At 66.7% G+C, this 112,228-nt stretch carries 102 protein-coding genes, 2 tRNA genes and 5 pseudogenes (2 of these 109 only partly in view); 60 read left to right on the top strand and 49 right to left on the bottom strand.

Annotated features, from left to right (window positions below; genetic code table 11):
* The 24 genes and pseudogenes from AAFL97_RS20975 to AAFL97_RS20860 all read left to right on the top strand — a co-directional run.
* A protein-coding gene (locus tag AAFL97_RS20975) for a Zn-dependent hydrolase (protein WP_341646580.1) crosses the window boundary here: on the top strand, positions 1–1,056 show its 3' portion. 198 nt of this gene lie to the left of the window's left edge; the window shows 1,056 of its 1,254 coding nt (coding positions 199–1,254); its start codon lies off the left edge, out of view; the stop codon is at positions 1,054–1,056.
* Between the two features lie 166 nt (positions 1,057–1,222).
* Positions 1,223–2,407 carry a M20 aminoacylase family protein gene (locus tag AAFL97_RS20970; RefSeq protein WP_341646579.1) on the top strand — a complete coding sequence of 395 codons (1,185 nt, stop codon included), beginning with the start codon at positions 1,223–1,225 and terminating at the stop codon, positions 2,405–2,407.
* A gap of 70 nt (positions 2,408–2,477) precedes the next feature.
* Positions 2,478–2,918 carry a RidA family protein gene (locus tag AAFL97_RS20965; protein WP_341646578.1) on the top strand — a complete coding sequence of 147 codons (441 nt, stop codon included), beginning with the start codon at positions 2,478–2,480 and terminating at the stop codon, positions 2,916–2,918.
* 2 nt (positions 2,919–2,920) lie between these two features.
* Complete coding sequence (dpaL, locus tag AAFL97_RS20960; RefSeq protein ID WP_341646577.1) at positions 2,921–4,141, top strand: diaminopropionate ammonia-lyase; 1,221 nt, start codon at positions 2,921–2,923, stop codon at positions 4,139–4,141.
* A gap of 170 nt (positions 4,142–4,311) precedes the next feature.
* Positions 4,312–4,473, top strand: coding sequence for a hypothetical protein (locus AAFL97_RS20955; protein ID WP_341646576.1), 162 nt, complete (start codon positions 4,312–4,314; stop codon positions 4,471–4,473).
* 377 nt (positions 4,474–4,850) lie between these two features.
* Positions 4,851–6,236 (top strand): alanine/glycine:cation symporter family protein, encoded by a 1,386-nt coding sequence (locus AAFL97_RS20950; protein ID WP_341646575.1) that lies wholly within the window; start codon positions 4,851–4,853, stop codon positions 6,234–6,236.
* Between the two features lie 295 nt (positions 6,237–6,531).
* The gene (modA, locus tag AAFL97_RS20945) at positions 6,532–7,296 is read left to right on the top strand and encodes a molybdate ABC transporter substrate-binding protein (protein ID WP_341646574.1); all 765 of its coding nucleotides are present in this window, start codon (positions 6,532–6,534) and stop codon (positions 7,294–7,296) included.
* 2 nt (positions 7,297–7,298) lie between these two features.
* Entirely contained in the window at positions 7,299–7,985 is a 687-nt protein-coding gene (modB, locus tag AAFL97_RS20940) for a molybdate ABC transporter permease subunit (protein WP_341646573.1), read from the top strand.
* Complete coding sequence (gene modC, locus AAFL97_RS20935; protein WP_341646572.1) at positions 7,982–9,070, top strand: molybdenum ABC transporter ATP-binding protein; 1,089 nt, start codon at positions 7,982–7,984, stop codon at positions 9,068–9,070. Before modB ends, modC begins: the two co-directional genes overlap by 4 nt.
* Before the next feature lie 92 nt (positions 9,071–9,162).
* On the top strand, positions 9,163–10,272 hold the full coding sequence (locus tag AAFL97_RS20930) for a substrate-binding domain-containing protein (RefSeq protein WP_341646571.1): 1,110 nt from the start codon (positions 9,163–9,165) through the stop codon (positions 10,270–10,272).
* Between the two features lie 75 nt (positions 10,273–10,347).
* Positions 10,348–11,145 carry an enoyl-CoA hydratase-related protein gene (locus AAFL97_RS20925; protein ID WP_341646570.1) on the top strand — a complete coding sequence of 266 codons (798 nt, stop codon included), beginning with the start codon at positions 10,348–10,350 and terminating at the stop codon, positions 11,143–11,145.
* Between the two features lie 141 nt (positions 11,146–11,286).
* On the top strand, positions 11,287–13,212 hold the full coding sequence (gene mnmG / locus AAFL97_RS20920) for a tRNA uridine-5-carboxymethylaminomethyl(34) synthesis enzyme MnmG (RefSeq protein ID WP_341646569.1): 1,926 nt from the start codon (positions 11,287–11,289) through the stop codon (positions 13,210–13,212).
* Positions 13,209–13,877 carry a 16S rRNA (guanine(527)-N(7))-methyltransferase RsmG gene (gene rsmG, locus AAFL97_RS20915; protein WP_341646568.1) on the top strand — a complete coding sequence of 223 codons (669 nt, stop codon included), beginning with the start codon at positions 13,209–13,211 and terminating at the stop codon, positions 13,875–13,877. The genes mnmG and rsmG overlap by 4 nt, the downstream gene beginning before the upstream one ends.
* Before the next feature lie 78 nt (positions 13,878–13,955).
* Positions 13,956–14,726 carry a ParA family protein gene (locus AAFL97_RS20910; protein ID WP_068636704.1) on the top strand — a complete coding sequence of 257 codons (771 nt, stop codon included), beginning with the start codon at positions 13,956–13,958 and terminating at the stop codon, positions 14,724–14,726.
* Between the two features lie 14 nt (positions 14,727–14,740).
* Positions 14,741–15,592 (top strand): ParB/RepB/Spo0J family partition protein, encoded by an 852-nt coding sequence (locus AAFL97_RS20905; RefSeq protein WP_341646567.1) that lies wholly within the window; start codon positions 14,741–14,743, stop codon positions 15,590–15,592.
* 205 nt (positions 15,593–15,797) lie between these two features.
* Positions 15,798–16,139 carry an ATP synthase subunit I gene (locus tag AAFL97_RS20900; protein ID WP_341646566.1) on the top strand — a complete coding sequence of 114 codons (342 nt, stop codon included), beginning with the start codon at positions 15,798–15,800 and terminating at the stop codon, positions 16,137–16,139.
* A 1-nt stretch (position 16,140) separates the two neighbouring features.
* Entirely contained in the window at positions 16,141–16,986 is an 846-nt protein-coding gene (gene atpB / locus AAFL97_RS20895) for a F0F1 ATP synthase subunit A (protein WP_341646565.1), read from the top strand.
* Between the two features lie 71 nt (positions 16,987–17,057).
* Positions 17,058–17,303, top strand: coding sequence for a F0F1 ATP synthase subunit C (gene atpE, locus AAFL97_RS20890; RefSeq protein WP_002925444.1), 246 nt, complete (start codon positions 17,058–17,060; stop codon positions 17,301–17,303).
* Between the two features lie 47 nt (positions 17,304–17,350).
* Entirely contained in the window at positions 17,351–17,824 is a 474-nt protein-coding gene (locus tag AAFL97_RS20885; protein ID WP_263460214.1) for a F0F1 ATP synthase subunit B, read from the top strand.
* 3 nt (positions 17,825–17,827) lie between these two features.
* The gene (locus AAFL97_RS20880) at positions 17,828–18,361 is read left to right on the top strand and encodes a F0F1 ATP synthase subunit delta (protein WP_341646564.1); all 534 of its coding nucleotides are present in this window, start codon (positions 17,828–17,830) and stop codon (positions 18,359–18,361) included.
* Positions 18,362–18,374: 13 nt separating this feature from the next.
* Positions 18,375–19,913 carry a F0F1 ATP synthase subunit alpha gene (gene atpA / locus AAFL97_RS20875; protein ID WP_341646563.1) on the top strand — a complete coding sequence of 513 codons (1,539 nt, stop codon included), beginning with the start codon at positions 18,375–18,377 and terminating at the stop codon, positions 19,911–19,913.
* A 21-nt stretch (positions 19,914–19,934) separates the two neighbouring features.
* Positions 19,935–20,805: pseudogene (gene atpG, locus AAFL97_RS20870) on the top strand (F0F1 ATP synthase subunit gamma).
* Positions 20,806–20,831: 26 nt separating this feature from the next.
* Positions 20,832–22,233, top strand: a pseudogene (gene atpD, locus AAFL97_RS20865) (F0F1 ATP synthase subunit beta).
* Positions 22,234–22,286: 53 nt separating this feature from the next.
* Positions 22,287–22,709 (top strand): annotated as a pseudogene (locus AAFL97_RS20860) (F0F1 ATP synthase subunit epsilon); the annotation flags it as partial.
* A gap of 258 nt (positions 22,710–22,967) precedes the next feature.
* On the opposite strand, the gene AAFL97_RS20855 reads toward AAFL97_RS20860, so the two are convergent.
* The 4 genes from AAFL97_RS20855 to AAFL97_RS20840 form a co-directional block, all read right to left on the bottom strand.
* Entirely contained in the window at positions 22,968–23,549 is a 582-nt protein-coding gene (locus tag AAFL97_RS20855; RefSeq protein WP_341646562.1) for a ubiquinone biosynthesis accessory factor UbiJ, read from the bottom strand.
* Between the two features lie 84 nt (positions 23,550–23,633).
* Positions 23,634–24,503 (bottom strand): Tim44 domain-containing protein, encoded by an 870-nt coding sequence (locus AAFL97_RS20850; protein WP_341646561.1) that lies wholly within the window; start codon positions 24,501–24,503, stop codon positions 23,634–23,636.
* Positions 24,504–24,523: 20 nt separating this feature from the next.
* Positions 24,524–25,261 carry a bifunctional demethylmenaquinone methyltransferase/2-methoxy-6-polyprenyl-1,4-benzoquinol methylase UbiE gene (gene ubiE, locus AAFL97_RS20845; protein ID WP_341646560.1) on the bottom strand — a complete coding sequence of 246 codons (738 nt, stop codon included), beginning with the start codon at positions 25,259–25,261 and terminating at the stop codon, positions 24,524–24,526.
* 7 nt (positions 25,262–25,268) lie between these two features.
* A complete protein-coding gene (locus tag AAFL97_RS20840; protein WP_341646559.1) occupies positions 25,269–25,691 on the bottom strand; it encodes a DUF971 domain-containing protein in 423 nt (140 codons plus the stop codon).
* Positions 25,692–25,848: 157 nt separating this feature from the next.
* Here AAFL97_RS20840 and phoB point away from each other — a divergent pair, with 157 nt between their 5' ends.
* A complete protein-coding gene (phoB, locus tag AAFL97_RS20835) occupies positions 25,849–26,559 on the top strand; it encodes a phosphate regulon transcriptional regulator PhoB (protein WP_341646558.1) in 711 nt (236 codons plus the stop codon).
* Positions 26,560–26,575: 16 nt separating this feature from the next.
* Positions 26,576–27,895, top strand: a complete 1,320-nt coding sequence (gene phoR, locus AAFL97_RS20830; protein WP_341646557.1) for a phosphate regulon sensor histidine kinase PhoR — start codon at positions 26,576–26,578, stop codon at positions 27,893–27,895.
* Here phoR and AAFL97_RS20825 read toward each other — a convergent pair.
* From AAFL97_RS20825 to gatC, 7 genes are all read right to left on the bottom strand, one after another.
* The gene (locus AAFL97_RS20825; RefSeq protein WP_341646556.1) at positions 27,892–29,514 is read right to left on the bottom strand and encodes a hypothetical protein; all 1,623 of its coding nucleotides are present in this window, start codon (positions 29,512–29,514) and stop codon (positions 27,892–27,894) included. The two genes, phoR and AAFL97_RS20825, sit on opposite strands and share 4 nt — an antisense overlap.
* 25 nt (positions 29,515–29,539) lie before the next feature.
* On the bottom strand, positions 29,540–29,953 hold the full coding sequence (locus tag AAFL97_RS20820) for an HIT family protein (RefSeq protein WP_341646555.1): 414 nt from the start codon (positions 29,951–29,953) through the stop codon (positions 29,540–29,542).
* 41 nt (positions 29,954–29,994) lie between these two features.
* Positions 29,995–30,852, bottom strand: a complete 858-nt coding sequence (locus tag AAFL97_RS20815) for a class II glutamine amidotransferase (protein ID WP_341646554.1) — start codon at positions 30,850–30,852, stop codon at positions 29,995–29,997.
* Positions 30,853–30,942: 90 nt separating this feature from the next.
* Complete coding sequence (gene gatB, locus AAFL97_RS20810; RefSeq protein ID WP_341646553.1) at positions 30,943–32,403, bottom strand: Asp-tRNA(Asn)/Glu-tRNA(Gln) amidotransferase subunit GatB; 1,461 nt, start codon at positions 32,401–32,403, stop codon at positions 30,943–30,945.
* Between the two features lie 34 nt (positions 32,404–32,437).
* Entirely contained in the window at positions 32,438–32,935 is a 498-nt protein-coding gene (locus tag AAFL97_RS20805) for a hypothetical protein (protein ID WP_263460229.1), read from the bottom strand.
* Positions 32,936–32,951: 16 nt separating this feature from the next.
* Positions 32,952–34,424: an Asp-tRNA(Asn)/Glu-tRNA(Gln) amidotransferase subunit GatA gene (gene gatA / locus AAFL97_RS20800; RefSeq protein ID WP_341646552.1), complete on the bottom strand. Its 1,473-nt coding sequence runs from the start codon at positions 34,422–34,424 to the stop codon at positions 32,952–32,954.
* 43 nt (positions 34,425–34,467) lie between these two features.
* Positions 34,468–34,755: an Asp-tRNA(Asn)/Glu-tRNA(Gln) amidotransferase subunit GatC gene (gene gatC, locus AAFL97_RS20795; RefSeq protein ID WP_263460231.1), complete on the bottom strand. Its 288-nt coding sequence runs from the start codon at positions 34,753–34,755 to the stop codon at positions 34,468–34,470.
* 173 nt (positions 34,756–34,928) lie between these two features.
* On the opposite strand from gatC, the gene AAFL97_RS20790 reads away from it, so the two are divergent.
* From AAFL97_RS20790 to lipA, 10 genes are all read left to right on the top strand, one after another.
* Entirely contained in the window at positions 34,929–35,972 is a 1,044-nt protein-coding gene (locus AAFL97_RS20790; protein ID WP_068636726.1) for a rod shape-determining protein, read from the top strand.
* Between the two features lie 85 nt (positions 35,973–36,057).
* Entirely contained in the window at positions 36,058–36,930 is an 873-nt protein-coding gene (gene mreC / locus AAFL97_RS20785) for a rod shape-determining protein MreC (RefSeq protein ID WP_341646551.1), read from the top strand.
* 3 nt (positions 36,931–36,933) lie between these two features.
* Positions 36,934–37,455 carry a rod shape-determining protein MreD gene (gene mreD / locus AAFL97_RS20780; protein WP_341646550.1) on the top strand — a complete coding sequence of 174 codons (522 nt, stop codon included), beginning with the start codon at positions 36,934–36,936 and terminating at the stop codon, positions 37,453–37,455.
* 12 nt (positions 37,456–37,467) lie between these two features.
* Positions 37,468–39,441: a penicillin-binding protein 2 gene (gene mrdA, locus AAFL97_RS20775; protein ID WP_341646549.1), complete on the top strand. Its 1,974-nt coding sequence runs from the start codon at positions 37,468–37,470 to the stop codon at positions 39,439–39,441.
* A complete protein-coding gene (gene rodA / locus AAFL97_RS20770; RefSeq protein ID WP_341646548.1) occupies positions 39,438–40,583 on the top strand; it encodes a rod shape-determining protein RodA in 1,146 nt (381 codons plus the stop codon). The genes mrdA and rodA overlap by 4 nt, the downstream gene beginning before the upstream one ends.
* A gap of 17 nt (positions 40,584–40,600) precedes the next feature.
* Complete coding sequence (locus AAFL97_RS20765; RefSeq protein WP_341646547.1) at positions 40,601–41,800, top strand: septal ring lytic transglycosylase RlpA family protein; 1,200 nt, start codon at positions 40,601–40,603, stop codon at positions 41,798–41,800.
* 132 nt (positions 41,801–41,932) lie between these two features.
* Positions 41,933–43,060, top strand: a complete 1,128-nt coding sequence (locus AAFL97_RS20760; RefSeq protein WP_341646546.1) for a D-alanyl-D-alanine carboxypeptidase family protein — start codon at positions 41,933–41,935, stop codon at positions 43,058–43,060.
* Between the two features lie 11 nt (positions 43,061–43,071).
* A complete protein-coding gene (locus AAFL97_RS20755; RefSeq protein ID WP_341646545.1) occupies positions 43,072–43,356 on the top strand; it encodes a YbeD family protein in 285 nt (94 codons plus the stop codon).
* Positions 43,353–44,024 (top strand): lipoyl(octanoyl) transferase LipB, encoded by a 672-nt coding sequence (gene lipB, locus AAFL97_RS20750; RefSeq protein WP_341646544.1) that lies wholly within the window; start codon positions 43,353–43,355, stop codon positions 44,022–44,024. The genes AAFL97_RS20755 and lipB overlap by 4 nt, the downstream gene beginning before the upstream one ends.
* 59 nt (positions 44,025–44,083) lie before the next feature.
* A complete protein-coding gene (lipA, locus tag AAFL97_RS20745) occupies positions 44,084–45,031 on the top strand; it encodes a lipoyl synthase (protein WP_068636735.1) in 948 nt (315 codons plus the stop codon).
* Between the two features lie 149 nt (positions 45,032–45,180).
* Here lipA and pncB read toward each other — a convergent pair whose 3' ends face one another.
* Both pncB and AAFL97_RS20735 read right to left on the bottom strand, forming a co-directional pair.
* Positions 45,181–46,407 carry a nicotinate phosphoribosyltransferase gene (gene pncB / locus AAFL97_RS20740; RefSeq protein ID WP_341646543.1) on the bottom strand — a complete coding sequence of 409 codons (1,227 nt, stop codon included), beginning with the start codon at positions 46,405–46,407 and terminating at the stop codon, positions 45,181–45,183.
* A gap of 144 nt (positions 46,408–46,551) precedes the next feature.
* Positions 46,552–46,710 carry a hypothetical protein gene (locus AAFL97_RS20735; RefSeq protein ID WP_341646542.1) on the bottom strand — a complete coding sequence of 53 codons (159 nt, stop codon included), beginning with the start codon at positions 46,708–46,710 and terminating at the stop codon, positions 46,552–46,554.
* Between the two features lie 26 nt (positions 46,711–46,736).
* Between AAFL97_RS20735 and AAFL97_RS20730 the strand changes: the two genes are divergently transcribed.
* The gene (locus AAFL97_RS20730) at positions 46,737–47,594 is read left to right on the top strand and encodes a CheR family methyltransferase (RefSeq protein ID WP_341646541.1); all 858 of its coding nucleotides are present in this window, start codon (positions 46,737–46,739) and stop codon (positions 47,592–47,594) included.
* Positions 47,595–47,607: 13 nt separating this feature from the next.
* Positions 47,608–48,213 carry a chemotaxis protein CheB gene (locus AAFL97_RS20725; protein ID WP_341646540.1) on the top strand — a complete coding sequence of 202 codons (606 nt, stop codon included), beginning with the start codon at positions 47,608–47,610 and terminating at the stop codon, positions 48,211–48,213.
* 14 nt (positions 48,214–48,227) lie between these two features.
* Here the strand turns inward: AAFL97_RS20725 and AAFL97_RS20720 are convergent, their stop codons facing one another.
* The 3 genes from AAFL97_RS20720 to AAFL97_RS20710 all read right to left on the bottom strand — a co-directional run bounded on the left by AAFL97_RS20720 (position 48,228) and on the right by AAFL97_RS20710 (position 53,437).
* Positions 48,228–48,920 carry a pentapeptide repeat-containing protein gene (locus tag AAFL97_RS20720; protein WP_341646539.1) on the bottom strand — a complete coding sequence of 231 codons (693 nt, stop codon included), beginning with the start codon at positions 48,918–48,920 and terminating at the stop codon, positions 48,228–48,230.
* A gap of 75 nt (positions 48,921–48,995) precedes the next feature.
* Positions 48,996–50,072 carry an HD-GYP domain-containing protein gene (locus AAFL97_RS20715; RefSeq protein ID WP_341646538.1) on the bottom strand — a complete coding sequence of 359 codons (1,077 nt, stop codon included), beginning with the start codon at positions 50,070–50,072 and terminating at the stop codon, positions 48,996–48,998.
* Positions 50,069–53,437, bottom strand: coding sequence for a response regulator (locus AAFL97_RS20710; protein WP_341646537.1), 3,369 nt, complete (start codon positions 53,435–53,437; stop codon positions 50,069–50,071). Before AAFL97_RS20710 ends, AAFL97_RS20715 begins: the two co-directional genes overlap by 4 nt.
* A gap of 176 nt (positions 53,438–53,613) precedes the next feature.
* On the opposite strand from AAFL97_RS20710, the gene AAFL97_RS20705 reads away from it, so the two are divergent.
* Complete coding sequence (locus tag AAFL97_RS20705; RefSeq protein ID WP_341646536.1) at positions 53,614–55,605, top strand: UvrD-helicase domain-containing protein; 1,992 nt, start codon at positions 53,614–53,616, stop codon at positions 55,603–55,605.
* Between the two features lie 91 nt (positions 55,606–55,696).
* On the opposite strand, the gene AAFL97_RS20700 is transcribed toward AAFL97_RS20705, so the two are convergent.
* Complete coding sequence (locus AAFL97_RS20700) at positions 55,697–56,137, bottom strand: c-type cytochrome (protein ID WP_341646535.1); 441 nt, start codon at positions 56,135–56,137, stop codon at positions 55,697–55,699.
* Between the two features lie 149 nt (positions 56,138–56,286).
* Between AAFL97_RS20700 and AAFL97_RS20695 the strand changes: the two genes are divergently transcribed.
* Positions 56,287–56,363: transfer RNA gene (locus AAFL97_RS20695), tRNA-Arg, on the top strand.
* Between the two features lie 50 nt (positions 56,364–56,413).
* Here the strand turns inward: AAFL97_RS20695 and AAFL97_RS20690 are convergent.
* Positions 56,414–57,058, bottom strand: a complete 645-nt coding sequence (locus AAFL97_RS20690) for a TetR/AcrR family transcriptional regulator (RefSeq protein WP_341646534.1) — start codon at positions 57,056–57,058, stop codon at positions 56,414–56,416.
* A 229-nt stretch (positions 57,059–57,287) separates the two neighbouring features.
* Between AAFL97_RS20690 and AAFL97_RS20685 the strand changes: the two genes are divergently transcribed.
* The 3 genes from AAFL97_RS20685 to AAFL97_RS20675 all read left to right on the top strand — a co-directional run bounded on the left by AAFL97_RS20685 (position 57,288) and on the right by AAFL97_RS20675 (position 60,410).
* On the top strand, positions 57,288–59,039 hold the full coding sequence (locus AAFL97_RS20685) for a PHA/PHB synthase family protein (protein WP_341646533.1): 1,752 nt from the start codon (positions 57,288–57,290) through the stop codon (positions 59,037–59,039).
* Between the two features lie 42 nt (positions 59,040–59,081).
* Entirely contained in the window at positions 59,082–59,651 is a 570-nt protein-coding gene (locus AAFL97_RS20680; RefSeq protein WP_341646532.1) for an acyloxyacyl hydrolase, read from the top strand.
* A 159-nt stretch (positions 59,652–59,810) separates the two neighbouring features.
* Positions 59,811–60,410: a nitroreductase family protein gene (locus AAFL97_RS20675; RefSeq protein ID WP_341646531.1), complete on the top strand. Its 600-nt coding sequence runs from the start codon at positions 59,811–59,813 to the stop codon at positions 60,408–60,410.
* A gap of 141 nt (positions 60,411–60,551) precedes the next feature.
* On the opposite strand, the gene AAFL97_RS20670 is transcribed toward AAFL97_RS20675, so the two are convergent.
* The 13 genes and pseudogenes from AAFL97_RS20670 to paaN all read right to left on the bottom strand — a co-directional run bounded on the left by AAFL97_RS20670 (position 60,552) and on the right by paaN (position 75,050).
* Complete coding sequence (locus tag AAFL97_RS20670) at positions 60,552–63,200, bottom strand: bifunctional acetate--CoA ligase family protein/GNAT family N-acetyltransferase (RefSeq protein WP_341646530.1); 2,649 nt, start codon at positions 63,198–63,200, stop codon at positions 60,552–60,554.
* Between the two features lie 166 nt (positions 63,201–63,366).
* Complete coding sequence (locus AAFL97_RS20665; RefSeq protein WP_341646529.1) at positions 63,367–64,464, bottom strand: 2Fe-2S iron-sulfur cluster-binding protein; 1,098 nt, start codon at positions 64,462–64,464, stop codon at positions 63,367–63,369.
* A 17-nt stretch (positions 64,465–64,481) separates the two neighbouring features.
* Positions 64,482–64,979 carry a 1,2-phenylacetyl-CoA epoxidase subunit PaaD gene (gene paaD / locus AAFL97_RS20660; RefSeq protein WP_341646528.1) on the bottom strand — a complete coding sequence of 166 codons (498 nt, stop codon included), beginning with the start codon at positions 64,977–64,979 and terminating at the stop codon, positions 64,482–64,484.
* Positions 64,980–64,990: 11 nt separating this feature from the next.
* Positions 64,991–65,776, bottom strand: a complete 786-nt coding sequence (gene paaC, locus AAFL97_RS20655) for a 1,2-phenylacetyl-CoA epoxidase subunit PaaC (RefSeq protein ID WP_263460264.1) — start codon at positions 65,774–65,776, stop codon at positions 64,991–64,993.
* On the bottom strand, positions 65,776–66,072 hold the full coding sequence (gene paaB, locus AAFL97_RS20650) for a 1,2-phenylacetyl-CoA epoxidase subunit PaaB (RefSeq protein WP_068639468.1): 297 nt from the start codon (positions 66,070–66,072) through the stop codon (positions 65,776–65,778). The genes paaC and paaB overlap by 1 nt, the downstream gene beginning before the upstream one ends.
* The gene (paaA, locus tag AAFL97_RS20645; RefSeq protein WP_263460265.1) at positions 66,069–67,088 is read right to left on the bottom strand and encodes a 1,2-phenylacetyl-CoA epoxidase subunit PaaA; all 1,020 of its coding nucleotides are present in this window, start codon (positions 67,086–67,088) and stop codon (positions 66,069–66,071) included. Before paaA ends, paaB begins: the two co-directional genes overlap by 4 nt.
* A 78-nt stretch (positions 67,089–67,166) precedes the next feature.
* The gene (locus tag AAFL97_RS20640; protein WP_341646527.1) at positions 67,167–67,955 is read right to left on the bottom strand and encodes an enoyl-CoA hydratase/isomerase family protein; all 789 of its coding nucleotides are present in this window, start codon (positions 67,953–67,955) and stop codon (positions 67,167–67,169) included.
* A gap of 17 nt (positions 67,956–67,972) precedes the next feature.
* The gene (gene pcaF, locus AAFL97_RS20635) at positions 67,973–69,178 is read right to left on the bottom strand and encodes a 3-oxoadipyl-CoA thiolase (RefSeq protein WP_341646526.1); all 1,206 of its coding nucleotides are present in this window, start codon (positions 69,176–69,178) and stop codon (positions 67,973–67,975) included.
* 10 nt (positions 69,179–69,188) lie between these two features.
* Positions 69,189–70,514: a phenylacetate--CoA ligase PaaK gene (gene paaK / locus AAFL97_RS20630; protein ID WP_341646525.1), complete on the bottom strand. Its 1,326-nt coding sequence runs from the start codon at positions 70,512–70,514 to the stop codon at positions 69,189–69,191.
* Positions 70,515–70,555: 41 nt separating this feature from the next.
* Positions 70,556–71,017, bottom strand: coding sequence for a hydroxyphenylacetyl-CoA thioesterase PaaI (gene paaI, locus AAFL97_RS20625; protein ID WP_263460268.1), 462 nt, complete (start codon positions 71,015–71,017; stop codon positions 70,556–70,558).
* Positions 71,010–72,578, bottom strand: coding sequence for a 3-hydroxyacyl-CoA dehydrogenase PaaH (gene paaH / locus AAFL97_RS20620; protein WP_341646524.1), 1,569 nt, complete (start codon positions 72,576–72,578; stop codon positions 71,010–71,012). Before paaH ends, paaI begins: the two co-directional genes overlap by 8 nt.
* On the bottom strand, positions 72,575–73,372 hold the full coding sequence (gene paaG / locus AAFL97_RS20615; RefSeq protein ID WP_341646523.1) for a 2-(1,2-epoxy-1,2-dihydrophenyl)acetyl-CoA isomerase PaaG: 798 nt from the start codon (positions 73,370–73,372) through the stop codon (positions 72,575–72,577). The genes paaH and paaG overlap by 4 nt, the downstream gene beginning before the upstream one ends.
* Positions 73,373–73,381: 9 nt before the next feature.
* A pseudogene (paaN, locus tag AAFL97_RS20610) lies at positions 73,382–75,050 on the bottom strand (phenylacetic acid degradation protein PaaN).
* Positions 75,051–75,411: 361 nt separating this feature from the next.
* Between paaN and paaX the strand changes: the two are divergent.
* A complete protein-coding gene (gene paaX / locus AAFL97_RS20605) occupies positions 75,412–76,494 on the top strand; it encodes a phenylacetic acid degradation operon negative regulatory protein PaaX (RefSeq protein ID WP_341646522.1) in 1,083 nt (360 codons plus the stop codon).
* A 122-nt stretch (positions 76,495–76,616) separates the two neighbouring features.
* On the opposite strand, the gene paaY is transcribed toward paaX, so the two are convergent.
* Complete coding sequence (gene paaY / locus AAFL97_RS20600) at positions 76,617–77,240, bottom strand: phenylacetic acid degradation protein PaaY (protein WP_341646521.1); 624 nt, start codon at positions 77,238–77,240, stop codon at positions 76,617–76,619.
* A 63-nt stretch (positions 77,241–77,303) separates the two neighbouring features.
* Between paaY and AAFL97_RS20595 the strand changes: the two genes are divergently transcribed.
* The 8 genes from AAFL97_RS20595 (at position 77,304) to AAFL97_RS20560 (ending at position 86,129) form a co-directional block, all read left to right on the top strand.
* The gene (locus tag AAFL97_RS20595) at positions 77,304–78,104 is read left to right on the top strand and encodes an IclR family transcriptional regulator (protein ID WP_341646520.1); all 801 of its coding nucleotides are present in this window, start codon (positions 77,304–77,306) and stop codon (positions 78,102–78,104) included.
* Positions 78,105–78,508: 404 nt separating this feature from the next.
* The gene (locus AAFL97_RS20590; protein WP_341646519.1) at positions 78,509–79,657 is read left to right on the top strand and encodes an ABC transporter substrate-binding protein; all 1,149 of its coding nucleotides are present in this window, start codon (positions 78,509–78,511) and stop codon (positions 79,655–79,657) included.
* A 118-nt stretch (positions 79,658–79,775) separates the two neighbouring features.
* Positions 79,776–80,813, top strand: coding sequence for a branched-chain amino acid ABC transporter permease (locus tag AAFL97_RS20585; protein WP_341646518.1), 1,038 nt, complete (start codon positions 79,776–79,778; stop codon positions 80,811–80,813).
* On the top strand, positions 80,810–82,603 hold the full coding sequence (locus AAFL97_RS20580; protein WP_263460277.1) for a branched-chain amino acid ABC transporter ATP-binding protein/permease: 1,794 nt from the start codon (positions 80,810–80,812) through the stop codon (positions 82,601–82,603). The genes AAFL97_RS20585 and AAFL97_RS20580 overlap by 4 nt, the downstream gene beginning before the upstream one ends.
* 23 nt (positions 82,604–82,626) lie before the next feature.
* Positions 82,627–83,403: an ABC transporter ATP-binding protein gene (locus AAFL97_RS20575; RefSeq protein WP_341646517.1), complete on the top strand. Its 777-nt coding sequence runs from the start codon at positions 82,627–82,629 to the stop codon at positions 83,401–83,403.
* A gap of 21 nt (positions 83,404–83,424) precedes the next feature.
* Positions 83,425–84,024 carry a hemerythrin domain-containing protein gene (locus AAFL97_RS20570; RefSeq protein ID WP_341646516.1) on the top strand — a complete coding sequence of 200 codons (600 nt, stop codon included), beginning with the start codon at positions 83,425–83,427 and terminating at the stop codon, positions 84,022–84,024.
* Between the two features lie 81 nt (positions 84,025–84,105).
* Positions 84,106–84,642 carry a MarR family winged helix-turn-helix transcriptional regulator gene (locus AAFL97_RS20565; RefSeq protein WP_341646515.1) on the top strand — a complete coding sequence of 179 codons (537 nt, stop codon included), beginning with the start codon at positions 84,106–84,108 and terminating at the stop codon, positions 84,640–84,642.
* Positions 84,643–84,704: 62 nt separating this feature from the next.
* Positions 84,705–86,129, top strand: coding sequence for a DHA2 family efflux MFS transporter permease subunit (locus AAFL97_RS20560; RefSeq protein ID WP_341646514.1), 1,425 nt, complete (start codon positions 84,705–84,707; stop codon positions 86,127–86,129).
* Here AAFL97_RS20560 and AAFL97_RS20555 read toward each other — a convergent pair whose 3' ends face one another.
* The 6 genes from AAFL97_RS20555 to cydD form a co-directional block, all read right to left on the bottom strand.
* Positions 86,130–87,305 (bottom strand): sugar transporter, encoded by a 1,176-nt coding sequence (locus AAFL97_RS20555; protein ID WP_341646513.1) that lies wholly within the window; start codon positions 87,303–87,305, stop codon positions 86,130–86,132.
* A 386-nt stretch (positions 87,306–87,691) separates the two neighbouring features.
* Positions 87,692–87,832, bottom strand: a complete 141-nt coding sequence (gene cydX / locus AAFL97_RS20550) for a cytochrome bd-I oxidase subunit CydX (protein WP_068636785.1) — start codon at positions 87,830–87,832, stop codon at positions 87,692–87,694.
* Between the two features lie 20 nt (positions 87,833–87,852).
* Positions 87,853–89,010: a cytochrome d ubiquinol oxidase subunit II gene (gene cydB / locus AAFL97_RS20545; RefSeq protein WP_341646512.1), complete on the bottom strand. Its 1,158-nt coding sequence runs from the start codon at positions 89,008–89,010 to the stop codon at positions 87,853–87,855.
* A 17-nt stretch (positions 89,011–89,027) separates the two neighbouring features.
* Positions 89,028–90,614 (bottom strand): cytochrome ubiquinol oxidase subunit I, encoded by a 1,587-nt coding sequence (locus AAFL97_RS20540; protein WP_341646511.1) that lies wholly within the window; start codon positions 90,612–90,614, stop codon positions 89,028–89,030.
* Positions 90,615–90,682: 68 nt separating this feature from the next.
* Positions 90,683–92,383 carry a thiol reductant ABC exporter subunit CydC gene (gene cydC, locus AAFL97_RS20535; RefSeq protein ID WP_341646510.1) on the bottom strand — a complete coding sequence of 567 codons (1,701 nt, stop codon included), beginning with the start codon at positions 92,381–92,383 and terminating at the stop codon, positions 90,683–90,685.
* Positions 92,380–94,062 (bottom strand): thiol reductant ABC exporter subunit CydD, encoded by a 1,683-nt coding sequence (gene cydD, locus AAFL97_RS20530; protein WP_341646509.1) that lies wholly within the window; start codon positions 94,060–94,062, stop codon positions 92,380–92,382. Before cydD ends, cydC begins: the two co-directional genes overlap by 4 nt.
* Positions 94,063–94,390: 328 nt before the next feature.
* On the opposite strand from cydD, the gene AAFL97_RS20525 reads away from it, so the two are divergent.
* The gene (locus AAFL97_RS20525) at positions 94,391–94,945 is read left to right on the top strand and encodes an NADPH-dependent FMN reductase (RefSeq protein WP_341646508.1); all 555 of its coding nucleotides are present in this window, start codon (positions 94,391–94,393) and stop codon (positions 94,943–94,945) included.
* A 110-nt stretch (positions 94,946–95,055) separates the two neighbouring features.
* On the top strand, positions 95,056–95,250 hold the full coding sequence (locus AAFL97_RS20520; RefSeq protein ID WP_341646507.1) for a heavy-metal-associated domain-containing protein: 195 nt from the start codon (positions 95,056–95,058) through the stop codon (positions 95,248–95,250).
* A gap of 128 nt (positions 95,251–95,378) precedes the next feature.
* Here the strand turns inward: AAFL97_RS20520 and cueR are convergent, their stop codons facing one another.
* The 3 genes from cueR to AAFL97_RS20505 all read right to left on the bottom strand — a co-directional run bounded on the left by cueR (position 95,379) and on the right by AAFL97_RS20505 (position 100,320).
* Entirely contained in the window at positions 95,379–95,828 is a 450-nt protein-coding gene (cueR, locus tag AAFL97_RS20515) for a Cu(I)-responsive transcriptional regulator (RefSeq protein WP_341646506.1), read from the bottom strand.
* A gap of 12 nt (positions 95,829–95,840) precedes the next feature.
* The gene (locus AAFL97_RS20510; RefSeq protein WP_341646505.1) at positions 95,841–98,327 is read right to left on the bottom strand and encodes a heavy metal translocating P-type ATPase; all 2,487 of its coding nucleotides are present in this window, start codon (positions 98,325–98,327) and stop codon (positions 95,841–95,843) included.
* 211 nt (positions 98,328–98,538) lie between these two features.
* Positions 98,539–100,320 (bottom strand): SLC13 family permease, encoded by a 1,782-nt coding sequence (locus tag AAFL97_RS20505; protein WP_341646504.1) that lies wholly within the window; start codon positions 100,318–100,320, stop codon positions 98,539–98,541.
* A 207-nt stretch (positions 100,321–100,527) separates the two neighbouring features.
* Here AAFL97_RS20505 and AAFL97_RS20500 point away from each other — a divergent pair, with 207 nt between their 5' ends.
* From AAFL97_RS20500 to AAFL97_RS24800, 3 genes and pseudogenes are all read left to right on the top strand, one after another.
* Positions 100,528–100,782 carry an AbrB/MazE/SpoVT family DNA-binding domain-containing protein gene (locus tag AAFL97_RS20500; protein WP_341646503.1) on the top strand — a complete coding sequence of 85 codons (255 nt, stop codon included), beginning with the start codon at positions 100,528–100,530 and terminating at the stop codon, positions 100,780–100,782.
* A 35-nt stretch (positions 100,783–100,817) separates the two neighbouring features.
* Complete coding sequence (locus AAFL97_RS20495; protein ID WP_341646502.1) at positions 100,818–101,153, top strand: type II toxin-antitoxin system PemK/MazF family toxin; 336 nt, start codon at positions 100,818–100,820, stop codon at positions 101,151–101,153.
* Between the two features lie 117 nt (positions 101,154–101,270).
* Positions 101,271–101,872 (top strand): annotated as a pseudogene (locus AAFL97_RS24800) (DUF3375 family protein).
* Positions 101,873–102,063: 191 nt separating this feature from the next.
* Here AAFL97_RS24800 and AAFL97_RS20480 read toward each other — a convergent pair.
* From AAFL97_RS20480 to AAFL97_RS20460, 5 genes are all read right to left on the bottom strand, one after another.
* On the bottom strand, positions 102,064–102,975 hold the full coding sequence (locus tag AAFL97_RS20480; protein WP_341646499.1) for a bifunctional GNAT family N-acetyltransferase/nucleoside diphosphate kinase regulator: 912 nt from the start codon (positions 102,973–102,975) through the stop codon (positions 102,064–102,066).
* A 144-nt stretch (positions 102,976–103,119) separates the two neighbouring features.
* A tRNA-Gly gene (locus AAFL97_RS20475) sits at positions 103,120–103,194 on the bottom strand.
* An 89-nt stretch (positions 103,195–103,283) separates the two neighbouring features.
* The gene (gene ptsP / locus AAFL97_RS20470) at positions 103,284–105,014 is read right to left on the bottom strand and encodes a phosphoenolpyruvate--protein phosphotransferase (protein ID WP_341646498.1); all 1,731 of its coding nucleotides are present in this window, start codon (positions 105,012–105,014) and stop codon (positions 103,284–103,286) included.
* A 2-nt stretch (positions 105,015–105,016) separates the two neighbouring features.
* The gene (locus tag AAFL97_RS20465; RefSeq protein ID WP_341646497.1) at positions 105,017–105,286 is read right to left on the bottom strand and encodes an HPr family phosphocarrier protein; all 270 of its coding nucleotides are present in this window, start codon (positions 105,284–105,286) and stop codon (positions 105,017–105,019) included.
* 29 nt (positions 105,287–105,315) lie between these two features.
* Positions 105,316–105,714, bottom strand: coding sequence for a PTS sugar transporter subunit IIA (locus AAFL97_RS20460; protein WP_341646496.1), 399 nt, complete (start codon positions 105,712–105,714; stop codon positions 105,316–105,318).
* Positions 105,715–105,973: 259 nt separating this feature from the next.
* Between AAFL97_RS20460 and AAFL97_RS20455 the strand changes: the two genes are divergently transcribed.
* The 3 genes from AAFL97_RS20455 to AAFL97_RS20445 all read left to right on the top strand — a co-directional run bounded on the left by AAFL97_RS20455 (position 105,974) and on the right by AAFL97_RS20445 (position 110,307).
* Positions 105,974–107,584, top strand: coding sequence for a BCCT family transporter (locus tag AAFL97_RS20455; protein WP_341646495.1), 1,611 nt, complete (start codon positions 105,974–105,976; stop codon positions 107,582–107,584).
* 73 nt (positions 107,585–107,657) lie between these two features.
* Entirely contained in the window at positions 107,658–109,535 is a 1,878-nt protein-coding gene (locus AAFL97_RS20450) for a DUF294 nucleotidyltransferase-like domain-containing protein (protein WP_341646494.1), read from the top strand.
* A gap of 28 nt (positions 109,536–109,563) precedes the next feature.
* Positions 109,564–110,307, top strand: coding sequence for a 3'-5' exonuclease (locus AAFL97_RS20445; RefSeq protein ID WP_341646493.1), 744 nt, complete (start codon positions 109,564–109,566; stop codon positions 110,305–110,307).
* 99 nt (positions 110,308–110,406) lie between these two features.
* Here the strand turns inward: AAFL97_RS20445 and AAFL97_RS20440 are convergent, their stop codons facing one another.
* From AAFL97_RS20440 to AAFL97_RS20430, 3 genes are all read right to left on the bottom strand, one after another.
* Positions 110,407–110,856: a PRC-barrel domain-containing protein gene (locus tag AAFL97_RS20440; protein ID WP_341646492.1), complete on the bottom strand. Its 450-nt coding sequence runs from the start codon at positions 110,854–110,856 to the stop codon at positions 110,407–110,409.
* A 46-nt stretch (positions 110,857–110,902) separates the two neighbouring features.
* Positions 110,903–111,265, bottom strand: a complete 363-nt coding sequence (locus tag AAFL97_RS20435) for a BON domain-containing protein (RefSeq protein WP_341646491.1) — start codon at positions 111,263–111,265, stop codon at positions 110,903–110,905.
* 408 nt (positions 111,266–111,673) lie between these two features.
* Positions 111,674–112,228 carry the 3' portion of an ABC-F family ATPase gene (locus AAFL97_RS20430; RefSeq protein WP_341646490.1) on the bottom strand. Its footprint extends 1,071 nt past the window's final position, so 555 of the gene's 1,626 nt are visible here — the last part of the coding sequence; its start codon lies beyond the right edge, outside the window — the gene reads right to left on this strand; its stop codon occupies positions 111,674–111,676.

Genomic DNA, 112,228 nt, shown 5'->3' with positions numbered 1-112,228 from the left:
CTCTTCGGCATTCTGCATGCCGCTACCGAGGAAGGCGATCGACGGCCGCTGATGATCGGCTCGCACATCGACACGGTGTGCAATGCCGGCGCCCTGGACGGATGCTATGGTGTGCTGGCCGGTCTGGCAGTGGCCCGCGCTTACCGGACGGCGGGGGCGCAACCGGCCCGTGCCATTGTCGTGGGCGCCTTCACCAACGAGGAAGGCGTGCGCTACCAGCCGGACATGATGGGGTCGCTGGTCTATGCGGGCGGGCTTGCCGTGGATACGGCGCTGGACACCGTCGGCACGGATGGCACCCGCCTGGGGGACGAGCTCGTACGCATCGGCTATGCCGGCGATATGGAGCCGGGTTCCATCGTGCCGCATGAGTATCTGGAGCTGCACATCGAACAAGGCCCGGTGCTGGAGGCCGAAGGCCAGTTGATCGGCGTCGTCGAGAACCTGCAGGGCATCTCCTGGCAGAAGCTCACCGTGCATGGCACGGCGAACCATGCGGGCACCACGCCCACGCGGCTGCGCCATGACGCGGGCTACGTGGCGGCGGCGATCATCGCCTTTCTGCGCGAGCAGGTGGTCGGGGCCGCGCCCGAGACCACGCTGGCGACCACGGGCTCGCTGAGCTTCGAGCCGGACGTAATCAATGTCATCCCCCGCAAGGCCACGTTCACCGTGGATCTGCGCGACCCCGACGAGGGCCGCTTGCAGGCCGCCGAAAAGCGCCTGGCCGACTTCCTTGCGGACATTGCCGAACGCGAGGGCGTGAAGATCGAGGCCGAACGTCTGGTGCGCTTCGAGCCCGTGGTCTTCGACGCCGGCCTCGCGGACGAGATCGAGGCATCCGCCCAGCGCCTCGGCTTCACTCATCGACGCATGACCTCGGGCGCTGGCCACGACGCCCAGATGATCGCGCGCATCGCCCCGTCCGCCATGATCTTCGTGCCCAGCCGCAGCGGCATCAGCCACAACCCGCGCGAGCACACCGACGACGAGCAACTCGCCCAGGGAGCACAAGTGCTGCTGGACGTGGTGCAGCGGCGTCTGGCCGCCGACTGAACACATTCTTTTCGTTTTTCCGCGGAAGAAAAGACATCTTTTTGCGTCGGCCACCAATCCGGACATCGATAAATATTGATCATTTGGCCATGCGTAAAAGAGAAATTTTCCATTCCCCGCGGCCTAGACTTTCCTGAGCCAGCACATGGCGGGCGTCGAATAAGAAATGGAGGATGACATGGTGGGAACACGGGACGAGACATTGCAGCAACAGATGGTCGAATGGCGCCATGCCTTGCATCAGCACCCGGAAGTCGGCTTCGAGGAAGTGCGTACCGCGGATTACGTCGCGGCAGTGCTTGAGAGCTTCGGCCTGGAAGTGCATCGCGGCATTGGCGGCACGGGCTTGGTGGCCAGCCTGACGGTTGGCGACGGCAAGGGCGTGATCGGCCTGCGGGCCGACATGGATGCGCTGGCGATGGCCGAAACGGCCGAAGGTCGCCCCCATGTCTCTCGCAATGCCGGGTGCATGCACGGTTGCGGGCACGACGGCCACATGGCCATGGTGCTGGGCGCGGCCCGGATACTGACGGAGAGTCGCGACTTCAATGGCACGGTGCGCTTCATCTTCCAGCCGGCCGAAGAGCACGGCCGGGGTGCCAAAGCCATGATCAGCGATGGCTTGTTCGAGCGTTTTCCGGTGGATGAAATCTACGGCGCCCACAACATTCCCGGCATGCCGGCGGGCCATATCGCTACGCGGGCCGGAGGCATCATGGCCAGTGAAGACAATTTCGTCATTCGTATTCATGGCCGCGGCGGCCATGCCGCTCGCCCGCAAATGGTCATCGATCCGCTGGTGATCGCCGCAGAAATCATCCTGGCGCTGCAGACGATCGTTGGGCGTTCGGTCGACCCGTCGGATTCCGCCGTGGTGTCATGTACTGAAATCCATTCGGACGGCATTCGCAATGCGATTCCCAGCCACGTAGAAATCAGGGGCGACACCCGCAGCTACTCGCCACAAGTGCAGGCATTGCTGGAGAAGCGCATGCGCGAAATTTGTACCGGCATCGCGTCGGCTCATGGCGCGACCTGCGAAGTGGAATACACGCATGAGTTCGTGCCCACGGTGAACTGGCCCGAATGCACGCCGGTCGCCATTCGTGCCGCGCAGGCGGTGGTAGGGCAGGAAAACGTGGACGGCAATGCCGCGCCGATAATGGCCTCCGAAGATTTCGGCGCTTTTCTGAAAGTGGTGCCGGGCGCCTTCGTGTTCATCGGCAACGGCGCGCCCGGCACGCCGGGGAGCATTCCGCTGCACAACGGCAAATACGACTTCAATGACGAAATCCTGCCGATCGGATCACGCTATTTCGCCGAACTGGCCCGGAGCCGCCTGAAGGCCTGAGTCCATTCTCTGCCGCATCCCATCCTTGCCCTGACCCGCTTGGCGGGGGTCAGGCAGGGCCTTCTCACGCTTGCAAAACGACTTCAAGGATATGAAGAAAGACATCAAGACCGACACGGCACCCGCCGCCATCGGCCCCTACTCCCAGGGCGTGGTGCTTGGCAACCTGGTTTTCACCTCTGGTCAATTGCCCATCGATCCGCGTACGTCGCAGATCGAAAGCGAGGACATCAAGGCGCAGACACGGCAGTCCCTGGAAAACGTGAAGGCCGTACTCGAAAGCGGCGGAGCGTCGCTGGCGACGGTGGTCAAGACCACCTGCTTCCTGGCGGATCTGAGCGATTTTGCCGCTTTCAACGAAGTCTATACCGACTATTTCGGCTTGAACGGCGTGCCTGCCCGCTCATGCGTGGAAGCTGCCCGCCTGCCCAGGGACGCTCGTGTCGAAATCGAAGCCGTGGCCTATGTCGAGGCACCCGGCTGCGAATCCAAACGAATGATGCGAGAGTGAAAATGACAGCAAGAAGAAAAATTGAATTCCAGGCCAACGCGCACCGGCGCTCCCTCGATCCGTCGGCTCTGGCGTTTCTTTCCGAAGACGTGGCCCGGTCGGTTCGTCGTTTCCATGCCGGTCTGCCTGGCTATGCCGAGACGCCGCTGCACTCGCTGCCGGCCCTGAGCCGGACGCTGGACTTGGGCGCCGTTTTCGTCAAGGACGAGTCGCGGCGTTTTGGCCTCAATGCGTTCAAGGGGCTTGGTGGCTCCTATGCGATCGCGATGCATGTCAGCAAAAACCTGCTGGGCCGCGATGAGGTCTGCTCCTACGAGGAACTTAGCTCTGCCGCGGTACGTGCCCGTATCGGGGGCCTGACGTTCGTGACCGCAACCGATGGCAACCATGGTCGGGGGGTGGCCTGGACGGCGGAGCAGCTTGGCGTCAAGGCCATTGTCCACATGCCGAAAGGCTCTTCGCCCGTGCGTGCGGAAAATATCCGCTCGCACGGCGCGCAATGCACCATTACCGAGCACAACTACGACGACACGGTACGCATGGCTGCCGAAGCGGCTGAGGCCAATGGCTGGGTGCTGTTGCAGGATACAGCCTGGCCAGGATACGAAACCATTCCTTCGTGGATCATGCAGGGCTACCTGACCCTGGTATCGGAAGCCTACGAGCAACTGCCTCAATCGGGCGTCGATCGGCCCACTCACGTGTTCCTGCAGGCGGGCGTCGGTTCCTTCGCTGCGGCCATCATGGGGTATTGCCTGTCGCGCGCGGGGAACGAACCGCCGCGCATCGTCATTGTCGAGCCCGATCAGGCGGACTGCCTGTTCCGCTCCGCGCGGACGGTCGACGGCAGGGCGGAGATCGTATCCGGCAGCATGCCCACGATCATGGCGGGCCTGGCTTGCGGCGAGCCCAGCAGCGTGAGCTGGCCGCTGGTCCGGGATCATGCGGACGTCTTCTGCTCGGTGGAAGACCGCGTGGCCGCCGATGGCATGCGCATCCTTGCCGCTCCTGCGCCGGACGGCGATCCGCCCATCGTTTCGGGAGAGTCCGGCGCGGTAGGTGCGGGTTTGCTCTACGCCATCATGCAGGACCCGGACTTGGATCCCTTGAAGCGCCAGCTTGGGCTCGACCGGGAATCCCGCGTGCTGCTTATCAGCACCGAAGGAGACACCTCTCCCGACATCTACCGAAGCATTGTCTGGCTCGGAGGCGACGACCGATAACGGGACATCGTCAAGAGCCACGAAACAGCAGAGCCGGCCTGCGGCCGGCTACGCCCGCGGTCTCGTGCAGGGAGTACCTGGCTGGCGTTTCTCAAGCGGGCAGAAGACCCGCAAGCACAAAAAAACGAGACGCCGGCTCAGCCCGAAACGCTGGTTGGCGGGAGGCGGACATGGAAGCCACTCAAGCGAAAGCCCGCCAAGGCGATTTTGCGCCCGAGAAATGGCGATCGCAGGAGACCGCATGGATGCTGGGCCTGTTTGGCACGGCAATCGGTGCTGACGTGCTGTTCCTGCCGGCCAATGCAGGCTTCGGAGGGCTTATCCACTGCTGATCGTCACCATGCTGGCTTTTTAAATCACCTATTGCCCTGACGCGTTTCGTCGAGGTGTCGGTGGCCGCAAATGAGGGGCTCCTCGCCGTGCTTGGGAGGAGTGCGGCACTGGAATGCGCCGGGTGATCGCATTCGGCCACTTCGCGACCATCTTCAGCATCACAAACATATTGCAATTCTTTTGTTTGGCCATCCCATGCAATGAACATGGGGTCATTCAAGGTATTCATACACCAAAATATCGGAGACAAATAACCATGTCATTGACATTTGCGCGAAATTTCATTCCGCCTGTCATTCCGGCAGAGATCGACCATTGTTGTTGTTAAAGAAATCAGCCCTCGACCATTTCCGAAACTTTTTTCTTGGTGACCACAATGATCCTCTACACGATTACAGATTGGCTATGGGCCAATGTCATAGGCTATGCCTTGCTGGCTGTCGGTGCCTATTTCACCATCCGGCTCGGGTTGCCTCAAATTCGCCATTTTTCACGTTCGATCAAAACCATGCAGCGCAGCATCCAGAGCGCAACGGGCGGCGTATCTGGATTTGGCACCCTGATGGCCGCACTGGGCGGCCAACTGGGCACGGGCAGCTTGGTGGGCGTAGGCAGCGCATTGGCCATGGGCGGCCCGGGCGCGATATTCTGGATGTGGATGACGGCCATTTTTGGCATGGTCATCACCTTTTCCGAGACACTGCTTGGCCAGGCTTTTCGCCAGAAAGATCCGCAATCCGGCTATACCGGAGGGCCGTCATACTATATAGAACGCGGCCTGCGCAGCAAAGCGCTGTCGATATTCATGGCGGCACTCTATGTTCTGGGTGTCGGGATTGCCATCGCGTCCATCCAGACCCATTCGATTGCCAATTCATTTTCTCAGATCGTGTCGATCAGTCCACTGATCCCAGGGGTGATCGTCATTGCGCTGGCACTTTTCATCACCATCGGCGGCATGCAGCGCCTGGCGAACGTGTCAACCTATGTTGTGCCTTCCATGGTGATTGTCTATTTCAGCATCGTGATGCTGATCGTCGTCACAAACCTGCCGCAGGTGCCAGGGGTGTTTTCATCGATCGTCACCAGCGCGTTCACACCGCAATCCGCTGCGGGCGGCGTCATCGGCTGGACGGTGGCTGAGGCTTTCCGCAACGGTGTTGCCCGGGGCATGTTCTCGAATGACGCAGGCAATGGTGTGGCAGCGATCATGCACGCATCGGCGGATGTCCGCCATCCCGTCGACCAAGGCATGCTGGGAATGATGGGGACCTTCATCACCACGATCATCATCTGCACCTGCACGGCGCTGGCAATTTTGCTGACGGGCGCCCTGGAAACCGGCAATGCAGGCGTTCTGCTGCTGCAAAGCGCATTTGGCGAAGTGCTCGGGGTCGCGGGAGCCTGGATCGTGTTCTTCGCCATGTTCCTGTTTGGCTTCACGACGCTTGTTGCAGACATCCATTACGGCGAAGCGGGGCTCAAGTACATATTCCGGAAAAAACACAATACCGCCATCTGGCTATACCGCATCATTCTGACCATCGTTCTGCTGTTTTCCTGCGTTGTGGAACTGAAGGCCATCTGGGCGTCGATCGATCTTCTGGTGGGCTTGATTGTCCTCATCAACATCATTGCCCTGACCCTGTTGTTCAAGTATGTAAGATACATCTACAAAGACTATTTTTCTCAATTGGACCAAGGAATCAATCAACCAATCTGGAATTACGATGAAGACATCATCGAGCGCGTCAAAAAATGACCAGCCCATTGGTAGCTGATCCGTGTTTGATGAAATCTGGCTTGCAGCGAGCCTGCGCGCCATGATGGCGGGTCCGTTGGAGCGCGCTGCCTCGTAAGGCGGGACGACAGGCGCGACCTCTCTGCACCCATGGCGGCAGCGCTGATGCGTACAAAGCATTCGCCCGGCATGCTTCCCCCCGGTGTTCCCGCTGCGGCGGGGATGCCGTTGGGGGGATCTTCATCATGAGCGGCTTTCCCCCGAGCAGCGAGAGTTGCTAAACTCGTTATTCGAATCCGGAATAGCGAGTCCTGACATGAGATCCCGTACTTCCACTCCTGCCGCTGCCCTTCTTCTCTTTGCCAGCCTGCTCCTGAGCGCCCCGCTGCATGCCGCCGATCTCAACGTGGCGGTGGCGGCGAACTTCACCGCGCCGATGCAGAAGATCGCCGAAGTGTTCGAGAAGGACACCGGCCACAAGCTGGTGCTGTCCTTCGGCTCCACCGGCAAGTTCTACGCCCAGATCAAGAACGGCGCGCCTTTCGAAGTCTTGTTCGCCGCCGACGACGAAACGCCGGCTCGCCTCGAAAAGGAAGGTGGCAGCGTGGAAGGCACGCGCTTCACCTACGCCATCGGCAAGCTGGTGCTGTGGAGCAAGCAGGATGGCCTGGTCGACGACCAGGGCGAGATCCTGCGCAAGGGCACGTTCGAGCGCATCGCGATCGCCGATCCCAAGCTCGCGCCCTATGGCGCCGCTGCCATGCAGACGTTGAACAAGCTCGGCCTGGCCGACAGCCTGGCGAGCAAGTTCGTGACGGGCGAGAACATCGGCCAGACCTACCAGTTCGCCGCCACGCAGAATGCCCAGCTGGGCTTCGTCGCGCTGTCGCAGGTGTATGCCGACGGCCGCATCACCGAAGGCTCGGCCTGGATCGTGCCGGAAGATCTGTACGAACCGATCCGCCAGGACGTGCTGGTGCTGAACCAGGGCAAGGACAATCCGGCGGCTGCCGCGCTGATGGACTACATGAAGGGTGAGACCGCGAAGAAGATCATCCTCTCCTACGGCTACGCGCTCTGAGCATGGCGGTACTCGACGGCAGCGCCTGGCAGGCCATCTGGCTCACGCTCGAGCTGGCGACCCTGACCACGGTGCTGTTGCTCGTCATCGCCACGCCGCTGGCGTGGTGGCTGTCGCAGACGCGCTCGCGCTGGCGGGCGCCGATCGGCGCCCTGGTCACGCTGCCGCTGGTGCTGCCGCCGACGGTGCTGGGTTTCTACCTGCTGGTGCTGATGGGGCCGCACGGCCCCGTCGGGCAGCTGACCCAGGCGCTGGGCTGGGGCATCCTGTCCTTCAGCTTCACCGGGCTGCTGATCGGTTCGATCGTGTTCTCGCTGCCGTTCGCGGTGCAGCCGATCCAGCACGCCTTCGAGGCCATCGGCCCGCGGCCGCTCGAAGCGGCGGCGACGCTGCGCGCCAGTCCGCTCGATGCCTTCTTCACCGTGGCATTGCCGCTGGCCCGGCCGGGCATGCTGACCGCGGCGATCCTCAGCTTCGCCCACACGGTCGGCGAGTTCGGCGTCGTGCTGATGATCGGCGGCAACATCCCGGGGCAGACACGCGTCGTGTCCACCCAGATCTACGGCCACGTCGAGGCGATGGAGTACGCCCAGGCGCACTGGCTGGCGGGCGGCATGGTGGTGTTCTCCTTCCTGATCCTGCTGAGCCTGTCCCTGCTCAGGCGCAGCGGCGGAGGCTTCATGCGATGAGCGAGGACATGAACCGGGTGCGGTTCGGCCTGGCGCGCTCGGAGTTCTCCGTCGATGTCGACCTGACGCTGCCGGCGCGCGGCATCACGGTGCTGTTCGGCGCCTCGGGTTCGGGCAAGACCACGGTGCTGCGCTGTGTCGCGGGGCTGGAGCGGGCGAGCGCGGGCCTCGTCCGCATCGGCGGCGATGTGTGGCAGGACGATGCCAAGGGCGTGTTCCTGCCCACCTGGCGCCGCTCGCTGGGTTATGTGTTTCAGGAGTCCAGCCTGTTCGAGCACCTGGATGCACGGCGCAATCTCGAATACGGCTTGCGCCGTGCCAAGGTGCCGGGCGGACGGGAGGCGCTGGACGAGGCGATCGAGTTGCTCGGCATCGGCGCTCTATTGAAGCGCCGGCCGGCTCAGCTGTCCGGCGGCGAGCGCCAGCGGGTGGCGATCGCGCGCGCGCTGGCGACGCGCCCGCGCCTGCTGCTGCTGGACGAGCCGCTGGCTTCGCTCGACCTGCCGCGCAGGCGCGAGATCATGCCCTGGCTCGAACGCCTGCGCGACCAGCTTGCCGTGCCGATGCTCTACGTCACCCACTCGGTGGACGAGCTCAGCCGGCTGGCCGACCAGGTCGTGGTGCTGGAACAGGGGCGGGTGCTGGCGGTGGGGCCGGTCGGCGAGGTGCTGGCGCAGGGCGACCTGCCGGTACTGGCCGGCGAAGATGCGGCGGCGGTGGTCGAAGGCGCCGTCGACGAGTGCGATGCGCACTGGCACCTCGCCCGTGTGCGGTTCGATGGCGGGCACGCCATCTTCGTGCGTGACAGCGGGTTGGCGAAGGGCGCGCGGGTGCGCATGCGCGTACTGGCACGCGACGTCAGCCTGGCACTGGAGGCGCCGCAGCGCAGCAGCATCCAGAATCATCTGCATGGTGTTATCGAAGCCGTGATGGAGGATGTTCATCCATCGCAGGCGCTGGTGCGGGTTCGCTGTGGCGGCCAGGCGCTGCTTTCGCGCCTGACCCGCAAGTCGGTGGAAGAATTGCGGATACGGCCCGGGCTGCCGGTGTGGGCGCTGGTCAAGTCCGCGGCGGTCATCGCCTGATCATGATCGGCAGCCAGGCGGCGGTGGCCGGGAAAGCGGAGGGCGGCGGACTGCAGATGCATGGCTTGCTTCCCGTCCGCGGTATGGAAAACATGCACAGAGTCAGCCTCAACTACACGCTCGGCGCCGATGCGGCCCCCGCGCTGGTGCGCAACCCCCTGCTCGACCTGCTGCAGGCGGTCAGCGAGCGGGGTTCGATCTCGGCTGCGGCACGTCAGCTGGACCTGTCCTACCGCCACGTCTGGGGCGAGCTCAAGCGCTGGGATGCCGAGTTCGGCCAGCCGCTGATCCACTGGGAAAAAGGCCATGCCGCCCGCCTCACCGATTTCGGTGCCAAGCTGCTGTGGGCCGAACGCCAGGCGCAGGCGCGGCTGCTGCCGCAGATCGAGGCCTTGCGCGCCGACATCGAGCGCGCCTTCGCGATCGCCTTCGACGATGCTGCCCATGTGCTGACCTTCTTCGCCAGCCACGACGAAGCCCTGATCGCGCTCGGCGAGCAGGCGCGTGCGCGGCGGCTGCACCTGGACATCCGCTTCACCGGCAGCGTCGATGCCATCCGCGCGCTGAACGAAGGCCGCTGCGAGATGGCGGGCTTCCATACCCGGATCGAGCCGGCACGCGGTTCGCTGTCGCAGCGCACCTACAAGCCGCTGCTGCAGCCCGGCCGCAACAAGCTGATCGGTTTCGCCCGCCGCACCCAAGGTCTGATCGTGGCGCCGGGCAATCCGCTCGGTCTGCGGACCTTGGGCGACCTTGCCCGGAACGGCATGCGCTTCGTCAATTGCGCGCTCGGCACCGGTACGCGCGTGCTGTTCGACGAACTGCTGGCCGACGCCGGCATTTCACCCGAGTCGATACGCGGTCACGAACGTGCCGAGTCCTCGCACGCGGCAGTTGCGCACGCGATCGCCACCGGCATGGCCGACGCCGGTTTCGGCATCGAGGCCAACGCACGGATACGCGGCCTGGATTTCGTGCCGCTGGTCGAGGAAAACTATTTCCTCGCCTGTCTCAAGAGCAGCCTCGAACAGCCGGCCACCCAGGCACTGCTGGCCTTGCTGCGCATGGAGGAATGGCAGCGCCGGCTGTCCGCCCTGCCCGGCTATGCGCCGATGAGCAGTGGCGACGTGCTGCCGATGACCCGTGTGCTGCCATGGTGGCGCTTCCGCACGCCGCGCGCGGAGAAAACGGTGCCCGCGTGATGCGGGTGGACCTGGTCCGGCCGATCCGCGCATCATCGCGGCTTCGAGCCACGACGATGCCGAGGAGACTGCGCGATGAACCTGCCCACGCTGACTGACGCCCTGCTGACGGTCGAAAACCGTGTCGCCACGCTGACTTTCAACCGCGACGACCTGCGCAATGCCCTGACCGGCTCGGCACTGATCGACGACCTCTGTGCCGTCGCCGACTGGGTGAACCGCTGCGACGAGGTGTCGGTGCTGGTGCTGACCGGTGCCGGCGCGGCCTTCTCGTCCGGCGGCAACGTCAAGGACATGGCCGAGCGCGGCGGTGATTTCGCCGGCGACGTCGCCGAAGTCGCCACCCGCTATCGCCGCGGCATCCAGCGCATTCCGCTGGCGATGCAGGCGGTGGAAGTGCCGGTGATTGCCGCGGTGAACGGTCCGGCGATCGGCGCCGGCTTCGACCTGGCCAACATGGCGGACATCCGCATCGCGTCGACGAAGGCCAGGTTCGGCGAGACCTTCCTGAACCTCGGCATCATCCCCGGCGACGGCGGCGCCTGGTTCATGCAGCGCCTGATCGGCTACCAGCAGGCTTTCGAACTGACGCTGTCGGGCCGCATCGTCGACGCCGAGGAGGCGAAGCGGCTGGGCATCGTACTGGACGTGGTCGCACCGGACGAACTGTTGCCGCGCGCCCATGCCCTGGCGGCCCGCTTCGCCGCCCAGCCGCCGAAAGCGCTGCGCCTGACCAAGCGGCTGATGAAGATGGCGCAGCGCATGGAGCTGAAGGATTTCCTCGACCTGTGTGCGGCCTTCCAGGGCATGTGCCACAACGAGCCGGAGCATCTGGAGGCGGTCAATCGCATGCTGGCGGCGCAGAAGCGCTGAGTGAAAAATGAACCCGGGTATTGAATAAGCTGCTGTTTGGAATGTGAAATTCCGTGAAACATGGCGGCAAAAACTAGCCCTTCCGGGCTCGACGGCGTAGAATCCCGCCCCTTGTTCACGCCTTGCAGCATGGAGCGCATCATGCTCTACCCCACTCGTTTCGATGTCATCGTCGTCGGCGGCGGCCACGCCGGGACCGAGGCCGCGCTGGCCGCGGCGCGCATGGGCGCGTCGACCCTGCTGCTCACCCACAACATCGAGACGCTGGGGGCGATGAGCTGCAATCCGTCGATCGGCGGCATCGGCAAGGGCCATCTGGTCAAGGAAGTCGATGCGCTGGGCGGCGCGATGGCGGCGGCCACCGACGAGGGCGGCATCCAGTTCCGCATCCTGAACGCCTCGAAGGGGCCGGCGGTGCGCGCCACCCGTGCCCAGGCCGACCGTGTGCTGTACAAGGCGGCGATCCGCAAGCGGCTGGAGAACCAGTCCAATCTGTGGCTGTTCCAGCAGGCGGTGGATGACCTGACCGTGGTCGGCGACCGCGTCACCGGCGTGGTGACCCAGATCGGCCTGCGCTTCGAGGCGCCGGCGGTGGTGCTGACCGCCGGCACCTTCCTGAACGGCCTGGTGCATGTGGGCCTGCAGCACTACGCCGCCGGCCGTGCCGGCGATCCGCCGGCGGTGTCGCTCGGCGCGCGGCTGAAGGAGCTCGCGCTGCCGCAGGGCCGGCTCAAGACCGGCACGCCGCCGCGGCTGGATGCGCGCACGATCGACTTCTCGGTGATGACGGTGCAGCCGGGCGACGATCCGGTGCCGGTGTTCTCCTTCCTCGGCCGCGCCGAGCAGCATCCGCGCCAGCTGCCGTGCTGGATGACGCAGACCAATGTGCAGACGCACGACGTCATCCGCGCCAACCTCGACCGCTCGCCGATGTATTCGGGCGTCATCGAAGGCGTCGGGCCGCGCTACTGTCCGTCGATCGAGGACAAGATCCACCGCTTCGCCGACAAGGACAGCCACAACATCTTCCTCGAGCCGGAAGGCCTGGAAACGCACGAGATCTACCCCAACGGCATCTCGACCTCGCTGCCCTTCGACGTCCAGCTGCAGATCGTGCGCTCGATCCGCGGCCTGGAGAACGCGCACATCCTGCGCCCGGGCTATGCGATCGAGTACGACTACTTCGACCCGCGCAACCTCAAGGCCAGTCTCGAGACCAAGTCGATCGGCGGCCTGTTCTTCGCCGGCCAGATCAACGGCACCACCGGCTACGAGGAAGCCGCCGCGCAAGGCCTGCTGGCCGGCGCCAATGCCGCGCTGCAGGTGCAGGGCCGCGAAGCCTGGTGTCCGCGCCGCGACGAAGCCTACCTGGGCGTGCTGGTGGACGACCTGATCACGCGCGGGGTGTCCGAGCCCTACCGCATGTTCACCTCGCGCGCCGAATACCGCCTGAGCCTGCGCGAGGACAACGCCGACCTGCGCCTGACCGAGAAGGGCCGCGAACTCGGCCTGGTCGACGATGTGCGCTGGGAGGCCTTCTGCCGCAAGCGCGAAGCGATCGAGCGCGGCAGCGCGTTGCTGAAAGCGGCCTGGGCGCGGCCCGAGGTCATTCCGGCCGAAGACCAGCAGCGCGTGCTGGGCAAGCCGCTGGAGCGCGAGCAGCGTTATTTCGAGCTGCTGCGCCGGCCGGAAACCGACTATGCCTCGCTGATGAGCCTGCCGGGCGCGCCGGAAGCGGCCGAGACCGACCCGCAGGTGATCGAGCAGATCGAGATCGCCGCCAAGTACCAGGGCTACATCGACCGCCAGCAGGAGGAAGTGGCGAAGCAGGCGCAGGCCGAAGCCACTCGCCTGCCGGCGGAGCTGGACTACGCCGAAGTGCGCGGGCTGTCGAAGGAAGTGCAGCAGAAGCTGAACCTGCACCGGCCCGAGACCATCGGCCAGGCCGGCCGCATCCAGGGCGTGACGCCGGCGGCGATCTCGCTGCTGCTGGTGTGGCTGAAGCGCCGTGATCTGGCGGCACGAACGGGTGGTACGGATGCCGCGGCGCGGAGGCCGGCGGCATGAGCGGACGGCTGCAGGCTCATGCCGGCCAACTGGCCGACGGCATCGCCGAGCTCGGCCTGGTGCTGGCCGAGGAGACGGTCGAGCGCCTGCTCGCTTTCGGCGAACTGCTGCTGAAGTGGAACAAGGTCTACAACCTGACCGCGATCCGCAACCCGCAGGAAGTCATCACCCACCATCTGCTCGATTCGCTGGTCGTGCTGCCGCAACTGCCGGCCGCCGGCCGCCTGGCCGACATCGGTTCGGGCGGCGGGCTGCCGGGCGTGGTGCTGGCGATCGTGAATCCCGGGCTGATCGTCAGCTCGATCGAGACCGTCGGCAAGAAGGCGAGCTTCCAGCAGCAGGCGAAGATCGAGCTGGGGCTCGGCAACTTCGGCGTCTTCAACAAACGCGTGGAGCAGGTACGGGCCGAAGACCTGCCGGGCGGCGCGGCCGACGGCGTGATTTCGCGGGCCTTCTCCAGCCTGGCCGACTTCGTGAACCTGTCCGGCCATCTCGTCGCCGACGGCGGTGCGCTGTATGCGATGAAGGGCGTTCATCCTGCCGACGAGATCGCGGCCCTGCCCGCGGGCTGGGCGGTGGCCGAGCTGCGCGCGCTGACGGTGCCGGGGCTGGAGGCCGAGCGCCATCTGCTCGTTCTTCGCCGCACCGGGGATGGAACGGGCTGATGCATCGCAACATTGAAGTACACTCGGGGCTCCGCGCCATGCGCACAGCCCCTGCAAACGGAACAGCCTGATTCGACCATGGCCAAGATTTTTTGCGTCGCCAACCAGAAAGGCGGGGTGGGCAAGACCACCACCTGCGTCAACCTCGCCGCCGCGCTGCAACTGGCCGGCCAGCGCACGCTGCTGATCGACCTCGATCCGCAGGGCAACGCGACGATGGGCAGCGGCATCGACAAACGCGGCCTGAAGGCGTCGATCTACCAGCTGCTGGTGGGCCTGGAAGACCTCGCCGGCGTGCGCGTCACTTCGCCGACCGGCGGTTACGACGTGCTGCCGGCCAACCGCGACCTCGCCGGCGCCGAAGTCGAGCTGGTCGATCTCGAGCAGCGCGAGAAGCGGCTGCGCAATGCGCTGGCGCCCTTCGACGCCGACTACGACTTCGTCCTCATCGACTGCCCGCCTTCGCTGTCGATGCTGACGCTGAACGGCCTGTGCTGCGCCAACGGCGTGATCATCCCGATGCAGTGCGAGTACTACGCGCTGGAAGGGCTGTCCGACCTGGTCAACACGATCAAGAAGGTGCATGCCAACCTCAACCGCGACCTCAAGATCATCGGCCTGCTGCGGGTGATGTTCGATCCGCGCATGACGCTGCAGCAGCAGGTTTCCGCCCAGCTCGAAGGGCATTTCGGCGACAAGGTGTTCCGCGCCATCGTGCCGCGCAACGTCCGTCTCGCCGAGGCGCCCAGCCACGGCATGCCGGGCGTGGTGTTCGACAGGGCGGCCAAGGGGGCGCAGGCCTACATGGCTTTCGCACGCGAGATGATCGAGCGCGCCAGGACCTTCTGAATCCGGACACGACCATGAACAAACCCAGACTCAAGGGCCTCGGCCGCGGACTCGATGCGCTGCTGGCGGCCAACCAGGACGACGAACCCGAGAAGGGCGAGCTGCAGGCCTTGCCGACGATCGCGCTGCAGCCGGGCAAGTACCAGCCGCGCACGCGCATGGACCCGGGCTCGTTGGAGGAACTGGCGGCCTCGATCAAGGCACAGGGCGTCATGCAGCCGATCATGGTGCGGCCGGTGGGCGAGGACAGCTACGAGATCATCGCCGGCGAGCGCCGCTGGCGTGCCTCGCAGATCGCCGGCCTGGCAGAAGTGCCCTGCCTGGTGCGCGAGATCCCGGACGAAGCGGCGCTGGCGATGTCGCTGATCGAGAACATCCAGCGCGAAGACCTGAATCCGCTCGAGGAGGCCAGCGGCATCCAGCGCCTGATCGACGAGTTCGAGATGACCCACCAGCAGGCCGCCGATGCGGTCGGACGTTCGCGGCCGGCGGCATCGAACCTGCTGCGCCTGCTCAACCTCGCCAAGCCGGTGCAGGAGCTGCTGATGGCCGGCGACATCGACATGGGCCATGCGCGCGCGCTGCTGCCGCTCGACGGCGCCAGCCAGATCCAGTTGGCTAACCAGGTCGCCGCCCGCCAGTTGTCGGTGCGCGACACCGAGCGCCTGGTGCAGCAGATCCTGAACCCCCGCCAGAAGAAGCCTGCGCATCAGCCGGACCGCGACCTGCTGCGGCTGGAAGAAGAGATCGCCGACAGCATCGGCGCTTCGGTGAAGATCCGGGCCAACAAGAAGGGCGCCGGCGAAGTCACGATCCGCTTCGGCAGCCTGGACCAGCTCGACGGCCTGCTCGGAAGGCTGCGCTGAGCGGAAAGGCGCATGGCATGGTTCTCAATGCTGCGCGACTGCACACGGCAGTCGAACGAAACGAATATTTTCTATAAGATATACGACAGCTGACGGGCTGTTTGCTGCAATGCAACTCAGGTTTGACTTTGCTGTGGATAACCCCTAGTATTCGCGGGATTTTTCGGCGGTCTCCGGCCGAATCGGCAGCTGGGCGCAACAATCGATGTTAAAGGCCGTTCTACTGCAGTTGTGTGCAACGATCCTCGCGGTGGCTGTTTCCGCCGCATTGTTCGGGGCGCGAGGTGCGATTTCTGCAGCGGGCGGCGGGTTGGCGTGCGTGTTGCCGAGCTGGATGTTTGCCGTGCGTCTTGCCGCGATCTCGCGCAAGGCGGGCACGGCGAGCGTGACTGCTTTCGTCGTGGGCGAGCTTGTCAAGGTCGCCTCGATCGTGGGATTACTGGTGCTGGTGTGGGCCCTGTATCCGCAGCTCCACTGGGGAGCGATGCTGATCGGCCTGATCCTGGCACTCAAGGCGAATTTATTTGCATTTTTGGTGAAGACCTGACATGGCTGGCAACGCTCCCACCGCATCCGAATACGTAATCCACCACCTCGGACACTTCAACAATACCGGGCATCCGCAAGAGAACATCGTCAATTGGGGGGTCATCAACCTCGATTCGATGTTCTTTTCGATCGCGCTGGGCCTGTTCACCGTCTTCCTGCTGTGGCTGGCCGCGCGCAAGGCGACTTCGGGCGTGCCCGGGCGTTTCCAGGGCATCGTCGAACTGCTGGTCGAAATGGTCGCCGACCAGGCCAAGGGCATCGTGCATAGCGCCGAGTCGCGCAAGTTCGTCGCCCCGCTGGCGCTGACCGTGTTCGTCTGGATCTTCCTGATGAATGCGATGGACCTGCTGCCGGTCGATCTGATCCCGATGCTCTGGACCGGCGTCTATTCCGCCGCCGGCGGCGATCCGGCCCACGCCTACATGCGCGTCGTCGCCACCGCCGACCTGTCGGCCGCGCTGGGTCTGTCGATCGGCGTGCTGCTGCTGTGCCTGTACTACAACGTCAAGATCAAGGGCGTGTCGGGCTGGGTGCACGAACTCTTCACCGCGCCCTTCGGCAGCCACCCGCTGCTGTATCCGGTGAACTTCGCCATGCAGATCATCGAATTCCTGGCCAAGACCGTGTCCCACGGCATGCGGTTGTTCGGCAACATGTATGCCGGCGAGCTGGTGTTCATCCTGATCGCGCTGCTGGGCGGCACCGCCACCGTGTTCGGCTTCGCCGGCCACGTGATCGCCGGCACCATCTGGGCGATCTTCCACATCCTGATCATCACGCTGCAGGCCTTCATCTTCATGATGCTGACCCTGGTGTATGTCGGTCAGGCGCACGAAAGCCACTAAAAACAAGTTTCAGCTTCATCTTCAACGTAGTACCTGGTTTTTAAACTCACCTTCCCCACTAAGGAGTCGTCATGGAAAACGTTCTGGGTTTTGTTGCTCTGGCTGCTGGTCTGATCATCGGTCTGGGTGCCATCGGTGCTTGTATCGGTATCGGCATCATGGGTTCCAAGTACCTCGAAGCTTCCGCTCGCCAGCCTGAACTGATGAACGCCCTGCAGACCAAGATGTTCCTGCTGGCCGGTCTGATCGACGCCGCATTCCTGATCGGTGTCGGTATCGCCATGATGTTCGCCTTCGCCAACCCGTTCCAGCTCTGATCGGTTCGAGTTCATCCTTTTTTGAACCAACCTGAGGGCCAAGAACCGTGAATTTGAACGCAACCCTGATAGCCCAGCTCGTTGTGTTCTTCATTCTGGCGTGGTTCACGATGAAATTCGTGTGGCCGCCCATCGTGAAGGCACTGGACGAGCGTGCGAAGAAAATCGCCGACGGGCTGGCAGCTGCGGACAAGGCCAAGGCCGATCTGGCACTCGCCGAGAAGAAGGTCGTCGAGGAACTGCGCAAGGCCCGCGAATCCGCGGGTGATGTGCGCACCTCCGCTGAAAAGCAGGCGAGCCAGCTTGTCGACGAAGCCCGTGCCGAAGCCGCCCGCATCATTGCGGCCGCCCGCGAAGCCGCCGAGGCTGAAGCCGGTGTCGCATCCCAGCGCGCCAAGGAAGCACTGCGCGACCAAGTCGCCAGCCTGGCCGTCGCCGGTGCCGAGAAGATCCTGCGCCGCGAAATCAACGCCCAGGTGCACAGCGAATTGCTTGCCAACCTGAAACAGGAACTGCAATAAGTCATGGCCGAGAACGTCACCATCGCGCGCCCCTATGCGGATGCCGCCTTCGAGCTGGCTCGCGGGGCAGGTGCGCTGGGGCCTTGGTCGGAAGCACTGGATCGGCTCGCCGCCCTGGCAGCCGATCCGGACATGCGGGCCTGCATCGCCGATCCCAATCTCAGCGCCGACCAGCTCGTGCAGCTGGTGCTGGATGTGGCCGGAACCCTGTCCGCTGAACAGCAGAACTTCGTCCGCGTGCTCGTGGATAACGAACGTCTGCAGTTGCTTCCCGAGATCCGTGACCTGTTCGTTGCACTGAAGAACGAACACGAAGGTGTCCTGGAGGCTGAAATCGCCTCTGCCTTCCCCCTCGACGATGCGACCCTGGCATCGCTCAAGTCCGACCTCGAAGCCCGCTTCAAGGCCAGACTGAACATCCAGGTCCATATCGATCCCGCTCTCATCGGTGGGGTCCGCATCGCCGTCGGCGACGAAGTCATCGACGCCTCGGTACGCGGCAAGCTCGCGAACATGGCCGCTGCGCTAAAGAACTAGGAGCATAAAAGCTATGCAACTCAACCCCTCTGAAATCAGTGATCTGATTAAGAGCCGGATCCAGAACCTGCAGCTCGCCGCCACGTCGCGTAACGAGGGCACGGTGGTCTCCGTCACCGACGGTATCTGCCGCATCCACGGCCTGACCGACGTGATGCAGGGCGAAATGCTGGAATTCCCCGGCAACACCTTCGGCATGGCGCTCAACCTCGAGCGTGATTCCGTCGGCGCCGTGGTGCTCGGTGAATACGAGCACATCACCGAAGGCGACACCGTCAAGGCCACCGGCCGCATTCTCGAAGTGCCCGTCGGCCCCGAGCTGGTCGGTCGCGTCGTCAACGCGCTGGGCCAGCCGATCGACGGCAAGGGTCCGATCAATGCCAGGCTGACCGACAAGATCGAGAAGGTCGCCCCCGGCGTCATCGCCCGTAAGTCGGTGTCGCAGCCGGTGCAGACCGGCCTGAAGTCGGTCGACTCCATGGTGCCGATCGGCCGCGGCCAGCGCGAGCTGATCATCGGCGACCGCCAGACCGGCAAGACCGCCGTGGCCGTCGACGCCATCATCAACCAGAAAGGCCAGGACATGTTCTGCGTCTACGTGGCGATCGGTCAGAAGGCTTCGACCGTTGCCAACGTCGTGCGCAAGCTGGAAGAGAACGGCGCGATGGAATACACCATCGTCGTTGCCGCGACCGCTTCCGAGTCCGCCGCCATGCAGTACCTGTCGGCCTATGCCGGCTGCACCATGGGCGAGTACTTCCGCGACCGTGGTCAGGACGCGCTGATCGTTTATGACGATCTGACCAAGCAGGCCTGGGCCTATCGCCAGGTTTCGCTGCTGCTGCGCCGTCCGCCTGGCCGTGAAGCCTACCCGGGTGACGTGTTCTACCTGCACTCCCGCCTGCTCGAGCGCGCTGCCCGCGTGAACGAAGAGTACGTCGAGAAGTTCACCAACGGCGAGGTCAAGGGCAAGACCGGTTCGCTGACCGCGCTGCCGGTCATCGAAACCCAGGCCGGCGACGTGTCCGCCTTCGTGCCGACCAACGTCATCTCGATTACCGACGGCCAGATCTTCCTGGAAACCGACCTCTTCAACGCCGGTATCCGTCCCGCGATCAACGCCGGTATCTCGGTGTCCCGCGTCGGTGGTGCCGCGCAGACCAAGGTCGTCAAGAAGCTGTCCGGCGGTATCCGTACCGACCTGGCGCAGTACCGCGAACTCGCTGCGTTCGCCCAGTTCGCCTCCGACCTGGACGATGCCACCCGCAAGCAGCTCGAACGCGGCCGCCGCGTCACCGAACTGATGAAGCAGGCCCAGTACTCGCCGATGTCGATCGCCGACATGGCCGTCGTGCTGTACGCGGTGAACAACGGCTATTTCGACGACGTCGACGTCGGCCGCGTGCTGCCGTTCGAAGCCGCGCTGCTGCAGTTCGTCAAGACCAAGCAGGCCGATCTGATCTCCTCGATCCTGAGCAAGAAGGAACTGGACGCCGAAGGCGAAAAGACCCTGGCTGCCGCGATCGCCGAGTTCAAGAAGAGCTGGGCCTGAGGCCGGCGAGGGAGACGGAATATGGCAAGCGGTAAGGAAATCCGTACCAAGATCAAGAGCGTGCAAAACACGCGCAAGATCACCAAGGCCATGGAGATGGTGGCCGCATCCAAGATGCGCAAGGCGCAGGAGCGGATGCGGGCTGCCCGCCCCTTTGCCGAGAAGATCCGCCGACTCGCCGCGAACCTGTCCCAGGCCAATGTGACCGACTACAAGCACCCCTTCCTGGTTCTACAAGAGCCAGATCAAGCGGGTGGGGCTGATCCTGGTGACCACCGACAAGGGTTTGTGCGGTGGTCTCAACACCAACGTCCAGCGCATCGCCCTCAACGCGATGAAGGACTGGGAGTCCTCGGGCGTGACCGAGATCCGTGCCTGCGCCATCGGCAACAAGGGTCTGGGCTTCATGCAGCGGATGGGCGCCAAGGTGGTGTCGAACGTCACCCAGCTGGGTGACACGCCGCACCTGGAGAAGCTGATCGGTCCGGTCAAGATCATGCTCGACGCGTTCCAGAACGACGAGCTCGATGCGGTCTACCTGGTCTACACCCGCTTCATCAACACGATGAAGCAGGAACCGGTGCTCGAGCAGCTGCTGCCGCTCACCGGTGAAAAGCTGGGAACGCCGGACAGTTCGTGGGATTACCTCTACGAGCCGGATCCGCAGGTCGTCATCGACGAACTGCTGGTCCGCTACGTCGAGGCGCTGGTCTATCAGGCCGTGGCCGAGAACATGGCATCCGAACAGAGCGCGCGCATGGTGGCAATGAAGGCCGCTTCCGACAATGCCAAGAACGTGATTGGCGAACTGCAGCTGGTCTACAACAAGACCCGCCAGGCCGCGATCACCAAGGAACTGTCGGAAATCGTCGGCGGCGCCGCCGCGGTGTAACGGATTATTGATTTAAGGATATGACGATGAGTCAAGGTACGATCGTTCAGTGCATCGGCGCGGTGGTGGACATCCAGTTCCCGCGTGAAGCGATGCCCAAGGTGTATGACGCCCTGAAGCTCGAGGACGCTGCCGACTCCTTCGCCGAAGCTGGCCTGACCTTCGAGGTTCAGCAGCAACTCGGCGATGGCGTGGTGCGTACCATCGCGCTGGGTTCCTCCGACGGCCTGCGCCGCGGCATGAAGGTGGCCGCCACCGGTGCGCCGATCTCGGTGCCGGTCGGCGAGGCCACGCTCGGCCGCATCATGGACGTGCTGGGCCGCCCGATCGACGAAGCCGGTGACATTGGCACCGACGAGCGTCGCTCGATCCACCAGAAGGCGCCGAAGTTCGACGAACTGTCGCCGTCGGTGGAACTGCTCGAAACCGGCATCAAGGTCATCGACCTGATCTGCCCGTTCGCCAAGGGCGGCAAGGTGGGTCTGTTCGGCGGCGCCGGCGTCGGCAAGACCGTGGAACATGATGGAGCTGATCAACAACATCGCCAAGCAGCACTCGGGCCTGTCGGTGTTCGCGGGTGTGGGTGAGCGTACTCGCGAGGGTAACGACTTCTACCACGAGATGAAGGACTCCAACGTTCTCGACAAGGTTGCGATGGTGTTCGGCCAGATGAACGAACCCCCGGGCAACCGTCTGCGCGTGGCGCTGACCGGCCTGACCATGGCCGAGCGTTTCCGCGACGACGGCCGCGACATCCTGTTCTTCGTGGATAACATCTACCGCTACACTCTGGCCGGTACCGAAGTGTCCGCACTGCTGGGCCGGATGCCGTCCGCGGTGGGCTACCAGCCGACGCTGGCGGAAGAAATGGGCCGCCTGCAGGAGCGCATCACCTCGACCAAGGTCGGCTCGATCACCTCGATCCAGGCCGTGTATGTGCCGGCGGATGACTTGACCGACCCGTCGCCCGCCACCACCTTCCTGCACCTGGACTCGACCGTTGTGCTGTCGCGTGACATCGCCGCGCTGGGTATCTACCCCGCCGTCGACCCGCTCGACTCCACCTCGCGCCAGCTCGACCCGCTGGTCGTGGGCGAAGAGCACTACGGCGTCGCCCGCCAGGTTCAGCAGACCCTGCAGAAGTACAAGGAACTGCGCGACATCATCGCGATCCTGGGTATGGACGAACTGTCGCCGGAAGACAAGCTCGCCGTGGCCCGTGCGCGCAAGATCCAGCGCTTCCTGTCGCAGCCCTTCCACGTCGCGGAAGTGTTCACCGGCTCGCCGGGCAAGTACGTTTCGCTGAAGGACACGATCAAGGGCTTCAAGATGATCGTCAGCGGCGAACTGGACGCCCTGCCGGAACAGGCTTTCTACATGGTCGGCAACATCGAAGAGGCCATCGAGAAGGCGAAGAAGCTGCAGTAATTCGTCCGCCCGCGCGGTGCTCCGGCATCGCGCGGATTTGAAAAGGAAACACTATGGCTATGACGGTTCATGTCGACATCGTCAGTGCGGAAGAGCAGATCTTCTCCGGGCTGGCCGAATTCGTCGCACTGCCTGGCGAGGCGGGTGAACTCGGCATTCTGCCCGGCCACATGCCGCTGATGACCCGGATCAAACCGGGCGCGGTGCGGGTCAAGGTTCCGAATCAGGCGGAAGAAGAGCTTGTGTTCGTTGCCGGTGGTTTGCTCGAAGTTCAGCCGGGTCTGGTGACGGTGCTTGCCGACACCGCGATCCGCGGCAAGGATCTGGACGAAGCGAAGGCGCTGGAAGCCAAGAAGAAGGCTGAAGAGGCAATGGCAAACCAGACCGCGCGTCTGGATTACGCCAAGGCCCAGGCCGAGCTCATGGAAGCGGTGGCCCAGCTCGCCGCGATCGAGCGTCTGCGCAAGCGCGGTCACTTGATTGATCGTGCTCCCGCCCGACGGGTGGGGTCGAAAAAAAGCAGCTCTGCGGGGCTGCTTTTTTATTGCTGTTTTTCTTCCTTTGGGGACTGCTCCGAGTGGCCCGATCCCTCTGTGAAGCCGTATCAATGCCATATCCGGACCGACTTTAGCCGGGGGGGCCAGCCGCGACATGGCCTGCCTGAAGGTCGTCACGCGCCCTGTCGCGGCGCTGGAGCGGCCCTATAAACTGGGCTCAAAGGGCTCGATGGAATGTCAGCCGCCCTGCTCCAGCCGCGAAATGCGCTTGTCGAGGCGGCCGAGCGCATCGCGCAGGGCGACGATGTCCTGCGCAACCGTCGGGAGCGCGCTGCAGGGCACGAGCAGCGGCGCCTCTTCGGTCAGATATTCGGCCACGTTGCCGCCTGCGCGCTCGACCGAGCGGCGGCCTTCGCCGAGCAGCTGCTTGCCGCCTTCGACCAGGCGATGGGCGGCGATGTCGCCGAGCAGCCGGGAGAGGTCTTCTTCCGCATCCCAGCGCAGGTGGCGGAAGACGAAACCCAGCGCGTCGGCGAGTTCGGCATTGCCTTCGATGCGCACGTGGCGCATTGCCGTTTCCAGCCCATCGACCAGCAGCTTCGGCAGGTCGGCGGCGGCGAGCACCAGCGACACTTCGGGCTCGCTCTCGCCGACCCATGCGGCGAGATAGCCTTCGGTGGATATCGAGAAATCGATCTCCAGCAGCGGCGTGACGGCGAGCCGGGCGGTGCGGCCGGCGTGGGGCAGCAGGCGCGTGCGCGCCCAGCCGGATTGCGACAGCAGGTGATTGGCGGCGGAAAGAAAGATGCTGGACAGCATGGCAGCCGAGCCTGGAGAGGTGGGAAAAAAGCCGAGCCGAAAACAAAACGGGGAGGCCTGAGCCTCCCCGCTGTTCCATCGTGCTTAGTTTGTCTGCTGGATGCCGGCGATGAGCCAGCCGCCCTGGCCCTTGACCGGCTTGGTCAGGTGCCAGATCTCGTCGAAGGCTTCCGGCGCGGTGTCTTCCGCTTCGCGCAGCAGGCCGTTGAAGCGGACACTGACGATGTAGCGCTCGCTGTCCTGCTCGACATCGACGACGTCGGCGTTCAGTTCGACGACGTCGGTGCGCTGGGCAGCGGCGCCGCGCTCGTTGAGCTGCATACAGATTTCGGCGAAGACTTCCGGCGTGGTGAATTCACGCAGGTCGTCCAGGTTGCCGGCGTCGTTGGCAGCCTGCAGGCGGATGAAGTTCAGCTTTGCCTGGCGGGCGAAGCCCTGCACATCGAAGCCTTCGGCAACCGCCTTGTCCAGGCCCGAAGCTGCCGCGGCCTGCGGCGCGGCCGACATCGGCGGCATCGGGTTCAGCGGCCGTGCGCCGGTGCCTGCACCAGTGTTCGCCCCTGCGTACTGCAGGTTCTGGCTCTGCTGGTTGTTGGCGTTGCGGCGGAACAGCAGGCGGAAGATGAAGAAGGCTGCGGCTGCGAGCAGCAGGATCATCATGAACGAAGCCATTTCCTCGCCGAGGCCGAGGTGGGAGAACAGCGCGGCCAGACCCAGACCGGCGGCGAGGCCGGCGATCGGGCCCATCCAGGAGCGCTTCGGTGCGGCAGCGGCTGCGCCGGCAGGCGGGGTGTTCTGGGTTGCGGCGGGCTGGCGGGGCGCTTGCTGAGGCGTCGCGTTGCGCTTCATGCCGAAGCTGCTGCCGCCGCCAAGGCGCTTGGCTTCGGCTTCGGGGGCGCCGATGAAGCCGAATGAAAAGATGGCGACGATCAGGGTGAGGATCAGATTCTTCATCGTGGGTGGGTCTCCTGGGTTCAAAGCTTGTAGCCGCGGTGCAGGGCAACCACCCCTGCACTGAGGTTGAAGTAATCGACACGCGAAAGGCCGGCTTGTTCCATCATGCCCTTCAATTCTTCCTGGCCGGGGTGCATGCGGATGGATTCTGCCAGATAGCGGTAGCTCTCGGCATCGTTCGCCACCTGCTTGCCCATCCACGGCAGCAGCTTGAAGGAATACAGGTCGTAGATCGGCGACAGCGGTTTCCACACGCGCGAGAACTCGAGCACCAGCAGGCGGCCGCCGGGGCGCAGCACACGGCGCATCTCGGCCAGCGCGACGTCCTTGTGGGTCATGTTGCGCAGGCCGAAGGCGACGGTTACGCAGTCGAACCAGTCGTCCGGGAAAGGCAGCTTCTCGGCGTTGCACTGGGCGCTCGGCATCGCGTAGCCGTGGTCGATCATGCGGTCGCGGCCGCGCGACAGCATGGCGTGGTTGATGTCCGTCAGCCACACCTGCCCGCTCCTGCCGACCTTGCGGGCGAAGGCCAGCGACAGGTCGGCGGTGCCGCCGGCGACGTCGAGCACGCGGTCGCCTTCGCGCACACCGGAGACCTGGATCGTGAAATGCTTCCACAGGCGGTGCAGGCCGAACGACATCAGGTCGTTCATCACGTCGTATTTCTGCGCGACCGAGGAGAACACCTCGGCCACCTTCCTTTCCTTGGCTTCCTCGGCAACCGTCTGGAAGCCGAAGTGCGTCGTCTTGTCGCTCATGATCGTCTCAGTGATGATGTCCGCAACCGCTCTTCGGCGCCGGCGGCGGCACCTTGGCGGGATCGCGGCTGCCGCCGGCCCGGGCAAGGCGGTCGAGGTAGGTCTGCCACAGTGTTTCCTGCTGCTGGCCGAGCGTGTAGAGGTAGTCCCAGGAGTACAGGCCGCTGTCGTGGCCGTCGGAGAACACCGGGCGGACCGCGTAGTTGCCCACCGGCTGCAGGTCGACCACATCGACGTCGCGCTTGCCCTGCTGCAGGGTTTCCTGCCCCGGACCGTGTCCGCGGACTTCGGCCGAGGGCGAATGCACGCGTAGGAACTCGAAGGGCAAGGTGAAACGGCTGCCGTCGTCGAAGGCGATCTCGAGCCGCTTCGACTGGCTGTGCAGCGTGATTTCGGTGGGAAGCGGGGTGTTCCGATCCAGTCCGGCCATGGCCAAAGCCTCGCATTCGGGGGCCACAATCATACCCGAATCGTTACCGCCCGGCCCCGTGCCGCGGCCGCCAGCCGTGTTGCAGGCCGATGACGTGTCATCAAAACGTCAAACAGCTGCAATAGACTGTGCCCGTCAATAGCGGGGAATCGACAGCATGCCAGCGAACATCTTGCTCGTGGAAGACGAACCGGCGATCCAGGAATTGATCGCCGCCAACCTCAATCGCGCGGGCCATCACGTGGTCCGTGCCGCCGACGCCGAATCGGCCCAGCGCATCGTGCGCGAAGCGCTGCCCGACCTGATCCTGCTCGACTGGATGCTGCCGGGCGCTTCGGGCATCGAGCTCGCCCGCCGCCTGCGGGCCGACGAGCGTACGCGTGCCATTCCGATCATCATGCTCACCGCCCGCGGCGAGGAGCAGGACAAGGTCACCGGGCTCGAAACCGGTGCCGACGACTACATCACCAAGCCCTTCAGTCCGCGCGAGCTGGTCGCACGCATCAAGGCGGTGCTGCGCCGGCGGGCGCCGCAGACCACCGAGGATGCCGTCGAACTGGGCGGGCTGCGGCTCGATCCGGGCACCCACCGCGTGACCGCCGACGGCAAGGTGCTGACCCTGGGGCCGACCGAGTTCCGCCTGCTGCACTTCCTGATGACTCACCCGGAGCGGGTGCATTCGCGCGCGCAACTGCTCGACCAGGTCTGGGGCGACCACGTCTTCGTCGAGGAACGGACGGTGGACGTGCATATCCGTCGCCTGCGCTCGGTGCTCGAACCGGATGGCTTCGATGCGTTGATCCAGACCGTTCGCGGCAGCGGTTATCGCTTTTCGACCCAGACGCCGCAGGCGCCGGCCGCGCGCTGACCGGCATGGAAGCAGCGTGATCCATCGTCCTCTCCGCTACATCGCCGTCGGCATCGGCGTACCGGTTACCGCCGTGCTGGCACTGGCATTGCTGGCAGGCCATTACCGTGGCAGCGACGCCGCGCTTGCCCTGGTGGTGCTGGGCCTGCTGGCCATCGCCATCCTGCTCGTGCGCCATGTGCGCCTGCTGGTGGAATGGGCGCGCCAGCCGGTCGGCAGCATGCCGCCGCAGGTCGAAGGCCTGTGGGGCAGCGTGTTCGACGAGTTGGAAGACCGCTTCCAGCGCGAACTCGCAGTACGCGACAAGTTGTCGGAGGAACTGGGCCGTTTCCAGCAGGCGGCGCAGGCGATGCCGGACGGCCTGCTCTATCTGGCCGAGGACGACAGCATCGAATGGCTCAACGTGATGGCCGAGCAGCATTTCGGCCTCGATCGCCGCCGTGATCTGCGCGTGCCGGTCGCCAACCTGGTGCGCCAGCCCGACTTCGTCGCCTACCTGCAGACCGACCGCCATGCCGAGCCCTTGATCATGCAGCTGCCGGGCCGCAGGGACAGGGCCTTGCAGGTGCAGATCATCCGCTTCGCCGGCAGCCGGCGCATGGTGCTGTCGCGCGACATCTCCAAGCTGCAGCGCCTGGAGAACATGCGCCGCGACTTCGTCGCCAACGTGTCGCACGAGATGCGTACGCCGCTGACCGTCGTCGGCGGCTTTCTCGAGACCCTGATCGACGGCCTCGACGACTTCAGCCGTGACGAGGTGCTGCATTTCCTGTCGCTGGCGCACGAGCAGTCGAGCCGCATGCGGCACCTGATCGAGGACCTGCTGGCGCTGTCGGCGCTCGAGACGGGCGCTCCGGCGCCGCTGGAGGAGCGGGTGGATGTGACTGAGCTGATGCAGACCGTGCTGCGCGAGGCCGAATCGTTGTCGGCCGGCCGCCATACCGTCACGCTGGTGCTCGAAGGCGGCGGTGAGCTCAAAGGAAGCGCCAGGGAACTGCACAGCGCGTTCTCCAACCTTGCCACCAACGCGGTCCGCTACACGCCGGCGGGCGGGCACGTCGAACTGGGCTGGCGCGTCGATGCCGAGGGCGGCGAATACTGGGTCAGGGACGACGGCATCGGCATCGACCCCGAGCACATCCCGCGCCTGACCGAGCGTTTCTACCGCGTGGACCGTGGCCGCTCGCGCGAGACCGGCGGCACCGGGCTCGGCCTGGCCATCGTCAAGCACATCCTGAACCGGCACCAGGCGGTGCTGCAGGTCGACAGCGAGCCGGGCAAGGGCAGCCGTTTCGCGATGCGTTTCCCGCCGGGCAGGATCGGCGACGAAAACTAGCCGGGCATGTCTTCGGGAATGGCGGCCTGCTCTGCCTCGAAGGCGCACAGATCGTAGTTCGTGCCGCGCCGGACCAGGCGCTGCAGGCGAATCTGGCGCGCCGTGCCGTCGTGGTGGATTTCCACCCGCTGGCCGGCGGCATACCACTGCGACGGCAGGACGATGCAGGCCGGGAGCTTGAGCGCGCTCGCCTCGGGCAGCAGGAAACCCTGCTGCCACGGCGCCCGCCCGCTCCTGGGACCGGCTTGGCGCACCGAAACCATGCGGGGCACGCCGGGCAGCACTTCGATGCCGGCCTCGAGCGTGCCGTCTTCGCGGTACATCAGCCAGCTCAGGTCGCCGAGCAGGAAATGCGCGCCGTCCGGCGGGCGGATGCCGACGAGCTGGTGGTGGGCGATGCGTTCTCCGGCCGTGCGGCGCTGGAGCCGGAAGCCGGCAACGGACTGGTCCTGGATCGTCCACTGCTCGTAATCCAGCCCGAGGCGCTCGGCGTCGCGCTGGTGGCGCGCCTGTTCATGCTCGGGTGTATCGACCTTCGGCACCTGGCCGCCGAACGCCAGCAGCGAGATGTCCTCGCGCAGGCGGTGCAGCGGGCTGTCGGTGCGCGGTTGGCGGAACACCACGCCTTCGATGGCAAAGCCGATCGCCAGCCAGTCGGCACTCAATTGCAGCATGCCTTCGGCGCGTCGGCGCGGGAAGCGCCGGCCGGCCGTGCCGCGGCCCCAGGGCCGGTACAGCGACAGCAGCAGGCGCGCGCTGGCGTCGGTCGGGCAATCCTCGCCCAGCCCCAGCGAAGCCGGCTTCGCGCCCCGCTTGAACTGCGCCAGCACGGCCTGGATCTGGTTGGCGAGCGTGCTGCCGTCGAAGCGCAGCCGTGCCGGTGCCTGCGGCACCAGGCCCAGCGGGCGCAGGCCGACGTCGCCATGGATATCGACGCCGTAGTCGGTGGGCCTGGTGTTTTCGTCGGCCGCAGCGAGATCGCAGTAAGGCGCGAAGCGCTGTGCCCAGCGGATGACCCAGTTCAGCTCGCGCTCGCTGCGGCCGTACGGGTTGGCGAGATCGGTCAGCAGGATGGCGACGTAGGCTTCCAGCGCGCTCTGCGCGTGCCATACCTCGTTGAGCGGATCGGGGACGCGGATGCGGTGGACGCCTGCATGGACCGCATCCGCATGGGCGGCATGGATTTCCGCCCAGCAGCCCGGCGGCACTTCGCGCCGCGCGCGGAAGTACTCGAACAGGACCTGGCCGGTGTAGTAGGTGCGGCGCTGGGCCAGCAGGGCGTGCTGGTCGTCCAGCGTGCCGGCCGCCGCGTCGAGCCGGGCGATCTGGGCGTAGGAGCGGGACAGGTTGCGCCACAGCCGGACCACCCGCTGCAGCGAGGCGTTTTCCTCGCCGTCGGGCGGCAGCGGCAGGCTGGCGTAGCGGCGCGAGATGCCTTCCTGGCTGCAGGCGATCGCCTCGCGCGCGGCTTCGAGCACTTCGAGGTGCTGGTTGGGTGCCGGCGCCGCATGCAGCAGGGTCTCGATCATGTCGCTCAGCAGGGCATGCGTGCGCGGGATGTCCGTCGGGTGCAGCTTCTGCAGCAGATCGAGGCAGACGGCCGGATTGGAGAAGTCCATGGCGGAAGGCGTGGGGAAAGGTGGATCAGGCCTGGGTGGCGAGGGCGCTGTCGATGGCGCGCGCCAGCGCGACCGGGTCGGCAGCGGCATGGACGATGCCCTGGCGCTGGGCCGGTCCCCAGACCGATTCCGGGAAGTGGCGGTCGTCGCGATAGCGCGGAATCACGTGCCAATGGAGATGCGGCACCATGTTGCCGAAGCTGGCGAGGTTGATCTTGTCCGGGTGCAGCAGGGTGCGCAGCGCGCTTTCGGTGGCCAGCACGACGTCGAGCAGGTGGCGCCGGTCTGCCGGCAGCAGGTCGCTCATCTCGGCGACGTGCTCGTTCCAGATCACGCGGCAGAAGCCGGGGTGGGCGTCGTCATCGACGCGAATGACGCGGCAGCGCCCGTCCTCCCAGATGAGCTGTTCGGCAGATGCGGGGCACAGCGGACAATCCATGGCGATCCTCGACGGCTTGAATGGCGGGAAACCGCGGAACTCTAGCGGCTCCGCGCGGCCGGGGCGAGGAATTGTTGCTCACAACCGGCATCTCGCCGCGGATAGTCCTGCGCCACCGTGCGGGTTTCGGCCATGTCGACCGGCTCGCCGTCATGGAAGGCGAACAGGTTGCCGGGCGGAATCTGGATCCAGGCCTCGTTGTCGGTCAGCGGCGTGGTGGCGATCACGGCGACGCGGTCGGACGGCGTCGTGACCTGGTTGAAGTCGACGGTGACGTCCTCGTCGGCCAGGTGGGCCACCGGGAAAGGCGCTTTGCGGACGATGTAGCACAGCCGCGACGAACAGTGCGCGAACAAGCGCTTGCCGTCCGACAGCAGGAAGTTGAATTCGCCGAGGCTGCCGACTTCGAGCGCCAGCTCGCGCAGGGCGGCATGCAGCTCGGCAGTGTCCTGCGTGCCTTGCGGGAAACGCTGGGCCAGGCGGTCGAGGATGTAGCAGAAGGCGAGCTCGGAGTCGGTGTTGCCGACCGGCTGGAAGCGGCCGGACAGTCTGGGGGCGAAGCCTTTCAGGTTGCCGTTGTGGGCGAAGATCCAGTAGCGCCCCCACAGCTCGCGCTGGAAGGGATGGGTGTTCTCGAGCCCGACGATGCCCTGCGTGGCCTTGCGGATGTGGGCGATGACGTTGAGCGAGTGGATCGGGTAGTGCTTGACCAGTTCGGCGACCGGCGAATCCGCACTCGGGTTGGGGTCGAGGAAGGCGCGAACCCCGGCGCCTTCGAAGAACGCGATGCCCCAGCCGTCCCGGTGGTGGTCGGTGAGGCCGCCGCGGGCACGAAAGCCGGCGAAGGAGAAACAGATATCGGTCGGCACATTGCAGTTCATGCCGAGCAGCTGGCACATCGGAGTCTCCGCGATGTCGGTACGGGAACCGGCAGTATAGCGAAGCGGGCGCGGCCGATGGTCGCGCCCCTTGCCTGGTGCCTGCCTGCCTCAGGCGCCGAGCTTCTTTTTCAGCAGTTCGTTGACCTGCGCCGGGCTGGCCTTGCCCTTGCTGGCCTTCATGACCTGGCCGACCAGCGCGTTGAAGGCCTTTTCCTTGCCGGCGCGGAATTCGTCCACCGACTTCTGGTTGGCCGCCAGCACTTCGTCGATCATCGCCTCGATCGCGCCGCTGTCGGTGACCTGCTTCAGGCCCTGCCTGTCGATGATCTCGTCGGCGCTCAGGCCTTCGCCGTTCCACAGCGCCTCGAACACCTTCTTGCCGATGGCGTTGGAGAGGGTGTTGTCGGCGATGCGCATCACCAGGCCGGCAAGCTGGGCGGCCGACACCGGCGAGGCGCCGATGTCGAGTTCGGCCTTGTTCAGGCGCGCCGCGAGGTCGCCCATGACCCAGTTGGCGCAGGGCTTGGCCAGCGCCGGACCGGCGGCCGTCACCGTCGCCTGGTAGAAATCGGCGACTTCCTTCGAGGCCGTCAGCGTGGTGGCGTCGTAGGCGGACAGGCCCCATTCGTCCATGAAGCGGGCCTTCATCGCGCCCGGCAGTTCGGGCATCTCCGCCTGCACGTGCGCCTTCCAGTCGGCCGGGATCAGCAGCGGCAGCAGGTCGGGATCGGGGAAGTAGCGGTAGTCGTGGGCGTCTTCCTTGCTGCGCATCATGCGCGTCTCGCCGCTGTCGGGATCGAACAGCACGGTGGCCTGCTGCACGCGGCCGCCGTCCTCGATGGTGTCGATCTGCCACTGCACTTCGTAGTCGATCGCCTGCTGCAGGAAGCGGAAGGAGTTCAGGTTCTTGATCTCGCGGCGGGTGCCGAGTGCGGTCGCGCTTTTTTTGCGCACCGACACGTTGGCGTCGCAGCGGAAGGAGCCTTCCTGCATGTTGCCGTCGCAGATGTCGATCCAGCGCACCAGCGCGTGCAGCGAGCGGGCATAGGCGACGGCTTCGGCCGAGGAGCGCATGTCGGGCTCGGAGACGATCTCGAGCAGCGGCGTGCCGGCGCGGTTGAGGTCGATGCCGGTCATGCCGTGGAAGTCCTCGTGCAGGCTCTTGCCGGCATCCTCTTCGAGGTGGGCGCGGGTCAGGCGCACGGTCTTCTCGTAGGCTTGCTCACCTTCGCCGACGCGGATCGTGATCGCGCCGCCCTGCACCACCGGCAGGTCCATCTGGCTGATCTGGTAGCCCTTCGGCAGGTCGGGGTAGAAGTAGTTCTTGCGCGCGAACACGCTCTTTTCCGCGACGTGGGCGCCGATCGCGAGGCCGAAGCGGATCGCGCGCTCGACCGCGCCGCGGTTCAGCACCGGCAGCACGCCCGGCAGGGCGATGTCCACCGCGCTGGCCTGCACGTTGGGCTCGGCGCCGAAGGCGGTGCTGGCGCCGGAAAAGATCTTGCTGGCGGTGTTGAGCTGGGCATGGACTTCCAGCCCGATCACGACTTCCCAATCCGTTCTGCTCATGGTCGTTTCTCTTGTTGCGGTTCGCGGCGCCGGCTCAATGGCACTGGCCGCTGGTCCGATCGACGATGATCGGCCATACGTAGTCGAAGGTGCCGCGGCTGCAGCGCCGCGCGCAATCGGAAAAGCCCACCGTGACCTGGTTGCCCTGCTCCCAGATGTTGACCGTGCAGCCGTCCTTGGCGCGCAGCTCCACGCTGGGCATGCGGCGCGTCTGGGTGAAGGGGCCGTCGAAGCGGCAACTGCCGCGGCGCGGGATGTCCACCGTGGCGCTGAAGCGCTTGACGTCGGAGTGGCTGATGTCGAGCACCGCGGTCGCGCTGTAGCCGGTCTCGTCGCGGAAGCGGCAGTCGGCCTGGACGTCGAGCGGGCGCACCGGCATCGGCTTCAGGCGGCCGGGGCGTTCGCTCGGCCGTGTTTCGCTTTCGGCCGGCCCCGGCGCCTGCCACGGCGGCGTGGCGCAGGAGGCGAGCAGGCCGGCCGCGGCTGCGGCCAGGCCGGCACGCAGCAGCCGGCGCGGCGGGATCGGGGGCACGAAAGGCATCATCGGCTCAAGCCGCGATCGCCGGCCGGCGCGCATGCCAGTCGGTGACCTGCTGGAAGCGGTGGGCAGCGTTCAGCAGGCGGGCTTCGCCGAAGTAGTCGCCGATCAGCTGCAGGCCCACCGGCAGGCCATCGCTGCCGAAGCCGCAGGGCTGCGACAGGCCGGGCAGGCCGGCGAGGTTGACCGCGAGAGTGAAGATGTCCGACAGGTACATCTGCACCGGGTCGTCCGCCATCTGGCCCAGGGCCCAGGCGGTGGTCGGCGTGGTCGGGCCGGCGATGATGTCGCAGTGCTGCAGCGCGGCCTGGAAGTCCTGCGCGATCAGCCGGCGCAGGCGCTGCGCCTGCAGGTAGTAGGCGTCGTAATAGCCGTGCGACAGCACGTAGGTGCCGACCAGGATGCGGCGTTTCACTTCGGCGCCGAAGCCTTCGGCGCGGGTCTTGCCGTACATGTCGGCGAGGTCGCCGTATTCGGCTGCGCGGTGGCCGTAGCGCACGCCGTCGAAGCGCGACAGATTGCTCGAGCATTCGGCTGGTGCGATCACGTAGTAGGCGGGAATCGCCAGCCTGGCGTTGGGCAGCGACACTTCGACCGTGGAGGCGCCGAGCGCGCGGTATTGTTCGATCGCGGCGTCGACCGCGGTCCGCACGTCCTCGGCCATGCCTTCGGCGAAGAACTCGCGCGGCAGGCCGATGCGCAGGCCTTCGAGCGGCCGTGCCGCGGCCGGTGCGGCGAGCGCGGCGGCGTAGTCCTCGGCCGGGCGCTCCAGGCTGGTCGAATCGCGCGCGTCGAAGCCGGCCATCGCCGACAGCAGCAGCGCGCAGTCCTCGGCGCTGGCGCCGAAGGCGCCGCCCTGGTCGAGCGAGGAGGCGTAGGCGATCATGCCGTAGCGGCTGACCACGCCGTAGGTCGGCTTGATGCCGGTGATGCCGCAGAAGGCCGCCGGCTGGCGCACCGAGCCGCCGGTGTCGGTGCCGGTGGCGATCGGCGCCAGGCGTGCCGCCACCGCCGCGGCCGAGCCGCCGGACGAACCGCCCGGCACGCGCTCGGGATTCCACGGGTTCTTCACCGCGCCGTAGAAGGAGCTTTCGTTGGACGAGCCCATCGCGAACTCGTCCATGTTGGTCTTGCCCAGGCTGACCGCGCCGGCGGCCTTGAGCAGGCCGACGATGTGGGCGTCGTAGGGGCTGACGAAGTTCGACAGCATCTTCGAGCCGCAGGTGGTCAGCACGCCTTCGGTGCAGAACACGTCCTTGTGGGCGAGCGGGATGCCGGTCAGCGCACCGGCCCGGCCGGCGGCGATGCGCGCATCGGCGGCGCGGGCAGCGGCCAGCGCGCCGTCGCGGTCGACGGTGATGAAGGCGTTGAGTCGGGAGTCGAGCGCGTCGATGCGGTCGAGGAACAGGGTCGCGAGCTCGACGCTGGAAATCTGCCGGGCGTCGAGCGCGCGGCGCAGTTCCGGAAGGGAAGCGTGGATCATGTGTTCGGCAAGCCAGGTGAAGGCGCGCCAGGCGCGCCGCGGATCATTCGATGACTTTCGGTACCAGGTACAGCCCGGCCTCGGTCTGCGGGGCGACCTGCTGGAAGGCGGCACGCCTGTCCTGTTCGGTGACGAGGTCCTCGCGCAGGCGGGTGGCGAGCTCCTGCGGATGGCTCATGGGTTCGACGCCGGTCGTGTCGACCGCCTGCATCTGCTCGATGAGGCCGAAGATGCCGTTCAGCTTGTCGCGGGTGGCGTCGATTTCGGCATCGGAAAGGGCGATGCGTGCGAGGCGGGCGAGGTGCCCGACTTGTTCATTGGAAAGCGACATGAGGTAACAAAACCTGCTGAATCCACAAAGGTTTGTAGGTTATCATAATCGTCTTTGCCCCGCCGGGGCTGCGCCATCGGGCGGCAGCGAGCGGGGCGCTCGCGTTGCGGCGCACCATGCCTTCGTCCGGTGCGCCACGCGGCTCAACCATTCCACCGGTTTCGGAAGGCCTCATGTTCGGTTTCCTGCGCTCCTATTTTTCCAACGATCTCGCGATCGACCTCGGCACCGCCAACACCCTGATCTACGTGCGCGGCAAGGGCATCGTGCTCGACGAACCCTCGGTGGTGGCGATCCGTACCGAAGGCGGTCCCAACGCCAAGCGCTCGATCCAGGCCGTCGGCCACACCGCCAAGCAGATGCTGGGCAAGACGCCCGGCAACATCACCGCGATCCGGCCGATGAAGGACGGCGTGATCGCCGACTTCGTCGTCACCGAGCAGATGATCAAGCAGTTCATCAAGAAGGTGCATGATTCGCGCCTGCTGTCGCCTTCGCCGCGCATCATCATCTGCGTGCCCTGCGGCTCCACCCAGGTCGAACGCCGCGCGATCCGCGATGCGGCGCTGGCGGCCGGCGCCTCGCAGGTTTTCCTGATCGAGGAGCCGATGGCGGCGGCGATCGGCGCCGGCCTGCCGGTGTCGGACGCGACCGGCTCGATGGTGGTGGACATCGGCGGCGGCACCACCGAGGTCGGCGTGATCTCGCTCGGCGGCATCGTCTACTCGGGCAGCATCCGCGTCGGCGGCGACAAGTTCGACGAGGCCATCGTCAATTACATCCGCCGCAACTACGGCATGCTGATCGGCGAGACCACCGCCGAGAAGATCAAGAAGGAGATCGGCTCGGCCTTCCCCGGCTCCGAAGTGCGCGAAATGGAAGTCAAGGGCCGCAACCTGGCCGAAGGCATTCCGCGCAGCTTCACGGTGTCGTCCAACGAGATCCTCGAAGCGCTGGCCGAGCCGCTCAACCAGATCGTCTCCGCGGTCAAGATCGGCCTCGAGCAGACGCCGCCCGAACTCGGCGCCGACATCGCCGAGCGCGGCCTGATGATGACCGGCGGCGGTGCGCTGGTGCGCGACCTCGACCGCCTGCTGATGGAGGAAACCGGTCTGCCGGTGGTCGTCGCCGAAGAGCCGCTGACCTGCGTCGCGCGCGGCTGCGGCATGGCGCTCGACAAGATGGACAAGCTCGCGGCGATCTTCACCTCCGAGTGAGCCGCTGCCCCGGCCTTGCCGCCGGGGCCTGCCTTCGTCATCGTCCCCGCCACCGCTTTCGCTCCGGTGGCTCCTGGTTTCCCGGATGTCTCTAGTCGGCCACAAGACCCCTCCGATCTTCAAGCGCGGACTGACGCCGGTTACGCGCCTGTCGGTGTTCGTCGCCATCTGCCTGGTGCTGCTGGTGGCGGACCTGCGTTTCCGCTACTTGGAGGTGGTACGCAATGCCTTGTCGGTGGTGACCTACCCGCTGCAGATGGCCGCCGCCAAGCCGGCCGACTTCGTGCGCAACGCCTCGCGCTATTTCGCCACCCTGGTCGAAGTCCAGCTCGAGAACGCCGAACTGCGCCGGGACCATCTGACGACCGGCGAACGCCTGCTGCGCTTCGAGCTGCTCGAAAAGGAGAATGCCGAACTCCGCGGCCTGCTCGGCATGTCGCAGCGCGTCGCCGTCAAGAGCGTCGCCGCCGACATCCTCTACAACGCGCCCGACCCCTTCGCCCGCAAGGTCATCCTCGACCGGGGTGCCCAGCAGGGTGTCGAGCCCGGGCTGGCCGTGATCGACGCCAAAGGCGTGGTCGGCCAGGTCACGCGTGTGCATCCGGTGCAGTCCGAGGTCACCCTGCTCACCGACCGCAACCAGGCGATCCCGGTCAGCGTGCTGCGCAACGGCGTGCGCGGCGTGCTGTTCGGCACCGGCCGCGGCCGCCTGGAAATGCGCTTCGTGTTGGCCGATGCCGACATCCGCGAAGGCGACCGGCTCGTCACCTCCGGCCTCGACGGCATTTTCGTGCCCGGCCTGCCGGTGGCGGACGTGACCATGGTCGACCGCAGCTCCGACGCTTTCGCCCGCATCGATTGCGAACCGCTGGCGGACATCGACACCAGCGTGCAGGTGCTGGTGATCGGCCGCACCGCCTACCCGCCGCCGCCGCCGGCACCGGACCAGGAGCGCTGAACGATGCAGCCGACCAACCGTTCCAGCCGCATCCTGCTGCCGGTCAAGCTGTGGTTCGTCTATCTCAGCCTGATCGTCGCGCTGGGGCTCGAATACATCCCGACCGGGCGGGCGCCGGGCATTCCCGGCTGGGTGGCGCTGGTGCTGGCGATCTGGTGCGTGCGCGAGCCGCAGCGCGTCGGCATGGGCGCGGGCTTCGTGCTCGGCCTGCTGGTGGACGTTGGCCAGGGCGCGGCGATGGGCCAGCATGCGCTGGCCTACGTGGTGCTGGCCTATCTGGCCAACGGCGCGGCGCGGCGGGTGATGTGGTTCCCGCTGTGGCAGCAGGCGCTGCACTTCCTGCCGCTGTTCCTGCTGACCCAGGCGCTGATGCTGGTGGTGCGCCTGCTGGCCGGCGCCGAGTTCCCGGGCTGGTCCTACTTCCTCTCCAGCCTGAGCAGTACCGCGCTGTGGGCGCCGCTGTCGATGCTGCTGCTGCTGCCGCAGTACCAGCCGGTCGACCGCGACGACAACCGGCCGATCTGAGGCCCGCGGCGGATGACGGAGATTCGTTCCACCGCCCAGGAGCTCGCCCGCTTCCGCCTGCGGGTGGTGGTGGCGATGCTGTTCGTCTGCGTTTGCCTGGGGCTGCTGGCGGCGCGCTTCCATTACCTGCAGGTGGTGCGCCACGACTACTACCTGACGCGGGCCGAGGACAACCGCATCGCGCTGCTGCCGAAAGTGCCGCATCGCGGCACCATCGTCGATCGCAACGGCGTCGTGCTGGCGCGCAACTACGCCACCTACACGCTGGAGATCACGCCGTCGCAGGTCAGGGACATCCAGGGCACGCTGGACGAACTCGCCACGCTGGTGGCGATCGAGCCGCGCGAGCGCCGGCGCTTCATGAAGCTGCTGGAGGAAAGCCGCAGCTTCGAGAGCGTGCCGGTGCGCAGCCGCCTCAGCGACGAGGAAGTCGCCCGCGTCGTGTCGCAGCGCTACCGCCTGCCGGGCGTCGACGTGAAGGCGCGGCTGCTGCGCGACTATCCGCAGGGCACGGTGGGGGCGCACGTCGTCGGCTACATCGGCCGCATCAACCAGCGCGACGTCGAGCGCATCGAGGAAGCGGGCGAAACCGCCAACTACCGCGGCACCCAGCACATCGGCAAGGCCGGGCTGGAGCAGTTCTACGAATCCGAGCTGCACGGCACCACCGGCATCGAGCAGGTCGAGGTCAATGCCGGCGGGCGGGCGGTGCGCGCGCTGTCGAGCATCGCGCCGACGCCGGGCAACGACCTCGAGCTGACGCTCGACATCGAGCTGCAGCGCGTGGCCGAAAGCGCCTTCGGCGCGCGCCGCGGCGCACTGGTGGCGATCGAGCCGTCCACCGGTGGCGTGCTGGCGCTGGTGTCGACGCCGAGCTTCGATCCCAACCTGTTCGTCGATGGCATCTCCACCCAGGACTGGAAGGCGCTCAACGAATCGCCCGATCATCCGCTGCTGAACCGCGCGATCTATTCGGCCTACCCGCCGGGTTCCACGTTCAAGCCCTTCATGGCGCTGGCCGGGCTGGAGACGGGCAAGCGCACGCCGGGGCAGGCGATCGCCGACTTCGGCTATTTCACCCTCGGCAACCATCGTTTCATGGACGACAAGATCGGCGGCCACGGCATGGTCGACCTGCACAAGTCCATCGTCGTGTCGTGCAACACCTACTATTACCAGCTCGCCCATGATCTCGGCATCGACAACATCGCCAAGTTCATGGCGCCGTTCGGCTTCGGTGCGCGCACCGGCATCGACCTGCCGGGCGAAGCCAATGGCGTGCTGCCCTCGCCGGAATGGAAGCGCCAGCGCTTCCGCCGCGCCGAACAGCAGCAATGGTTCGCCGGCGAGACGATCTCGGTCGGCATCGGCCAGGGCTACAACGCCTTCACGCCGCTGCAACTGGCCAATGCGCTGGCGGCGCTGGTCAACGACGGCAAGCTGTACCGGCCGCACATCGTGCGCTACGTGGTCGATTCGCGCACCGCGCAGCGGCGTGCGGTCGAACCCGAGCCGCTGCGCGAGATCCCGCTCAAGACGAGCAACATCAGGGCGGTGCGCGACGGCATGGTCGGCGTGAATATCAGCGGTACCGGCAAGCGCGCTTTCCAGGGGGCGGAATACACCTCGGGCGGCAAGACCGGCACGGCGCAGGTGTTCTCGCTGCGCGGCCAGCGCTACGTCGAGGGACGGGTGCGCGAGCGCCTGCGCGATCATTCCTGGTTCATCGCCTATGCGCCGGCCGAGGCACCGCGCATCGCGCTCGCGGTGCTGGTCGAGAACGGCGGCTTCGGCGCGCAGTCGGCGGCGCCGATCGCGCGCCAGGTGATGGACTATTACCTGCTGCACCGGCAGGCGGCCGAGCCGGCGGCGGAGGATGCGGTCGCCGGCGAACTCGAAGGCGGCGAGCAGGCCGAAGCGGCCCCGGCCGATGCTGCGGCGGCCGGTGCTGCGGCGGCCGAAGAGCCGGCTGGGAGCCTGCGATGAGCAACTGGCGTTTCAACCCGCTCGCGCTCGTGCGCGCCTTCCTGCGGCCGATCGACCCGATCCTGATGCTGCTGCTGGCGGTGCTGCTCGGTTATGCCTGGGTGCTGATGCAGAGCGCCTCGCCCGAGCGCCTGGACAACCAGGCGCTGCATTTCGCCATCGCGCTGGCGGCGATGTGGGCGATGGCCTGGCTGACGCCCGCGCATCTGCTGCGGCTCGCGCTGCCGCTGTATGCGCTCGGCGTGGTGCTGCTGATCGGGGTCGATCTGTTCGGCGATATCTCGAAAGGCGCGCGGCGCTGGCTCGACATCGGCATCACCCGCATCCAGCCGTCCGAGATCATGAAGATCTCGATGCCGCTGATGCTGGCCTGGTATTTCCACCAGCGCGAAGGCCAGACCCGCTTCGTCGATTTCCTCATCGCCGGCGCGCTGCTGGTGGTGCCGGTCGGTCTGATCCTGATCCAGCCCGACCTCGGCACCAGCCTGCTGGTCGCTGCTTCCGGCCTGTACGTGATCTATTTCGCCGGCCTGTCGTGGAAGCTGATCGTGCCGCTGATGGTCGCGCTGGTCATCGGCCTGGGCTCGGTCGTCGCCTTCGGCGACACGCTGTGCCAGCCCGAAGTCGATTGGCAGGTGCTGCGCGAATACCAGAAGCAGCGCGTGTGCACCCTGCTCGACCCGACGCGCGATCCGCTCGGCAAGGGTTTCCACATCATCCAGTCCACCATTGCCATCGGCTCCGGCGGGCTGATGGGCAAGGGCTGGATGGAAGGCACCCAGACCCATCTCGCCTTCCTGCCCGAACGCCATACCGACTTCATCTTCGCCGTGCTGGCCGAGGAATTCGGCCTGATCGGCGCCGTCGTGCTGCTGGCGACCTACCTGCTGCTGATCGTGCGCGGCTTCGTCATCGCGGCCTTCGCGCCCACGCATGCATCGCGCCTGCTCGCCGGCGCGATCACGATGATCTTCTTCACCTATGCCTTCGTGAACATGGGCATGGTCAGCGGCATCCTGCCCGTCGTGGGCGTGCCGCTGCCCTTCATCAGCTATGGGGGAACCGCGCTCGTCACGCTGTGTCTGGGCGTGGGTATCCTGATGAGCATCCAGCGCAGCCGGCTGACGGCGCGCAAGGCTTGAACAACCGAGGAGCGCCGATGAAATCCGATCCTGCCCAGGCCGATGCCGGAAGCGTCAGCACCCCGGCCATGCGACGATCGCGCTGCCGCGGGCTGGCCGGCGCGGCCGTGCTGGCATTCGCCGTCGTGCTGCTGTCGGCCTGCGGTTCCGCGCCGAAACGCGATGAAGGCAGCGCCGCGGCCGAGCCGCCTGCGGCGAGTGCGGCGAAGCCCGCCGGCCGGGGCGGCGGCTATTACAAGGACGACGGCCCGGACGAGGTGCCGCCCGACAACCTCGACGCCATTCCCGACGCCGAGCCCCGCCTCGAGCCGCTGCACCGCTTCGCCAACCGGCCCTACAACGTCTTCGGCAAGGGCTACGTGCCGGCCACCGAACTCAAGCCTCACCGCGAGCGCGGGCGGGCGAGCTGGTACGGCCGCCGCTTCCATGGCAATCCCACGTCCAGCGGCGAACCCTACGACATGTATGCGATGACCGCCGCGCATCCGACGCTGCCGATTCCGAGCTACGTGCGCGTCACGCACCTGGCCAGCGGGCGCTCGGTGGTGGTACGGATCAACGACCGCGGCCCTTTCCACAAGGGCCGCATCATCGACCTGTCCTATACCGCGGCCCACAAGCTGGGCTACATCAACGCCGGCAGCGCGGAAGTCGAAGTCGAGCAGATCCTGCCGGACGAACTGCCGCTGGTCGCGGCGGCGAGGCCGGTGCCGCCGATACGCGGCCGCCAGGCCCAGCAGGTCGCCGAAGCCGCGCCGCCACCGGCGCCTGCACAGGCCCCTGCCGAGGTGGTGGACGCCGCGCCGCGCATGCTGCCGCCGCTGGCGCCGTCGGGCGCGGGGGCCAGCGCTGCTGCAGCCGCAGGGCAGAGCGCCGCCGCACGTGTGGTAGCTGCGGCAGTCGATACTGCGGAGGTCAGTACAGCGGTAGCCGGTGCTGCGGCTCCTGCCGCAATGGAAGCGGGTGACGGCCTGGTGCCGCACATCGCCTCGGCCAGCGCCGGCATCTTCCTGCAGCTCGGCGCCTTCTCCTCGCGCGCCAACGCCGAAGACTTCAAGGCCTCGGTCGCGGACGAAGTCGGCGAACATGCGGAGCGCCTCGAACTGTTCGCCGATGGCGAGCGTTTCCGCCTGCACGCCGGCCCCTACGACACGGTCGATGCCGCGCGGGCGGCGGCGGAGCGGATGGGGGGGCGCTCAAGCTCAAGCCATTCGTGATCGTGCGCTGAACGGCCGCTGCGCTGCCGCAGCGGGTTGAAACAAGGCCTTTCGCCTTTGGCCCGCAGCCGGGGTGGCACTTATAATCCGGCGTTCCCGCCAGCTTTTTCCCTCTTTTTTCCGGGTTCCCTCATGCGTTTCGTCCTTGCCGTCCTGATTTCACTGTTTTCCTTTGCCGCGCTGGCGCAGTCCGTGCCGCCGCCGGCGCTGGCCGCCAATACCTGGGTGCTGGTCGACCATGCCACCGGGCAGGTGCTCGTCGACAAGGATGCCGACACCCGCATCGAGCCGGCTTCGCTGACCAAGCTGATGACGGCCTACCTGACTTTCAGCGCACTGAAGGCGGGCACGCTGACGCCGGACCAGGTGGTACCGGTGTCGACCAAGGCCTGGCGCATGGAAGGCTCGCGCATGTTCATCGAGCCGAACAAGCCGGTGACCGTCGATGAACTGATCCGCGGCGTGATCGTGCAGTCGGGCAACGACGCCTGCGTGGCGCTGTCCGAGGCGATCGCCGGCAGCGAGGAAGCCTTTGCCGCGCTGATGAACCGCGAAGCCCAGCGCCTGGGCATGACCAATACCAACTTCACCAACTCCACCGGCCTGCCCGACCCGCAGCTCTACACCACGGCGCGCGACCTGGCCTTGCTGGCGAGCGCGATCGTGCGCGACTTCCCCGAGTTCTACAGCCTGTACTCGCTGAAGGAGTTCACCTACAACGGCATCAAGCAGCCCAATCGCAACCGCCTGCTGTACATGGACGCCACCGTCGACGGCATGAAGACCGGCCACACCAGCACCGCCGGCTACTGCCTGGTGTCGACTGCGCAGCGCGGAACCCGCCGCCTGATCTCGGTCGTGCTCGGCGCCGCCTCCGACACCGTGCGGGCGCAGGAGTCGCTGAAGCTGCTGAACTTCGGCTTCCAGTTCTACGACACGGTCAAGCTCTACTCGGCCGACGAGGCGCTGTCGCAGTTCCGCGTCTGGAAGGGCGAGGACAACGAAGTGGCGGTCGGCTTCACCCGCGATTTCGTCATGTCGCTGCCCAAGGAGGCGGCGCAGAACGTCGCCGTGTCGCTGGAGAGCCGCCAGCCGCTGATCGCGCCGCTGGAGAAGGGCCAGCCGGTCGGCACGCTGAAGCTGAGCGTCGACGGCAAGCCGCTGGGCGAGTATCCGGTGGTCGCGCTCAAGGACGTGCCGGTGGCAGGCTTCTTCGGCCGCCTGTGGGATGCGATCGTGCTGTTCTTCAAGAACCTCTGAGCGAATACGCCATGAGCGAACGCAGCGGCGCGCAGCCGCGCCAGACCCTGATCGAATACCCCTGTGACTTCCCGATCAAGGCCATGGGCGCGCGGGTGGACGGCTTCGCCCAGGCGGTGATCGAAGTGGTGCTGCGCCACGCGCCGGACTTCGAGCCCGCCGGCGCCGAGATGCGGCCGTCGAGCAAGGGCAACTACCTGGCGGTGACCTGCACCTTCCGCGCCACCTCGCAGCAGCAGGTCGATGCGCTGTATCGCGAGCTGACTTCGCACCCGCTGGTCAAGGTGGTGCTGTGATCGTCAAGCGCCTCGGCCTGGTGGACTACGCGCCGGCGCTGGAAGCGATGCGCGTGTTCACCGCCGGACGTACCGACGGCACGGCGGACGAGATCTGGCTGCTGCAGCATCCGCCGGTCTACACCCTGGGGCAGGCCGGCAAGGCCGAGCACCTGCTGTGCAACCCGGCCGGCATTCCGCTGGTGCAGATCGACCGCGGTGGCCAGATCACCTACCACGGCCCCGGCCAGCTCGTCGCCTACCTGCTGATCGACCTGCCGCGGCGCCGGCTGAAGGTACGCGAACTGGTCCATCTGATGGAGCAGGCGATCATCGATACCCTGGCCGAATACGGCCTCGCCGCCGAGCGCAAGGACGGCGCACCCGGCGTCTACATCGCCGGCGCCAAGATCGCCGCGCTCGGCCTGCGGGTCAGGAATGGCTGCAGCTACCACGGCCTGGCGATCAACGTCGATGCCGACCTGACGCCCTTCGGCTGGATCAACCCCTGCGGCTACGAGGGCCTCAAGACCATCCGCATGAAGGATTTCGGCGTGGCCGACAGCGTCGAAGCCGTCGGCGAGCGCCTGCTGGCCCACCTGCAGCGCCTGCTGCTGCCGATCGAAGTGCGGCCTGATGTAGATAATCAGCCTGCACAGGCTGCGCAAGAGGCGCCGGCGGGGCCATAATCGCGCTCATCTACCCAGAGCGCCACACCACACAGAGAGCGGACAACATGGAAAATTCGGTGGAAACCCCCGCCCGCAAGCAGCGCGGCGCCGCGAAGACGGCGCGCATCCCGATCAAGATCGTTCCCGCCGAGCGCCTGCAGAAGCCCGACTGGATCCGCATCCGCCTCGGTGCCGGCCAGGAAGCCGAACGCTTCAACGAGATCAAGGCCACGCTGCGCGAGCACAAGCTGCACACCGTGTGCGAAGAAGCGTCCTGCCCGAACATCCACGAATGTTTCGGCAAGGGCACCGCCACCTTCATGATCATGGGCGACATCTGCACCCGCCGCTGTCCCTTCTGTGACGTCGGCCACGGCCGCCCCGAGCCGCTGAACGCCGACGAGCCGCGCGACCTCGCCAAGACCATCGCCGCGATGCGGCTGAAGTACGTCGTGATCACCTCGGTGGACCGTGACGACCTGCGCGACGGCGGTGCCCAGCACTTCGTCGAATGCATCCGCGAGACCCGCAGCGCCTCGCCGGCGACGACCATCGAAGTGCTGGTGCCCGACTTCCGCGGCCGCATGGAAGTCGCCCTCGACATCTTCGACCAAGCGCCGCCCGACGTCATGAACCACAACCTCGAGACCGTGCCGCGGCTGTACAAGCAGGCCCGCCCGGGTTCCGACTACGCCTATTCGCTCGAACTGCTGCGCCAGTTCAAGGCCCGCCACCCGGACGTGCTGACCAAGTCCGGCCTGATGGTCGGCCTCGGCGAGACCGACGAGGAAATCCTCGAAGTCATGCGCGACATGCGCGCCCACGACGTCGACATGCTGACCATCGGCCAGTACCTGCAGCCCTCCGGCGGCCACCTGCCGGTGCTGCGCTACGTGCACCCGGACACCTTCAAGATGTTCGAGACCGAAGCGCTGAAGATGGGCTTCCGCAACGCCGCCTGCGGCCCGATGGTCAGGTCGAGTTACTGGGCAGATCAGCAGGCGCACGGCGCAGGCGTGGTCTGAGAGGCCACGCAATGCCAGGCCAACTGAGGTAGGGCGGGTGGCGCGCAGCGAAACCCGCCACGCCTGGCCATAGGCAAATCTATTCGTTGCCGGGATTCTTTCGATAGGGTGGGTTTCGCCTGAGGCTCTGTCCGCCCTTCGGATCTTCCTTATCCACCTTGCGAGCCTGTGCTCGCGACACCCGTGTAATCGAAAACCTGGCGCAGGTAGGAAAGAAACACTTCATCGTCGCACAGCGTCTTTCCCGGCGAATCCGACAGCTTGGCCACCGGCATGCCGTTGCAGGTGACCAGCTTCATGACGATGTTCAGGGGTGTCTTGCCGGTATCGTTGGTCAGGTTAGTGCCGATGCCGAATGCGACCTGGGTGCGCTCGGCGAACTTCTTGTAAAGCTCGAAGGTTTGCGGGAAAGTGAGGCCATCGCTGAAGACGAAGCGCTTGGTATGCGGATCGATGCGTAGCTTCTCGTAATGCGCGAGCGCCTTTTCGCCCCACTCCGCCGGATCGCCCGAGTCGTGGCGCAAGCCATCGAACAGCTTGGCGAAGTAGAGATCGAAGTCGGCGAGGAAGGCGTCCATGCCGACGACGTCGGTCAGCGCGATACCCAGGTCGCCACGATATTCCTGCACCCAGTCCTCCAGCGCCGCCTGCTGGAATTTGCGCAGCTGCACGCCTGAAGCCTGGTAGGACTGCAGGTATTCATGCGCCATCGTGCCCATCGGCGTCAGCTGCAGGTCCTTGGCCAGCAGGACGTTCGAAGTACCCTTGAAATGCAGGGGCAGTTCCCGTTTCAGCGTCTCGACCACTTCACGCTGCCACGCACCCGAATAGCGGCGGCGCAGGCCGAAATCCGAGATCTCGTACGGATGCCTGGCATGGCCCTGGGCCGTGCTCAGAAACCCAGAACCCTGCTCGATCTTGGCCTGCAGCCGCAACCGCGCTTCGGCAAGGCAGGCTTCGCCGTCACCGAGACGGCGGAAGTACAGCTCATTGATGATGGCCAGCACATAAATCTCGAAAGGCGTCACATGCACCTGAGGACCACGTGCAATGACGGTGAGCTGGTCTCCCTTGGTGCCGACTTCGATGAAGCGGCGCTGCAGCTGGAACACCGAGAGGAAATCGACGAAATCGGATTTGATGAACCTCAGGCTGCGCAGGTATGCCAGTTCATCCGCCTGGAAGCGCAGCGCGCACAGTTCGTCGAGCTCTGCATTCACTTCGTCTGCCAGTTCGGCGAGCGGAAAAGCGGGCTTGTTGCGGCACACGAACCGGTACTCGGCCTGATTCGCCGGATTCCGGTGCAGCATGGTCTGCCACATCGTGAACTTGTACAGATCGGTTTCGAGCAGGCTGGTGATGACTGGGCGCTTCATGGTGTTTTCCAGTAGCTTGGGATCAGGGTGGAAACTTAGCAGCAAAACCGGACGAGCACCCCAGGACACCGGGAAACGATGTGCCTCGCCGTCTTTCACCGATGCCGACGCCTCCAGCGGCTATCGGTGTGAAGGTGAGTGGTTTCATCGGCGATCATTGGCCGGACGCCCGGCAATTTCATGTTCCGGCAATGCCGCTGAAGGACGCCGGCATGCCCCGCCGGCATGAAAAACGTCGTGAACAGGGAAGAACTCACAGGCGGTGCGCGGCAGAACGTCGACAATCGGCGTGTTGCCGCGCATGTGCGCGGTGCAGGCTGTGAGGGCAGATGAAGATGTTTTCGAGCGAGGTCGGCGTCAGGACCGGCCAGGTCCAGTCGATGCGGGAGTTTTCGTTCTCCGTGCGGGAGTTCGAGCGTGCGCGCAAGCTGATCCACCGGCTGGCGGGCATCTCGATGTCCGACATGAAGCAGGACATGATGTACGGCCGGCTGGTGCGCTGCCTGCGGGCGAAAGGGCTCAAGAGCTTCGAGGAGTATCTCGACCTGGTCGAAGCCGACCGCGGGCGGGAGCGCCAGGCCTTCATCAATGCGCTGACGACCAACCTGACTTCCTTCTTCCGCGAACCGCATCATTTCCCGATGCTCGCCGAGCATGCCCGCAGCCGTGCCGGCGCGGGGGCCTACCGGGTATGGTGCGCGGCGTCCTCGACCGGCGAGGAGCCGTACTCGATCGCGATCACGCTGGCCGAGGCGCTGCCTGCGACGCGTGTCGAGATCGTCGCCTCGGACGTGGATACCCAGGTGCTGGAAACCGCAAGGCTCGGCGTCTATGCCGAAGCGCGGGTGCGCGAGCTTGCGCCCGATCGCCTGCGCCGCTTCTTCCAGCCGGCAGGGCAAGGTATGCTGCAGGTGCGCCCCGAACTGTCCACCCGCATCGACTTCAAGCGGATCAACCTGCTCGATGCCGACTGGGGGCTGCGCGGCCAGTTCGATGCCATCTTCTGCCGCAATGTGATGATCTACTTCGACAAGAGCACCCAGCGCCGCATCATCGAGCGTTTTCGTCCGCTGCTGCGCCCTGAGGGATTGCTGATATGCGGCCATTCGGAGAGCCTGCAGAATCATGCCGATCTGTTCCGCAGCCTCGGGCGTACCACTTATGCGCCTGTCCTCCGGCCGGCCTGAGGCGGGTGCCGCGATGGCTTCGCGCCAGCCGCTGGCATTCAACGACAGACTGATCGCCATCGGTGCGTCGACCGGCGGCACCGAGGCCATCCGCGAGGTGCTGGCCGGGTTGCCGACCGGGTTGCCGGGCATCGTCATCACCCAGCACATGCCCGAACGCTTCACCCGTTCCTTTGCCGAGCGCCTCGACCGGACCTGCGCCCTGGTGGTCAGGGAGGCGGTGCATGGCGAGCGCATCCTGCCGGGCCACGCCTATGTGGCGCCGGGGCACTCCCATCTTGCGATCGTCCGCAGCGGCGGCCATTACCTGGCCGATGTGTCGGGGAGTGCGCCGGTCAACCGCCATCGGCCTTCGGTGGATGTGCTGTTCCAGGCGGTCGCCCGGGTGGCGGGACGCAATGCGGTCGGCGTGCTGCTGACCGGCATGGGCAAGGATGGCGCCGCCGGCCTGCTCGAGATGCGCCGTGCGGGGGCCTTCACCATCGCGCAGGACGAGGCTTCGTGCGTGGTGTATGGCATGCCGCGCGAAGCGGCGGAAATCGGCGCGGCCTGCGAAGTGCTGGATCTGCGCGCGATCTCTGCGCGCATCGTCGGCGAGCTGCGCCAGACGGTACGCTGAGGGCAGGGAAGTTTTCAGGGGCAGCCGATGCAGCCGTCGGTTTGGGCGTTGAGGAAGATCGCCTGATCGAGATTGGCGCCGCTGAGATCGGCGTCGGCCAGCACCGCGCGGGTCAGGATCGCGCCCTGCAGATTGGCGCCGACCAGCGAGGCGCCCTTGAGCTTGGCGGCACGCAGGTTGGCGCGCTGCAGATCGGCCTTGTCCAGCTTCGCGCCTTCGAGCCGGGCGTTGGTCAGGTCGGCGTTCGCCAGCGTGGCGCCGCTGAGATCGGCCTCGGTCAGCACCGCATTCTGCAGCACGGCGTTGCGCAGGTCGGCTTCGACCAGCGTGGCGTTGACGGCCCGCGCGTTGCGCAGGTTGATGCGCGCCATCGAGGCGCCATTGAAGTTGGTGCCGGTCACGTCGGTGCTGGAGAAATTCGCCTCGCTCAGCGTTGCGCCGCTGAGGTCCGCACCCGACAGATCGGAGCGGGTGAATTGCGAATTGGCCAGATTGACGCCGGCAAGCTGGGCGCCGTTCAGATTGGCATTGGTGCACAAGGTGCCGCGGCGGATGTCGCAGCCGCCGACGCTGCCGGAGCGCTGGGCCTGGGCGGCGAAGGACTGCGCCAGCAGGGCGATGGCGAAGAGGCAGACGAGGGGCGCATGCAGGTGTGGCCGGCTGAGGTGCGGCCGGCTCAGGTGCGAGGCTGTTGCGAGCAATTTCATCTAAAGGTTCCGCGGGAGCATGGTGCGAGTGGATTGTCGGTGAGCAAGCGCCGGCTGTCACTCCCGCTGTTGCGCTCAGATGGGAATGCGCGGGCCGGCTTCGGTGTCGTCCAGCTTGCCGTGGGAGTCGGCGAAGCGTTCGCGAATCCGGATCATTCGAGGCAGGGCACGGCGAAAAGGTTCGATCAGGCCGGGATCGAAGCGCGAACCCGCGCCCGCTTCGATGTAGGCCACGGCATCCTCGATGCTCCACGTCGGCTTGTAGGAGCGGCCGGTCAGCAGGGCGTCGAAGACGTCGGCGATCGTGGCGATGCGGGCCAGCAGCGGTATTTCCTCGCCGGCCAGGCCCCGAGGGTAGCCGGAGCCGTCCCAGTGCTCATGGTGGCAGAGGGCGATCTCGCGCGCGGCAGACAGCAGTTCGTCGCTGTGCGTGCCGATGATTTCCGCGCCGATTTCCGGGTGGCGCATCATCATGGCCCACTCCTCCTCGTTCAGCGGTCCGTTCTTGAGCAGCACGGTGTCGCGGATGCCGATCTTGCCGATGTCGTGCATCGGCGAGGCGTGGTACAGCGTCTGCACGACTTTTTCGTCCAGTCCGGCCGCCTCGCCGATCAGGCGGCAGTAGTGGCTCATGCGGATGATGTGGTTGCCGGTTTCGCCGTCGCGGAATTCGGCCGCGCGGCCGAGCCGGTGGATGATCTGCTGGCGGGTGTTGAGCAGGTCGAGCGTGTGCGCGCGGACCTGGCGGGCGAGCTCGCGGTTCTGGTCGTAGAGCGCGAGGTGGGTACGGACGCGGGCCAGCACGATGGCGGGGCTGACGGGTTTGGTGATGTAGTCGACGGCACCGAGCGCGAGGCCGTGGGCTTCGTCTTCGGTTTCGTTCAGCGCGGTGACGAAGATCACCGGGATGTCGCGGGTTTCCGGGCGCGCCTTCAGGCGCTGGCATACTTCGTGGCCGTCGATGTCCGGCATCCGGACGTCGAGCAGGATCAGATCCGGGTGCGGCGGCGCGGTGGCGATCTTCAGCGCCCGTTCGCCGCCGAGTGCGACACGGGTGCGATAGTGCGGCGAGAGAATGCGCCCGAGGATGTCGATGTTGTCCGGTACGTCATCGACCAGGAGAAGAGTGCTTCGCTGGGGGGCTTCGCTCATGGCTGGGTTTTTTCGGGCGTGAGGGGCGGGTCGGCGAGGGCCGGGCAGGCCTGGCGCAGGGTGCCGAGGCAGTCGAGCGCCTCGTCGAAGCGGTACAGGGCAACGAGTTCGCGGAGCCGTTCGACCGGGTCCGGCTGCTCCAGCCTGTCGAGCGCGGCGGCGAGGGAATCGAGGTGGCGGCCGCTCTCGCCGTCGTCCGTGCGCAGCAGGTGTTCCAGTTGCTGCAGGCCGGCCCGGAGCGCCTCGAGCCAGGCAGGCGTCGCGGCGGCTGTCGCATCGGTGGCGGTGTCGGCGGGCGCGCGGCGGGCGAGCGCTTCCCGGATGTCGCTGCCCAGCGTGGCGAGCGCGCCGGCCAGTCCGTGCAGTGCGGCCTCGGCGTCCTGGCCGTTGCGCAGGCGGTTGTCGATGTCGGCGGCACGGGCGGCGAGGGTTTCCGCGCCGATGTTGCCGGCGAGGCCTTTCAGCGTATGGGCGATGCGCACGGCGGTGTCCCTGTCGCCTGCGGCAAGTGCTTGCGAAATCCGTGCCGGGGCGTCGGACTGGGTGTCGCAGAAGCGGTGCAGCAGGGTGTGCAGCAGTTCGGCGTCGCCGCCGAGGCGCTGCAGCGCGGTGTCGAGCTGCAGGCCGGGAATGGCGGGCAGCGTGATGGCGTCGCTGCGGGGTCCGGGTGTTTCGTCCGGCAGGGCCTGCCGGCGGGCGCGGGGCTCGATCCAGCGGTGCAGGCGGATGAAGAGCTGCTGCACGTCGATCGGCTTGGAGATGTGATCGTTCATCCCTGCGGCCAGGCAGCGTTCGCGGTCGCCGCTCATGGCGTTGGCCGTCATCGCGATGATCGGCAGCCGGGCACAGCCTTCCATTGCGCGGATGCGGCGCGTGGCCTCGAAGCCGTCCATGACCGGCATCTGGCAGTCCATCAGCACGCCGTCGTAGCGGCTGCGGGCGATCAGTACCAGCGCCTCCGCGCCGTTGTCGGCGACGTCCACATGGATGCCGCCGCGGCCGAGGATGTCGATGCTCATCTCCTGGTTCACCGTGTTGTCCTCGACCAGCAGCAGACGGGCGCCGCGGAGTGCGCGCTGGGCTTCGATAAAGTCGGCCTGCATCACCTTCTTGCGCGGCCGGCGCGTGTCTGCTGCGCCGAAGGCGGCGAGAATGCCGTCTAGCAGCGTGGAGGGGGTGACGGGCTTCTCCAGCAGGCCGGCGACCGGCAGATCACCGAGGCGTTCGTGCAGTTCGTCCCGGCTGAATGCAGTCACCATGACGCAACAGGGCGTTTCGTCGATGCCGGGGTGGGCGCGGATCTGGCGGATGGCTTCGATGCCGCTGGTGCCGGGCATCATCCAGTCCATCAGCACCAGCCGGTAGGGCCGGCCCGCGGCGCAGGCGTTTTCGAGCATCGCGATTGCACCGGCGGCGTCGGCAGCGGTGTCGGCATCGAATTTCAGCGCATGGAGCATGCCTCGCAGGATGTCCCGCGCATTGGGGTTGTCGTCCACGATCAGCGCGCGCATGCCGAGGATGTCCCTGCTGCCGATCTCGAGCCTGCGTTGCCGGTTCTGCAGCCGGAACGGAGCGCGGAAATGGAAGGTGCTGCCGATGCCCGGTTCGGAGTCGACGCCGAGCTCGCCGCCCATCAGCTCCACCAGACGCTTGCAGATCACCAGCCCCAGGCCGGTGCCGCCATACTTGCGCGAGGTGGATGAATCGGCCTGGGTGAAGGCCTCGAACAGGCGCTGGCGCTGTTCCTCGTCGATGCCGATGCCGGTGTCGCGGACGGCGAAGCGGAGCCAGACGCTGTCGTCCAGGGTCCGTTCCCGGCGGATGGTGATGGTGATCTCGCCCTGCGTGGTGAACTTGAGTGCATTGCTAAGCAGGTTGTTGAGCACCTGGCCGAGCCGCAGCGGGTCGCCGCGCAGGCTGGTCGGCACGTCGACGCCGATGTCGAACAGCAGCTCCAGGCCGCGCTCCTGTGCTCTGGCGGTGCCGAGGTCGGCAAGATTGGCGAGCACGTCGTCGAGGAAGAAGTCGATCTCCTCGAACTGCAGCTTGCCCGCCTCGATCTTCGAGAAGTCGAGGATGTCGTTGATGATGCCGAGCAGGGTTGCCGAGGCCGCATGGATTTTCTCGAGGTAGTTGCGCTGGCGCGGACTCAGCGGGCTGTCGAGGGCGAGGTGCGCCATGCCCATGATGACGTTCATCGGCGTGCGGATCTCGTGGCTCATGTTGGCGAGGAAACCGGACTTGAGCCGTGTCGCTTCCTCCGCCATCAGCTTGGCTTCCATCTGGGCCTGTTCGGCCTGCTTCTGCGCGCTGATGTCGATCAGCGCGCCCACCAGGCCGGCGGTCTTGCCGTCGCTGCCGCGGTGGCCGCTCAGGCTGTAGAGCACGTCATGCACCTTGCCGTCGGCGTAGGGCAGGCGCATTTCGGCGGTGAAGGTGCCGCCCTCGCGCAGCACGCGCTCGTTGGCTTCGTGGTAGATCAGGCGGTCCTCGGCAGGTACCTGCATGAACTGCAGCACGCTCTTGCCCAGCAGCGTTTCCCGTTCGATGCCGAAGGCATCGAGGAAAGCCTGGTTGAAGCCGAGGTAGCGGCCTTCGCCGTCCTTGAAGAACATCGGATGCGGCAGGGTGTTGAGCAGCACGCGCTGGAAGGTGAGCTGGTCGGCAATGGTCTGCTCGTAGGTCTTGTGCTGGGTGACGTCGCGCACCGTGACGCAGGTACAGGCCGGCCCGCCACCCTGGTCGGGCAAATGGGTGAGGCCGAGTTCGACGGGAAACTCACTGCCGTCGCGCCGGGCTGCGCGGAAGCTGCCCGGGGCCTTGCCGAGATGGAGGTGGCCGTCGGCACAGTTGTTGAAGCGCGCACGCATGGCGGCATGCCGCGGGCGGACGTCTGCAGGCACGAGTTCGTCCACGTCGAGGCCGACCAGGCTGCCGGCCGGATAACCGAACAGCTCGTGCGCCTTCGGGTTGGCGATGACGATGGTGCCGCCGGCATCGACGATGAGCATGCCGTCCGGCGAAAACTCGATGATCTGGCGGTACCAGGTTTCGGCAGGGCCGAGTCGTGCATGCCCGGTACCGGCCCTGCAGGCGGCGCGGCGATGGAAAACCTGCATCAGCGCCGCGACTGCGGCCATGCCGGCCAGGACCAGGGCGGCCGAAGCGGGTACGCCGTACTGCCCGTGCGCAAGCAGGAAACCCAGCAGCACGCTCGATACCGCCGCCGTCAGCAGAACGGCCAGTCCTCCGGTGAATCTCGAGCGATCGCGTATGGGTTTCAATGTGGCGTTCTGGTCCATGACAAAGTATTGCAGGGCTGCGGCCATCCCGGTGTTCGCCCAGGTGTTGCAGGCTTCGGGCATGCGCATGTTTCCGGCCGCTTCGCAATGAGGCCCGTTCGCGGACGAATGCCCAATGTGGGGAGTTTAGTATGCTGGCATTCTGCTTGCCATACCCGGCCCGGTTTCGGTGCTCCGGCGGGGCGGCATCCGCTGCCCGTTCGGCTAGAATGGCCGGCCGCCGTGCCCTCGCCGAATCGATGTCCGCCCTCCTCAACGCGCCGCAGCGCGAAGCAATCCGCTATCTCGATGGCCCCTGCCTGGTGCTGGCGGGCGCGGGCAGCGGCAAGACGCGGGTGATCACCCACAAGATCGCCCACCTGATCGACGAATGCGGCTTGAACCCGGGCAACATCGCGGCGATCACCTTCACCAACAAGGCGGCGAAGGAAATGCAGGAACGCGTCGCCCATCTGATGGGCGGGCGGGCGCCGAAGGGCCTGACCGTGTGCACCTTCCATGCCCTGGGCGTGCGCATCATCCGCCAGGAAGCCGTGCATTGCGGCCTGAAGCCGCAGTTCTCCATCCTCGATGCGTCCGACACGGTGCAGATCGTCGCCGACGTCGCCGGCGACAACGACAAGGGCATCGCCAAGCAGATGCAGTGGCAGATCTCGTCGTGGAAGAACGCGATGATCACCCCCGAGGAGGCGGCGCAGCTTGCCGACAACGAGATCGCCTCGGTCGCGGCGAAGCTGTACAAGGAGTACGAACGCACGCTGCGTGCCTACCAGGCGGTGGATTTCGACGACCTGATCTCGCTGCCGGTGCGCCTGTTCGACGAACACCCCGAAGTGCGCGAACGCTGGCAGAACCGGCTGCGCTACCTGCTGGTGGATGAATACCAGGACACCAACCGTGCCCAGTACCGGCTGCTGCGCCTGTTGTCGGGCGTGCGCGGCGCCTTCACCGCGGTGGGCGACGACGACCAGGCCATCTACGCCTGGCGCGGCGCCGACGTCGAGAACCTGCGCCTGCTGCAGCAGGACTATCCGAAGCTGAAGGTCATCAAGCTCGAACAGAACTACCGCTCCTCGCGCCGCATCCTCGAAGCCGCCAATACCGTCATCGCCCACAACGAGAAGCTGTTCGAGAAGCGCCTGTGGTCCGAGCACGGCATCGGCGAGCAGATCGTCGTCACCAACTGCCGCGACGCCGAGCACGAGGCCGAATGGGTGGCGACCAAGCTGTCGGCGCACAAGTTCGAGAATCGCACCCAGTTCAAGGACTACGCCATCCTGTACCGCGGCAACCACCAGGCCCGCATCATCGAGCAACAGCTGCGCAACCAGCGCATTCCCTACGTGATGTCGGGCGGGCAGAGCTTCTTCGACAAGGCCGAGATCCGCGACCTGATCGCCTACCTGCGATTGATGGTCAACGAGGACGACGACCTCGCCTTCATCCGCGCCATCACCACGCCGCGCCGCGGCGTCGGCGCGGCCACGCTGGAAGCGCTCGGCGCCTATGCCGGCCAGCGCCACGTCAGCCTGTTCGCCGCGGTGCATGAGGAAGGACTGACCGAGCACCTGAACGCCAAGCAGCTTGCCGGTCTGCAGGGTTTCACCGGCTTCATCAACCGCCTGCAATACCGCGCGCCACGCGAGCCTGCTGCGCAGCTGCTGGAAGATCTGCTCGGTGCCATCGGCTACGAAGCCTGGCTGTTCGAGCATTGCGACACGCGCGAGGCGGAGTCGAAATGGAGCAACGTGCGCGACTTCGTCGGCTGGCTGGGCAGAAAGGGCGAGGAGGACGGCAAGAACCTGATCGAGCTGACCCAGGCCATCGCGCTGATGTCCATGCTCGACAAGGAAGACCCGGATTTCGACGGCGTGCAGCTGGCCACGCTGCACGCCTCCAAGGGGCTGGAGTTCCCGCACGTGTTCCTGATCGGCGTCGAGGAAGGCCTGCTGCCGCACCAGAGCAGCATCGACGAGGACAAGATCGAGGAGGAGCGCAGGCTGATGTACGTCGGCATCACCCGCGCCCAGCGCAGCCTCAACATCACCTGGTGCGAGCGGCGCAAGTCCGGACGTGAATTCCGCCCCTGCGAGCCGAGCCGCTTCATCGCCGAGATGGGCGACGATGTCCGCGTCAATGACCGCAGGACCGCGGCGCCGGTGTCGAAGGAAGAAGGCAAGGCGCGGCTGGCGAACCTGCGGGCGATGTTCGAATCGCGGGCGAAGGATTGATGGCGGGCAGTGCGGCCCACGGTAGAAATGGAAAAGGCAGCCGAAGCTGCCTTTGCGGGAGCTGCCGCCCGGCGGGCGGCGCAGGCGGGATTCACTCCTCGACCGGGGGTTCGGTGTAGCTCGCGCCGGCGCTGTTGGCCAGGAAGGCCACTGCCCGGCTCACTTCGGTGTCGGTCAGGTCGCTGCCGCCGCCGCGCGGGGGCATCGCGCCCTTGCCGGCGATGGCCGAAGCGGTCAGGCCGTCGTGGCCCAGCGCCAGGCGGGGACCCCAGCCCGCTGCGTCACCGGTCTTCGGCGCGCCGACCAGGCCGGCTTCGTGGCACGCAGCACAGGTCGCCTTGTAGATCTGCTCGCCAGTGCGGGAACCCGGCGCGATCTTCACCGCCTGGATCTCCACGCGGGCGACCGGCTGGATCAAGGTGGCGGTCAGTTCCGGGTCGACCGAACTTTGATTGCCACAGCCGGCCAGCCCGGCGGCTGCGATCATGACGACAGGCATTGCGAAGCGGGTGAGAGCGCGATGGTTCGACATGCTCGGGTCCTTTGACTTGTGTTATGGCGCAAGGCGAAAGCACGGATTATAGCCATGTAAAAACCATTGTGGCAGCGCGGCATGGACTTCGCGGACAAACACGGCTATGCTTGCGACCCTTGTGCGGGTACCGATCCGCGCAAGCCCCCGCGCCCGTAGCTCAGCTGGATAGAGTACTGCCCTCCGAAGGCAGGGGTCGGACGTTCGAATCGTCTCGGGCGCGCCACATTGAAGCCGTTGATTTCCTCGCGAAGTCGGCGGCTTTTTGCTGTCCACCTACCTCGGCTGCAGGGCATCCAGCAGCAACTGCTTGTGCACCTCGCGAACCTGTTCCAGGGACAGCGGAAGATCGTTGTCCTGGTACAGCATGCGCATCACGATCCACATCACGAGTGGTGCGGCCGACAGCATGAAATGCTCGGTCAATGCGCTGTGCCGCATGATGCCGTTGCCGACGTATTCATCCACTGCGGCCTGGTCCCTGATTCGCCGTGGTTCCAGCATCCTGTCGTACCAGCGCCGGATCAGCTCCGGGGTGCGCCTGCTTTCGGTGATGAGCAACTGGAAGGTTGCCATCACGATCGGTTCGTCGAGCCTGTCATACATCTGATCCACGTAGGACGCCACGACTTCCGGCAGCGCTGCTCCCGCCGCTGCCGGCAGCATGCCGTCGTCCTTCAGGGACGGCGTCAGCGCCGTTTCCAGCAGATCCTCGAAAACTTCGTCCTTGCTCTTGTAATGGGCATAGATGCCGGCTTTGGACAGGCCTGCGCGAGCGGCAATGCGTTCGATCGTGGCGGCGGCATAGCCGTGGCTGGAGAACTCGATGAGCGCGGCGTCCAGGATTTCCCGCTTGCGCTCGACCGACGGCAGGTAGCGCCGTCGTTGGGTTTCGGTTTTCTGGCGGGTGCCGGAGGTCAAAGGGGCTCCTGTTGCCGGATTTCAGCAAAAGCGTATCGGTAAGAAGGGAATTGTAGTCGCTCGCCACGTGGCGGGGGCATGCAGGGCCGGATCGCAAATCCGGTCGGGAAAGTGGGGAGATGTGAGCAAGTAATTCAAAAAAACGAACGGTCGGTTGTTTGTGCTAGCATCGAACAGCGACTGAACGCTCGTCCTCGCAGGGCGAGGGATCAAGGAAAGGAGCCCGGAAATGCCTGAGGTCAAGGTCGATAATACGATTCCGTCGTGGAAGGCGCTGGATGCCAGCGTGCATGCCGCCTTGTCACATGCATGGTCGTCGATTTCGCAACACTCGCTGCTGCTTGCCTGGATGGACTGGGCGACGCACTTGGCCGCCAGTCCGGGAAAATGCCTGGAGTTGACGCGGCTGGCGTTCGAGCAGGCGGCGCAGATGCAGATCAGGCCGCTCGAGCGCCCGGCAGGTTTCGGCAAGAATGCGGAAGCGGCAGACACAGCGCAGGCCGACGACCGGCGCTTCAGGGATCCCGCCTGGGAATGCTGGCCGTTCAACATGCTGCGTGACGCTTTCCTGATGCAGGAGCGCTGGTGGGATGAGGCCACGCACGGTGTATGGGGCGTCGATCGGCATCACGAGCATGTCGTTGCCTTTGCTGCGCGCCAGTGGCTGGACATGTTCTCGCCGGGCAACCTGCCTTTTGCCAATCCGGTGGTGTTGAAGCGGACGTGGGATGAGCGCGGCGTCAACCTGCTGCGTGGGTTCGACTATTTTCATGACGACGTCACGCGCTGCCGGCAGAGCCAGCCGCAGCCAGGGACCGAGCAGTTCGTCGTCGGGCGCGACGTCGCCGTCACGCCGGGCAAGGTGGTGTTCAGGAACCGGCTGATCGAGTTGATCCAGTACGCGCCGACGACCGGCAAGGTGCATCCCGAGCCGATCCTGATCGTGCCGGCCTGGATCATGAAGTACTACATCCTCGACCTGTCCCCGCACAATTCACTGGTCCGTTATCTGGTGGAGCAGGGCTACACGGTGTTCTGCATCTCGTGGAAGAACCCGGATGCCGATGACCGCGACCTGGGGATGGACGATTACCTGGAACTCGGCTTCCGTGCTGCGCTGGATGCGGTGACCGCCATCGTGCCGGGGAGCAAGGTCCACGCCACCGGCTACTGCCTGGGCGGCACCTTGCTGGCCATGGCTGCGGCGGCGATGGTCCGGGACGGCGATGAGCGGCTGGCTTCGCTCAGCCTGTTCACCGCGCAGACCGATTTCAGCGAGCCCGGCGAGCTGGCCCTGTTCATCGACGAGAGCCAGATCGCCCTGCTGGAAGCTCAGATGGCCGATACCGGCTACCTGTTCGCCGAGCAGATGGGCGGCGCCTTCATGATGCTGCGCTCCTACGATCTGCTGTGGTCGCGCCTGGTGGGCGAATACCTGCTTGGCGAACGCCGGCCGATGAACGATCTGATGGCCTGGAATGCCGATGCAACCCGCATGCCGGCGAAGATGCACGCCCAGTATCTGCGCCGGCTCTTCCTCAACGACGATCTGAGTGAAGGCCGCCAGCCGGTGGCAGGACGGCCGGTGTCGGTGGGCGACATCCGGCTGCCGGTGTTCAGCGTCGGCACGGTCGCCGATCACGTGGCGCCCTGGCGTTCGGTCTACAAGCTGCACTACCTGTCGCCGGCGGAGATCACCTTCGTGCTGACCACCGGCGGCCACAACGCGGGCATCGTCAGCGAGCCCGGCCGGCCGCGGCGCCAGTACCAGTTGCACACCCGTCCGGCGGGAGGTGGCTACATCGCGCCGGACGAGTGGCAGGCCACGGTGCCGGTGCAGCAGGGCTCCTGGTGGCCGGCGTGGAGCGAATGGCTGCGCCAGCGCTCGGGCGCGCCGGTCGAGCCGCCGCAAATGGGTGCGTCAGGCCGGCGCTACCGGGTGCTTGGCGATGCACCGGGCGAATATGTGAAGGGAAAGTGACATTGCTCCGGCGGATGTCGTTGCAGCCTGGAGAAAACCAGCATGAATCGCAGCATGTACATGGCGTTCGTCGCGGCGGCGGTGGCCTTGTCCCCGAACCCGGCCGTCGCGCAGGATTCATCGGCTTCCGGTTACCGCCTGTACATCGACGGCGGTGCCACGATGGAGGGAGAGTCGGCAAGCACGGCCTCCTTGGGGGTGCTGATTCCTTCCCGCCTGTTCCCGTCGGTGCCGCGCACGGCCGGTCCCCTGGCCCTGCATTGGGATCTGTCCGTGAGCCACTGGCGGACGCAGCGCGAACACGGTGGCCACCATTCATTCACCCAGTTGACCGGCATGGGCGTGTGGCGCCATCCGCTCGGCGGGCCGAATGCACCGCTGTTCGTCGATGTGGGCGTCGGCGTCAGCGTCTTCGATCGTCTGTACACCGCCGGCACGGAACGTTTCAGTACCGCGCTGCAGTTCACGCAGGTCCTCGGCGTGGGCTACCGCTTCGGGCCGAAGCAGGCCTGTGAGGTGTCGCTGCGTGCCCAGCACATCTCCAATGCCGGCATCAAGAAACCCAACCCGGGGGAGGAGGTTCTCCGGGTGCGCTTCGCCTATTCGTTCTGACGGCGCTTCCGCGGCAATGGACCGGGCCGCGGGCATCGATCACCAGAACGCCGTTTGATTCTTTCAGCGATTTACCCGAGCATTTCCGCTTTGCAGCCGCATGTCCGCGGAGCCGATGCTGCGGGTGCCTGCGAATGATCACAACACGAGTGGAACTTCATGACCAACGACGCGATTGCCATTTACGCCAAACGCCGCACGCAGTACGCCATCGGCAAGGCGCTGCCCATCTCCGAAGCCGAAGTCGAAGCGCTGATCCAGCAAGCGATCCGCCTGGCGCCTTCGTCCTTCAATTCGCAAAGCTCGCGCGCCGTGATCCTGTTCGGCGCGGCGCATGAGAAGCTGTGGAACCTGACGCGGGAGACGCTGCGCCCGCTCGTGCCGGCGGATGCGTTCGCCTCGACGGATGCCAAGATGAGCGCTTTTGCCGCGGGCGCCGGCACGGTGCTGTTCTTCGAGGACCAGGACGTGATCGCGGAGCTGCAGCAGAAATTTCCGCTGTATGCCGACAATTTCCCGATCTTCGCCGAGCATTCGGCCGGCATGGCGCAGTTCGCGGTGTGGACCGCGCTGGCCGAGGCCGGTATCGGCGCGAGCCTGCAGCACTACAACCCGGTCATCGACGAAGCGGTGGCGAAGGAGTGGAAGCTCCCCGCATCGTGGAAGCTGCGCGCGCAGATGCCGTTCGGCTCGAGTCTCAAGCCGTTTTCAGAGAAGACCTTCATCGCGGACGAGGTGCGATTCAGGACCTTCCGCTGATGCGCATGGGTGCTGCCCGGGCACCTACTACGCGGGCAGTGCCGGCGATTTCGATGCGGAAATCGGGAGCCCCCAGCCGGGGGAGAACCTCGTCCGCCTGCGCTTTGCCTGGCGATTCTGAATCCTGGTGCCGGGCAAGTTTCACTTGCCGTGCAGCAGCTTGACCACCCGCCTGAGGGTGTTCTCTTCCGGGTGGGGCTGGACCAGGAAGCCGAGGCTGTGCATCAGCCGCAGCATCCTGGCGTTGTTGCCCAGCACGTCGCCGAAGATGGCGCGGTAGCGCCGGGCGCGGGCGACTTCGATGAGTGCGCCCATCAGGCGGCGGCCCAGGCCGTGGCGCTGCCAGCCGTCGCCGACCTCCAGGGCGAATTCGACCGATTCGCCGTCGGCGGCGAGCACGTAGCGGGCGCTGCCGATCATCTGTTCCGCGCCGCTGTCGTCGATGGTGGTGGCGATCAGCGCCATCTCGCGGTCGTAGTCGATCTGGGTGAAGCGCGCGACCATCGCCGGGCTCAGCACCTCGATCGGCTCCATGAAGCGCAGGAAGCGGGTCTCGGCGCTGAGCGTGTCGAAGAAGGCGAGCAGCAGTCCGGCATCCTCGGGGCGGACCGGGCGGGTGCGGATGCTGCGGCCGTCGCCGATCTGCCAGTCCTGCACCAGGTGCAGCGGATAGGGGTGGATCGCCATGTGGGCGTAGCGGTCGCTGCCGGCGGGCAGGCCCTGGTCGATGGCGATGCGGGCATCGGCGGCGATGGCGCCGTCGGCATCGACGATCAGCGGGCCGATTTCCAGCTCGCGCACCCAGGGCAGCTCGCAGACGAGATCGGATACCGATACCAGCACCGCCTCGATCGCGCTGCGCTTGAGCACGCAGGCCGTGCCCCGAGGCCCCTGCGCTCCGGCCGGTATCGCCGAGTCGATGAGGTCGCGCGCAAGCACCGCATTCAGCGGCGGCAGGGCGAAGTTGCGCAGTGCCGAGGCGTTCTGCGGTCCCAGGCTGATGACCGGGCCGAAGGTGGCGTCGCGGTCGACGCGGATGCTGAATTCGCGCGCCTGCGGGCGATACAGGTAGGGCTCGATCGAGACGCCGTCGATGCGTGCGCCGGGGTGGCGCTGGCGGATGGTGTCGACGATGTCGTGATAGGCGTTCCACACCGATTCGGCAGTGTTGAGGTTCAGCCGCACGCCGCCGGCGTCGGCCTTGCTGGCGATGTCGGCGGCCTCGATTTTCATCGCTACCGGGAAGCCGGTCTGCTCGGCGACGAACAAGGCCTCGGTGGCGTCGCGCGCGACCGTGCTGGGCGTGACCGCGATGCCGAAGCTGCGCAGCAGCGCTTTCGACTCCATCGCCGACAAGGTGTGGCGGCGCTGGTTGAGCAAGGCTTCGATCAGCATGCGGGCGCCGCCGCTGCGCGGTTGGGCGCTGCCGGCGGCACCGCCGGCGGTCTGCAGCAGCAGTGCCTGGCTGCGGTGGAAGCGCGAGATGTCGTGGAACAGCTCGATCGCCGCTTCCGGCGAACTGAACACCGGGATGCCGGCCTGCGCGAGCAGCGCCCGCGCTTCGGCCACCTGGCCGCCGCCCATCCAGCAGCAGCACAGCTTGAGCCGCAGCTGGGCGGCGAGCTCGATGATCTCCTGCGCGACCTCGACCGGCTCGACCAGCGCATGCGGCGACAGGATCACCAGCAGGTTGGACACCGCGGCATCCTCGGCCAGCGCGAGGATGGCGTCGCGATACAGCAGCGGCCCGGCATTGCCGCCGAGGTCCAGCGGATTGTGGCTGCGGCGTTCGCGCCCGCCCAGGCGCTCGAGCGCGGCGATGGTCGGCGAGCCGAGGCAAACCAGTTCGGTGCCCAGATCCCGCGCGCGGTCGGCGGCGAGGTCGGCCGGGCCGCTGCCGTTGGAGACGATGGCCAGGCTGTCCTCGCGTGGCTGGAAGCCGCAGGACAGCGCCTTGGTGGCGAAGAAGAGCTGGTCGATGTTCTGCACGCGGACCACGCCGGCACGGCGCATGGCGGCATCGAACACCAGGTCGGCCGGTGCCGCGCGCAGGCCATCCGGCGCGTCGCCGTGGCGGCCGGGCTTGAGCACGATGATCGGCTTGACCCGCGCCGCCGAGCGCAGCGCGCTCATGAAATGGCGGGCGTTGTGCACCCGGTCCACGTACAGCAGGATGTAGCGCGTGCTGGCGTCATGGGTCAGGTATTCCAGGGTTTCGCCGAAGTCGATGTCGACGGTGCCGCCGAGCGAGATCACCGACGAGAAGCCGACCTCGTTGGTCAGCGCCCAGTCGAGCATCACCGAGCACATCGCGCCGGACTGCGAAACCAGGGCGATCTCGCCGGGCTTGACCGCGATGCGGGTGAGCGCGGCGTTGAGCCCGCTGCCCGGGCGGGCGACGCCCAGGCTGCCGGGGCCGAGCAGGCGCAGCCCGGTTTCGCGCGCGCTGTCGATGATGCGGCGTTCGAGCGTGTGGCCGGCGGCGCCGACGATGACGGCGTTGCGCACGCCGTGGCGTCCGCATTGCGCGACGATGTTGTGCAGCATGCGTGCCGGCGTGGCGATGATGGCGAGGTCGATCGGACGGCCGACGTCTTCGAGCGAAGGCAGGCAGGGGTGATCCTGGATGCTTTTATGTTTCGGGTTGATCGCGTACAGCGTGCCGCGGTAGCCGCCGTCGAGAAGATTGCGGAACAGGATGTTGCCCACCGAGCCCGGCGTGGCCGAGGCGCCGATGATGGCGATCGAGGACGGATCGAAGGCGGTGCTGAGAGCGTGCGGGCTGGTCATGGTCGGCGCCCCGAGGCGAGGGTGAAGTTGATTTGATACCAAATAAACAATCCATGTCCAATGATTTGTATCAGATTATCGAGGCGATGACGCGATCCGCAAAAAAAGCGGCCGTCGAAACGGCCGCAGCGGAAAGTGGAAGAAGAGGGTTGCTCGCGGGTGGCGCTCAGCGCTCGTCGAAGCTGATCCTGAGCTGCTTGGTGGTGGCGCGGGCCTGGCAGCTCAGCACGAAGCCCTGGGCGACTTCGGCCGCTTCGAGGGTGAAGTTCTTGTCCATGACGACTTCGCCGTCCTGCACCTTGGCGCGGCAGGTGCAACAGACGCCGGCCTTGCACGAGAAGGGCAGGTCGAGGCCGGCGTTGAGCGCGGCGTCGAGCAGGTGCTCGTCCGGGCCGATGGCGATCTCGTGCTCCTTGCCATCGAGCACCAGGGTCATCGTGATGTCCTTGGCCGCGGTGGCCACCGCTTCGGCGGTGCTGGAGGCGCCGACCGGGTGGGCGCCGGGGGGCAGGTTGGCGGTGAAGCGCTCGGTACGGATGCGGTCGGCGGGCACGCCGGCGTCGACCAGCGCGTTCTCGGTGTCGCTGATCATCGCGTCGGGGCCGCAGATGAAGACTTCGTCCATGCTGCCCACCGGCAGCAGCGCGGCGATGATCTCGCGCACCTTGGTGCCGTCGATGCGGCCTTGCAGCAGGTCGACTTCCTGGGCCTGGCGCGACAGCACGTGGATCATCGTCAGGCGGTCGCGGTAGCGGTCCTTGAGGTCCTGCAGGGCCTCGTTGAACATCACCGTGGACATGCGGCGGTTGCCGTAGATCAGCGTGAACTTGGAGTCCGGCTGTTCTTCGAGCGTGCTCGCGGCGATCGACAGGATGGGCGTGATGCCCGAGCCGGCGGCGAAGCCGACGCGGTGGATGGCGCGCTTCTTCCTGATCACGAAGCGGCCGTCGGGCGGCATCACCTGCAGCGTGTCGCCGGCCTTGATGGCGCGGGCGGCCCAGTTCGAGAACAGGCCGCCTTCGACCGGGCGGATGCCGATCTCGAGCTCGCCGTTGCTGGCGAGGCGGCTGCGCGGGCTGCTGATCGAGTAGTTGCGGCGCACGTCCTGGCCGTCGATGGTGGCGCGCAGGGTCAGGAACTGGCCCGGCTCGAAGTTGAAGCGCTCGCGCTCGGTGGCGGGGATGTCGAAGGTGATCGCCACGGCGCCGGCGGCCTCGGGGCTCACGCGCTTGACGGCGAGTTCTTGGAAACGGAGTGCTGACATGGCGTTTGGCTCCGGCGTCAGTAGGGTTTGAAGTAGTCGAAGGGTTCCTGGCAGTCGAGGCACTTGTACAGCGCCTTGCATGCGGTGGAACCGAACTGCGAGCTCAGGGTGGTGTTGGTCGAGCCGCACTGCGGACAGGCCACCGGCCGGGTGTCGGCGCGGCGCACGAACCTGATCACGCTGGTGTCGCTGGAGGTGGTGTGCGGCGGTGCGATGCCGTAGGCGCGCAGCTTGGCCTTGGCCTCCTCGCTCATCCAGTCGGTGGTCCAGGCCGGCGCGAGCTGCGTGATCACCCGCGCCTCGATGCCGGCCTGCTGCAGGCTTGCACGCACGTCGTCCTCGATCTGGCCCATCGCCGGGCAGCCGCTGTAGGTCGGGGTGATGACCACCTCGATGCCGTTCGCGGTTTCGCGGATGTCGCGCAGGATGCCCAGCTCGCGCAGCGTGACCACCGGGATCTCCGGGTCGGTCAGATGGTCGAGGGCGGCCCAGACGTCGTCGATCGTGGCGTGCATGGCGGCTGCTCCTACCAGGTGGCGCCGGGGTGGGCGCGCGCCAGGCCCTGCATTTCGCCCAGCAGGTAGCTGAGGTGCTCGGAGTGGCGGCCGTGCTTGCCTTCCGGCACGTAGCCGCGCACGTCGGGCCGCTTCAGCGTGGCTTCGGCCAGGGTGTCGGCGACGATGGCGTCCCACGCGGCGCGCAGCGTGCGCACGTCGGTGGCGGCGCCGCTGGCGATGGCGGCGTCCTCGGCGGCGCTCGGCGTCCAGAACTCTTCCGTGTAGGGGAACAGGTGGTCGAGCGCGGCCTGGGCGCGGGCGTGCGATTCCTCGGTGCCGTCGCCGAACTTCACCACCCAGTCGGCGGCGTGGTGCAGGTGGTAGCGCGCTTCCTTCAGCGACTTGGCGGCGATCGCGGCCAGGTCGGCGTCGGGCGACTTCTGCAGCGCGTCCCACACCAGCACCATCAGCGCGCTGTAGAGGAAGTTGCGCACGATGGTGGTGGCGTAGTCGCGGTCCGACGCGGCATAGCCGACCAGCGCGCCGTGGTTGGGCAACTCCACCAGGGTGTAGTTGCGGAACTCGGTGTCGTCGCGGAAGTAGGCCAGCGTGTCCTCGGTGGCGCCGTTGCCGATGCGCGTCGCGGCGAGCTGGTACAGCAGGCGGGCCTGGCCGATCAGGTCGAGGCTGACGTTGGCGAGCGCGAGGTCTTCTTCCAGGATCGGGCCGTGGCCACACCATTCGGCGTCGCGCTGGCCGAGCACCACGGCGTTGTCCGCCAGGTGCAGCAGGTAGTCGTTGGGTGCCGTGCTCATCACATGTGCCCCACTTCTTCAGGGATTTCGTAGAAGGTCGGGTGGCGGTAGATCTTGTCCGCAGCGGGGTCGAACAGCTCGCCCTTGTCGTCCGGGTTGCTGGCGGTGATCGAGGCCGAAGGCACGACCCAGATGCTCACGCCTTCCTGGCGGCGGGTGTAGACGTCGCGCGCCATGTGCAGCGCCTGCGCGGCGTCGGCCGCGTGCAGGCTGCCACAGTGCTTGTGCTCGAGGCCTTGCTTGCTGCGGACGAAGACTTCCCAGAGCGGCCAATCCTTGAGTGCGGGGGTGTTCATGCTGCCTCCTTGTCTGCGCGTGCGCGTTGCTTTTGTGCGTGTGCCAGGGCCGCGTCGCGGACCCACTGGCCATCCTTGTGTGCCTTGACCCGGGTGGCCAGGCGTTCCTTGTTGCAGGGGCCGTTGCCTTCGACGGTGTTCCAGAATTCCTGCCAGTCGATCTGGCCGTAGTCGTGGTGGCCGCGCTCCTCGTTCCACTTCAGGTCGGGGTCGGGCAGGGTCACGCCGAGCACCTTGGCCTGCGGCACGGTGGCGTCGATGAACTTCTGCCGCAGCTCGTCGTTGCTGATGCGCTTGATGCCCCAGCGCATGCCCTGCGCGCTGTGCGGGCTGTCGGCGTCCGGCGGTCCGAACATCGCCAGGCACTTCCACCACAGGCGGTTGACCGCGTCCTGCACCATGCGGCGCTGCGCTTCGCTGCCCTTCATCATCACCAGCAGGGCTTCGTAGCCCTGGCGCTGGTGGAAGGATTCCTCCTTGCAGACGCGGATCATGGCGCGCGCATAGGGGCCGTAGGAGCAGCGGCACAGCGGGATCTGGTTCATGATCGCGGCGCCGTCCACCAGCCAGCCGATCACGCCGACATCGGCCCAGTTCAGCGTCGGGTAGTTGAAGATCGAGCTGTACTTGGCCTTGCCGCTGTGCAGCCCGTCGATCATGTCGCCGCGGCTGGTGCCCAGGGTCTCGGCGGCGGAGTACAGGTAGAGGCCGTGGCCGCCTTCGTCCTGCACCTTGGCGATCAGGATCGCCTTGCGCTTCAGGCTGGGTGCGCGCGAGATCCAGTTGCCTTCAGGCAGCATGCCGACGATCTCGCTGTGGGCGTGCTGGCTGATCTGGCGCACCAGGGTCTTGCGGTAGGCCTCGGGCATCCAGTCCTGCGGCTCGATGCGGCCGTCGGCGTCGATGCGGGCCTCGAACGCGGCTTCCTGCTCGCTCTGCGGCGGGGGCACGACGCTGAGTTTTTTGCCGCCGGGGTTTCCAGACTCGTCCGGAATGTCCATTGCTTGGGTGTACATGTGTTTCCTCCTGGCAAATGCCGTTCCGGGCGTGCCGGAACGGGATGCTGCGGGCCGCGGGTGTGGTCCGCGTTTACCTCAAACCGCCATCCATGCCGGCGGGCGTTTCTCGAAGAAGGCGGCGAAACCTTCGCGTGCTTCGTCGGTGCTGCGCTGGCGGGCGATGCGGATGGCGGTTTCCTCGCCGACCGCTTCGTCGATGCCGCGTCCGTCGATGGCGCTGACCAACTGCTTGGCGGCGAACTGGGCCTGCGGCCCGCAGGCCAGCAGGGCCTGCACCAGGCGGTCGATCGCGGTATCGAGCTGGTCGGCGGCGACGACGTCGTTGACCAGGCCGATCGACTTCGCTTCGGTCGCGTCGAAACGCTCGGCGCTCTGGAAGTAGCGCAGCGCGTGGCGCGGGCCGATGGCGCGCAGCACGTAGGGGCTGATCACCGCCGGGATGATGCCGAAGCGGGCTTCCGAGGTGGAGAAGCTGGCATCGTCGGCGGCGATCGCCATGTCGCAGGCGGCGGCCAGGCCGGTGCCGCCGCCGAGCGCGGCGCCCTGCACGCGGGCGATGCTCGGCTTCGACAGTCCGGCCAGGCGGCGCAGCATGGCGGCGAAGCGGCGCGAGTCGGCCAGGTTCTCCTGCTCGGTGCTGGCGGCGGCGCGGCGCATCCAGTTGAGGTCGGCGCCGGCGGAGAAATGCCGGCCGCGGCCGCCGAGCACGACCACGCGCACGCCGGCGTCGCCGTCGAGTTCGGCGCAGGCGGCGTCGAGTTCGGCGATCAGGCGTTCGTCGAAGGCGTTGAAGACCTCCGGACGATCCATCCAGATCGTCGCCACCGCGCCCTTGCGTTCGATGTCGAGGGTTTCGTAGCTCATGGCCTTGTCCTCGCGCCTCACACGCGCTCGATGATCAGCGCGATGCCCTGGCCGACGCCGATGCACATCGTGCACAGCGCGTAGCGGCCGTTGCGGCGCTGCAACTCGTAGGCGGCGGTGGTCACCAGGCGGGCGCCGCTCATGCCCAACGGGTGGCCGAGGGCGATGGCGCCGCCGTTGGGATTGACGCGGGCTTCGTCGTCGGCGAGGCCGAGGTCGCGCAGCACGGCGAGGGCCTGCGCGGCGAAGGCTTCGTTCAGTTCGATGACGTCCATCTGGTCCAGCGTCAGGCCGGTCTGCGCCAGCACCTTGCGCACCGCCGGTGCCGGGCCGAAGCCCATGATCCGCGGCGCGACGCCGGCGGTGGCCATGCCGACGACGCGGGCGCGTGGCGTCAGGCCATGGCGGGCGGCGGCGGCTTCCGAGGCCAGCAGCAGCGCGCAGGCGCCGTCATTGACGCCCGAGGCGTTGCCGGCGGTGACGGTGAGGTCGGGGCCGTTGACGCCTTTCAGCTTCGCCAGGGTTTCCAGCGTGGTGTCGGGGCGCGGGTGCTCGTCGGTGTCGAACACGATCGGCTCGCCCTTCTTGCGCGGAATCTCGACCCGCACCAGTTCGTCGGCGAAGCGGCCGGCGGCGTGGGCGGCGGCCCAGCGTTGCTGCGAGCGCAGCGCGAAGGCGTCCTGGTCGGCGCGCGAGATGCCGAAGTCGGCCGCGACGTTGTCCGCCGTCTGCGGCATCGAATGGGTGTCGTAGAGCTTCTTCATCAACGGGTTGATGAAGCGCCAGCCGATCGTGGTGTCGTGGATCGCGGCGCTGCGCGAGAAGGCGCTCTCGGCCTTGCCCATGACGAAGGGCGCGCGCGACATGCTCTCGACGCCGCCGGCGATCATCAGCCCGGCTTCGCCGGCCTTGATCGAGCGCGCGGAGAGGCCGACGGCGTCCATGCCGGAGCCGCACAGGCGGTTGACGGTGGTGCCGGGCACTTCGATCGGCAGCCCGGCGAGCAGGCCGGACATGCGCGCGACGTTGCGGTTGTCCTCGCCGGCCTGGTTGGCGCAGCCGTAGATGATGTCGTCGACCGCGGTCCAGTCGACCTGCGGGTTGCGTGCCATCAGCGCCTTCAGCGGCACGGCGCCGAGGTCGTCGGCGCGCACGCTGGCGAGGGTGCCGCCGTAGCGGCCGATCGGGGTGCGGATGGCGTCGCAGATGTAGGCTTCAATCATCGCCAACTCCTTACAGTTGCTTCGGACGCTGGTCGATGACACGGCGTGCCTTGCCGGTCAGCGTGCGCGGAATGGTGTCGAACTCCATCACGTTCACCTTGGTGCTGATGCCGATGATGGTCTTGATGTGCTGCTGCAGCGTGCGGGCGATGGTCTCGACGTCGTTGCGGCTGAGCTTGCCCGACAGCTCGCGCTGGACTTCGCAGCGGATCTCGACGTTGTCGAGGTGGCCGTCGCGGCTCAGCACGATCTGGTAGTTGCCCGACAGGCGCGGGTCGCGCAGGATCTGCTCCTCGATCTGGGTCGGGAACACGTTCACGCCGCGCACGATCAGCATGTCGTCCGAACGCCCGGTGATCTTGCCGATGCGGCGGAAAGAGCGCGCGGTCGGCGGCAGCAGGCGGGTGAGGTCGCGGGTGCGGTAGCGGATGACCGGGAAGGCTTCCTTGGTCAGCGAGGTGAACACCAGCTCGCCTTCCTCGCCGTCCGGCAGTACCTCGCCGGTCTCGGGGTCGATGATCTCGGGGTAGAAGTGGTCTTCCCAGATCACCGGGCCGTCCTTGGTCTCGATGCACTCGCAGGCCACGCCCGGGCCCATGACTTCGGTGAGGCCGTAGATGTCGATGGCGTCGATGCCGAGCTTGCGCTCGATCTCGGCGCGCATGCCTTCGCCCCAGGGTTCGGCGCCGAAGATGCCGACCTTCAGCGAGATGTCTTCGGGGGCGATGTTCAGGCGCTCGAACTCCTCGGCGATCACCAGCGAGTAGGACGGCGTGACCATGATCGCGTCGGGACGGAAGTCGAGGATCTGCTGCACCTGCTTCTCGGTCTGGCCGCCGGACATCGGCACCGCGGTGCAGCCGGCGCGCTCGATGCCGTAGTGGGCGCCGAGGCCGCCGGTGAACATGCCGTAGCCGTAGGCGTTATGCACCATGTCGCCGGCGCGCACGCCGGCGGCGCGCAGTGAGCGGGCGATCAGGTCGGCCCAGTTGTCGATGTCCTTGCTGGTGTAGCCGACCACCACCGACTTGCCGGTGGTGCCGCTCGAGGCGTGCAGGCGGGCGACCTTGTCGCGCGGCACGGCGAACAGGCCGAAGGGGTAGTTGTCGCGCAGGTCGGTCTTGACGGTGAAGGGGAATTTGGCGAGATCCTGCAGCGACTTCAGGTCGTCGGGATGCACGCCGGCTTCCTCGCACTTGCGGCGGTAGGGCTCGACGTTGTCGTAGGTGTGGCGCACCGACCATTGCAGGCGCTGCAGCTGCAGCGCGGAAATCTCGTCGCGGCTGGCGCTTTCGATCGGCTCGAGGTCGCCGGGGCTGGGGCTCTTCACGGGCATGGTGTTCTCTCCTCTCGTTCTCTCTTCTGGGGTGGCCGGGTTCAGGCCTGCTGTTCGCCGGGGATGACCTCGCCGGCGATGCGGTAGCTCTTGCCGCGGAATAGGGCGACGATGCCGCCGGCGCTGTTGCGCACGGTGATGTCATAGACGCCGGTGCGGCCCGACAGCGAGCGCTCCACCGCTTCGGCGCTCAGGGTGTCGCCTTCCTTGCCGGGGGCGACGAAGTCGATGCTGCAGCCCGAGGCCACGGTGCTGCGGTTGTAGGCGTTGCAGGCGTAGGCGAAGGCGGTGTCGGCGAGCGTGAAGATCAGGCCGCCGTGGCAGATGTGGTGGCCGTTCACCATGTCGCTGCGCACCGGCATGCTCAAGGTGGCGCGGCCGGGGGCGACGCTGTCGATGCGCATGCCGAGCGCCTGGGCGGCGCGGTCGCGCGACCACATTGCGGCGGCGACGGCTTCGGCGAGCGTCTGCGGATCGGTGGGGAGGGGGCGGGTTTCAGTCATGGATGTTCTTCCCGGCAAAAACGTGTTGCTGGATCAGCGGCGAGACGCGGTAGCGGTCTTCGCCGTAGAAGCAGGCGAGGTTGGCGAGCACGTCGCGGATCGCCGGCAGGCCGACGCGGTCGGCCCATTCGAGCGGCCCGCGCGGGTAATTGACGCCGAGCCGCATCGCCGCGTCGGCGCCGCGTGCGTCGCAGACGCCCTGGTTCACCGCGTCGGCGGCTTCGTTGGCGAGCATGGCGACGGTGCGCATCACCATCAGGCCGGGGATGTCGTTCAGGCGCGAGACGGCGAAGCCGGCCGCCTGCAGCAGGCCGATGGCGGCGCCGATGGCCGGCGCCCAGGCATTGATCGCCGCGCCGACGGCGATGCGCGAGGCGCTGCCGTAGTCGATGGCAAGGTCGATCAGCACCACGTTGGCGATGCCCAGCTCGGCTGCGCGCTGGGTGGCGCTGCGGCCGTCGGTGACGTACAGCACCGCGCCGCCGGCTTCGGCAATGCGGCCGTCCGCGCCCTCGTTGCCTTCGCTCCAGCGGCAGGCGACGCCGCGCTCGAACAGGCGGTCGGCCAGCGCGTGGGCGGCGGCCGACTGGCCGTGCAGCACGATGTCCGCCGGTGTGCTCTGCGCCACCGCTTCCTTCGGCGCGGGGCGGGTGGCGCCGTCGCGGTAGTCGAAGAAGCCGCGGCCGCTCTTGCGGCCGAAGAAGCCGGCATCGACCAGCTCCTGCTGGATCAGCGAGGGGGTGAAGCGCGGGTCGTTGTAGAAGGCGTTCCAGACCGAGCGGGTGACGGCGAAATTGACGTCGTGGCCGATCATGTCCATCAGCTCGAACGGCCCCATGCGGAAGCCGCCGCAGTCGCGCATCAGCGCATCGAGGGTGGCACAGTCGGCGCCGCCTTCGTTGAGCACGCGCAGCGCTTCGGCGTAGTAGGGGCGGGCGACGCGGTTGACGATGAAGCCCGGCGTCGAGCGCGCATGCACCGGTGTCTTGCCCCAGGCCGCAGCGGTGGCGAACAAGGTGTCGGCGACGGCCTTGTCGGTGGCGAGGCCGGAGACGATCTCGACCAGCGCCATCAGCGGCGCGGGGTTGAAGAAGTGCAGGCCGGCGAGGCGCTCGGGGCGGCGCAGCGTCGCGCCGATCGAGGTCACCGAGATCGACGAGGTGTTGGTGCCGAAGATGCAGTCGTCGCCGACGATGCCTTCCAGCTCGCGGTACAGCGTGCGCTTGGCGTCGAGGTTCTCGACGATGGCCTCGACCACCAGCGCGGCATCGGCCAGATCGCCGAGGCCGGCGGCGGCGACCAGGCGCCGGCCGGCGGCTTCGGCGGCTTCGGCCGTCATGCGGCCCTTGTCGGCGAGCTTGCGGTACTGCGCGCGGATGCCGTCGATGGCCGCGGCGGCGGCGCCTTCGCGCGCATCGACGAGCCTGACGAGGTGGCCGGCGGCAGCCGCCACCTGGGCGATGCCGGCGCCCATCGCGCCGGCGCCGACCACTGCGACGACGGCCGAGGGAGCGAGCGGCACGGCGCGCGGCGGAGTGTGCTGGGTGTCGCTCACGCTCATTCTCCGGTGAAGCGCGGTGCGCGCTTTTCCATGAAGGCGGCGACGCCTTCGGCGTAGTCGCGGCTCCAGCCGAGCTCACGCATGAAGCCGCCTTCGAAGGACAGCTGCTGTTCCAGCGTATGGCCCGGCGCGGCGTGCATGGCCTGGCGGGTGCGCACCAGCGCCTTGGTCGGCATCGCGGCCAGCTGCGCGGCCACGGCATCGACCCTGGCGGCGAACTCGGCGTCGTCGTAGGCGGCCCAGATCAGGCCCCAGTCGGCGGCCTTGTCGGCGGGCAGCTTGTCGGCGAGCAGGGCCAGGCCCATCGCCCGCGCCATGCCGACGCGCTGCGGCAGCAACCAGGTGCCGCCGGTGTCGGGCACCAGGCCGATCTTGCTGAAGGCCTGCAGGAAGGAGGCCGAGCGCGCTGCCAGCACCAGGTCGCAGGCCAGCGCGACGCTGGCGCCGGCGCCGGCGGCGATGCCGTTGACCGCGGCGATGGTCGGCACGCGCAAGTTCTGCAGGCGCAGCACCAGCGGCTTGTAGTTGCGTTCGACGACGTTGCCGATGTCCGGCAGGCGGCCGTCGGGCAGCGCCGCCATGTCGGGGTCGGCCAGGTCCTGGCCGGCGCAGAAGGCGCGGCCGGCGCCGCTCAGCACCAGCACGCGCACCGAGGCATCGGCCTGGATGGTATCGAGCGCATGGCGCAGCTCGGCGTGCATCTCGCCGGTGAAGCTGTTGAGCTTGTCCGGGCGGTTCAGCGTCAGGCGGGCGATGCCGTTGTCGACGCCGAAGAGGATGTTGTTGTATTCCATCGCTCCCCCTCAGGCGTGATAACGGCGCTGGACGACGCGGAAGCGGTTGGCGACGAAGGCCGAATCCGAGTACGAGGCGTTGGCCGCCGGGTTGCCGCCGGTGCCGTGGTAGTCGGAGAAGGCCGCCGACTGGTTCCACGAACACGCCGCCGGTGAGGTTGATCGACAGCGCGACCTTGCTGCGCCAGGTGGCTTCGGTCATGGCGTCGATGACCTCCTGGCGGGTCGAGTAGAGGCCGACGGTGAGCGCGCCGTGGGTGCTGACGACGCGCTCGGACAGCGCGATCGCGGCGGCGGTGTCGGTGGTCTTGACGATGAAGCTGATCGGGCCGAAACGCTCTTCCATGTAGGCCTTCTCGTCGCCGGCGTCGCAGGCCAGCAGCACCGGCGTGCGCACGATGGCGGCGGGGAAGTCGGGGTTGTCGAGGCGCTGCGAGCTCAGCACGACGCGGCCGAGCTCGCCGCCGTTGGCGATGTCGATGCGTTCGGCGGTGGCGCTGGACTGGATCGCGCCGAGCACGGCATGGGCGACTTCGGGCTTGGACAGGAAGCGTTCGACCGCCTTCGCCAGGTCGGCGCAGACCTCGTCGTAGCTCTTGTGGCCTTCGTCGGTGTCGATGCCGCCGGCCGGCACGAAGATCGCCTGCGAGGTGGTGCACATCTGGCCGGAGTACAGCGACAGCGTGAAGGCGAGGTTGCCCAGCATCGCCTTGTAGGCGTCGGTCGAGTCGATGACGATGTTGTTGACGCCGGCCAGCTCGGCATAGACCTGGGCCTGGCGGCAGTTGTCGATCAGCCACTGGCCGAAGACGTTGCTGCCGGTGAAGTCGATCGACTTCACCGCCGGGTGGGTGGCGAGCGCCTGGGTGGCGCTGCGCTGCGGCGCGACGCAGAGCGTGACCAGGTTGGGGTCGATGCCGTTCTCGGCCAGCACGGCGCGGATCGTGCGCACGGTGATCGCCGCCGGCAGGATGGCGTTGCTGTGCGGCTTGACGATGACGGCGTTGCCGGTGGCGAGCGCAGCGAACAGGCCGGGGTAGGTGTTCCAGGTCGGGAAGGTGCCGCAGCCGATCACCAGGCCGACACCGCGGCCGACGATCTGGTAATGCTTCTTCATGACCAGCGGCGGGTTCTTGCCCTGCGGCTTTTCCCAGCTGGTCTCGGCCGGCACGAAGCTCTGCTCGCGCCAGGCGTAGGCGACGGCTTCGAGGCCGCGGTCCTGGGCGTGCGGGCCGCCGGCCTGGAAGGCCATCATCCAGCCCTGGCCGGTGGTCATCATCACCGCGTGGGCGATCTCGAAGCTCTGCGCGTTGAGGCGGGCGAGGATTTCCAGACAGATGCCGGTACGGCCGTCGGCACCGACGGCCTGCCAGCCCTTCATCGCTTCGGTGCCGGCGGCGATCAGTGCCTCGGGTTCTACACCCGGGTAGCTGACGCCGAGCTCGGTGCCGTAGGGCGAGGCTTCGCTGCCGAGCACGCCGGTCTGGCCGGGCTGGCCCAGTTCGAAGGTCTTGCCCAGGTGGGCCTCGAAAGCACGCTTGCCGTCGTCGGGCGCGGTTTCGCCGTACAGCTTCGGGCTGGGCATTTCGGGGAAGGGCGTCCAGTAGCCGCGCGTCGCGATCGCGTTCAGCGCGCCATCGAGGGTGGCTTGGTGCTTTTCAAGAAGGGGGTGGCTCATGCGTCTCTCTCCGGGAAGGCTGTTCTGTGGATAAACGATACAAATGAGATCATTGATGGTCAAGAACTAGTATCGTGGAAAGCCATGAGTTGCGGCGTTGTTTCTTCTATACGAAATCAGTTACACGAATCAAAATATGTTGTAAAACAATGCATTGATCGTTTTATTTTTGAGCATGAAGAAATCAAACGTCATTTATAGAAGTTTTGTATAGCTCTGCTATGAGCTTGTTGTGATACTGAAAAAGAAAATATAGTGTGTTTTGTGTATCGTTTTTGCTGGGCGACCTGCCCGTCGGTGTGGCCGAGTGTCTGCGCCGGCCTGCGGGCTGCCCTGCAGCACATGCCGGAAGGAGGGGGCCATGAAGGAATGGGATGCAGTGGCCGGGCAGGGCGCCGGCAGGGAGTCGGCCGCAAGGGTGCCGGCTATGCGCAAGGCACTGAAAGCGCTAGACTTCGCGGCCGTCATAAATGCCGGCACAGCGCTCCCTACCGTGTTCAGTCCTCTGCAACTGCTGATCGATGATTTCCGTCGTCAAGACCGTGTGCACGCGGGCTCCCTGATCATCTCGGTATTCGGCGATGCGGTCGTGCCGCGCGGCGGCCGCATCTGGCTGGGGAGCCTGATCCGCCTGCTCGAGCCGCTCGGGCTCAACGAGCGGCTGGTGCGGACCGCGGTGTTCCGCCTCGTGCGCGACGAATGGCTGGCGAGCGCGCGCTCCGGCAGGCGCACCGACTACCTGCTGACGCCCACCGGCGAGCAGCGCATCGACGAAGCCTCGCGCCTGATCTACGCCGCCGCGACGCCGCAGTGGGACCGCCGCTGGCGCCTGATCGTCACCGTCGGCGAACTGCCGGCGAAGGACCGCGAGCGTCTGCGCAAGGCGCTGCTCTGGCACGGCTTCGGTTCGCTCAGCAACGACTGCTTCGTGCATCCCGGCGTCGACCTGATCGCCGTCTTCGACGCGCTGGCAGCCGAAGGCCTGGGCGGCCTGCTCGACCGCCTGAAGCCGCTGGTGGCGGCCGATGCCACGCTCGGCGCTGCCGCCAGCGACGCGGCGATGGTGCGTTCGGCCTGGGACCTGGCGCATCTGGCGGACTTGTACCGTGCTTTCGTCGCGCGCTACCAGCCCGCCCTCGGTGCGCTGCGCGACGGCGGCTTCGAACTTGCCGACGAAACCGCCTTCCTGTTGCGCGTGCTGCTGATCCACGACTACCGCCGCCTGCTGCTGCGCGATCCGGCGCTGCCCGACGTGCTGCTGCCGGCCGACTGGCCGGGACAGAAGGCCCGCCTGCTGTGCCGTGAACTCTATCGCCGCCTGCTGGCCGCTTCCGAGCGCCATCTCGACGCCTGCTTCCAGTTGGCCGACGGCACGGTGCCCGAAGCCTCGGCGCGGCTGCACGAGCGCTTCCGCGACGCCGATCTGCTCGCGCTGCCGGTCTGAGCACCGGCGGCGGTCCGTAGGATGCCCGGTCGTACGGTGCTTCCTGCCTTACCTCCGCTCATGTGGCGTCCGATATGCACTACGCCTGTTGCACGCGCCGTTGCACGTCGTCCCCGGCCCTTTCAACTGTCGCGTTTCTTGGCTTCGACCAGCGGCACGACGTCCGGCATCTCGATGCGCTTGCGGTCGGCTTCGACCGCCGTCAGCGGCGTCGTCTCGTACAGGCTCTGCAGGCAGCGGCGCGTCGGATCCTGGTAGGTGCCGGTGCCTTCGGTCTTCCAGCGGATTTCCTCTTCGCTCAGCGGGCGGATGATCTTGGCCGGCACGCCGGCGACCAGCACGCGCGGCGGAATCTCGATGCCGGTCTTGATGAAGGCCGAGGCGGCGACGATGGATGCCTCGCCGATCACGACCTTATCCATGATCACCGCGTTCATGCCGATCAAGGCGTTGCGGCCGACGCGGCAGCCGTGCAGCACCGCGCCGTGGCCGATGTGGCCGTCTTCCTCCACCACCGTGTCGGTGCCCGGAAAACCGTGCATGACACAGGTGTCCTGCAGGTTCGAGCCGCGCTCGAGGATCAGGCGGCCGAAGTCGCCGCGCAGGCTGGCGCAGGGGCCGACATAGCAGCCGGGGCCGACGATGACGTCGCCGATCAGCACCGCCGAAGGGTGCACGTAGGCGCTCGGATCGACCACCGGGACGATGCCGTCGATGGCGTAAACCTTCAGTTCGGGCTTGATCACGCGTACTCTCCTGTTTTGTCGTTACATATAAATAAACGATTTCTTCAATAAGGAACAGCTCCGATGAACATGGCGAACGACGAACTGGAAGGCAAGCACGGGGTTCAATCGCTCGAAGTGGGCATGAGCATCCTGCGCGCAATGGCCACCGGCCGGCGCTCGATGATGCTGAAGGACATCGCCCAGGCGGCCGGCATGCCGCCGTCCAAGGCCCACCGCTACCTCGTCAGCCTGATCCGCAGCGGCCTGGTCGAGCAGGACCGGCTGACCTCGCGCTACGACCTCGGTCCCTTCGCACTGAACCTCGGCCTGGTCGCGCTCGACCGCGTGGATCGCATCCGCCTCGGCCTGATGGCGATCAACGACTTGCGCGACGCCACCAACGAGACCGTGGCGCTGTCGGTGTGGAGCGACGGCGGCCCGGTGGTGGTGCGCTGGGAGCGCCCGCGCCGACCGATCACCGTCAACGTCGTCACCGGCACCCACCTGAGCCTGCTGCGCTCGGCGGGCGGGCGGGTGTTCGCGGCCTGGCTGCCCGAGCGCCAGACCGAGGCGTTGATCGCACGCGAGCTCGACAGCGGCAAGGCGCCGGCCGGCGTCGCCAGCATGGACGATGCGCGCGCGCTGCTGGCGCAGGTGCGCGAGGCGGGCATGGCCGTCATCACCGGCGACTACTTCGCGCGCGGCGTCGAAGCCGCGGCCGCGCCGGTGTTCAACTTCAACAACGAGATCACGATGGCGATCGCGATGGTCGGCGTCGAGGGATCGATGGACCTGGCGCCCGACGGTGCCACGCTGCTTGCGCTGCGGAGCGCTGCTGCCGACCTGTCGCGCCGCCTCGGCGCCACGCCGGCACCGGACTGAAACTGGCCCGGACGCCCCGCGAACCGTCCCTCCGCCGGTTTCGCTCGCCCCGATGCCGGGCCCCGTGCCGGCCGTCTCCACCCCCGGCCCGTTCGTCACGAGGGGCCCGGGAAGCAGGCGTGCAGGCTTCACGCCATTGCCCGTGCGCGGTCCGGCGCACGGCTTTTCCCATTCCCCGGTGATGGCGTGCGCGCCACATCTCCCAAGCGATACAAAATTTCAGCTTGACGCGGCGTTTTGTATCATTTCTAATAAACGAAATCTCTTCCGTTATTCAGAATTTTTCGGATTCCATCGGTATCCGTGCTGAGGAGCGGACGAGGTGTGCCGTCGAGCCTTGCAGACGAGGCCGCGGAGCCGCCGGATAACGGCTGGCCGATCAGATCAACAACGGAGGAGAAGCCATGAAACTGCGTCACACCCTGCTGGCCGCCATCGGCCTCGCATTCGCCGCTACTGCCGCCCAGGCCGAGATCAAGGTCGGCGTCGTGCTGTCGGCGACCGGCCCCGCGGCCTCGCTCGGCATTCCCGAGCGCAACACCGTGTCGCTGCTGCCGACCACCATCGGCGGCGAGACGGTGCGCTACATCGTGCTGGACGACGCGTCCGACACCACCACCGCGGTCAAGAACACCCGCAAGCTGGTGGCCGAGGACAAGGTCGACGTGCTGATCGGCTCCACCACCAGCCCCCCGTCGCTGGCGATGGTCGACGTCGCCGCGGAGACCAAGACGCCGATGATCTCGATGGCGGCTTCGGCCCGCATCGTCGCGCCGATGGACGACAAGAAGTACTGGGTGTTCAAGACGCCGCAGAACGACCGCCAGATGGCGTCGGCGATCATCGAGCACATGGCCGCCAACAACGTCAAGTCGGTGGCCTTCATCGGCTTCGCCAACGCCTACGGCGAAGGCTGGTACGAGCAGTTCAAGCAGCTCGCCGACGAAGCCGGCATCAAGATCGCCGCCAACGAGCGCTTCAACCCGGCCGATACTTCGGTCACCGGCCAGGCGCTGAAGCTGATGTCGGCCAAGGCCGACGCGGTGTTCATCGCCGGTTCGGGCACGCCCGCGGCGCTGCCGCAGAAGACGCTGCGCGAGCGCGGCTACAAGGGCCCGATCTACCAGACCCACGGCGTCGCCAACAACGACTTCCTGCGCATCTGTGGCAAGGACTGCGAAGGCACGCTGCTGCCGGTCGGCCCGGTGCAGATGGCGCGCAGCCTGCCCGACGACAATCCGGTGAAGGCGACCGCGCTGGCCTACGTCGAGAAGTACGAGGCTGCCCACGGCGCCGGTTCGGTGTCGAGTTTCGGTGCCTATGCCTGGGATGCCGGCGTGCTGCTGGAAGCCGCCGTGCCGGAAGCGCTGAAGACCGCCAAGCCGGGCACTGCCGAGTTCCGTGCCGCGCTGCGCGATGCGCTCGAGAACGTCAAGGAAGTGGCGGGCGCCACCGGCATCTTCACCATGAGCGCCGACGACCACCTCGGCCTGGACGAGCGTTCGCGGGTCATGATCGAGATCCGCAACGGCACCTGGTCGCTGCTCAAGTAAGTCGGCAGCACTCCATAGAACGGGTGCGTCCGCTGCGGGCGCACCCGTCCATGCCGCACGGCCGGCATGGCTTTCCCCCTTCCGGCTGGCGTCGTCCGACGGCCAGTGGAGACGACCCATGGATATGTCAATTGCACTGATACTGGGCCAGGACGGCATCACCAACGGCGCCATCTACGCGCTGCTGGCGCTGGCCCTGGTGCTGGTGTTCGCGGTCACGCGGGTGATCTTCATCCAGCAAGGCGAGTTCGTCGCCTACGGCGCGCTGACGCTGGCGATGATGCAGGGCGGCGGCATGCCGGCCACGCTGTGGCTGCTGCTGGTGATGGGGGTGCTCGTCACCCTGTTCGACTGTACTGCCGCACTCCGTGCGGGCCAGACGCGCAAGGCGCTCGGCGTCGCGGGCTGGAACCTGATTTATCCGCTGGTGCTGATGGGCCTGTTCGCCGCAGTGCCGGTCGATGCGTTGCCGCTGTTCGTCCATGTCGTGCTGACGCTGGCGATCGTGGTGCCGATGGGGCCGATGATGTACCGCCTGATGTACCAGCCGATCGCCTCGGCGCCGGTGCTGATCCTGCTGATCGTGTCGGTGGCGCTGCACATCGCCATGGTCGGGCTGGGGCTGCTGTTCTTCGGTGCCGAAGGCCATCGGACGCCGTCCTTCAGTGATGCCAGCTTCGAGCTCGGTTCGCTGATGGTGAGCGGCCAGACGCTGTGGGTGCTGGTGGTGTCGGCATTGCTGATCGTCGCGCTGTACCAGTTCTTCGAGCGCACGCTGTACGGCAAGGCCTTGCGCGCGACTGCGATCAACCGCGTCGGCGCCCAGTTGATGGGCATCTCGCCGGCGCTCGCGGGCAAGCTCACCTTCCTGCTGGCGGCCTTCATCGGCGCGCTGTCCGGCGTGCTGATCGCGCCGATCACCACGATCTACTACGACACCGGCTTCCTGATCGCCCTGAAGGGCTTCGTCGCCGCGATCATCGGCGGTCTGGCGAGCTACCCGCTGGCGGCGCTGGGTGCGCTGGTGGTGGGCCTGCTCGAAGCCTTCGCCTCGTTCTGGGCCAGCGCCTACAAGGAAGTCATCGTCTTTACCCTGATCATTCCCGTGCTGCTGTGGCGGTCGCTGAGCACGCGCCACGTGGAGGAAGAAGAATGAGAGCCGACCGCTTGCTGCTGGGGGGCTTCCTGGTCCTGCTGCTGGTGCTGCCAGCCGTGCTGTCCCCCTACTACATCACGCTGCTGAACTACATCGGGCTGTATGCGATGGTGGCGCTCGGGCTGGTGCTGCTGACCGGCGTCGGCGGCCTGACCAGCTTCGGCCAGGCGGCCTTCGTCGGCCTCGGCGCCTACACCACCGCGGCGCTGACCACGGCCACCGAGCTGCCGGGCTGGCTGGCCTGGGTGGGCGCATCGCCGTGGCTGACGCTGGTCGCCGGCCTGGTCATCACCGCCACCGTGGCGCTGATCCTGGGTTCGCTGACGCTGAAGCTGTCGGGCCACTTCCTGCCGCTGGGCACGATCGCCTGGGGCATCAGCCTGTACTTCCTGTTCGGCACCATGCAGAGCCTGGGCGGCCACACCGGCATCACCGGCATTCCGCCGATCGAGCTGTTCGGCTGGAAGCTGGACGAGGGCGGCGAGATCTACTACCTGATCTGGGCCTTCCTGCTGGTGGCGATGCTGACCACGCACAACCTGCTCGACTCGCGCGAAGGCCGTGCCATCCGCGCGCTGAAAGGCGGGCGGGTGATGGCCGAGGCGATGGGGGTGGATACCTCGCGTGCGCGCATGATCATCTTCGTCATCGCCGCGCTGCACGCCTGCGCCGCGGGCTGGCTGTACGCGCACATGCAGCGCTTCGTCAATCCGACGCCGTTCGGCGTGCATATCGGCATCGAGTACCTGTTCATGGCGGTCATCGGCGGCGCCGGCTATGTCTGGGGCGCGATCGTCGGTGCGGGCGTCATCACCGTGCTCAAGCAGTGGCTGCAGGACTGGCTGCCGCAACTGCTCGGCGCCAACGGCAACTTCGAGATGATCGTGTTCGGCATCCTGATGGTGCTGGTGCTGCACCGTGCCCGCGAGGGCCTGTGGCCGATCCTGAAGAAGCTGGTGCCGCTGCCGGTGGTGAACAAGAAGATCGACGAGGCGGCCGAGACGCTGCCGCGCCGCACGCTGCCGAAGGCGGGCGAACCGATCCTGGTGGCGAAGAACGTCACGCGCAAGTTCGGCGGCCTGGTGGCGAACAACGACATGAGCCTGGAAGTGCGCGCCGGCGAGATCCTCGCCCTGATCGGGCCGAACGGCGCCGGCAAGAGCACGATGTTCAACCAGATCTCGGGCGTCGATACGCCGACCTCGGGCGAGGTGCTGTTCCTCGGCAAGCCGGTGGCCGGCCACGATTCGCGCGAGATCGCCCGCATGGGCATGAGCCGCACCTTCCAGCACGTCAAGCTGCTGCCGACGATGACGGTGCTCGAGAACGTCGCCATCGGCGCCCACCTGCGCAGCGGCAAGGGCGTGCTCAGCGCGGCCTGGCGCATGGACCGCGCCGAGGAGGCGCGCATCCTGAAGGAAGCGGCCTGGCAGATCGAGCGCGTCGGCCTCAAGGACTTCATGTACGAAGAGGCGGGCAGCCTCGCGCTCGGCCAGCAGCGCATCCTGGAAATCGCCCGCGCGCTGTGCGCCGACCCCTGCCTGCTGCTGCTCGACGAGCCCGCCGCCGGCCTGCGCCTGAAGGAGAAGCAGGCGCTCGGCGATCTGCTGCGCAAGCTGCGCGCCGAAGGCATGGCGACGCTGATCGTCGAACACGACATGGACTTCGTCATGGGCCTGGTCGATCGCGTGGTGGTGATGGAGTTCGGCCAGAAGATCGCCGAAGGCCTGCCCGACGAGATCCAGAAGAACCCGGCGGTGCTCGAAGCCTATCTGGGAGGTGTGGAATGAGCGCAGGCCAGAGGAGCGAAACGATGGCGGACAGCGTACACAGCAATGCCGGTGCGGCGAAGCCGGTGCTGGAGGTCAAGGATCTCTGTGTGTCCTACGGCAAGGTCGAGGCGCTGACCAATGCCAGCCTGACCGTCGGCGAAGGCCAGATCGTCACCGTGATCGGCCCCAACGGCGCCGGCAAGACGACGATGCTGTCGGCGATCATGGGCGTGCTCGGCTCGAAGGGCAAGGTCGAGTTCGATGGCACGCTGGAAGTCGTGCCCGAAGTCGAGCGCATGGTCGCGCGCGGCATGAACCTGGTGCCCGAGAAGCGAGAACTGTTCGGCGAGATGAGCGTCGAGGACAACCTCGTGCTCGGCGCTTTCCAGCGCTACCGCATGGGCAAGCGCGACCACGGACAGACGCTGGAAGAGGTCTATGCGCTGTTCCCGCGCCTGAAGGAGCGCCGCGACCAGGCCGCCGGCACGATGTCCGGCGGCGAGCGCCAGATGCTGGCGGTGGGCCGCGCGCTGATGGCCAAGCCCAAGCTGCTGATGCTCGACGAGCCCAGCCTGGGGCTGGCGCCGCTGATCGTGCGCGAGATCTTCCGCATCATCGCCGAGCTGCGCCGGCGCGGCGTGTCGATCCTGCTGGTCGAGCAGAACGCACGCGCGGCGCTGCAGGTTGCCGACTACGCCTACGTGCTCGAGACCGGGCAGGTGGCGATGGAAGGGCCGGCGCACCTGCTGGCCGACGATCCGCGGGTCATCGAAGCCTATCTGGGCTTCGGCAAGCACCAGGACATGCTGGCGACCTGAGCGCCGGGCAAGGAGATTCCGATGGAAGCGATGCGCATATTGATGGATGAACACCAGTCGCTGGCGGCGATCATCCACGCCATCCGGTACATGATCAAGGAGATCGGCGAAGGCCGGCTCGAGCCGGATCACAAGCTGCTGAAGGCGATGGTCGAATACCTCGACGCCTACCCCGAGAAGCGCCACCACCCGAAGGAAGACGAATTCCTCTTCGGGCCGCTGAGGGCGCGCACCGAGGAGGGCGCCGAAGTGCTGGCCCACCTGGAGCGGGAGCACGCCGAAGCCGACGCCCGCATCAAGACGCTGGAAGCCGCGCTGGCGCGCTACCAGGCGGGTGAATCCTGTGGCTTCGAGGCCTTCAGCGAGGCCTTCGACGCCTATGCCGAGTTCTACCGGCTGCACATGATGACCGAGGAGCGCGAGGTCATTCCGCTGCTGATCAAGTACCTCACGCCCGAAGACTGGGCGCGCGCCGATGCCGGCTTCGCCGCCAACCGCGACCCGATGGGCGGCACCCGCAACGCCGGCGGGCAGGAGGACTTCGCCCGCATCTTCTCCAAGCTCGTCGCCGCTGCGCCGGCGCCGATCGGCCTGGGCGCGGGGCCGTACAAGGACGACTGAGGCCCGTCTGACCTCCTGCCGGAAACACCCGGCAAAAATTTTGGTTTGCATACAAACTTTCTGGCTACTAGAATTGTTTGCATGCAAACCGTTTCGTCTTCGTCCGAGTCTTCGCCGCTTGCCGACCCGCCGCGCACGTCCGTGCGCTTCGCCAGCCAGGTCGGCTTCATCTACCGCCAATGGCGCAAGGTGCTGAACCGGCGCCTCAAGGCCCACGGCCTCACCGACGCCAGTTGGGCGCCGCTGCTCGCGCTGTCCAAGGCCGGCCGGCCGATGCGGCAGAAGGAACTGGCCGATCACCTGTTCCTCGACACCTCGTCGATGGTCCGCATCCTCAACCAGTTGCGCGAAGCGGCGCTGGTCGACTGGGCGGCCGATCCCGAGGATCGCCGCGCCAAGTTGATTGCGCTGACGGCAAGTGGGTGGGAACAGGTCAGGGCGATCGAAGGCGCGTCCCGCAGCCTCGAAGCCGAGGTCTTGCACGGCATCGCCGCGGAGGACGTCGCCACGACCCGTGCAGTGCTCGCCCGCATCGCCGAGCGCATCGGGGAGATCGAATTCGGCGCACGGTGCGAACGCAGCGAGGAGGGTGCCGGCAAAGCGGGCGACAGCGGCTGAAACGGCCGCCGCGTCCACTTTCCCTGGCTTCCCTTTCCCGCCTCCGAGGAGCTTCGGCTCAAATGCGCCTTCCTTCCCCTCCTTCGTTCGAGACGCTCACCGAGCGCCATGGCGAGCGCTACAAGTGGATGCTGCTGATCGTCGTCGGCATCGGCACCGTGGCCGGCGTGCTCTCCACTTCCAGCTTCAACGTCGCGATCAACGCGCTTGCACAGGACTTCGGCCTCGGCCAGGAGCGCGTGCAGTGGGCGATGACCGGCTTCATGGCGGCGATGACGCTGTCGATGTTGCCCGCGCCCTGGCTGCTCGACCGCATCGGCTTTCGCAAGCTCTTCATGTCCGCGCTGATCCTGCTGGTGCTGAGCAGCATCGCCGGCAGCCTGGCCACCAGCTTCCCGATGGTGGTCGCCGCACGCGTGCTGCAGGGCTGCGCCACCGGCGTACTCCAGCCCTTGAGCGCGCTGGTGATCCTGCGGCTGTTTCCGCCTCATCTGCAGGGCCAGGCCTCCGGCCTGCTGATGCTGGGCCTCGGGCTCACGCCTGCGGTGGCGCCGGCCTTCGGCGGCGTGCTGATCGACCGCTTCGGCTGGGAGTCGATCTTCTACCTGAACCTGCCCTTCGGCCTGCTGGCGCTGCTGGCCGGTATCTTCCTGCTGCCTTCGCCGCGCGAGATCAGGCGGCATCCGTTCGACTGGCTGGGCGCGGGCCTGCTGTCGGGGGCCACGCTGGCGATGGTCGAAGGCATCGCCAGCCTGCAGCACAGCGGCCTCGTTTCGGTGTGGACGCTGGGCAGCTTCCTGCTCGCCGCCGTGCTCGTCGTCGGCTTCGTGCTGCACGCCCGGCGCGCCCGGCAGCCGATCATCAGTCCGGACATCTTCCGCTCGCGCACCTTCTCGATGGGCACGCTGGTGTCCTTCACCTACGGCTTCGGCCTGTTCGGCTCGACCTACCTGATCCCGGTGTTCCTGCAGCACGCGCTGGGCTACACCGCGACGGCGGCCGGCAGCGTGCTGATTCCGGGCGGCATCGCGCTGATCCTGTCGACACCGGTCGCCGGCCGGATGGTTGACAGGTACTCGCCGCAGCAGGTGACGATCTGGGGGCTGGTGCTGTTCGGCCTGTCCTTCTTCATCTTCTTCGCCCTCGGCGGCAAGGTCGATTACACCGAGCTGATCGTCGCCACCGTGCTCGGCCGCATCGGCCTGGGCCTGATCCTGCCGGCGCTCAACCTGGCGACGGTCCGCGACCTGGAGGCGCACCAGCATGCGCAATCCTCGGTCGTGGTCAGCTACGCCCGCCAACTGGGCGGCGTGTTTGGCGTGGCGGTCATCGCGGTGTTCACCGAATGGCGGGTGCAGGCGCTGGCCGCTTTGCCCGACGGCCTGCCGCTCGCCTACGCCCAGGGTTTCCTGCTGATCGGGCTGACGATGCTGGCTTCCGTCTGCGCGGCCTGGTGGATGAAGGGTCGGCCTGCCGCTCAAGCCTGATCACGGCGTGTGCCCGCGCTGCGGCCCGGCGCCCAGCTTCATCGCCCACAGCCACCATGCCGCGCCCAGCAGCGCCAGCAGGCCGCCGACCAGGCCGACGTGCTGCAGCCCGGCATGCGAACTCACCTGGCTGCCGATCAGCGCGCCCGCACCGATGCCGACGTTGAACAGGCCCGAGAACATCGCCATCGCGACGTCGGTGGCATCCTTGGCCAGTTGCAGCACCTTGGCCTGTATCGTCAGCGCCATCGCCACCATCGCCGCACCCCAGACCGAAACCAGCACATACAGCGCCTGGCTGTCGCCGACGGCGGTGGTCAGCAGCAGCAGGCAGCAGGCCAGCACGCCGGTGCTGGCCAGCAGGAAGGCGCGCGGCCAGCGCCGGCTGTAGCGCGAGAACAGCAGGCTGCCGATCAGCCCCATGCCGCCGTAGAGCAGCAGCACCAGCGTGGTGACGTGGGCGTCGAAGCCGCCGAACTGCTGTACGAAGGGTTCGATGTAGCTGTAGGCGGTGAACTGCGCGGAAATCACCACCACGATCAGCACGTACAACGCCACCAGCGCCGGACGGCGGAACAGCAGCGGCAGGCTGGACAGCGAACCGGCGTTGAGGCTGGGCAGCGGCGACAGCAGCCGGGCCAGGATGAGCATCACCACCAGCGCCACGCCGCCGATGGCGAGGAAAGTGGCGCGCCAGCCCAGCAGCCCGCCGATCACGCGCCCGAGCGGAATGCCCAGCACCATCGCCAGCGTGGTGCCGGCGGCGAGCAGGCTCAAGGCCTGCGTCGCCTTGCCTGCCGGCGCGATGCGCACCGCCAGCGACGCGGTGATCGACCAGAACACCGCATGTGCCAGCGCAACGCCGACGCGGCTCGCCATCAGAACCTCGAAGCTCCAGGCGAAGCCCGACAGGACGTGGCTGACGACGAACAGCACGAACACGACGATCAGCAGGCGGCGGCGGTCGATGTTGCGGGTCAGCAGCATGCCCGGCAGCGACACCAGCGTCACCAGCCAGGCATAGATGGTCAGCATCAGGCCGACGTGCTCGACCGGCATGCCGAAGCTGCCGCCGATGTCGCTGAGCAGCCCGACCGGCACGAATTCGGTGGTATTGAACACGAATGCGCCCAGCGCCAGCGCAACCACGCTGAGCCAGCGCTGGCGGTCGGTCAAGGTGGGCGGCGAAGGAGAAGCGGCAGCGGCGTCCGCCGGGGCGGGCGGACGCGGGGAAGCGGGTGCAGGGGGCATGATGCGGGGGGGCGGGACTGGAAATGACGGGTGGCAGAGGCCACGGCCGCGGATTCTGACACGATCCGGCGGGTGTCGGCGAGCACCGCTTCGTCATCACCCCGGCCGACGGCGAAACCGCCTGCCCGCAGCCAGGCTGCTGCCGGCAGCGGCATGGACGAATCGAGCGGGTCGGCGCCGGACGGGATCGGGAGCATCACGTCCGTAGCCGCCGCTGTAGCGGCACGGCGCGCAGCAGCCGACTGCGGCGCTGGCGAGGGAGAGCGGTTTCTGCGCTTCGCCTCGCCGCGAAGGGAGGGGGCAGAAGCCTCTCAGGCCTCGCCGTCGGAATCGGCCTTGTCCAGCATGCGGCGGTGCGTCGCCTCGTCGTCCATCAGCTCGAACCACATCGCGTTGAGCACGGCGAAGGCGGCTGCCAGCGGCAGGCCGAGGAGCCAGGAAAAGTACCACATGGTTTGCCCTCCGCTGGGGGTCAGTACGAATGCCCTTCGCCGGTGGCGATGGCGACCGGATCCACCTTGCCGCGCAGGATGCGATACACCCAGGACGTGTAGGCCAGGATCAGGGGCATGAAGATCAGCACGCACACCAGCATGATGAACAGCGTCATGTGGCTGGACGACGAGTCCCACACTGCCAGGCTCACGCGCGGGTCCAGCGACGAGGGCAGGATGATCGGGAACATCGCGGCGCCGACCGTGAGGATGATGCAGGCGATGGCCGCCCCGCTGGACAGCAGCGCCAGCCACTCCCTGCGGCCGCGCATGCCCAGCAGGCTGAGCAGCGGCAGCAGCACGCCGAGCGCGGGCAGCAGCCACAGCACGGGCTGGGCGCCGAAGTTGGCCAGCCACGCGCCCGCCGTCACGGCGACCGTCTTGGCCGCCGGGTTGGACGGCCCGGCAGGATCGATGGCACTGGTGATTTCGTAGCCCGGCACGCCGCCGAGCGCGATCCAGACGCCGGCCAGCACGAACAGCACGCTCGTCAGCACCGCGGCGATGCCGCCCCAGCGCGCGGCGCGGGCCGAGACGTCGCCTTCGGTCTTGAACACCAGCCAGGCGGCGCCGTGCATCAGCAGCATGAACAGCGACACCAGGCCGCACAGTAGCGCGAACGGCGTCAGCAGGCCGAAGAAACCGCCTTCGTACCAGATGCGCATGTCCTCGCCGAAGCGGAAGGGCACGCCCAGCAGCACGTTGCCGACGGCGACGCCGAACAGCAGCGCGGGCGCCAGCCCGGTCAGGCACAGCACCCAGTCCCAGGCGTTGCGCCAACCCGGCTCCTCGCGCTTGCTGCGGAACTTGAAGGCCACCGGGCGCAGGATCAGCGCGGCGAGAATGGCGAACATCGCCAGGTAGAAGCCCGAGAACGACACCGCGTACAGTTGCGGCCAGGCGGCGAAGATGGCGCCGCCGCCCAGAATCAGCCACACCTGGTTGCCTTCCCAGACCGGGCCGACGGTGTTGATGACGACGCGGCGCTCGACGTCGGTCCTGGCCGTGACCCGCAGCAGCCCCATCGCGCCCAGGTCGAAGCCGTCCATCACCGCGAAGCCGACCAGCAGGATGCCCAGCAGCAGCCACCAGATGACGCGCAGCGCCTCGTAGGAAATGAGTTCATGCAGGATCATGGCGAATCCCTCCTCGCTCAGCGCGTGCGCGCCAGCTTTTCGATCATCGGCTGGTAGAAGCTCAGATGCGGCTCGCTGACGTGTGGCGGCCCCTTGCGGATGGCTTTCAGCATCAGCTTCATCTCGATGACGAACAGCACGGTGTAGATCAGGACGAAGCCGGCGATCGTCAGCAGCAGCGTGCCGGCGCCCAGGTTGGAGACGGCCATCGCGGTGGGCAGCACGCCTTCGATGACCCAGGGCTGGCGGCCCACTTCGGCGACGATCCAGCCGCACTCCACGGCGATCCAGGGCAGCGGGATCGACCATACGGCGACTTTCAGCAGCCACGGATGGGCGTCGAGCCGGTGGCGCGCCGACAGGACGAAGAAGGTGGCCGTCAGCAGGATGAAGAACACCCCCAGGCCGACCATGATGCGGAAGGTCCAGAACAGCGGGCCCACCGGCGGCACGGTGTCCATCGCCGCCTGGCGGATCTGCTCGTCGGTGGCATGACGCGGATCATCCACGTAGCGCATCAGCAGCAGGGCATAACCCATCCGTGCGCCCTTGTCCTCGAAGCGCCGGCGGGCCTCGGCGGGGATCTCCGCATCCGTCTTCGCGGTCCGGATGGTCTGCAGCGCATCGTAGGCATCGATGCCGTCGCGGATGTAGCCTTCGGCGTCGTCCACGAGCTGGTTGATGCCGGGAATTTCCTGCGTCAGCGAGCGCGTGCCGATCAGGCCCATGACCCAGGGGATGTGTACCGCGTAATGGGTTTCGCGCGCCTCGCGGTCGGGGAAGCCGAAGGCGGTGAACGAAGCCGGCGGCGGCTCGGTCTCCCACATCGCCTCGATCGCAGCCAGCTTCATCTTCTGGTGCTCCGAGGACTGGTAGCCGCTCTCGTCGCCGAGCACCACCACCGACAGCGAGGCGGCGAGGCCGAAGGAGGCCGCCACCGTCATCGAGCGCTTGGCCAGCGGCACGTGGCGCCCCTTGAGCAGATACCAGGCCGACACGCCCAGCACGAACAGCGATGCCGTCACGTAGCCGGCCGACACCGTGTGCACGAACTTGGCCTGGGCCACCGGATTGGTCAGCACGGCGAAGAAGTCGGTCACTTCCATGCGCATGGTCTGCGGATTGAAGGCCGCGCCGATCGGGTTCTGCATCCAGCCGTTGGCGATCAGGATCCACAGCGCCGAGAAGTTCGAACCCAGCGCCACCAGCCAGGTGGCGGTCAGGTGCTGCACCTTGGTCATGCGGTCCCAGCCGAAGAAGAACAGGCCGACGAAGGTCGCTTCGAGGAAGAAGGCCATCAGGCCTTCGATCGCCAGCGGCGCGCCGAAGATGTCGCCGACATAGTGGCTGTAGTAGCTCCAGTTCATACCGAACTGGAACTCCATCACCACGCCGGTCGCCACGCCCATGGCGAAGTTGATGCCGAACAGGATGCCCCAGAACTTGGTCATGTCGCGCCAGATGGTGCGGCCGGTCATCACGTATACGGTTTCCATGATCGCGATGAGAACGGCCAGGCCCAGCGTCAGCGGCACGAACAGGAAGTGGTACAGCGCCGTGATGGCGAACTGCAGCCGAGACAGATCGACGATGTCGAGGTCCATGAAACCCCCCTTTGCTGCGATACTTCAACGGGCAATGCAGGGTCTTGGCACGGGATCGAGTCCCGGCGTCAATCCGCTGCATCGGGTCTGAGCTGGGCCAGGGCCTGGTCGTATTCGCGGGTACCGCGTTGCGCCTGCCGGGCAATGCGTCCGTCCGCGAGCCAGACCACCCGGTCGGCCAGCCGTGCCTCGCGCTGCCAGTGCGTGGCCAGCAATAGGGTACGCCCTTGAGCAGCTTGTGCAAGTCGCAGCATGACATCGGCAGCGGTGACAGCGTCGAGGCCTTCGGTGGCTTCGTCCAGCAGCCAGCAGCGGGACGGATGCAGAAGCAGCCGCGCCAGCGCCAGGCGGCGGGCCTGGCCGCCCGATAGGCCCAGGCCGCCTTCGCCCAGCAAGGTGTCCAGCCCCTGCGGCAGGACCTTGATGTCCCGGGCCAATCCGGCGGCTTCGAGTGCCTGCCACAGCGTGACGTCGTCGGCATCCGGCGAAGCCAGGCGCAGGTTGTCGCGCAGGCTGTCGCGGAACAGCTCGGTGCGCTGCGTCATCCAGCAGCACGGCAGGGCGGCCACTCGCCCCGAGGCGGGAGGAAGCTCGCCCGCGATCACCGACAGCAGGCTGCTCTTGCCGGCGCCGCTGCCGCCGATCAGGGCAATGCGTTCGCCTTCGCGGACGTGCAGATCGAGCGGCCCGAGGATTTCCGGCCAGCCCGGATGAGCCACTCGCAGCTGGTCCAGTTGCACTGCCAGGCCGTCAGCGGGTTTTTCCTGCTCGGCCGATGGTGGTCCGTCATCGGCCGCCACCGCGGCGCCGAGGCGGCGGGCGGCCAGCCAGGTGCGGCCGGCTTCGGCCGCACCCCGGCGCAGGGCGGCGAACGGCTCCATCGCCGACAGCGCCAGCAGGATGCCCAAGGCCGCGACGGCGACGCCGATCCGCTGCCCTTGCACCAGCCAGCCCATCGCCAGCAAGGCGGCACTCAGGGTCAGGGCGCTCGCCACGCCATAAGCCTGTGCGGCACGTGCCTCGGCGCGGTACAGCCGGTCGTCGGCTTGCGCGGCGCGCGCATCGCAGGCCTGCACCGCCGCGACCTGCGCAGGCAGGCGGCCGGTCATCAGCAGTTCCGTCTGCCCTGCGACGAGGTCCACGCTTTTCAGGCGCAGGATTTCCAGCGCCATCGCACGGCGGATCGTGGCCTTGCGCGTCCGCAGGCCATGCCACAGTGCGATGCCCCAGCCGGCCAGCAGCAGCCAGGCCAGCGCCAGCAGGCCCAGCCACCAGCGCATGAAGCCGAAGGCCAGCGCAGCCAGCAGCGCCGCGCCGAGCGTCGCGATGCCCGGCACCAGCAGGCGCAGGTACAGGTTGTCGAGCGCATCGACGTCGGCCGTCAGGCGCTGCAGCAGGCGGGCGGGGCGCAACAGCAGCAGGCGTGCAGCCTGGGGGCGGGACCAGTGGCGGAACAGCTTTTCGCGCAGCGCGGCGAGCACGGCCAGCGTCGCGTCATGCGTGACCAGGCGCTCAGCATAGCGCGTGCCGCTGCGGCCCAGGGCCAGCAGGCGGATGCTGGCCGAGGGCATGAAGACGTCGAACATCAGCGCCGTGGCCGGCACCAGGCCCGCCAGCGCGGTGGCCGCGATGAACCAGCCCGACAGCCCCAGCAGCGCCATGCCCATCAGCACGGTCAAGGCCGCCAGCAGCGCGCCGCCCAGCCATAGCCGGCGCCCGGCCATCGCATCCAGGGTGCGCAGCAGGGGTTTCAAGCTGCGGTGCTTCATCTGCGCTCTCCGTCCGCCGAGGGCGGATGCGGCCGCCACGGCAGCCGGATCACCCGGTCCATGCGCTGCGCCAGCTGCGCATCATGGGTGGCGACGATCAGCGTGCGGCCGCGGGCGATGCGCAGCAGGCTGTCGATGATCTGCCCTGCGGTCACCGGGTCCAGGTGGGCGGTCGGTTCGTCGACCAGCAGCAGTCCGGCGTCCCGGTTCACCGCCAGCCGCGCCAGCGCCAGCCGCAGCACCTCGCCGCCCGACAGGCCGTTACCGCCTTCGCCCAGGCTCGAGGCCGCGCGCGCCTGCAGCACGGCGCCCAGCGCCGCCTGCTCGGCGGCGTTCCGGACTTCGTCGGCACCGAGGTGCGCACGCCCCAGCGATACGTTGTGCGGCATCGAGCCGGCAAAGACATGGGCATGCTGTCCCATCCAGGCGATGCGGGTGCGCATCGCTGCGGCCGTTTCCGCATTCAAGGGCTGGCCGTCGATGCGTATCTCGCCCCTGGCGACCGGCGCCAGGCCGGCGATCTGTGCCAGCAGCACCGACTTGCCGCTGCCGCTGGGGCTCCACAGCGCCACGTGCTCGCCTGCCTCGATATGCAGGTCCAGCGCTTCGAGCCGCGTGTCGCTGCCGGGTGCCTGGACCTCGAGCGCCACGATGTCGACCGCTGCGGCCGGACTTGGAGTTGAGGTCATCCGTTCGGCCTCGATGCTGCCGACGATGGGCGTTGCCTGGCGGCGCAGCTCTTCCAGCGCTTCGAGCGCTGCTTCGCCGGCGGCGCGGTCGTGCCAGACGGCGGACAGTTCGCGCAGGGGTTCGAAGAATGCGGGTGCCAGCAGCAGCACGAACAAGGCCTCGCCCAGGCTCAGCTTCTGCCCCCAGGCGCCGAAGGGCAGGGTGCCGAGCAGGTGGAAACCCACATAGACCGCCACCATCGCCACCCCCAGCGCGGAAAACAGCTCCAGCACGGCCGAGGACAGGAAGGCGATGCGCAGCACGCGCATGGTGCGCTGGCGCAGGGCTTCGGCGTGCGCTCGCAGCCGCCGGGCCGAGCTTTCCACCGCGTCCAGTGCCCGCAAGGTACTCAAGCCCCGAAGCCGATCGAGCAGGAAGGCGTTCATGCCGCCCATTTCCGCCAGTTGCTCCTCGCTGGCGGCGCGGGCGCGCCAGCCGACGATGGCCATGAACAGCGGAATCAGCGGCGCGGCGAGGATCAGGATCAGCGCGGCCAGCCAGCTCTGGCTGGCGACGACGGCCGCAATTGCCAGCGGTACGACGCGCACACGCCACATCGCGCACTGGTAGCGCGCCAGCCACGGCACCACGGCCTCGGCCTGTTCGGCAAGGACACTGGCTGCCTGGCCCGACGATGGCCGCGCCTTGTCCAGCGGCGAGGCATGGGCCAGGGCCTGCAGCGCCCGGGCACGCAACCGGCTCAATACGGTGCGTGCGGCGCGATGGGCCCGCAGCACGCCGATCCCGTCGCACCAGGCGCGTAGCATGCCCAGCGCCAGCACGCCTGCGGCGGCTGCCAGCAACTGCCGCATCGGCTGTCCGTCCGCCATCTGCTGCAGCGCCCAGGCGAGCAGGCCGGCCTGGGGCAGCCACAGCAGCGCAGCGGCCAGTTGCAGCATCGCGCCGCTGCGGGAAGAAGTGGCTATGTCCGGGCCTGGGGGCGAATCCATGGGCTGTGCCGTCGGGGTGCGTGCGAGATGCTGCTCGAATCTGAGGAGAGGGTCACAGGAAATTCCGTGTTTCGGAGTCGGCCACCGTGGCATTTCGATCGGCCGCTCCCTGATGCGCCCGGCCACGCAACAACGCATTACCTCCCCGGGTTTTGACGATCTCGCCGGCATGGTATATGACGTGAATGAATCGCGACGCTGGAGGAGCGGCCGTTGGTCCGCTTCACGGCGGGGCGAATCGCCACGTGCCCGGTATTGACGGGCATCGCCACCGAAGCCGCTGCCGCGGCCCGGGGTGTGTTCAGTTGTAAATTTCCGAGGAGCAATCATGAGCAGACTTCGCATCGGCGTGATCGTCGGCAGTGCCAGCCGGACCTCCATCAACCGCAAGCTGGCCCAGGCCCTGGTGAAGCTGGCGCAGGATCGGGCGGATTTCGAGTTCATCGACCTCGACCATCTGCCGATGTACAATCGCGATGACGACGCTGACTATCCGGCCGTCTTCCAGGCCTTGAAGGACAAGGTGCGTGCGCAGGACGGCATCCTGTTCGTGACGCCCGAGCAGAATCGTTCGATCCCCGCGCTGCTGAAGAATGCGCTCGATGCGGCCAGCCGGCCCTACGGCAGCAGTGCCTGGGCCGGCATTCCGGCCGCCGTCATCGGCACCGCGGGCGGCGGGCCGGCCACGTCCATGGCCCAGCAACACCTGCGCAACATCCTGGGCTACCTCGACATGCCGACGATGGGACAGCCCGAGGGCTTCATCCGCTGGCATGACGAGTTGATCGATGCCGAAGGCAAGGTGGGTGCCGCCAGCCACGACTTCCTGAAGGGCTACATGGACAGGTTCGTTGCCTGGGTCGAGCGCCTGCGCAAAGCCTGACCCATCACCTTGCGCAACATGATTGCGGCGCGTGCGAAGGCTTGCCAGTTGACCTTCCAATCGTGGCAAGCCTCATGCTGCCCAATGCAATGTTTCCCAAGGAGCCTCTGATGCAATTCCATATCGAAAACATGACCTGCGGCGGCTGCGCCCGCGGCGTGACCAAGGCGATCCAGTCGGTCGATGCCGACGCCAAGGTGACGGCCGATCCGCCCAAGCGCCTGGTCGAAGTCGAATCGTCCGCGACCAGGGAGCAGATCGAGGCCGCGCTGCAGGAGGCAGGCTTCCCGCCGAAAGCGGCCTGAGGCGTTCGCGATATGGCCGCCTGTGGCAGGCGGCCGCGACGGGTGGATGGTACGGGCGGCTCAGCTCCGGCACAGGGACATCCTTGTCCTTGCGTTGGAGCTGAGCCGCTTCTTTTATGCCGGTGTTTTCAGTGCGGTGGTCCGGAGGATCTCGAGCAGTGCTGCTCGTGCCCGTCAGCCTCCAAACCTTCGGTGTTCTCCAGATTCGCCAGAATCGGGCAGTCGGGCCGGTCGTCGCCCGCGCAGCAGGCCACCAGGGTCTGTAAGGTGTCGGCCATCTGCCGCAGCTCGTCGATGCGGCGCTGCAGGTCGGCGATGTGCTGCTGCGCGACGCGCTTGACGTCGGCGCTCTTGCGCGAGCGGTCGCGCCACAGCCCGAGCAGGTCGTGGATCTCCGCGACGGCGAAGCCCAGGTCGCGGGCGCGGCGGATGAAGCGCAGCATATGCACGTCGGACCCGGTGTAGGCGCGATAGCCCGAGTCGGTGCGCGCCGCCGGCGGTATCAGCCCGACCGACTCGTAGTAGCGGATCATCTTGGCCGAGACGCCCGAGGCCCTGGCCGCTTCACCGATGTTCATCGTCCTTCCTCCTCATGCCTGGGTATCGGCCGCCAGCGGCGGCTGGAAGCGCCGCAGCCGCAGCGCATTGCCCAGCACGAACACGCTGGACATCGCCATCGCACCCGCGGCGAAGATCGGCGACAGCAGCACGCCGTACGCGGGGTAGAGCGCACCCGCCGCCAGCGGGATCAGCGCGGTGTTGTAGGCGAAGGCCCAGAACAGGTTCTGGCGGATGTTGCCGATCGTGGCCTTCGACAGCGCGATCGCATTCGGCACGCCCTGCAGGTTGCCGGACATCAGTACCACGTCGGCCGCTTCCATCGCCACGTCGGTGCCGGTGCCGATCGCCAGGCCGACGTCGGCTTCGGCCAGCGCCGGCGCATCGTTGATGCCGTCGCCGACGAAAGCCAGCGCGCCATGCCCGACCTTGAGCCGCCGGATCGCCTGCACCTTGCCTTCGGGCAGCACTTCGGCCACCACTTCGTCGATGCCCAGCCGCGCGGCGATGGCGCGCGCCGTGCGCTCGTTGTCGCCGGTGATCATCGCGACTTTCAGGCCCAGTCTGTGCAGCGCCTCGATGGCGGCGGGTGTGCTCGGCTTGATCGGGTCGGCGACGGCGAGGATCGCGGCCAGGCGGCCGTCGATGGCGGCGTACAGCGGTGACTTGCCTTCGCTGCCCAGGCGCTCGGCGCTGGCGGCGAAGAGGCCGACATCCAGGCCCAGCGAGCGCATGTAGCGGTCCGCGCCGACTTCCACACGCCGGCCGCCGGCCGTGGCGCGCACGCCCATGCCGGTGACGGATTCGAAGGTCTCCAGCGCGGGCGGGGTCATGCCTTCCTGCTCGGCCGCTTCGACGATGGCGCGGGCGATCGGATGCTCGGAGCGCGACTCCACCGCGGCGACCCGTGCCAGCACCTCGGCGCGCTCGAAACCTGCGGCCACTTCCAGGTCGGTCAGCGCCGGCCGGCCTTCGGTCAGCGTGCCGGTCTTGTCCACCGCCACCACCTTGGCGTCCTTCAGCAACTGCAGCGCTTCGCCCTTGCGGAACAGCACGCCCATTTCCGCGCCGCGGCCGGTGCCGACCATGATCGAGGTCGGCGTCGCCAGGCCCATCGCGCAGGGGCAGGCGATGATCAGCACCGCCACCGCATTGACCAGCGCGAAAGTCAGCGCCGGCGAGGGGCCGAAGGCCAGCCAGACCAGGAAGGTGAGCAGCGCGGCGGCCATCACCGCCGGCACGAACCACAGCGTCACCTTGTCCACCACCGCCTGGATCGGCAGCTTGGAGCCCTGGGCTTGCTCGACCAGGCGGATGATCTGCGCCAGCACGGTCTGGCCGCCGACCGCGGTGGCGCGCAGGCTCAGCGCGCCCTTCTGGTTGACGGTGCCGCCGACCACCGCGCTGCCCGCGGACTTCTCGACCGGGATCGGCTCGCCGGTGATCATGGATTCATCGACATAGCTCTGGCCGTCGATGACTTCGCCATCCACCGGCACGCGCTCGCCGGGGCGGACCTCGACGACGTCGCCAAGGGCCACCTCGCCGATCGGGATGTCGACCGTGCGGCCGTCGCGCACCACGTGCGCCAGCTTGGCCTGCAGGCCGACCAGGCGTTGGATGGCCTGCGAAGTACGCCCCTTGGCGCGTGCTTCCAGGAAGCGCCCGAGCAGGATCAGCGCCACGATCACCGCCGCTGCTTCGTAATAGACATTGACCGTGCCGGCCGGCAGCAGCCCGGGCAGGAAGGTGGCGACCACCGAATACGCATAGGCCGCGACGGTGCCCACCGCCACCAGCGAGTTCATGTCCGGCGCCAGGCGGAACAGCGCCGGAAAGCCCTTGGCGTAGAAGCGTCGGCCGGGGAAGATCAGCACCAGCGTCGTCAGCACGAACTGGATGATCCAGCTCGTCTGGGTGCCCAGTGTGTGCGACACCCAGTGGTGCATCGCCGGGATCATGTGCGAGCCCATCTCGAGGATGAACACCGGCAGGGCCAGCACCGCGGCGATCAGCAGGTCGCGCTGCAGTTCGGTCCGTTCGGCATCCTTCTTCGCCAGGGTTTCGTCGTCGCCGGCCGGCGCCGTGGCCTCGATTGCGCGGGCGTCGTAGCCGGCCTTGTCCACCGCCGCGATCAGCGCTGTGACGTCGGCCACGCCGCGCACGGTGGCGCGCTCGGTCGCCAGGTTCACGTTGACCTCGGCGACGCCGGGTACGGCCTGCAGCACCTTTTCGACGCGGCCGACGCAGGAGGCGCAGGTCATGCCTTCGATCGCCAGTTCGGTGGTGCTGGGCGGGACGTCGTAGCCGGTCTTCTCGACCGCGGCGATCAGTGTCATGCGGTCAACCGGCGCCGCCAGGCGGATGTCCGCCCGTTCGGTGGCCAGATTCACCGAAACCTGCGCGACGCCCTCGACCTTGGCCAGCGCCGCCTCGACGCGGCCGACGCAGCTGGCGCAGGTCATCCCTTCGATCGGCAGGCTGACCGTCATGCCTTGCGCTTTCGCGGGTGCGTTCATGATTCCTTTCCTCGCGTTGATGCCTTGACAGCATACAGGCTAGACCTTGCCATGATGGGAAGGTCAAACGGCAATGATGCCTGTTTCGAAAAGGGCAGCCATCAGCCGAGCAGGGATGGCGTCGGGCCGCGTAGGCGGAGCGAAGTCAGACCCATCGCTCCCGGGAATGGCACGATCGGCGGGGGGCTCCAGCCTTGCCGGGAGTGAACGCTCAGCCAGCAGCACCGTCGAAAGGCCAGAACGCCGGGATGAAGATCACTCCCAGCACCCAGAAGATCAGGTTCAACGGCAGACCGACCTTGACGAAGTCGCTGAAGCGGTAGCCTCCTGCGCCGTAAACCATGGTGTTGGTCTGGTAACCCACCGGCGTGGCGAAGCTGGTGGAAGCGGCGAAAGTCACCGCGATCAGGAAGGGGGTGGCGTCGACATCCATCATCCGCGCGGTGGACATGCCGATCGGCGTGAGCAGCACCGCCGCCGCGGCGTTGCTCATGAATTCGGTCAGCAGCAGCGCCAGCAGGTACAGCACCGCCAGCACCATCAGCGGCCCCGAATCGCGCACCAGGCCGATGGTGTTCTCCACCAGGAAGGCGGCGGCGCCGGTCTCGCTCATCGCCACGCCCAGCGGCAGCAGGCCGGCCATCAGGATGATGATGCGCCAGTCGACGGCGTCGTAGACGTCGTCCGCATCCAGGCAGCCGGCCAAGGTCATCGCCACCGCGCCCATCAGCGAGGTGACCGCGATCGGCGCCCAGCCCAGCGCCGATACGCCGATCACCAGCACCATCACCACCAGCGCGAAAGGCGCGCGCCAGCCGCCCGGCTGCTGGGCGTCGCGCTCGGACAGCACGATCACGTTCTTGTCCTTGCGCAGTGCCGGCATTTCCGCTTCGGGCGTCAGCATCAGCAGGATGTCGCCGGTGCGCAGGCGCACCTCGCTCAGCTTGTCGCGCAGGACCTGGCCGCGGCGATGGATGCCCAGCACCGTCGCGTCGTGCTGCCAGCGCGGCGCCAGCATCGCCAGGGTGCTGCCGATCAGCCGCGAGCGGGGCGCGATCATCACTTCGGTCAGCACCTGGGACACGTCCTTGAAAGCTTGCTGGCCGAGCTTGAACTGCGAATTCACCTCGAGGCCAGCCTTCTTGCGCAACTCATCCAGCTGCGACCAGTCGCCGCGTGCCAGCAGCACGTCGCCTTCCTGCAGCGTCTGCGCCCGGGGCGACCAGACCTTTTCGTCGCCGCGCAGCAGCTCCAGCACGAAGACGCCGAATTCCTCGCCCAGCTTGGCTTCGCCGACCGAGGTGCCGATCAGCGAAGAGTCGGGCATCACCCGCAGTTCGGTGATGTACTTGCCCAACTGATAGTGCTCGACCAGCTCCGCGCCCCGCGTATCCGGCAGCAACCAGCGCCCGAGCGTCAGCAGGTAGAAGCAGCCCGCCGCCATGCAGATCAGGCCCAGCGAACTGAACTCGAACATGCCGAAGCCGGGATGGCCCATGTCCCTCGCCATCGCATTGACCAGCAGGTTGGTGGAGGTGCCTACCAGGGTGCATACCCCCGCCATCTGCGACACGTAGGACAACGGGATCAACGCCTTCGAGGCCGACATGCCGACGCTGGCCGTCGCCGCCATCACGATCGGCATGAACACCGCCACCACCGCGGTGTTGTTGACGAAGGGGGCGATCACCGCCAGCACCGCGAACAGGATGATCAGGAACTGCAGCGGCGACCCCGCCCGCCCCAGCAGGCTGCCGATGCCCGACAGCGCGCCGCTGTTCTGCAGCCCGGCGGCCAGCACGAACATCGCCGCGACCGTCACCGTCGCCGGGTTGCTGAAGCCGCCGAGCGCCTGGCCCGGGGTAACCAGGCCGGTCAGCGCCAGGCTGCCGAGCACCAGCAGGGCGACCGCGTCCATGCGCAGCCTTTCCGTCGCGAACAGCACGACAGCCGCCAGCGCAATGACGAGAACCATCACGATTTCGACCGTCATACCGGGTACTCCCTATGCCGGGTGGCGGTCAAGAGCGACTCGACCGTGGGCAAAAGGGTAGCCGAACGTTGCGGCGGATGGTGTCAGGCGATGCAAGCGGTAACTGCTTCATGCCGCATACAGGCCGCTTCCATCGTCACACCGAAGCGCTTACTGTGCATGGGAAGATCGTTTATACTATGTTTAAACAACAGGTTGGAGGTCGACATGGCAGAGACAATCCTCGACATCAAGCACTGGGGCAACAACCTCGGTGTGCGCCTGCCCGCAGCTGTGGCACGCGCTGCGCATCTGCATGCCGACCAACGAGTCAGCATCACCGTGGAAGGAGAGCGCATCATCATCACGCCCCTGCGCGACGCGCCCCTGACGCTGGAACAGCGGCTGGCCCGCTTCGATCCCGAACGCCACGGCGGCGAGGCCCTGCCCACGGACGAACGGCTTGGGGCCGAACGATGGTAAGGCGGGCCAAGGACTGGGTGCCCGGCAGGCAGGATGTGATCTGGATCGACTGCAACCTGCAACGCGGCCGCGAGATGCGCGACGTCCATCCCTTCCTCGTCCTCTCGCCCAAGGCGTTCAACGACCGCACTTCGCTGGTCATAGGGCTCCCCATGACCACTGCGGCCTACAACGCCGATAACCCGTTCGCGATCGCCGTCGGCGTTGCCGGCGGGCGCAAGGCCGGGCAGGCAAGCTACGTGCTGTGCCACCAGCCCAAATCCTTCGACTGGCGCCTGCGCGACGGCGCGCCCCATCCGATGAAACGCGTCGCCGATGCGCCGTTTGCAGAGGTGCTGGCGCTGCTCAATCAGATCGTGCAACTGGCCTGAGCGTGCAGGCGGCGGCTGAGTTTGACGTCGGGTGCGATCGGAGGAGGCTTCCTTCTGCGGCATGGTTCTGCAGCCAATTCGCATACTGCAAAAAGATATGTCGCCGATGGGCATCCAATGGCTCTCGATCACTCCACGCTGACGGCTTTTCGGGATCGGCACTCTGCCTGGCGCTTGCCGGCCTCGCCGCATGCACCGTTGGTAGCAAGCTTTCTCCATCGTGCATTCGTGCTCCCGAACGTCAGGGTGATGAGCGAGGCCGATCTGGCCGAGATGCTGGAAGACGAGTTGTTCGCGCTGCGTGAGCAGCTTGGCGCCGAGGCATATCCGAAGGCTGCGACGGAGTACCTGAGCGATTGGTGCGCGCCGGACAAGGGGTGGCTGCGCAAGTTCTACAAGTCCGGCACCGACGAAGCGCAGTTCGACCTGATACCGGCGACGGAAAAAGCCTTGCCTGGCTGGTGTCGCTGACCGAACGCCCTTTCGTCGGCACCGAGTCGCGCCTGCTGGCGCTGTTTGCACTGCTGGAGCAGATCAGCGAGGGGACCGAGGCCGATCCCGCCAGGCGCCTGGCGGCTCTTCGTCTGGGCTTGTTCTTCGGGATGGACCCGCGTTTCTGGATGAATCTGCAAACCGAGTTTGATATGCGGATGATCACGCGAGAGTCGAAGAGCAAGGTCGAGTCTCGCGTGCGTGTCTTTCATCAGCATGCCGCCTGACGGGAGAAGGCTGGAGAGCCGAATTCGCTTGATAGGAAAACAGGGAGCCGCGCGATGTGCTGGAGAGCTCAGCGCATCGCGCGTTTTTATTTTGCGGCGCCGTCAGGAGGTGGGATTGCCCCCTTGGCCGCCGAATCGCAGCCGACCCAAGCGCTCATGCGGAATCTGCAGCAGTGGTGCAGCGTCCGAACCTACAGGTGGAAATCGCCCGCGGCTTCTGGCTGATAAAGCACTTTCCTGATCCGGATATGGCAGGTTCGATTCGGAATCCGCCAGTTGAAGGCATCGCCCTCCTTGTAGCCCAGGATCGCGGTGCCGATGCCGGAGCAAACCGACAGTTTTTCGGCACTGTCGTCCGCATCCTCCGGGTAAACCAGCGCAACTTCCACCTCTTCGTCGTCCACCTCCAGCAAGGCCTTGGAGTTCATCGTGATGACATCTTCCGCCACTTGCCGCGGATCGACGACGATGGCGCGCTCGATCTCGTGCTCCAGCTCGAAAATATCCGATTCCGTACCGAGCTCGACCAGACTCTTGAGCCGGGCCTTGTCAACTTCGGTGATGTAGATATCGCTGGTGAGGGCCGCAGGGCTTTCACGCAAGAGCCGGAGATAGCGCGCCGAATTCATGACGAAAGACTTCATCGCGGGCGTCTCGCTTTCCAGCAGGAAGCCATTGCGCAGGAAAGCTTTCAGCGACCGCGCGTTGTCCGGGTGGATCTTGGCGATGAGCTTCTCGGCCCGCATGTCGAAGAAGGCGAGCTTCATGCCTTCGCGGATCACGCTGGTGCCGAGCTTGCGGCCCCAGTCGTCGCGCTTGCCAATGACCAGGACCATTTCGCAGTCCGGGCCCTGCTTGACGAGACGGACGAAGCCCACTGGCACGTCATGCCGGTCGTAGGCCATGAAGAACCGACCGCCCTGGTTGAACAGATGGGTCAGGATCGGCAACTGGATCCGATCGACGACCTGCTCGATGAACCGGGAGACATGGCGCGAATCGCTCAGGTAGCGGGTAACGCCCTCATCTTCCAGCCAGTCCATCAGCGTCAGCGCGTTTGCCCGGGTGATCTCAGGACAAAGAAAAATAAAAGGCTCGTTCATCTTTACCCCCATTGGGTTTCAAGAATGAAAGCCTTTCATGACCTCGGCCATGACGGTTCTTTCGACAGCGCGCTCATTGAGAATTGAAATCGATCTTGGTCCGAATGACCCAAGAAATTGATTACTCCGTGGCCGTCCCTGGAGTGGAGCGGGCGAAGGGAGTCGAACCCTCGTCATCAGCTTGGGAAGCTGAGGTAATAGCCGTTATACGACGCCCGCATACCTGGCCGGCAGATAGACAGGCCGGCGCGAAGGAGGCGGTTATTCTATGATTCCCGGCCTTCCAGTGCAATGCCGGCATGCGCGCTTCAGCCGGCCAGCCGTTCCACCGCCTCGCGGATGCGCGCCGGTTCGTCGGCCTTCAGGATGCGCTGCGCCTTGGGGGCGAGTTCGCCGAGGTCGGCGCGCAGCACCTGCTGCTTGATCTCCAGGATGTTGCCCGGGTGCATCGAGAAGTTGCGCAGGCCCATGCCGAGCAGCAGCAGGGTGTAGGCAGGGTCGCCGGCCATCTCGCCGCAGACCGACACCGGCACGCCGTAGCGCGCGCCGGTCGAGATGGTGGCACCGATCAGCTTCAGTACCGCGGGGTGCAGCGGATCGTAGAGATGCACCACGGCTTCGTCCGAGCGGTCGATGGCCAGGGTGTACTGGATGAGGTCGTTGGTGCCGACCGACAGGAAGGACAGCCGGCGGATGAACATGCCCAGCGACAGCGCGGCAGCCGGGACTTCGATCATGCCGCCGACCTGCACGCCTTCGTCGAACTTGATTTTCTCGGCGCGCAGTTCGGCCTTGGCCTTGTCGATGAGCGCCAGGCACTGGTCGATTTCCTGTGCGTGCGACAGCATCGGGATCATGATCTGCAGCTTGCCGTGGGCCGAGGCGCGCAGCAGGGCGCGCAACTGCGTCAGGAACATCTTCGGCTCCGCCAGCGAGTAGCGCACCGCGCGCAGGCCGAGGGCCGGGTTCGGTTCGAAGCGGGCATGGGCGCCGTTGAGCGCCTTGTCCGCGCCGACGTCGAAGGTGCGGATCGTCACCGGCTTGCTCGGCAGCGCCTTGACCACGCTGCGGTAGGCTTCGTACTGCTCGTCCTCGTCGGGCAGCACGTCGCGGCCCATGAAGAGGAATTCCGTGCGGTACAGGCCGATGCCGTCGGCATTGGCGGTCTTGACCGCAGGCAGATCCTTCGGCCCTTCGATGTTGGCGAGCAGGTTGATGGTTTCGCCGTCGAGCGTGGTGGCGCGGGTGTCGCGCAGGCGGTTGAGCTTGGAGCGCTCGATTTCGAGCTCGCTGCGGCGCAGGCGGTATTCCTCGACGATGGTCTCGTCGGGGTCGATGATGATGACGCCGCGGGTGCCGTCGACGATGACCAGTTCGTCGTCTTCGAGCAGGTCGCGCACGTGGTGCAGGCCGACCACGGCCGGGATCTTGAGGCTGCGGGCGACGATCGCGGTGTGGCTGGTGGGTCCGCCGACGTCGGTGACGAAGCCGGAGATGTTGTGGTCGCGAAAGCCGATGGTGTCGGCGGGCGACAGGTCGTGGGCGACGATGACGGTACCGAGCCCGTCGCGTCGCTTGGGCGGCAGGTGGCCGGGGTGGCCGAGCAGCACCTTGACCAGGCGTTCGACCACCTGGACGACGTCGGCCTGGCGTTCGCGCAGATAGGGGTCCTCGATCTGGCGGAACTGCTCGACGAGCTGTTCCATCTGCTGCACGAGCGCCCATTCGGCGTTGCAGCGGCGCGTTTCGATCAGGTGGCGGGCGGCATCGATCAGCAAGGGGTCGGCCAGCATCATCAGTTGCAGGTCGACGAAGGCGCCGACTTCGCTGTGAGTCTGGGCCGAGGTGGCGGCGGCCTTGAGGCCGATCAGTTCGCCCTGCACCGTGGCGACGGCGTCGTCCAGGCGTTCGAGTTCGTCGGGCAGGTGGCGGGGGGCGACGTGGTAGTGATTGACTTCGAGCAGCGCGTGCGAGATCAGATGGACGTGGCCGATCGCGATGCCTTGCGAGACGGGAAGGCCGTGCAGGGCGAAGGTCATGCCTATTCTCCTTCGCCGAAGCGGTCCGCGATCAGGTCCTGCAGTTCCCGCAGCGCCTTGTCGGCATCGTCGCCGTCGGTGTCGATGGTGATGGTGCTGCCCTTGGCGGCGGCCAGCATCATGACGCCCATGATGCTCTTGGCGTTGACCCGGCGGCCATTGCGCTCGAGCCAGACCTCGCACGGATAGCTGCTCGCCAACTGCGTCAGCTTGGCCGACGCGCGCGCGTGCAGCCCGAGCTTGTTGATGATTTCGGCTTCGGCTCTCGGCATGCTGTTCTCCCCCGGTGTTGCCGTGCGCTCTAGGGCGCCTGATTCGCTTCGATGTGCATCACGCCGTCGCAGCCGCCCGACACCGCGCGCTTGAGCAGCGTGTCCATGCCGTGTTCGCGGTAGGTGAGTACCCGCAGCAGCATCGGCAGGTTGACGCCGGCGACGGCTTCGACACGGCCGGGAGCGGTGAGCTTGGCGGCGACGTTGGACGGGGTTGCGCCGTAGATGTCCGTCAGGACCAGCACGCCGTGGCCGCTGTCCGTCCAGTCCCGCATCTGGCGTGCCTGCGGGAGGATGTCGAGCGGGTCGTCCTGCGCCGACAGGCCCAGCTGCGCGACCTGCGGCGGACGCTTGTTCAACACATGACAGGCGCACTGGATCAGCGATTCGCCGAGTGAGCCGTGCGTCACCAGAAAGATTCCGATCATTTCAATTCCGTCTCCACTGGCGGCGATTTTAGCCGATGGGGGCGGGGCATGGCGCGCCGTTCCGGCGGGCTTTCAGGCTAAGCCCAAAATATGTCAAATGATTTATAAATTGCGCCAAGCCTGCGATCTGATTGGGGAATCCGATTTTGAGCATCGCGGCAAGGCTGTTAAACTTGTTTTGCACAAATATTTGTAAGGTAATGATTGCTTCGTTCGAGGCGGTCCTCAGAGAGTACGGATGACAGAAAAAAAAGACCCCATGATCCCCGACGGGGACGTCAACCCCATCAATACCGACTACCAGGTCGGCCAGGACAACATCATCGTCAACGTCGGCCCCTTCGGCCTCGACATCCACAACCGCGTGTTCGCCATCTCGGGTGGCCTGGTGGTGCTGTTCGTGGCGCTGACGCTGGCCTTCCATGACCAGGCCGAGCCCTTGTTCAGCGGCATGCGAGCCTGGCTGACCTCGAATCTGGACGGCTTCTTCCTCGTCGCCGGTAACATCTTCGTGCTGGTGTGTTTCATCGTCGCGTTCTCGCCGCTGGGCCGGGTGAGGCTGGGCGGCACCGAGGCCACGCCGGACTACACCTACCTCGGCTGGTTCTCGATGCTGTTCGCCGCCGGCATGGGCATCGGGCTGATGTTCTTCGGCGTGTCCGAGCCGCTGTCGCACTTCGGTACCTCGTTTGGCGGCACGGCGATGGAAAACGGTGCGCGCACCGACTGGGCGCCGCTCGGCGGCGCGGCCGGCGATGCCGAAGCGGCCGCGCGCCTCGGCATGGCGGCGACGATCTTCCACTGGGCCTTGCACCCATGGGCGATCTACGCCGTGCTGGCGCTCGGCCTGGCGCTGTTCTCGTTCAACAAGGGGCTGCCGCTGACGATCCGTTCGGTGTTCTATCCGCTGCTGGGCGAGCGCGTGTGGGGCTGGCCCGGGCACCTGGTCGACATCCTCGCGGTGCTGGCGACGCTGTTCGGCCTGGCGACTTCACTCGGTTTCGGCGCGTCGCAGGCGAGTTCGGGCCTGAACTTCCTGTTCGACGTGCCGCTGGGCACCACCACCCAGATCGTGCTGGTCATCGGCATCACCGCGATCGCGCTGGCCTCGGTCGTAGCCGGGCTGGATGCGGGTGTCAAGCGCCTGTCCGAGATCAACATGATGCTGGCGCTGCTGCTGCTGCTGTTCGTCATCGGGGTCGGGCCGACGCTGGAAATCTTCAAGGGCTTCTTCGTCAACCTGGGCGCGTATCTCGAGTATCTGCCGGCCCTGTCCAATCCGGTCGGCCGTGACGACGCCAACTTCCTGCAGGGCTGGACCGCCTTCTACTGGGCGTGGTGGATTTCGTGGTCGCCCTTCGTCGGCATGTTCATCGCCCGCGTGTCGCGCGGCCGCACGGTGCGCGAATTCATCGTCTCGGTGCTGATCGTGCCCTCCATCGCCTGCACGCTGTGGATGACCGTGTTCGGTGAAACCGCCATTTCGCAGGTAGTGCGCAGCGGCTACGAGGCTGCGCGCGATGCCGAGCTGCCGCTGCAACTGTTCATGATGCTCGACGCGCTGCCGCTGGCGCAGATCACCTCCTTCATCGCCATCATCCTGGTGGTGGTGTTCTTCGTCACCTCGTCCGATTCGGGCTCGCTGGTCATCGACGTGATCTCGGCGGGCGGCAAGGTCGATGCGCCGGTGCCGCAGCGCGTGTTCTGGGCGGTGTTCGAAGGCCTGGTCGCGATCGCGCTGATCCTTGGCGGCGGCCTGGTGTCCTTGCAGGCCATGGCGGTGTCGACCGGGCTGCCGTTCGCCATCGTGCTGCTGGTGGCGAGCGTGGCGATCATCAAGGGACTGGCATCGGAACCGCGCACCCGTTGATGACGGTCTGAGGGCAGGCAAACCCGGCGCTTCGGTGTATGTTTGCCCCGACCGACATCCTCGGACCCATGCCATGCAGGTCGAACAACTCGAAATCCTCGACTTCCTTCGCGCTCATCCGCCTTTCGATGCCTTGCCGGAAGACGTCGTGCAGCGCGTGGCGGCGGCGGTCGATGTGCGCTACTACAAGGCCGGCGAACAGATCGTCGAGTTCGGCCAGCCCGCCGAGTTCTGGCACGTGGTGCGCAGCGGCGCGGTGGAGATCTTCCGCCGCAACGGGACGCTGTACAACCGCCTGACGGCGGGCGGCTACTTCGGCGAATTCGGCCTGCTGCGCTATGGCCGCGTGCGCTTTCCGGCGAAGGCGCTGGAGGATTCGCTGATCTACCTGGTTCCGCAGCCGGTGTTCCTCGAGCTATTCGACGGCAACGAGGCTTTCGCCGACCACGTCGAAGTCGAGGACCGCACGCGGCTGCGGCATGTCGTGTCGCGGCGCGAGGACGCCAACGATCTGCTGTCGGCCACCATCGATACCCTCGTCGGGCGTGCTGCCGTGACCTTGGGCAGCGGCGCCAGCGCGCGCGAAGCGGCGCAGTGCATGACACAGGAAGGCGTGTCCTCGCTGCTGATCGTCGACGACAACCCGGAGGTGCCCGAACTGCCGCTGCTGTCCGGCATTCTCACCGACCGTGACCTGCGCACCCGCCTGCTGGCGCCCGGCCTGAGCCACGACACGCCGGTGGCCGAGATCATGAGCCCGGGCGTGGTCACGGTGGAGTACAACCAGTTGGTCTTCGAAGCCATGCTGGCGATGCTCCGCCGCAACGTGCATCACCTGCCGGTGATGAAGCACCAGCGCCCGCTCGGCATCGTCGCGCTGTCGGACATCATCCGCTACGAATCGCGCAACAGCCTGTTCGTGGTCGGCAGCATCTTCCGTGCGCAGTCGGTGGATGATCTGGCCGCGCTGGTACCGGGCGTGCGCGCCTGTTTCAGCCGCATGGTCGGCGAGGAAGCCAGCGCCCACATGGTGGGCAGCGCGATGGCGGCGATCGGCCGCAGCTTCAAGCAGCGCCTGCTGGAACTGGCCGAAGCCGAACTCGGCCCACCGCCGGTGCCCTACTGTTTTCTTGCGCTGGGCTCGATGGCGCGGCAGGAACAGTTGATCGTCACCGACCAGGACAATGCGCTGATCCTGGACAACCGCTTCGATCCGGCACGCCACGATGCCTGGTTCAAGGCGCTCGGCGACTTCGTCTGCGACGGGCTGGCGCGCTGCGGCTACAGCTACTGTACCGGCGGCGTGATGGCGAGCAATGAAAAGTGGCGCCAGCCGCTCAAGGAATGGGAGCGCCGCTTCACCGACTGGATCGAGCGCCCGACGCCCGAATCGCTGCTGCATGCCGGCATCTTCTTCGATCTCGACGGCGTGTGGGGGCGCATCGAATGGGCCGTGCGCCTGCGCGAGCTGGTGGCGCGCAAGGCCCGCAACAACTCGCGCTTCCTCGCCTGCATGGCGCGCAACGCCTTGCTGCGCACGCCGCCGCTGGGTTTCTTCAAGGACTTCGTCGTCGAATCCGATGGCCGCCACACCCATGCCATCAACATCAAGCGCCGCGGCACCGGGCCGCTGTCCGACCTGATCCGCGTCCATGCGCTGGCGATCGGCGCACAGTCGATCAACTCCTTCGAGCGCCTGCGCGAGATCATCGACGCCGCCATCCTGCCGCTCGGGCGCGGGCAGGATCTGTACGATTCGCTCGAGTTCATCTCGGCAGTACGGGCACGCAATCAAGCCCAGGATCTCGCCGCAGGCAACGAGCCGGACAACAGCATCGAACCCGAGAAACTGTCCGAATTCGAACGCAAGAGCCTGCGCGATGCCTTCCTGATCCTCGGCAACGCACAGAAGTACCTCAAATATCGCTACCAGCCCGGGCGGGCCAACTGAGCACGGCACGATGCTGCATCTGGGCGACATGAAAGCGGGACCGGGCCATATCTCGCGCCGGGCGCGTGCCGCCGCGGGCATAGCCTGGCCGCAGCGTTTCGCCGCGCTTGCCGCCGCCGCGCGCGACCCGCGCCTGCAATCCTTCTACGCGCAGGGCGTACCAGCGGGCGACTACCTGTTGAAGGACGTGCCGATGGTCGCGCTCGACATCGAAACCACCGGCCTGGACCCGGCACGCGACGAGATCGTCAGCATCGGCGTGGTGCCGATGACGGTGACCCGCATCCAGGCCAGCGCCTCGCGCTACTGGGTGCTGCGGCCTGACGGGGATCTGAAGCCGGAATCGGTGACGATCCACGCCATCACCCATGCGCAGATCGAAGCGGCCCCCGATCTGGACGCGATCCTCGGCGAACTGCTGGAAGCGCTGGCCGGCCGCATCGTCGTCGTCCATTGCCGCAGCATCGAGCGCGGCTTCCTGGATGCTGCGTTGCGGGCGCGTATCGGCGAAGGCATCGAATTCCCGGTCATCGACACCATGGAACTCGAAGCGCGCCTGTACCGCCGTCCGCCCGGTTTCTTCGCCTGGCTGCTGGGCCGGCGCCGGCGAACGGAATCGATCCGCCTGGCCGACAGCCGCAGCCGCTACAAGCTGCCGCGCTACCGGGCGCATCACGCGCTGACCGACGCGCTCGCCACCGCCGAACTGCTGCAGGCGCAGGTAGCGCATCGGTTTTCGGCGGAAAGTTCGCTGCGGGAATTGTGCTTGTGATGGGAAAAGGTGCGTAGTGCGAGCAGTGGCAGGCGGGGCAGTCGTGCGGGCAGCCGGCTAAGGGCTCCCGCATTCGGATGAGGCCGGCCGGCAGCGACCTCAGAGGCGCGGCTGCCAGTAAGGCGCGCTGCCGTAGTTGGCGTACTGGTCGGCGGCCCAGTCGGGATCGACGAAGGAGGGCCAGTGCTCCTTGTCGAAGCCGTCGGCTTCCTTCAGCTTTTCCTTGTCGGCGTCGAGGACGAAGCACTTGCGTTCGGCATCGAGCGTCAATGCGCTCCACGGAATCGCGTGCAGCTTCTCGCCGATGCCCAGGACGCCGCCGCGGGCCAGCACCGCATAGGCGATGCGGCCGTGGCCGACGTCGAGCATGATGTGCTCGATGGTGCCCAGCTTGTCGTTGTTGAAGTTGTAGACCTCGTTTCCGCCGAGCGTGTCGGCGGCCATGATTGCGGGACCGGGGCCGTCGTGGTTGTCGTTGCCGCCGACGATCCGGGCACCTTGCAGCGACGGTGGGGTGTCGGCGCCGGCAGGGGGATTGGTGTAGTCCATGTCCGTCTCCGTTTCATGGGCCGGCGCGGACGCCGGCCTGTTTTCTTCACTGCTTGACTGTCAACATGTTGTTGACCGAGAGCACGCCTTCGATGCCGGTGGTGATCACCGATGCGCGCTCGATTTCGGCGCGGGAGTCGACTTCGCCCGTCAGCGTCACCACGTTCCTGACGGTATCGACCTCGATGTTGCGTGCCTTGGTCAGTTCGTCCCTGGCAAGCGCGGTCTTGACCCGGGCGGTGACGGTGGCGTCGTCGATGAATTGACCGACCGATCCGGACTCCCGCTCCATGCTGTCGCCGGCTTCGGGCCTCGGTTCGGCTGGAGCCATGTCGGAGGCAGCGAAGGCGGCCGGCGCGGAAAGACCGATGACGGTGGCGGCAAGCGTGGTGGCAAGAATCTTGTTCATGGTCGAATCTCCTTTCTGGATCGGGCGGGTTCGCGCAACGCATGGGCGTCGCCGTTGCACGGTCGTGTGGCGCGTCAGGTGAACAACCAGATCAGGATGATGATCGGGATGGGTACGCCAAGCAGGAACAGCAGCAGCGAGCGCATGACGATCTCCTTTGGTGGCCGGGGGAAACCGGGAGTGGCGGTCCGGCAGCGGGAAGCGCGTCGCCGCGTCCGTCGTCCCTGTGGTCTATAAGATAGGCAGCGGAGGCGGCTGCGTGCATAGGCGCATGCCGCTTGCGTGTGTCGGATGTCGCCGACATGGCGTAGGCCGAGACCTACACGGACGTGCCGCCCCGAAAACGCCGAAGGCCCGCAGATTTGCGGGCCTTCGGGGCGTTGGGCGACAGGGCGTGCGCGGGACTGCTTATTCCAGGCCCTGGCTCGAGAGGTATTCCTCGTAGGTGCCGCGGTAGTCGATGATCTGGCCGTCGAGCTTGATTTCGATGATGCGGGTGGCCAGCGAGGACACGAACTCGCGGTCGTGCGAGACGAAGATCAGCGTGCCGTTGAACTTGTCGAGGCCGCCGTTCAGCGATTCGATCGATTCCATGTCGAGGTGGTTGGTCGGTTCGTCCATCAGCAGCACGTTGGGCCGCGACAGCATCAGCTTGCCGAACAGCATGCGGCCCTGCTCGCCGCCGGAGATGACCTTCACCGACTTCTTGACCTCGTCGCCCGAGAACAGCAGGCGGCCGAGCGTGCCGCGCAGCAGGGTTTCGTTGTCCTCGCCGGTGGCAGCGGCGGTGATGCGGGAGTAGGGCGCGATCCAGTCGGTCAGGCTGACGTCCTCGGCGAAGTCGGCCGAGTGGTCCTGGGCGTAATAGCCGGGCTTGGCCTTCTCGGCCCATTTGACCTGGCCCTTCTGCGGCTTCAGTTCGCCCACCAGCAGCTTCAGCATGGTGGTCTTGCCGACACCGTT

It is taken from the genome of Thauera sp. SDU_THAU2, assembly GCF_038260575.1.
Lineage (GTDB): Bacteria > Pseudomonadota > Gammaproteobacteria > Burkholderiales > Rhodocyclaceae > Thauera.
This window is presented reverse-complemented; position numbering and strand designations above follow the sequence as displayed.

Coding starts and splice junctions, on each gene's coding strand:
- AAFL97_RS20950 (WP_341646575.1), top strand. CDS start 4,851: ATGATCCTCTACACGATTACAGATTGGCTATGGGCCAATGTCATAGGC.
- AAFL97_RS20705 (WP_341646536.1), top strand. CDS start 53,614: ATGTCCGCCCTCCTCAACGCGCCGCAGCGCGAAGCAATCCGCTATCTC.
- paaC (WP_263460264.1), bottom strand. CDS start 65,776: ATGAGCACGGCACCCAACGACTACCTGCTGCACCTGGCGGACAACGCC.
- pncB (WP_341646543.1), bottom strand. CDS start 46,407: ATGAAGCGCCCAGTCATCACCAGCCTGCTCGAAACCGATCTGTACAAG.
- AAFL97_RS20685 (WP_341646533.1), top strand. CDS start 57,288: ATGCCTGAGGTCAAGGTCGATAATACGATTCCGTCGTGGAAGGCGCTG.
- AAFL97_RS20435 (WP_341646491.1), bottom strand. CDS start 111,265: ATGAACAAGATTCTTGCCACCACGCTTGCCGCCACCGTCATCGGTCTT.
- gatC (WP_263460231.1), bottom strand. CDS start 34,755: ATGTCGCTTTCCAATGAACAAGTCGGGCACCTCGCCCGCCTCGCACGC.
- AAFL97_RS20735 (WP_341646542.1), bottom strand. CDS start 46,710: ATGCGCGGCAACACGCCGATTGTCGACGTTCTGCCGCGCACCGCCTGT.
- atpE (WP_002925444.1), top strand. CDS start 17,058: ATGGAAAACGTTCTGGGTTTTGTTGCTCTGGCTGCTGGTCTGATCATC.
- AAFL97_RS20700 (WP_341646535.1), bottom strand. CDS start 56,137: ATGTCGAACCATCGCGCTCTCACCCGCTTCGCAATGCCTGTCGTCATG.
- modC (WP_341646572.1), top strand. CDS start 7,982: ATGAGCGAGGACATGAACCGGGTGCGGTTCGGCCTGGCGCGCTCGGAG.
- AAFL97_RS20510 (WP_341646505.1), bottom strand. CDS start 98,327: ATGAACGCACCCGCGAAAGCGCAAGGCATGACGGTCAGCCTGCCGATC.
- paaX (WP_341646522.1), top strand. CDS start 75,412: ATGAAGGAATGGGATGCAGTGGCCGGGCAGGGCGCCGGCAGGGAGTCG.
- AAFL97_RS20640 (WP_341646527.1), bottom strand. CDS start 67,955: ATGAGCTACGAAACCCTCGACATCGAACGCAAGGGCGCGGTGGCGACG.
- mreC (WP_341646551.1), top strand. CDS start 36,058: ATGTCTCTAGTCGGCCACAAGACCCCTCCGATCTTCAAGCGCGGACTG.
- AAFL97_RS20440 (WP_341646492.1), bottom strand. CDS start 110,856: ATGGACTACACCAATCCCCCTGCCGGCGCCGACACCCCACCGTCGCTG.
- atpB (WP_341646565.1), top strand. CDS start 16,141: ATGGCTGGCAACGCTCCCACCGCATCCGAATACGTAATCCACCACCTC.
- AAFL97_RS20710 (WP_341646537.1), bottom strand. CDS start 53,437: ATGCCCGAAGCCTGCAACACCTGGGCGAACACCGGGATGGCCGCAGCC.
- paaA (WP_263460265.1), bottom strand. CDS start 67,088: ATGTACACCCAAGCAATGGACATTCCGGACGAGTCTGGAAACCCCGGC.
- ptsP (WP_341646498.1), bottom strand. CDS start 105,014: ATGACCTTCGCCCTGCACGGCCTTCCCGTCTCGCAAGGCATCGCGATC.
- AAFL97_RS20665 (WP_341646529.1), bottom strand. CDS start 64,464: ATGTCAGCACTCCGTTTCCAAGAACTCGCCGTCAAGCGCGTGAGCCCC.
- AAFL97_RS20480 (WP_341646499.1), bottom strand. CDS start 102,975: ATGAACGAGCCTTTTATTTTTCTTTGTCCTGAGATCACCCGGGCAAAC.
- AAFL97_RS20455 (WP_341646495.1), top strand. CDS start 105,974: ATGATCCCCGACGGGGACGTCAACCCCATCAATACCGACTACCAGGTC.
- AAFL97_RS20465 (WP_341646497.1), bottom strand. CDS start 105,286: ATGCCGAGAGCCGAAGCCGAAATCATCAACAAGCTCGGGCTGCACGCG.
- dpaL (WP_341646577.1), top strand. CDS start 2,921: ATGACAGCAAGAAGAAAAATTGAATTCCAGGCCAACGCGCACCGGCGC.
- cydB (WP_341646512.1), bottom strand. CDS start 89,010: ATGATCCTGCATGAACTCATTTCCTACGAGGCGCTGCGCGTCATCTGG.
- AAFL97_RS20855 (WP_341646562.1), bottom strand. CDS start 23,549: ATGCTGTCCAGCATCTTTCTTTCCGCCGCCAATCACCTGCTGTCGCAA.
- AAFL97_RS20525 (WP_341646508.1), top strand. CDS start 94,391: ATGAGCAGACTTCGCATCGGCGTGATCGTCGGCAGTGCCAGCCGGACC.
- AAFL97_RS20900 (WP_341646566.1), top strand. CDS start 15,798: ATGTTAAAGGCCGTTCTACTGCAGTTGTGTGCAACGATCCTCGCGGTG.
- AAFL97_RS20840 (WP_341646559.1), bottom strand. CDS start 25,691: ATGGCCGGACTGGATCGGAACACCCCGCTTCCCACCGAAATCACGCTG.
- paaI (WP_263460268.1), bottom strand. CDS start 71,017: ATGACTGAAACCCGCCCCCTCCCCACCGATCCGCAGACGCTCGCCGAA.
- rsmG (WP_341646568.1), top strand. CDS start 13,209: ATGAGCGGACGGCTGCAGGCTCATGCCGGCCAACTGGCCGACGGCATC.
- AAFL97_RS20790 (WP_068636726.1), top strand. CDS start 34,929: ATGTTCGGTTTCCTGCGCTCCTATTTTTCCAACGATCTCGCGATCGAC.
- cueR (WP_341646506.1), bottom strand. CDS start 95,828: ATGAACATCGGTGAAGCGGCCAGGGCCTCGGGCGTCTCGGCCAAGATG.
- AAFL97_RS20565 (WP_341646515.1), top strand. CDS start 84,106: ATGCAAACCGTTTCGTCTTCGTCCGAGTCTTCGCCGCTTGCCGACCCG.
- AAFL97_RS20815 (WP_341646554.1), bottom strand. CDS start 30,852: ATGTGCCAGCTGCTCGGCATGAACTGCAATGTGCCGACCGATATCTGT.
- AAFL97_RS20585 (WP_341646518.1), top strand. CDS start 79,776: ATGGATATGTCAATTGCACTGATACTGGGCCAGGACGGCATCACCAAC.
- phoB (WP_341646558.1), top strand. CDS start 25,849: ATGCCAGCGAACATCTTGCTCGTGGAAGACGAACCGGCGATCCAGGAA.
- AAFL97_RS20925 (WP_341646570.1), top strand. CDS start 10,348: ATGAACCTGCCCACGCTGACTGACGCCCTGCTGACGGTCGAAAACCGT.
- cydX (WP_068636785.1), bottom strand. CDS start 87,832: ATGTGGTACTTTTCCTGGCTCCTCGGCCTGCCGCTGGCAGCCGCCTTC.
- paaG (WP_341646523.1), bottom strand. CDS start 73,372: ATGGAATACAACAACATCCTCTTCGGCGTCGACAACGGCATCGCCCGC.
- mrdA (WP_341646549.1), top strand. CDS start 37,468: ATGACGGAGATTCGTTCCACCGCCCAGGAGCTCGCCCGCTTCCGCCTG.
- AAFL97_RS20725 (WP_341646540.1), top strand. CDS start 47,608: ATGGCTTCGCGCCAGCCGCTGGCATTCAACGACAGACTGATCGCCATC.
- cydD (WP_341646509.1), bottom strand. CDS start 94,062: ATGGATTCGCCCCCAGGCCCGGACATAGCCACTTCTTCCCGCAGCGGC.
- AAFL97_RS20825 (WP_341646556.1), bottom strand. CDS start 29,514: ATGGACTTCTCCAATCCGGCCGTCTGCCTCGATCTGCTGCAGAAGCTG.
- AAFL97_RS20445 (WP_341646493.1), top strand. CDS start 109,564: ATGAAAGCGGGACCGGGCCATATCTCGCGCCGGGCGCGTGCCGCCGCG.
- AAFL97_RS20500 (WP_341646503.1), top strand. CDS start 100,528: ATGGCAGAGACAATCCTCGACATCAAGCACTGGGGCAACAACCTCGGT.
- mnmG (WP_341646569.1), top strand. CDS start 11,287: ATGCTCTACCCCACTCGTTTCGATGTCATCGTCGTCGGCGGCGGCCAC.
- modB (WP_341646573.1), top strand. CDS start 7,299: ATGGCGGTACTCGACGGCAGCGCCTGGCAGGCCATCTGGCTCACGCTC.
- modA (WP_341646574.1), top strand. CDS start 6,532: ATGAGATCCCGTACTTCCACTCCTGCCGCTGCCCTTCTTCTCTTTGCC.
- AAFL97_RS20820 (WP_341646555.1), bottom strand. CDS start 29,953: ATGGATTGTCCGCTGTGCCCCGCATCTGCCGAACAGCTCATCTGGGAG.
- mreD (WP_341646550.1), top strand. CDS start 36,934: ATGCAGCCGACCAACCGTTCCAGCCGCATCCTGCTGCCGGTCAAGCTG.
- rodA (WP_341646548.1), top strand. CDS start 39,438: ATGAGCAACTGGCGTTTCAACCCGCTCGCGCTCGTGCGCGCCTTCCTG.
- pcaF (WP_341646526.1), bottom strand. CDS start 69,178: ATGATTGAAGCCTACATCTGCGACGCCATCCGCACCCCGATCGGCCGC.
- AAFL97_RS20730 (WP_341646541.1), top strand. CDS start 46,737: ATGAAGATGTTTTCGAGCGAGGTCGGCGTCAGGACCGGCCAGGTCCAG.
- AAFL97_RS20880 (WP_341646564.1), top strand. CDS start 17,828: ATGGCCGAGAACGTCACCATCGCGCGCCCCTATGCGGATGCCGCCTTC.
- AAFL97_RS20970 (WP_341646579.1), top strand. CDS start 1,223: ATGGAGGATGACATGGTGGGAACACGGGACGAGACATTGCAGCAACAG.
- AAFL97_RS20580 (WP_263460277.1), top strand. CDS start 80,810: ATGAGAGCCGACCGCTTGCTGCTGGGGGGCTTCCTGGTCCTGCTGCTG.
- paaK (WP_341646525.1), bottom strand. CDS start 70,514: ATGCCCGTGAAGAGCCCCAGCCCCGGCGACCTCGAGCCGATCGAAAGC.
- AAFL97_RS20460 (WP_341646496.1), bottom strand. CDS start 105,714: ATGATCGGAATCTTTCTGGTGACGCACGGCTCACTCGGCGAATCGCTG.
- AAFL97_RS20670 (WP_341646530.1), bottom strand. CDS start 63,200: ATGACCAGCCCGCACGCTCTCAGCACCGCCTTCGATCCGTCCTCGATC.
- AAFL97_RS20570 (WP_341646516.1), top strand. CDS start 83,425: ATGGAAGCGATGCGCATATTGATGGATGAACACCAGTCGCTGGCGGCG.
- gatB (WP_341646553.1), bottom strand. CDS start 32,403: ATGAGCAGAACGGATTGGGAAGTCGTGATCGGGCTGGAAGTCCATGCC.
- paaH (WP_341646524.1), bottom strand. CDS start 72,578: ATGAGCGTGAGCGACACCCAGCACACTCCGCCGCGCGCCGTGCCGCTC.
- ubiE (WP_341646560.1), bottom strand. CDS start 25,261: ATGAGCGACAAGACGACGCACTTCGGCTTCCAGACGGTTGCCGAGGAA.
- atpA (WP_341646563.1), top strand. CDS start 18,375: ATGCAACTCAACCCCTCTGAAATCAGTGATCTGATTAAGAGCCGGATC.
- AAFL97_RS20675 (WP_341646531.1), top strand. CDS start 59,811: ATGACCAACGACGCGATTGCCATTTACGCCAAACGCCGCACGCAGTAC.
- AAFL97_RS20590 (WP_341646519.1), top strand. CDS start 78,509: ATGAAACTGCGTCACACCCTGCTGGCCGCCATCGGCCTCGCATTCGCC.
- AAFL97_RS20505 (WP_341646504.1), bottom strand. CDS start 100,320: ATGACGGTCGAAATCGTGATGGTTCTCGTCATTGCGCTGGCGGCTGTC.
- AAFL97_RS20520 (WP_341646507.1), top strand. CDS start 95,056: ATGCAATTCCATATCGAAAACATGACCTGCGGCGGCTGCGCCCGCGGC.
- AAFL97_RS20450 (WP_341646494.1), top strand. CDS start 107,658: ATGCAGGTCGAACAACTCGAAATCCTCGACTTCCTTCGCGCTCATCCG.
- paaB (WP_068639468.1), bottom strand. CDS start 66,072: ATGAACACCCCCGCACTCAAGGATTGGCCGCTCTGGGAAGTCTTCGTC.
- AAFL97_RS20540 (WP_341646511.1), bottom strand. CDS start 90,614: ATGGACCTCGACATCGTCGATCTGTCTCGGCTGCAGTTCGCCATCACG.
- AAFL97_RS20720 (WP_341646539.1), bottom strand. CDS start 48,920: ATGAAATTGCTCGCAACAGCCTCGCACCTGAGCCGGCCGCACCTCAGC.
- cydC (WP_341646510.1), bottom strand. CDS start 92,383: ATGAAGCACCGCAGCTTGAAACCCCTGCTGCGCACCCTGGATGCGATG.
- AAFL97_RS20850 (WP_341646561.1), bottom strand. CDS start 24,503: ATGAAGAATCTGATCCTCACCCTGATCGTCGCCATCTTTTCATTCGGC.
- AAFL97_RS20910 (WP_068636704.1), top strand. CDS start 13,956: ATGGCCAAGATTTTTTGCGTCGCCAACCAGAAAGGCGGGGTGGGCAAG.
- AAFL97_RS20955 (WP_341646576.1), top strand. CDS start 4,312: ATGGAAGCCACTCAAGCGAAAGCCCGCCAAGGCGATTTTGCGCCCGAG.
- AAFL97_RS20715 (WP_341646538.1), bottom strand. CDS start 50,072: ATGAGCGAAGCCCCCCAGCGAAGCACTCTTCTCCTGGTCGATGACGTA.
- AAFL97_RS20575 (WP_341646517.1), top strand. CDS start 82,627: ATGGCGGACAGCGTACACAGCAATGCCGGTGCGGCGAAGCCGGTGCTG.
- AAFL97_RS20930 (WP_341646571.1), top strand. CDS start 9,163: ATGCACAGAGTCAGCCTCAACTACACGCTCGGCGCCGATGCGGCCCCC.
- AAFL97_RS20765 (WP_341646547.1), top strand. CDS start 40,601: ATGAAATCCGATCCTGCCCAGGCCGATGCCGGAAGCGTCAGCACCCCG.
- gatA (WP_341646552.1), bottom strand. CDS start 34,424: ATGATCCACGCTTCCCTTCCGGAACTGCGCCGCGCGCTCGACGCCCGG.
- AAFL97_RS20680 (WP_341646532.1), top strand. CDS start 59,082: ATGAATCGCAGCATGTACATGGCGTTCGTCGCGGCGGCGGTGGCCTTG.
- AAFL97_RS20755 (WP_341646545.1), top strand. CDS start 43,072: ATGAGCGAACGCAGCGGCGCGCAGCCGCGCCAGACCCTGATCGAATAC.
- AAFL97_RS20760 (WP_341646546.1), top strand. CDS start 41,933: ATGCGTTTCGTCCTTGCCGTCCTGATTTCACTGTTTTCCTTTGCCGCG.
- AAFL97_RS20595 (WP_341646520.1), top strand. CDS start 77,304: ATGAACATGGCGAACGACGAACTGGAAGGCAAGCACGGGGTTCAATCG.
- AAFL97_RS20560 (WP_341646514.1), top strand. CDS start 84,705: ATGCGCCTTCCTTCCCCTCCTTCGTTCGAGACGCTCACCGAGCGCCAT.
- AAFL97_RS20905 (WP_341646567.1), top strand. CDS start 14,741: ATGAACAAACCCAGACTCAAGGGCCTCGGCCGCGGACTCGATGCGCTG.
- paaD (WP_341646528.1), bottom strand. CDS start 64,979: ATGCACGCCACGATCGACGACGTCTGGGCCGCCCTCGACCATCTGACC.